The sequence below is a fragment of the Xanthomonas sp. NCPPB 3959 genome (assembly GCF_056675575.1).
The window spans coordinates 112,848-228,190 of the sequence record NZ_JBWWVR010000005.1 but is presented as its reverse complement, the minus strand read 5'-3'; the positions used below and the strand labels follow the sequence as shown (position 1 = coordinate 228,190).

The 115,343-nt window shown below is 64.2% G+C and carries 85 protein-coding genes, 1 tRNA gene, 2 other RNA genes and 2 pseudogenes (2 of these 90 cut by a window edge); 47 read left to right on the top strand and 43 right to left on the bottom strand.

Going from position 1 to position 115,343, the window contains the following annotated elements; genetic code table 11:
* From AC1KVG_RS08365 to bioB, 4 genes are all read right to left on the bottom strand, one after another.
* Positions 1–459: the 5' portion of an SDR family oxidoreductase gene (locus AC1KVG_RS08365; protein WP_481094086.1), read on the bottom strand. The gene continues 324 nt to the left of window position 1, outside the view; 459 of the gene's 783 nt are visible here — the first part of the coding sequence; the start codon lies at positions 457–459; its stop codon lies beyond the left edge, outside the window.
* A gap of 43 nt (positions 460–502) precedes the next feature.
* Positions 503–1,264, bottom strand: a complete 762-nt coding sequence (gene bioH / locus AC1KVG_RS08360; protein ID WP_481094085.1) for a pimeloyl-ACP methyl ester esterase BioH — start codon at positions 1,262–1,264, stop codon at positions 503–505.
* A gap of 285 nt (positions 1,265–1,549) precedes the next feature.
* Positions 1,550–2,755: an 8-amino-7-oxononanoate synthase gene (gene bioF, locus AC1KVG_RS08355; RefSeq protein WP_481094084.1), complete on the bottom strand. Its 1,206-nt coding sequence runs from the start codon at positions 2,753–2,755 to the stop codon at positions 1,550–1,552.
* A 98-nt stretch (positions 2,756–2,853) separates the two neighbouring features.
* Positions 2,854–3,888 carry a biotin synthase BioB gene (gene bioB / locus AC1KVG_RS08350; protein ID WP_104592564.1) on the bottom strand — a complete coding sequence of 345 codons (1,035 nt, stop codon included), beginning with the start codon at positions 3,886–3,888 and terminating at the stop codon, positions 2,854–2,856.
* A 49-nt stretch (positions 3,889–3,937) separates the two neighbouring features.
* On the opposite strand from bioB, the gene AC1KVG_RS08345 reads away from it, so the two are divergent.
* The gene (locus AC1KVG_RS08345) at positions 3,938–4,663 is read left to right on the top strand and encodes a ComF family protein (protein WP_317060954.1); all 726 of its coding nucleotides are present in this window, start codon (positions 3,938–3,940) and stop codon (positions 4,661–4,663) included.
* Between the two features lie 268 nt (positions 4,664–4,931).
* On the opposite strand, the gene ubiA is transcribed toward AC1KVG_RS08345, so the two are convergent.
* Positions 4,932–5,837, bottom strand: coding sequence for a 4-hydroxybenzoate octaprenyltransferase (gene ubiA, locus AC1KVG_RS08340; protein WP_481094083.1), 906 nt, complete (start codon positions 5,835–5,837; stop codon positions 4,932–4,934).
* Positions 5,838–6,066: 229 nt separating this feature from the next.
* Between ubiA and AC1KVG_RS08335 the strand changes: the two genes are divergently transcribed.
* The 3 genes and pseudogenes from AC1KVG_RS08335 to AC1KVG_RS08325 all read left to right on the top strand — a co-directional run bounded on the left by AC1KVG_RS08335 (position 6,067) and on the right by AC1KVG_RS08325 (position 9,952).
* Positions 6,067–6,143, top strand: a tRNA-Arg gene (locus AC1KVG_RS08335).
* 170 nt (positions 6,144–6,313) lie between these two features.
* Positions 6,314–7,272, top strand: a pseudogene (locus AC1KVG_RS08330) (tyrosine-type recombinase/integrase).
* Between the two features lie 577 nt (positions 7,273–7,849).
* A complete protein-coding gene (locus AC1KVG_RS08325) occupies positions 7,850–9,952 on the top strand; it encodes a M13 family metallopeptidase (RefSeq protein WP_481094082.1) in 2,103 nt (700 codons plus the stop codon).
* A 533-nt stretch (positions 9,953–10,485) separates the two neighbouring features.
* On the opposite strand, the gene AC1KVG_RS08320 is transcribed toward AC1KVG_RS08325, so the two are convergent.
* Positions 10,486–12,066 carry a thioredoxin family protein gene (locus tag AC1KVG_RS08320; protein ID WP_481094081.1) on the bottom strand — a complete coding sequence of 527 codons (1,581 nt, stop codon included), beginning with the start codon at positions 12,064–12,066 and terminating at the stop codon, positions 10,486–10,488.
* 505 nt (positions 12,067–12,571) lie between these two features.
* Here AC1KVG_RS08320 and AC1KVG_RS08315 point away from each other — a divergent pair.
* On the top strand, positions 12,572–13,255 hold the full coding sequence (locus AC1KVG_RS08315; RefSeq protein WP_481094117.1) for a thermonuclease family protein: 684 nt from the start codon (positions 12,572–12,574) through the stop codon (positions 13,253–13,255).
* A gap of 215 nt (positions 13,256–13,470) precedes the next feature.
* Here the strand turns inward: AC1KVG_RS08315 and AC1KVG_RS08310 are convergent, their stop codons facing one another.
* A complete protein-coding gene (locus tag AC1KVG_RS08310) occupies positions 13,471–13,812 on the bottom strand; it encodes an HPF/RaiA family ribosome-associated protein (RefSeq protein WP_006451224.1) in 342 nt (113 codons plus the stop codon).
* Between the two features lie 353 nt (positions 13,813–14,165).
* Here AC1KVG_RS08310 and AC1KVG_RS08305 point away from each other — a divergent pair, with 353 nt between their 5' ends.
* The gene (locus AC1KVG_RS08305; protein WP_481094116.1) at positions 14,166–16,589 is read left to right on the top strand and encodes a DUF3772 domain-containing protein; all 2,424 of its coding nucleotides are present in this window, start codon (positions 14,166–14,168) and stop codon (positions 16,587–16,589) included.
* Between the two features lie 636 nt (positions 16,590–17,225).
* Here AC1KVG_RS08305 and AC1KVG_RS08300 read toward each other — a convergent pair.
* From AC1KVG_RS08300 to AC1KVG_RS08285, 4 genes and pseudogenes are all read right to left on the bottom strand, one after another.
* Positions 17,226–17,302: non-coding RNA, sX9 sRNA (locus AC1KVG_RS08300), on the bottom strand.
* A 47-nt stretch (positions 17,303–17,349) separates the two neighbouring features.
* Positions 17,350–17,619, bottom strand: a pseudogene (locus AC1KVG_RS08295) (hypothetical protein); the annotation flags it as partial.
* 42 nt (positions 17,620–17,661) lie between these two features.
* Positions 17,662–19,770, bottom strand: coding sequence for a phosphoglycerol transferase I (locus AC1KVG_RS08290; protein WP_180315394.1), 2,109 nt, complete (start codon positions 19,768–19,770; stop codon positions 17,662–17,664).
* 360 nt (positions 19,771–20,130) lie between these two features.
* The gene (locus AC1KVG_RS08285; RefSeq protein ID WP_481094080.1) at positions 20,131–21,855 is read right to left on the bottom strand and encodes an ABC1 kinase family protein; all 1,725 of its coding nucleotides are present in this window, start codon (positions 21,853–21,855) and stop codon (positions 20,131–20,133) included.
* 129 nt (positions 21,856–21,984) lie between these two features.
* Between AC1KVG_RS08285 and AC1KVG_RS08280 the strand changes: the two genes are divergently transcribed.
* Both AC1KVG_RS08280 and AC1KVG_RS08275 read left to right on the top strand, forming a co-directional pair.
* Entirely contained in the window at positions 21,985–22,926 is a 942-nt protein-coding gene (locus AC1KVG_RS08280) for a DUF808 domain-containing protein (protein WP_481094079.1), read from the top strand.
* A gap of 427 nt (positions 22,927–23,353) precedes the next feature.
* Positions 23,354–24,658: a glycoside hydrolase family 10-like protein gene (locus AC1KVG_RS08275; protein WP_481094115.1), complete on the top strand. Its 1,305-nt coding sequence runs from the start codon at positions 23,354–23,356 to the stop codon at positions 24,656–24,658.
* Positions 24,659–24,769: 111 nt separating this feature from the next.
* Here AC1KVG_RS08275 and AC1KVG_RS08270 read toward each other — a convergent pair whose 3' ends face one another.
* A complete protein-coding gene (locus tag AC1KVG_RS08270; protein ID WP_481094078.1) occupies positions 24,770–26,398 on the bottom strand; it encodes a GGDEF domain-containing protein in 1,629 nt (542 codons plus the stop codon).
* Positions 26,399–26,884: 486 nt separating this feature from the next.
* On the opposite strand from AC1KVG_RS08270, the gene glgA reads away from it, so the two are divergent.
* The 8 genes from glgA to AC1KVG_RS08230 all read left to right on the top strand — a co-directional run bounded on the left by glgA (position 26,885) and on the right by AC1KVG_RS08230 (position 40,122).
* Entirely contained in the window at positions 26,885–28,468 is a 1,584-nt protein-coding gene (gene glgA, locus AC1KVG_RS08265; RefSeq protein ID WP_006449759.1) for a glycogen synthase GlgA, read from the top strand.
* Positions 28,465–30,696: a 1,4-alpha-glucan branching enzyme gene (locus AC1KVG_RS08260; RefSeq protein WP_481094077.1), complete on the top strand. Its 2,232-nt coding sequence runs from the start codon at positions 28,465–28,467 to the stop codon at positions 30,694–30,696. Before glgA ends, AC1KVG_RS08260 begins: the two co-directional genes overlap by 4 nt.
* A 2-nt stretch (positions 30,697–30,698) precedes the next feature.
* The gene (treZ, locus tag AC1KVG_RS08255; RefSeq protein ID WP_481094076.1) at positions 30,699–32,456 is read left to right on the top strand and encodes a malto-oligosyltrehalose trehalohydrolase; all 1,758 of its coding nucleotides are present in this window, start codon (positions 30,699–30,701) and stop codon (positions 32,454–32,456) included.
* On the top strand, positions 32,453–34,402 hold the full coding sequence (locus AC1KVG_RS08250; RefSeq protein WP_481094075.1) for a 4-alpha-glucanotransferase: 1,950 nt from the start codon (positions 32,453–32,455) through the stop codon (positions 34,400–34,402). Before treZ ends, AC1KVG_RS08250 begins: the two co-directional genes overlap by 4 nt.
* Positions 34,399–37,002: a malto-oligosyltrehalose synthase gene (treY, locus tag AC1KVG_RS08245; RefSeq protein WP_481094074.1), complete on the top strand. Its 2,604-nt coding sequence runs from the start codon at positions 34,399–34,401 to the stop codon at positions 37,000–37,002. Before AC1KVG_RS08250 ends, treY begins: the two co-directional genes overlap by 4 nt.
* Positions 37,003–37,015: 13 nt before the next feature.
* Positions 37,016–37,189, top strand: a complete 174-nt coding sequence (locus tag AC1KVG_RS08240) for a DUF2934 domain-containing protein (protein ID WP_115037360.1) — start codon at positions 37,016–37,018, stop codon at positions 37,187–37,189.
* A 121-nt stretch (positions 37,190–37,310) separates the two neighbouring features.
* On the top strand, positions 37,311–39,473 hold the full coding sequence (gene glgX, locus AC1KVG_RS08235; protein ID WP_023902330.1) for a glycogen debranching protein GlgX: 2,163 nt from the start codon (positions 37,311–37,313) through the stop codon (positions 39,471–39,473).
* A gap of 16 nt (positions 39,474–39,489) precedes the next feature.
* Positions 39,490–40,122: an NAD(P)H-binding protein gene (locus AC1KVG_RS08230; protein WP_481094073.1), complete on the top strand. Its 633-nt coding sequence runs from the start codon at positions 39,490–39,492 to the stop codon at positions 40,120–40,122.
* Between the two features lie 381 nt (positions 40,123–40,503).
* On the opposite strand, the gene AC1KVG_RS08225 is transcribed toward AC1KVG_RS08230, so the two are convergent.
* Positions 40,504–41,280 (bottom strand): SDR family NAD(P)-dependent oxidoreductase, encoded by a 777-nt coding sequence (locus AC1KVG_RS08225; protein ID WP_481094072.1) that lies wholly within the window; start codon positions 41,278–41,280, stop codon positions 40,504–40,506.
* A 170-nt stretch (positions 41,281–41,450) separates the two neighbouring features.
* On the opposite strand from AC1KVG_RS08225, the gene AC1KVG_RS08220 reads away from it, so the two are divergent.
* From AC1KVG_RS08220 to AC1KVG_RS08205, 4 genes are all read left to right on the top strand, one after another.
* Positions 41,451–41,527, top strand: a non-coding RNA gene (locus tag AC1KVG_RS08220) — sX9 sRNA.
* 243 nt (positions 41,528–41,770) lie between these two features.
* Positions 41,771–43,180 (top strand): FAD/NAD(P)-binding protein, encoded by a 1,410-nt coding sequence (locus tag AC1KVG_RS08215; RefSeq protein WP_481094071.1) that lies wholly within the window; start codon positions 41,771–41,773, stop codon positions 43,178–43,180.
* Between the two features lie 249 nt (positions 43,181–43,429).
* Positions 43,430–43,861: a VirK family protein gene (locus AC1KVG_RS08210; protein WP_481094070.1), complete on the top strand. Its 432-nt coding sequence runs from the start codon at positions 43,430–43,432 to the stop codon at positions 43,859–43,861.
* Positions 43,862–43,893: 32 nt separating this feature from the next.
* Positions 43,894–44,331 carry a VirK family protein gene (locus tag AC1KVG_RS08205; protein WP_481094069.1) on the top strand — a complete coding sequence of 146 codons (438 nt, stop codon included), beginning with the start codon at positions 43,894–43,896 and terminating at the stop codon, positions 44,329–44,331.
* Positions 44,332–44,416: 85 nt separating this feature from the next.
* Here AC1KVG_RS08205 and AC1KVG_RS08200 read toward each other — a convergent pair whose 3' ends face one another.
* Entirely contained in the window at positions 44,417–45,877 is a 1,461-nt protein-coding gene (locus AC1KVG_RS08200; protein ID WP_481094068.1) for an efflux transporter outer membrane subunit, read from the bottom strand.
* 90 nt (positions 45,878–45,967) lie between these two features.
* Between AC1KVG_RS08200 and AC1KVG_RS08195 the strand changes: the two genes are divergently transcribed.
* The 4 genes from AC1KVG_RS08195 to AC1KVG_RS08180 all read left to right on the top strand — a co-directional run bounded on the left by AC1KVG_RS08195 (position 45,968) and on the right by AC1KVG_RS08180 (position 51,504).
* Positions 45,968–46,585 carry a TetR/AcrR family transcriptional regulator gene (locus AC1KVG_RS08195; protein WP_481094067.1) on the top strand — a complete coding sequence of 206 codons (618 nt, stop codon included), beginning with the start codon at positions 45,968–45,970 and terminating at the stop codon, positions 46,583–46,585.
* A gap of 77 nt (positions 46,586–46,662) precedes the next feature.
* Positions 46,663–47,811, top strand: a complete 1,149-nt coding sequence (locus AC1KVG_RS08190) for an efflux RND transporter periplasmic adaptor subunit (protein WP_481094066.1) — start codon at positions 46,663–46,665, stop codon at positions 47,809–47,811.
* On the top strand, positions 47,808–50,897 hold the full coding sequence (locus AC1KVG_RS08185; protein ID WP_481094065.1) for an efflux RND transporter permease subunit: 3,090 nt from the start codon (positions 47,808–47,810) through the stop codon (positions 50,895–50,897). Before AC1KVG_RS08190 ends, AC1KVG_RS08185 begins: the two co-directional genes overlap by 4 nt.
* Positions 50,898–51,171: 274 nt before the next feature.
* Entirely contained in the window at positions 51,172–51,504 is a 333-nt protein-coding gene (locus tag AC1KVG_RS08180; RefSeq protein ID WP_006448752.1) for a DUF6172 family protein, read from the top strand.
* A gap of 319 nt (positions 51,505–51,823) precedes the next feature.
* Here the strand turns inward: AC1KVG_RS08180 and AC1KVG_RS08175 are convergent, their stop codons facing one another.
* The 6 genes from AC1KVG_RS08175 to AC1KVG_RS08150 form a co-directional block, all read right to left on the bottom strand.
* Positions 51,824–53,113, bottom strand: coding sequence for a DEAD/DEAH box helicase (locus tag AC1KVG_RS08175; protein WP_481094064.1), 1,290 nt, complete (start codon positions 53,111–53,113; stop codon positions 51,824–51,826).
* 659 nt (positions 53,114–53,772) lie between these two features.
* Positions 53,773–55,227, bottom strand: coding sequence for a dihydrolipoamide acetyltransferase family protein (locus tag AC1KVG_RS08170; protein WP_481094063.1), 1,455 nt, complete (start codon positions 55,225–55,227; stop codon positions 53,773–53,775).
* The gene (locus AC1KVG_RS08165) at positions 55,224–55,607 is read right to left on the bottom strand and encodes an SH3 domain-containing protein (RefSeq protein ID WP_006448748.1); all 384 of its coding nucleotides are present in this window, start codon (positions 55,605–55,607) and stop codon (positions 55,224–55,226) included. Before AC1KVG_RS08165 ends, AC1KVG_RS08170 begins: the two co-directional genes overlap by 4 nt.
* A gap of 1 nt (position 55,608) precedes the next feature.
* The gene (locus tag AC1KVG_RS08160) at positions 55,609–56,679 is read right to left on the bottom strand and encodes an alpha-ketoacid dehydrogenase subunit beta (RefSeq protein ID WP_055828255.1); all 1,071 of its coding nucleotides are present in this window, start codon (positions 56,677–56,679) and stop codon (positions 55,609–55,611) included.
* Positions 56,672–57,760 carry a pyruvate dehydrogenase (acetyl-transferring) E1 component subunit alpha gene (gene pdhA / locus AC1KVG_RS08155; protein WP_023902343.1) on the bottom strand — a complete coding sequence of 363 codons (1,089 nt, stop codon included), beginning with the start codon at positions 57,758–57,760 and terminating at the stop codon, positions 56,672–56,674. The genes AC1KVG_RS08160 and pdhA overlap by 8 nt, the downstream gene beginning before the upstream one ends.
* A gap of 176 nt (positions 57,761–57,936) precedes the next feature.
* Positions 57,937–61,518: a lamin tail domain-containing protein gene (locus tag AC1KVG_RS08150; protein WP_481094062.1), complete on the bottom strand. Its 3,582-nt coding sequence runs from the start codon at positions 61,516–61,518 to the stop codon at positions 57,937–57,939.
* A gap of 259 nt (positions 61,519–61,777) precedes the next feature.
* Here AC1KVG_RS08150 and AC1KVG_RS08145 point away from each other — a divergent pair, with 259 nt between their 5' ends.
* The 3 genes from AC1KVG_RS08145 to AC1KVG_RS08135 all read left to right on the top strand — a co-directional run bounded on the left by AC1KVG_RS08145 (position 61,778) and on the right by AC1KVG_RS08135 (position 65,068).
* Positions 61,778–62,671 carry a tryptophan 2,3-dioxygenase gene (locus AC1KVG_RS08145; RefSeq protein ID WP_104592210.1) on the top strand — a complete coding sequence of 298 codons (894 nt, stop codon included), beginning with the start codon at positions 61,778–61,780 and terminating at the stop codon, positions 62,669–62,671.
* 259 nt (positions 62,672–62,930) lie between these two features.
* Positions 62,931–64,451: a peptide MFS transporter gene (locus tag AC1KVG_RS08140; RefSeq protein WP_168959082.1), complete on the top strand. Its 1,521-nt coding sequence runs from the start codon at positions 62,931–62,933 to the stop codon at positions 64,449–64,451.
* 11 nt (positions 64,452–64,462) lie between these two features.
* The gene (locus tag AC1KVG_RS08135; RefSeq protein WP_481094061.1) at positions 64,463–65,068 is read left to right on the top strand and encodes a thioredoxin family protein; all 606 of its coding nucleotides are present in this window, start codon (positions 64,463–64,465) and stop codon (positions 65,066–65,068) included.
* Between the two features lie 232 nt (positions 65,069–65,300).
* Here AC1KVG_RS08135 and AC1KVG_RS08130 read toward each other — a convergent pair whose 3' ends face one another.
* Positions 65,301–65,789 carry a MarR family winged helix-turn-helix transcriptional regulator gene (locus tag AC1KVG_RS08130; RefSeq protein ID WP_006448740.1) on the bottom strand — a complete coding sequence of 163 codons (489 nt, stop codon included), beginning with the start codon at positions 65,787–65,789 and terminating at the stop codon, positions 65,301–65,303.
* 122 nt (positions 65,790–65,911) lie between these two features.
* Here AC1KVG_RS08130 and hppD point away from each other — a divergent pair, with 122 nt between their 5' ends.
* The 3 genes from hppD (at position 65,912) to hmgA (ending at position 69,043) form a co-directional block, all read left to right on the top strand.
* Positions 65,912–67,027, top strand: coding sequence for a 4-hydroxyphenylpyruvate dioxygenase (gene hppD / locus AC1KVG_RS08125; protein ID WP_481094060.1), 1,116 nt, complete (start codon positions 65,912–65,914; stop codon positions 67,025–67,027).
* 283 nt (positions 67,028–67,310) lie between these two features.
* Positions 67,311–67,703 carry an endonuclease domain-containing protein gene (locus tag AC1KVG_RS08120; protein WP_183086625.1) on the top strand — a complete coding sequence of 131 codons (393 nt, stop codon included), beginning with the start codon at positions 67,311–67,313 and terminating at the stop codon, positions 67,701–67,703.
* Between the two features lie 35 nt (positions 67,704–67,738).
* Positions 67,739–69,043, top strand: a complete 1,305-nt coding sequence (hmgA, locus tag AC1KVG_RS08115) for a homogentisate 1,2-dioxygenase (RefSeq protein ID WP_481094059.1) — start codon at positions 67,739–67,741, stop codon at positions 69,041–69,043.
* Between the two features lie 318 nt (positions 69,044–69,361).
* Here the strand turns inward: hmgA and AC1KVG_RS08110 are convergent, their stop codons facing one another.
* A complete protein-coding gene (locus tag AC1KVG_RS08110) occupies positions 69,362–69,907 on the bottom strand; it encodes a hypothetical protein (protein ID WP_481094058.1) in 546 nt (181 codons plus the stop codon).
* A 181-nt stretch (positions 69,908–70,088) separates the two neighbouring features.
* Here AC1KVG_RS08110 and AC1KVG_RS08105 point away from each other — a divergent pair, with 181 nt between their 5' ends.
* Positions 70,089–70,715, top strand: a complete 627-nt coding sequence (locus tag AC1KVG_RS08105; RefSeq protein WP_481094114.1) for a lectin — start codon at positions 70,089–70,091, stop codon at positions 70,713–70,715.
* A 76-nt stretch (positions 70,716–70,791) separates the two neighbouring features.
* Here AC1KVG_RS08105 and AC1KVG_RS08100 read toward each other — a convergent pair whose 3' ends face one another.
* From AC1KVG_RS08100 to AC1KVG_RS08075, 6 genes are read right to left on the bottom strand one after another with little or no spacing between them, the layout of a single operon-like run.
* A complete protein-coding gene (locus AC1KVG_RS08100) occupies positions 70,792–71,211 on the bottom strand; it encodes a Na+/H+ antiporter subunit G (RefSeq protein WP_481094057.1) in 420 nt (139 codons plus the stop codon).
* Entirely contained in the window at positions 71,208–71,492 is a 285-nt protein-coding gene (locus AC1KVG_RS08095) for a K+/H+ antiporter subunit F (RefSeq protein ID WP_023902357.1), read from the bottom strand. Before AC1KVG_RS08095 ends, AC1KVG_RS08100 begins: the two co-directional genes overlap by 4 nt.
* A complete protein-coding gene (locus tag AC1KVG_RS08090; RefSeq protein WP_023902358.1) occupies positions 71,489–71,995 on the bottom strand; it encodes a Na+/H+ antiporter subunit E in 507 nt (168 codons plus the stop codon). Before AC1KVG_RS08090 ends, AC1KVG_RS08095 begins: the two co-directional genes overlap by 4 nt.
* Complete coding sequence (locus AC1KVG_RS08085; protein WP_481094056.1) at positions 71,992–73,536, bottom strand: monovalent cation/H+ antiporter subunit D; 1,545 nt, start codon at positions 73,534–73,536, stop codon at positions 71,992–71,994. Before AC1KVG_RS08085 ends, AC1KVG_RS08090 begins: the two co-directional genes overlap by 4 nt.
* Positions 73,533–73,907 carry a Na+/H+ antiporter subunit C gene (locus AC1KVG_RS08080; RefSeq protein ID WP_006451720.1) on the bottom strand — a complete coding sequence of 125 codons (375 nt, stop codon included), beginning with the start codon at positions 73,905–73,907 and terminating at the stop codon, positions 73,533–73,535. The genes AC1KVG_RS08085 and AC1KVG_RS08080 overlap by 4 nt, the downstream gene beginning before the upstream one ends.
* Complete coding sequence (locus AC1KVG_RS08075; RefSeq protein WP_481094055.1) at positions 73,907–76,735, bottom strand: monovalent cation/H+ antiporter subunit A; 2,829 nt, start codon at positions 76,733–76,735, stop codon at positions 73,907–73,909. The genes AC1KVG_RS08080 and AC1KVG_RS08075 overlap by 1 nt, the downstream gene beginning before the upstream one ends.
* 166 nt (positions 76,736–76,901) lie before the next feature.
* Here AC1KVG_RS08075 and AC1KVG_RS08070 point away from each other — a divergent pair, with 166 nt between their 5' ends.
* On the top strand, positions 76,902–77,804 hold the full coding sequence (locus tag AC1KVG_RS08070; RefSeq protein WP_481094054.1) for an NAD-dependent epimerase/dehydratase family protein: 903 nt from the start codon (positions 76,902–76,904) through the stop codon (positions 77,802–77,804).
* A 15-nt stretch (positions 77,805–77,819) separates the two neighbouring features.
* On the opposite strand, the gene AC1KVG_RS08065 is transcribed toward AC1KVG_RS08070, so the two are convergent.
* The 7 genes from AC1KVG_RS08065 to AC1KVG_RS08035 all read right to left on the bottom strand — a co-directional run bounded on the left by AC1KVG_RS08065 (position 77,820) and on the right by AC1KVG_RS08035 (position 85,542).
* Positions 77,820–78,305, bottom strand: a complete 486-nt coding sequence (locus AC1KVG_RS08065; RefSeq protein WP_481094053.1) for an Mpo1 family 2-hydroxy fatty acid dioxygenase — start codon at positions 78,303–78,305, stop codon at positions 77,820–77,822.
* 99 nt (positions 78,306–78,404) lie between these two features.
* Complete coding sequence (locus AC1KVG_RS08060) at positions 78,405–80,000, bottom strand: M4 family metallopeptidase (RefSeq protein WP_481094052.1); 1,596 nt, start codon at positions 79,998–80,000, stop codon at positions 78,405–78,407.
* Positions 80,001–80,433: 433 nt separating this feature from the next.
* Entirely contained in the window at positions 80,434–82,164 is a 1,731-nt protein-coding gene (locus tag AC1KVG_RS08055) for a peptidoglycan-binding protein (RefSeq protein WP_481094051.1), read from the bottom strand.
* Between the two features lie 112 nt (positions 82,165–82,276).
* Positions 82,277–82,840: a hypothetical protein gene (locus AC1KVG_RS08050; protein WP_481094050.1), complete on the bottom strand. Its 564-nt coding sequence runs from the start codon at positions 82,838–82,840 to the stop codon at positions 82,277–82,279.
* Between the two features lie 79 nt (positions 82,841–82,919).
* A complete protein-coding gene (locus AC1KVG_RS08045) occupies positions 82,920–83,417 on the bottom strand; it encodes a hypothetical protein (RefSeq protein ID WP_481094049.1) in 498 nt (165 codons plus the stop codon).
* Positions 83,418–83,721: 304 nt separating this feature from the next.
* Complete coding sequence (locus tag AC1KVG_RS08040) at positions 83,722–84,393, bottom strand: hypothetical protein (RefSeq protein ID WP_481094113.1); 672 nt, start codon at positions 84,391–84,393, stop codon at positions 83,722–83,724.
* Between the two features lie 222 nt (positions 84,394–84,615).
* The gene (locus AC1KVG_RS08035) at positions 84,616–85,542 is read right to left on the bottom strand and encodes a phosphoribosylaminoimidazolesuccinocarboxamide synthase (RefSeq protein ID WP_481094048.1); all 927 of its coding nucleotides are present in this window, start codon (positions 85,540–85,542) and stop codon (positions 84,616–84,618) included.
* Positions 85,543–85,748: 206 nt separating this feature from the next.
* Between AC1KVG_RS08035 and AC1KVG_RS08030 the strand changes: the two genes are divergently transcribed.
* Complete coding sequence (locus AC1KVG_RS08030) at positions 85,749–86,078, top strand: J domain-containing protein (RefSeq protein ID WP_006448472.1); 330 nt, start codon at positions 85,749–85,751, stop codon at positions 86,076–86,078.
* Positions 86,079–86,217: 139 nt separating this feature from the next.
* Here AC1KVG_RS08030 and AC1KVG_RS08025 read toward each other — a convergent pair whose 3' ends face one another.
* Complete coding sequence (locus AC1KVG_RS08025) at positions 86,218–87,057, bottom strand: outer membrane protein (protein ID WP_481094047.1); 840 nt, start codon at positions 87,055–87,057, stop codon at positions 86,218–86,220.
* Positions 87,058–87,201: 144 nt separating this feature from the next.
* Here AC1KVG_RS08025 and rpe point away from each other — a divergent pair, with 144 nt between their 5' ends.
* From rpe to AC1KVG_RS07995, 6 genes are all read left to right on the top strand, one after another.
* Entirely contained in the window at positions 87,202–87,873 is a 672-nt protein-coding gene (gene rpe / locus AC1KVG_RS08020; protein ID WP_006448474.1) for a ribulose-phosphate 3-epimerase, read from the top strand.
* Positions 87,870–88,361: an N-acetyltransferase family protein gene (locus tag AC1KVG_RS08015; RefSeq protein WP_481094046.1), complete on the top strand. Its 492-nt coding sequence runs from the start codon at positions 87,870–87,872 to the stop codon at positions 88,359–88,361. The genes rpe and AC1KVG_RS08015 overlap by 4 nt, the downstream gene beginning before the upstream one ends.
* Before the next feature lie 233 nt (positions 88,362–88,594).
* Positions 88,595–89,524 carry a lipid kinase YegS gene (yegS, locus tag AC1KVG_RS08010; protein WP_481094045.1) on the top strand — a complete coding sequence of 310 codons (930 nt, stop codon included), beginning with the start codon at positions 88,595–88,597 and terminating at the stop codon, positions 89,522–89,524.
* Positions 89,525–89,988: 464 nt separating this feature from the next.
* Complete coding sequence (gene trpE, locus AC1KVG_RS08005; RefSeq protein ID WP_006448477.1) at positions 89,989–91,464, top strand: anthranilate synthase component I; 1,476 nt, start codon at positions 89,989–89,991, stop codon at positions 91,462–91,464.
* Positions 91,464–92,531 (top strand): threonine aldolase family protein, encoded by a 1,068-nt coding sequence (locus AC1KVG_RS08000; protein WP_481094044.1) that lies wholly within the window; start codon positions 91,464–91,466, stop codon positions 92,529–92,531. The genes trpE and AC1KVG_RS08000 overlap by 1 nt, the downstream gene beginning before the upstream one ends.
* A 27-nt stretch (positions 92,532–92,558) precedes the next feature.
* The gene (locus AC1KVG_RS07995; RefSeq protein ID WP_481094043.1) at positions 92,559–93,335 is read left to right on the top strand and encodes an SIMPL domain-containing protein; all 777 of its coding nucleotides are present in this window, start codon (positions 92,559–92,561) and stop codon (positions 93,333–93,335) included.
* Between the two features lie 132 nt (positions 93,336–93,467).
* On the opposite strand, the gene AC1KVG_RS07990 is transcribed toward AC1KVG_RS07995, so the two are convergent.
* Positions 93,468–94,376 carry a LysR family transcriptional regulator gene (locus AC1KVG_RS07990; protein WP_481094042.1) on the bottom strand — a complete coding sequence of 303 codons (909 nt, stop codon included), beginning with the start codon at positions 94,374–94,376 and terminating at the stop codon, positions 93,468–93,470.
* Between the two features lie 191 nt (positions 94,377–94,567).
* On the bottom strand, positions 94,568–95,473 hold the full coding sequence (locus tag AC1KVG_RS07985) for a LysR family transcriptional regulator (protein WP_481094041.1): 906 nt from the start codon (positions 95,471–95,473) through the stop codon (positions 94,568–94,570).
* Between the two features lie 418 nt (positions 95,474–95,891).
* On the opposite strand from AC1KVG_RS07985, the gene AC1KVG_RS07980 reads away from it, so the two are divergent.
* Together AC1KVG_RS07980 and AC1KVG_RS07975 are read left to right on the top strand one after the other, a co-directional pair.
* Positions 95,892–96,461 carry a flavodoxin family protein gene (locus tag AC1KVG_RS07980; protein ID WP_481094040.1) on the top strand — a complete coding sequence of 190 codons (570 nt, stop codon included), beginning with the start codon at positions 95,892–95,894 and terminating at the stop codon, positions 96,459–96,461.
* 31 nt (positions 96,462–96,492) lie between these two features.
* Positions 96,493–96,792, top strand: coding sequence for a YciI family protein (locus AC1KVG_RS07975; RefSeq protein WP_481094039.1), 300 nt, complete (start codon positions 96,493–96,495; stop codon positions 96,790–96,792).
* A gap of 270 nt (positions 96,793–97,062) precedes the next feature.
* Here AC1KVG_RS07975 and AC1KVG_RS07970 read toward each other — a convergent pair whose 3' ends face one another.
* Positions 97,063–97,803, bottom strand: coding sequence for an SDR family oxidoreductase (locus AC1KVG_RS07970; protein WP_481094038.1), 741 nt, complete (start codon positions 97,801–97,803; stop codon positions 97,063–97,065).
* A 336-nt stretch (positions 97,804–98,139) separates the two neighbouring features.
* Positions 98,140–99,039, bottom strand: coding sequence for a LysR family transcriptional regulator (locus AC1KVG_RS07965; RefSeq protein WP_481094037.1), 900 nt, complete (start codon positions 99,037–99,039; stop codon positions 98,140–98,142).
* Between the two features lie 158 nt (positions 99,040–99,197).
* Between AC1KVG_RS07965 and AC1KVG_RS07960 the strand changes: the two genes are divergently transcribed.
* From AC1KVG_RS07960 to AC1KVG_RS07945, 4 genes are all read left to right on the top strand, one after another.
* Entirely contained in the window at positions 99,198–100,109 is a 912-nt protein-coding gene (locus AC1KVG_RS07960; protein ID WP_481094036.1) for an NADP-dependent oxidoreductase, read from the top strand.
* Positions 100,110–100,121: 12 nt separating this feature from the next.
* On the top strand, positions 100,122–100,811 hold the full coding sequence (locus AC1KVG_RS07955) for a glutathione S-transferase N-terminal domain-containing protein (RefSeq protein WP_481094035.1): 690 nt from the start codon (positions 100,122–100,124) through the stop codon (positions 100,809–100,811).
* A 283-nt stretch (positions 100,812–101,094) separates the two neighbouring features.
* Positions 101,095–103,308 (top strand): aldehyde oxidoreductase molybdenum-binding subunit PaoC, encoded by a 2,214-nt coding sequence (gene paoC, locus AC1KVG_RS07950; protein WP_481094034.1) that lies wholly within the window; start codon positions 101,095–101,097, stop codon positions 103,306–103,308.
* A gap of 320 nt (positions 103,309–103,628) precedes the next feature.
* Positions 103,629–106,532, top strand: a complete 2,904-nt coding sequence (locus tag AC1KVG_RS07945; RefSeq protein WP_481094033.1) for an HrpF/NolX family T3SS translocon protein — start codon at positions 103,629–103,631, stop codon at positions 106,530–106,532.
* A gap of 693 nt (positions 106,533–107,225) precedes the next feature.
* Here AC1KVG_RS07945 and AC1KVG_RS07940 read toward each other — a convergent pair.
* Positions 107,226–107,876 carry a hypothetical protein gene (locus AC1KVG_RS07940; protein WP_481094032.1) on the bottom strand — a complete coding sequence of 217 codons (651 nt, stop codon included), beginning with the start codon at positions 107,874–107,876 and terminating at the stop codon, positions 107,226–107,228.
* 395 nt (positions 107,877–108,271) lie between these two features.
* On the opposite strand from AC1KVG_RS07940, the gene hap3 reads away from it, so the two are divergent.
* Together hap3 and xopF1 are read left to right on the top strand one after the other, a co-directional pair.
* Entirely contained in the window at positions 108,272–108,715 is a 444-nt protein-coding gene (hap3, locus tag AC1KVG_RS07935) for an Hpa3 family type III secretion system protein (protein WP_481094031.1), read from the top strand.
* Positions 108,712–110,745: a type III secretion system effector XopF1 gene (gene xopF1, locus AC1KVG_RS07930; RefSeq protein WP_481094030.1), complete on the top strand. Its 2,034-nt coding sequence runs from the start codon at positions 108,712–108,714 to the stop codon at positions 110,743–110,745. Before hap3 ends, xopF1 begins: the two co-directional genes overlap by 4 nt.
* A 111-nt stretch (positions 110,746–110,856) precedes the next feature.
* Here the strand turns inward: xopF1 and xopZ are convergent, their stop codons facing one another.
* On the bottom strand, positions 110,857–114,819 hold the full coding sequence (xopZ, locus tag AC1KVG_RS07925) for a XopZ family type III secretion system effector (protein ID WP_481094029.1): 3,963 nt from the start codon (positions 114,817–114,819) through the stop codon (positions 110,857–110,859).
* Positions 114,820–115,075: 256 nt separating this feature from the next.
* Positions 115,076–115,343, bottom strand: the 3' portion of a protein-coding gene (locus tag AC1KVG_RS07920) for a pectate lyase (RefSeq protein ID WP_481094112.1). 758 nt of this gene lie beyond the right edge of the window; the window shows 268 of its 1,026 coding nt (coding positions 759–1,026); its start codon lies beyond the right edge, outside the window; its stop codon occupies positions 115,076–115,078.

The window sequence follows — 115,343 nt, the reverse complement described above, 5'->3', positions numbered from 1 at the left end:
CAGGCCCAGGATGTCGATCGGCGCCTTCACCGCGCTGGAGGTGATGTTGACGATGCGGCCGAAGCGCCGTGCGCGCATCGCATCGACGCTGGCGCGGATCAGTTCGATCGGCGCCAGCATGTTGGCATCCAGTGCGCGCAGCCAGTCTTCACGTTCCCACTGACGGAAATCACCTGGCGGCGGGCCACCGGCGTTGTTGATGAGAATATCCACCTGTGGGCAGGCGGCGAGCGCATCGGCGCGTCCTTGCGGGGTGGCGATATCGGCCACCACGCTGCGCACCTCGCCGGCGCCCGGAAGCGCACGCAACGTATCAGCGGCCTGCTCCAAGGCATCGCGCCCGCGCGCGACGATCACCACGTTCACCCCTTCACCGGCGAGTGCGCGTGCGCAGCCCAACCCCAAACCTTTGCTGGCGGCGCATACCAATGCCCAACGTCCGGCGATTCCCAAGTCCATGCGCTGCTCCTCGATCGATGAGTTGGCATGATCGGCGATCCGCTCATGGTACGGACGCAACGAAGCGTTGCAGTGCCTCGGCGACCTGATCGGCGTGGCCGAGAAATGGCGCGTGACCGCCGCTGGCGATGGTGAGTGCTTGCGCATGCGGGGCCAGCGCCGCGGCGGCGTGCATGCCGGCTGCCGGAACCAGGCGATCGCGTTGGCCGGCAATCCACAGGCTGGGGCGGGCCAAGTGCGGCAGCGCGCGGCGCAGGTCGGTGCGTTCCAGCAGGCTCAGGCCTTGTTGCAAGGCGTCGGCGGCCGGTTCGCCGCGCGCAACCAGCGTCTCGCGCAGGCTGCGCAGCTCGGCGCGGGCATGCGCCGAGCCCAGCGTATCCAGCGCCAGAAAGCGCTCCAGGGTGCCGCGATAATCGCGCGACAAGTCCTGGCCGAATTGCACGAAGACCTCGCGTTCGACCGCCTCCGGCCAATCGTTGCCACGCACGAACCGCGGCGTGGCCGCGATCATCGCCAGCCCGCGTACCTGCGGTTGGGTGGCCGCGGCATGCAGCGCGAACAAGCCGCCCAACGACCAGCCGATCCACACTGCCGGCGGTGTGGCCGCAGCGATTGCGGCGACCACGTACGGCAGCGCCAATGGCGTGCTGTCGTCGCGGCTGAAACCGTGCCCGGGCAGGTCCACCAGATGCAGTTGATAGTGCGGCGCCAGTCGCTCCACCAACGGTGCAAACACGCCGCCGTGCAGCGCCCAACCGTGCAGAAGAACCAGCGCAGGCCCGTGGCCGATAACATCGATATGCATGCGCGCATTGTCGCCGATCGGCACGGATCGGCGTGCACAGATCCGCGCGGAAGGGGCGGTGAGTCTTGAGTCAGTGCATGAAGCTTGCGCGTGGCGCATTGATCCTGGGTGCGAGCCAGTACGTGCGCGCATGTCCGCGCCAGCACCAGCGCTTGCGCCACTGATCCAGCAAGTGTCAGCTGGGCGTGGATTGCGCGTTCGGCACTGCAGTGGTCGGGTGGTCCATGCCACCCCGCGCACCGGCTGTGCTGCCCGGCGGCTGCGCAGTCGTTTCGATCGCCGCCCTCAGGCGGAGGCGCGCAGCGGTTGCCGGCTCACCACATCGCGGGCCTGCACCAGGGCTTCGATCAACGCTTGCACCTGTTGCGGCGTGTGCAACGCAGACAGGGTGATGCGCAGACGCGCCTTGCCTTCGGGCACGGTGGGCGGGCGGATCGCACCGATCAGAAAGCCGGCCTGTTCCAGCGCAGCGGACATCGCCATCACCGTGGATTCTTCGCCGCACAGCAAGGGCTGGATCGGTGTATCGGAGGCCATCAGTTCGAACCCATACCGGCGCGCGCCATCGCGAAAACTGCCGATCAATTCGGTCAGCCGCGCACGCCGCCAGTCGTCGCGCCGCGCCAGGCGCACGGCCGCCAGGGTCGCGGCGACCTGTGCCGGCGGCAGCGCGGTGGTGTAGATGTACGGGCGCGCGGTTTCGGCCAGATGGCGCACCAGCGCTTCGTCGCCAACGACGACCGCGCCGTAGCCACCGAGCGCCTTGCCCAGGGTCACCAATTGCAGCGGCACTTCGGCCACGCCGAGCCCCGCATCGGCAACGCAACCGCGCCCTTGCGGGCCGAGCACGCCCACGCCATGCGCATCGTCGACGTAGAACAGCGCTTCCTGCATGCGCGCGACCAGACTCAATGCACGCAGCGGCGCAACGTCACCATCCATGCTGAAGACGCCATCGCTGGCCAGCATCGCCGCGCCCTCGGGTGCGCCCTTGAGCTGACGCATCGCACCTTCCACATCCAGATGCGGATACCGCCGCAGCCGGCAGCCGGCCAGCCGTGTGGCATCGAGCAGGCTGGCGTGATTGAGCCGGTCCTGCACGCAGACATCGTCTTCTTCGCTGAGCAAGGCCTGCTGTACCGCCAGATTGGCGATGAAGCCGCTGCCGAACAACAGCGCCGAGGGATAGCCGAGCCAGTCGGCGATCTCGCGTTCGAGCGCTTCATGCGCGGTGTGGTGGCCGCAGATCAGATGCGAGGCGGTGGCGCCGGCACCGTCGCGCGCAGCGGCGTCCTGCAAGGCGGCGACCACTTCGAACTGTTGCGACAGGCCCAGATAATCGTTGGAGCAGAACCCGGTCAGCCAGCGGCCATCGATTTCCAGCCGCACGCCATCGCGGCGGCCCACCTGGCGGCGCACCCGTACCCGTTCCTGGGCCACACGCAACTTGCGCAGCGACGAAATCCGTTCGTGCAGATCGGGGCGAGCCATGGAGTCGTTCAACGGCGGGAAGGGCCGCTAGCGTAGCGTGCCCGGCTCAACGCGCCCAGCCGGTACCGACGATCGGTGCCGGCTGGGTGGAGCTGCGGTTACGCGGCGTGCTCGCAGGCCGCGTCGCGGGTGATGTCTGCATGCACGGTGCCGGGGTGGTCGTGGTCGGCGGCGTCCACGGTGATCTGCATCGGGCGCAGGCCCAGACGCTGGAACAGGGCCTGGTCGCGTTCGGTGTCGGGGTTGCCGGTGGTGAGCAGTTTTTCGCCATAGAAGATCGAATTGGCACCGGCCAGGAAACACAGCGCCTGCAGTTCGTCGCTCATCGCTTCGCGGCCTGCAGACAGGCGCACCATCGACTTGGGCATGGCGATGCGGGCGACCGCGATCATGCGCACGAACTCGAACGGGTCCAGTTGCTGGGTGCCATGCAACGGCGTGCCGGCGACCTGCACCAGCTGGTTGATCGGTACCGAATCCGGATGCGACGGCAGCGTGGCCAGCGCCAGCAACAGGCCGACGCGGTGCTCGCGGGTTTCGCCCATGCCGACGATGCCGCCGCAGCAGGTCTTCAAGCCCACATCGCGCACGTGCTCCAGCGTGTTGAGGCGGTCCTGGTACTGGCGGGTGTGGATGATCGAGTCGTAGTAATCCGGTGCGGTGTCCAGATTGTGGTTGTAGTAGTCCAGCCCGGCGTCCTTGAGCGCGCGCGCCTGGCCGGCGTCGAGCATGCCGAGCGTGGCGCAGGTCTCCAGGCCCATCGCCTTGACCTCGCGGATCATCGCCGCGACCTTGGGGATATCGCGCTCCTTGGGCGAGCGCCAGGCCGCGCCCATGCAGAAGCGCGAGGCGCCGGCGGCCTTGGCCTGGCGCGCCTTGGCGACGACCTCTTCGGTCTCCATCAGCTTCTGCGCGGTCACGCCGGTGTCGTAGCGCTGCGCCTGCGGGCAGTACGCGCAGTCTTCCGGGCAACCGCCGGTCTTGACCGACAACAGCGTGGAGACCTGCACTTCCGCCGGATCGAAGTGCTCGCGATGCACGCTCGCGGCGCGGTGCAGCAGCTCCGGAAACGGCAGATCGAACAGCGCCTGCAGCTCTTTGCGATCCCAGTCATGGCGTACGACAACAGACATTGGGGTTTCCTGACAGTCAGCGGCTTGGAAGGCAGGCAGTCTGGTGAGCATGCAAGAGGCTGTCAACTTCGATGGGGTGCGCTCGGTTTACAGGTGGCCGCAACGGGTGTTGCGGTTGCTGCTGCCGAGCGTGTGCCTGGTCTGTGCAGAGGCCGGAACTGCCGATTGCGATCTGTGCCCGGCATGCCGCGCCGCCCTGCCGGATCACGGCCACGCCTGCCTGTGTTGCGCGACGCAGTTATATGTTTCCGATGGAGCGCTGCGATGCGGACACTGCCTGCAGCACCCGCCGCCGCTGCAGCGCGTGCATGCGTGCTTCACCTATCGCTGGCCGGTGGATGGCTTGCTGCGACGTTTCAAGTTTCATCAGGATCTACCGGCCGGGCGCTTGCTCAGTGAGTTGATGGCCAAGCGCTGTGCAGACTTGCCGCGCCCACAGGCGCTGGTGCCGGTGAGCCTGCATCGGCAGCGCCTGCGCCAGCGCGGCTACGACCAGGCGTTGGAGCTGGCCAAACCGATTGGCCGCGCGCTGCGTTTGCCCTGCCTGCCGTTATTGCGCCGCGTGCGGGCGACCGCACCGCAATCGGAGCTGGATGCGGACGAACGCCAACGCAATATGCGGGATGCGTTCGTGGCGCGCGGCGTGTTGCCCGCGCATGTGGCGTTGGTGGACGACGTGATGACGACCGGTGCCACGCTGCATGCGGCCGCACAGGCCTTGCGGCGCGCGGGTGTGCAGCGGGTGGATGCGTGGGTATGCGCGCGGGTGCCGTGAGGCTTGGCTTACGCGTTGTAGCCTGCACCGTGAGGCTTCGCCCGTACTGTTTGAGGGCGACTGGTCATCAAGTTGCGGGCCCACCTAAGTCATGAAAATGACGTGCCGAAGCGACAGCGTGACCGGGGATTGGCAGAGAGCGGCACAGGGAAGTGCCGCGGCGGCGAGTCAGACAGGATGTCTGACCGAGCCGAGGAGCCAATTCCCGGTCGCGCTGTCGCATCCCACCGAAGCCGGCGCCTGACAAGTGGTGCCAAGCCGTTTCGCGTCAGCGCAACGCCAGCGCCGCGGCGATGCCGACGAAGATCGCCAGGCCTACCCAGTTGTTGTGCAGAAAGGCGCGGAAGCAGGGGCCGCGTTCGCGGTGGCGGGCGAGGCGGAATTCGTAGGCCACCAGCAGCGCGGCGATGCCCAGCCCGGCCCAGTAAGCGGTAGCGAGTCCGGCACGTAGGCCCACCAGCACCAGGGCTGCGAACATCAATGCATACAGCACGCCTTGTGCAACCAGATCGAACTTGCCGAACAGGATCGCGGTGGACTTGCTGCCCATGCGGATGTCGTCTTCGCGGTCGACCATGGCGTACCAGGTGTCGTATGCGGTGGCCCAGAGGATGTTGGCCGCGTAAAGCAGCCAGGCCAGCAGTGGCACGCTGCCTTGCACTGCCGCGAAGGCCATCGGGATGCCCCAGCCGAACGCCATGCCCAGATAGACCTGGGGCAGATGGGTGTGGCGCTTGAGATAGGGATAGCTGGCGGCCAGGAACACGCCCGGCACGCTCAGCGCCACGGTCAGCCAGTTGAGCGTGAGCACCAGCGCGAACGCCACCAGCATCAGCACCACGAACACCCACAGCGCCTCGCGCCCGGATACCGCACCGGTGGCCAGCGGACGCGACTTGGTGCGCTCCACATGCGGGTCCAGCCAGCGGTCGGCGTAGTCGTTGATCACGCAGCCGGCCGAGCGGGTCAGCCAGACCCCGGCGGTGAACACGCTCAGTGTCCATAACGGCGGCAGGCCATCGGCGGCCAGCCACAACGCCCACCAAGTGGGCCAGAGCAGCAACAGGCTGCCGATCGGGCGATCGCCGCGGATCAACTTCCAGTACTGGCCCAGTCTTTGCGGCCAGGTTAGCGCGGCCGCAACGGGCACGTGTTCGACAGCATGCTTGCTCATGCCGCAAAGGGTAGCAGTGCGGCTTGGATGCGGTCATGCGCTTGCTGGTGGTCGAGCCCTGCCGCCGATGCGCGCCGGGCGTGGCGCGGCCATGAGCCAATGGTCTGGGCGAAGATGGGCCGGCATGGCAGCTGGCCGGGCAAGCGCCGCGTGCTCCGGCCGTTTCCCACTGGCTGGACCCCACCAGGGCCGTCACCTGGGCGCCTGTTCTGGCATAATGCGCGGCCAGGCGCTCGTAGCTCAGCCGGATAGAGTAGTGGCTTCCGAAGCCATTGGTCGGGGGTTCGAATCCCTCCGGGCGCACCAGATGGTCCCTCCAGGGACATCCAAGAAAGTCCAAAACCCCCGAGAAATCGGGGGTTTTTTGTTGTCTGCAGGTCCTGCTACATCAACCCTGATCCATTGAAATCCAGGCTGATCAGGGACATAGGTGGGGGCACCAGCCCCCAGCACGTATACGGATGCCACATGCCCACATGCCCCTAAGTGACGCTGCAGTACGTAGTGCAAAGCCCGCTACCAAGCCGGTAAGGCTGTTCGATGGCGGCGGCCTGTACGTCGATCTTCCCGAAAGGCGCCAAGCTCTGGCGATGGAAGTATCGATTCGGCGGCAAGGAAAAGCGCTTGGCACTAGGGGTCTACCCAGGGGTCAGCCTGGCAGAAGCGCGAGCGCAGCATCTGGAAGCACGCAAAGTCCTTCGGTCAGGCATCGACCCATGGGAGAAGAGAAGGCTCGACAGGCTGGTTGGCGTTGACCGGTCCCAGCTCAGCTTTGCGGTTGTCGCTGCGGAGCTTCTGAAGCTACATGCCAAGAAGAATTCCGCCCTGACGATGAAGCGCAATGGCCGGATCGTTGAAAAGGACCTAAACCCCTATCTGGGCCGTAGGCCTATACGCTGAGAAATCTGAGCCGGAACTCCTGGCCGTCCTGCGCAAGATAGAAACGCGTGGTGCCATCGAGACAGCACATCGAGCGCGGGGTATCGCCAGTACGGTGTTTCGATACGCCATCACAGTGGGCAAGGCTGAGCGCGACCCGGCCTCCGATCTTTTGGGGCGCTAGAGACTCCAAAGGTGCAGAACTTCGCCAGCTTGACCGAGCCGACTGCCGTAGCGTCTTTGCTGCGGGCCCTGATTCGTATTTCCTAGCCTTCATGGAAAAGGTAGGCCGATGAGCGATAACACCATCAATGTTGCCTTGAGGCGGATGGGTTTTGATTCCAAGACGATGACCGGTCACGGGTTCCGTGCCATGGCTCGTGCGATTCTGGATGAGGTGCTTGGCTCCCGCCCCCACTACATCGAACACCAGCTAGCGCATGCGGTGCGTGATCCCAGTGGCAGGGCGTACAACCGCACTGCCCATCTCATTGAGCGCCGAAAGATGATGCAGGCGTGGGCAGACTATCTAGAAGGCTTACGGACACAAATGTAGGAAAAATCACTGCAACTGACACCAGGTATTCAGTCCTGCCAAATTTTTATGCCGACTCTCCAAAAACAGTGTTAGATAAGTCCAGAAGGGGTAGGCAAAATGTCAGGTGGTGGGGGCTTTGATGGGCGGAAGAAGAACGTCAGCCCGGTAGCAATGGGGTGGACATAGCTTGCCCCATTCATAGGTGCTAATAGAAACAGACGATACAGGCGGTCCCGGTGCTAACGCCTCGATGTTCACATGTAGTAAGTAACGGCTCTTTAAGCCTTTATTTTTTTGGTCGGAACAATTGCCACAACAAGCTTGGTTCTTTGCCTATCTCGTCGATCTCAAGCCTTCCGGGTGGTCGTCTATCCTTCCCGACTTTTCCTTCTCCAGTAGGCGCTCTGCCCGTTGATGCAGGGTGTCCAAGAGCGATGCTAAGCCAAGGAGAACGCTTCTGCGATTGCGTGTGGGCATTAGTTCCACGGTCTTGGCGCATGGAGATAACTTAACTAGATCCTCAACAAAGCTCAGCTTGAGGGCACGCCCTGCCGCGTCGGCCTAGAATATATTTTTATACAACTCGATGGACATAATGATGCTGGCCAAGACTTCAGTAGTCGCATTCGCTCTGCTTGCAGCCTTGCCAGGATGCAAACGGTCATCTGACGAAGGCATATCCAGCCAGACACCAGTCACAGGGACAGAATCCCAGAAGGTTCCGGCAGAATCAAAACCGACGTTTGACGTCAGCGAACTGGGTGCCCCGGCTGAAGCATGCAAGAATTTTTATGGGTTCGTTAATGGGCAATGGGAAAAGGCGAATCCAATTCCACCAGACCGAAGCAACTGGGGCACGGTTCCCGCGTTGATGGAGCAAAGCCTTACTACTCAGCGTGAAATCGTCGAACAGGCAGCGAAGCAGGCAAGTGATCGTGCGGACCCAGTCGCTCGGAAGCTCGGGCTGCTTTATGCCTCCGGGATGGACGAGGCGGCCATCGAGGCAGCTGGTACCCAACCGATTCATCCCCAGTTGGCAGCCATCGCGGCGCTCTCTTCTGCTGAGGATGTTGCCTCCTACATCATGCAGCGTCACGCCGAGGGGGACGCACAGGTATTCAAGTTCAGCGCGCAGTCCGACCTCCATGATGCAAGCATGCAAATTGCCTTCGCGGACGAGGGGGGCTTGGCGCTTCCAAGCAAGGACTACTACAGCGCTCCCGACTATGCTGCCGTGCGCACAGCCTATCTCGCCTACATTGCAAAATCTCTTGAGCTCGCGGGTAGCTCCGCAGATGAGGCCAAGACCCAGGCAAAGGACGTTCTGGCGCTTGAAACGCGCTTGGCATCAGCGTCGCTGGCTCCGGTTGATCAGCGCAATCCGAAAAACATGTATCACTTCGTCAGCGTTGCCGAGGCGGACAAGGCAACTCCCCACTTTTCCTGGACGAAGTTTTTGGCAACCCAAGACGTGGAGGTGGGGAAGGGCTTCTCATTGTCCCAGCCGCGGTTTTTCGCAGCATTTGACCGTGAACTGGCCACTGCACCTATAGCCCAGTGGCGGGCATATCTGAGCTTCCATGCCATTGATGCTGCATCCATGCAGCTCAGCAAGCCGTTTGTCGATAACAACTTCGCGTTCTATGGAAAAGCGCTGTCCGGGCAGCCGCAGCAGCAACCCCGCTGGAAAAGCGTCTTGAGCGTCGTCAACGACTCGATGGGGGAGGGGCTTGGTCAGCTCTACGTCGCGAAGGTGTTTACGCCGGAAGCGAAACAGCGCGCAGCTGACTTGGTCGACAACATCCGTGCCGCGCTCAAGATGCGTATCGAACATGTCGAATGGATGACTGGGCCGACCAAGGCGAAGGCCCTGGAGAAATGGGAGTCAATGCTGCCGCGCATCGGCTACCCGGACACGTGGCGTGACTGGTCGGGGCTTGAGATCACTCCGGGGGCTTACTACCAGAACGTGCAAGCAGCTGCCAAATTCAACTACCGCTACAACATCATGCAGATTGGCAAGCCCACCGATCGCACGCGCTGGGTCACCACGCCGCAAACAGTCAATGCCTTCTATTCGCCGGGTGACAACTCTATTAATTTTCCCGCGGCTGTCCTCCAGCCTCCGTTCTTCGACCCTAATGCCGATGATGCGCTGAATTATGGTTCAGTCGGCTCGCTCATGGGCCATGAAGCCACGCATGGCTTCGATGACCAGGGAAGTCAGTTCGATGCCGCGGGCAATGGTACCAATTGGTGGGCGCCAGCCGACCGTGCTGCGTTCGAGCAGCGTGCTGAAGGGTTGGTCAAGCAATTCGATGGGTATGTGCCCTTGTCAAATCATCCCAAGCTGCACGTCAATGGAAAGCTGACCTTGGGCGAGAACATCGCAGACCTTGGCGGACTTAACGTGGCCTACGATGCATTGCAGGCCAACTTGCGTAAGCATCCGGAGCGTGCGGTGAAGGTGGATGGCTACACCCAGGACCAGCGCTTCTTCCTTGCTTTCGCACGCAACTGGCGCTGGCTGACCCGTGAGGAAAGGCAGCTGGTTCAATTGGCTGCCGACCCACATGCCCCTGCCAAGGTGAGAGCGTTTGCAGCTCCCTCGAATATGCCTCAGTTCGCTGCCGCATTCTCGTGCAAGGCTGGCGATCCAATGGTGCGCGATGAAAAAGAACGCGTGGTGATCTGGTGAGTGGTCGCTGTCACTCCTAGCTGCCGGATCAGGCACGAATGACACAGGCCGTGTCTAGATAACAAAGGTTGTTGTGCGGTTGTCTCGTAATGCTCAGCAGCATAATGAATAGCAAGGGCCCGGATTTCCGGGCCTTTGACGCATTAGCTGGTCTACCGCGGTTGAGGCCTGGGAAGAGGATGTGAGCTCGCAGCGCACACAACTCCGGTGGGTAGATCGGACGCACCAGATGGACCCTCCAGGGACATCCAAGAGAATCCAAAACTCCCCGAGAAATGGGGTTTTGTTGCCTGTAGGTCCGTGCGCGATGACCGGCCTGCCCGCCTCACCAGCGGCTCAGCGGCGGATGGGCGGGACTGCTTTCGTTCGCAGGCGTAGGCGTAGGGCGCATCCACGGTCCGCCGGATGAGCTGTGGGCGATCACGTGTACGACGCGGTGATCGACGGGGCGACGTTGTCTGCGTTTCTGCTGGTGAAGCAGCTGTTATGCGGATCCACCTGCGTAGGTACACCGCGCATCTACGCCGCGCGCGTCACCCCAGCCAGCCGGCACAGGCGGCTGGCTTGTTCTTGTCCGCGCAACTTGTCTGGGCCTTCTGGCGCAGGCGCGTCAGGACTGCACCGCCAGCCGGGCTCTGCTTGCTCCACGTCTTCAACGATGCTCCGACTTCCTCAAAGTGCTCGTGGTTCTCTTGCAGATAGCCATCGGATTGCCGCGTCAGATCCCCGATCACTCGGGTTGCAAGCGTCTCGATACCGGTAACGTCATCGGGGCTGAGGCGGATCAGCGCGTCCAGATAGGTCATGCCCCGCTCCACGATGGTCCCCTGGCTACCGGTCGAATCGTAGGCCTTTTTGAACCATGACAGCGCAGTCTTTGAGTCACCGCGCTGCTCGGCCAGTATGCCCAGGTAGGGCATGTAGTAAGACGGTGTCTTGCTACGCGCCAACTCGGCCTGCATCAATTGAGCAGATCCTTTGTTATCGCCCACCAGAGCCAACAAGCCGGCAGCACTTGCAATCGTGGATTGACGCTCTTCATCAGTCTTCGCTTCCATCACCGCCCATTGAACGCGCTGGTGCACGGTCTTGACGACTGCTGCGGGCAGCGGAGGTGGCGGTGTATTTCTTTCAGGTTTGGCCGGCTGGCCTTGCGCCAGGCGTGCAAGGTCGATCTCGGCATACGCAGTCCGCAGACGGTCAACAATCGGTAGCGAGGGATCGGCATAGGCCTGCGCCAACGCCTGATTGAACTCCTTGGACAATTCTGCACGTTTGCCCACATCGTCGGTCGCCGCAGCAATCAGCGTGGCGGCACCACGAACCAGTACATTGAGATTGTTCCGGACTTCCGACGGGTCGGAAAGCATCGTTTGCAGCAACGTGTATGTTGCCTGGCTTGCGACGGGCTTCTGTTTTGTGACGACCACTGCCAGCAGCTCGAAGCGACGCTGCAAGGCCGGCTGCGGTGCCGCCTTTGCCAATGCAGCAAGCACGCCGGGTGCAGTCTTTGCATCTATCAGCTGGTCGTCCTGTAACCAGCTGTAGTTGCCGAGAAGGGTCCACTCCTCAGGCTTGAGTGTGTGTGGAGCTTTGAGCGCCCGTTCCAGGATCTGTTTTGTACTTGTGCTGGATTGCGCTGCCACACGCAGACTATCGACAAGCTCGGCAGTACTGCTGTCGCCAACCAGCCGCGTGATTTCGCTGCGATCCGGGCGTAGCAAGATAACAGTGGGATACCCCTTGACGCCGAAGCGTTCGCCCCAGGTTTGCGCTTCTTCCAGGTCTGCGTCCAGATGCACCGCAACGAATTGCTGCGTCTGCGCGATGAATCCCGGGTCCTTGAATGTGGTGGCTTTGAGCCGGTTGCACGGTGGGCACCAGATTGCGCCCCAATACAACATGATGGGTTTGCCTGCTTTCTTGGCCTGTTCCAGGGCTTCCTCAACATTCCCCTCATGCCAGCTTATGGCGGGCGCCGCTGCGGGCCGCGTTGCTGCTGCGGGCGGCGCGGAGACCGCCGACGGCGTCGATCTTTCACAGGCCGTGAGCGCTGCCAGCAAAGCGGAAAGTGCGATTAGCGTGGGGGACGGCGAACGAAACGACAGTGCCATGGGAAGCCTTTGCCTGACTGAGGTTGGCTGAACGCGTTTGTCTAAAAACACTTCCACGCCTGTAATTTTCTGAAGTTTTGCCTTTTTTGACCTTGCCCAGAGCGGAAGATGCGAACTGCCGTCACGCCGAACGCATCGTTGGTGGGAAGCGCATGCGCCAGAAGGGGATGACTCGGCCCACCCTTCGGTCAACCCGAAGCCGAGCGAAGCCCACGGCTAGTTCATCGAGCGTCTACAGCAATCACTGAGCCTGCTCGACATCCGGCCCTTGACTACGTAGTCATCGGCGGCCGCAAGAACGTCAGCCTGGCGGCAAGGAATGGGGATCGCGCTCCCTTTCGCAGCCGCTTCCCGCTACAGTGCGGGCCGTTTTGGCACGCATCCATTGCTTGCCCAGCGATCAGGCCGACGGAGCCGACCTGACACAGCCAACCGGCTGAAACGTTGCCAACAAGGCGAGCAGAAAGGACCGCGCGTGCCGATTTCTTGAAGGAAGTTGCTGTTGATGTTGTTCAGATGTTCGTTGTTTTTTTCGCTTGCGTTGATTGCTTCATCCGTTTTCGCACAAGAGCTCCGCGGCCGCGCGATGGTGACCGACGGAGACACCATCACCGTCGCTCAAAAGCGCATCCGTCTTTGGGGCATCGATGCTCCGGAAAGCGCACAGCAGTGCACAGCCAAGGACGGGCGCGCCTGGCCGTGTGGCCGACGCTCAGCCGCAGCGCTGGATAGCCATCTGCTGGACAAAACCGTGCGCTGTGAACCGCACGACATGGATCGCTATGGAAGGATCGTTGCGGAGTGCTTCGTCCAGGGACAGTCCCTCAACGGCTGGATGGTCCGCTCGGGTTGGGCAGTGGCGTATCGTCAATACGCGACCTCCTTCGTCGCAGACGAACGCATTGCCCAGCAACAGGAGCGCAACATCTGGAGCGGGTCCTTTCAGATGCCATCGGACTTCCGACGCGCCAAACGCGCGTCTTCGGTGAAGGCGTCATCCCACGCATCGACTGTTGTCATCGCGGGTTGCAAGATCAAAGGGAACATCTCTGGCAAGGGGAAAAAGATTTTCCACATGCCCGGTCAGCGCGACTACGAACGCACCTCCATTGCGACCGCCCGCGGCGAGCGGATGTTCTGCAGTTCCAGAGAAGCCTTGGAGGCCGGATGGCAGCCGGCAAAACGTTGATTCCACGTTGTTGCGCAAGCGCAGGTCATCACGCATGGTTGCAGCAAGTAGTGCCGCAAACGACGGCGTCCAAGCGCCAGCCCGCTGCAGCGGCTGGCGGCTCCACCTCGCTTAGCAAAGCGGCCCGCTGCAGTGTCACCGCAGCGGGCCGATGTTTTTTTTGGTTTGGCACGGCAGGGGCGCAATGCGGCCCTGCCGTAGCTCAGATGCTCTGATCAGAGCATGTCCGGCGGCGGCGCGGTCGCCTTGGCGTGCTGCTTGCCGCGCGCATGTTCGATGGCGGTACGCAGCTTGCGCGCGGCGCCGGTGACGGCGGAAGCGGTGGTTTCGGCGCTATTGGTGGCCGCGATCGGCGGCAGGCCGGCGACGTGTGCCTCGATGCTGCAGGTTCGATCCGCCGCGCCGCCGCGTTGACCGTTTTCATCGCGCAAATGCACTTCGACGCGGGTGATGTCGTTGGCGAAATGCGCCAGCTGGGCGGAGCAGGTCTTCTCGACATGCTGCACGACAGAGGGGTCATGCGGCACGTGCTTGTCGGTCTGGATCTGAATCTGCATAGAGTGTCTCCTTCGCGGTCATCCGCTGCGTCTGCCGTAGCGGTGACTCGATTCTGCGACAGCGCACCGTTGCCGCGAGGTGACAAGCTGCACCGCGTTCATGCGCAGGTCGGAATGGGTGGGGCGTCCATCCCCCTGCGGCTGCCAGCTGTGCCGCGGCTGTCGCGCACGAACCGCCAATCGCGGATTGCCAGTCCACACTGGCGAGCTCTGCCAGACTGAATCCTCACGGCAGCAGCGATCGGCTGTACCCGAAGCAGTGGATTAAGATGCCGTCACTGCGGTAGTCCGCGCTTGTCCAATGCCTGCCTGTGTCTCAATTCCGATTTGCTCTGGGTGCCCATCGCGGCGTGTTGCGGCGTGTGCTGTTGCTGGCTGCGTTATGGATGGTGTGCGTAGGCGCCGCAGTGGCGCAGGACGACGACACGCTGCTGGAGAACGCGCAGACCCAGCTGGACAGCATGCAGAAGGTGCTGAGCCAGGCCGACACTGGCATGGACAAGGCCGATAAGGACCAGCTCGGCAAGCTGACCGACGACGTCACCGGCGCGCAGCGGCAGGCGCAGGATCTGGTACGCACGCTGGAGCCGCCGCTGAAGGAACTCAACGTGCGGCTGGAGGGGCTGGGCGTCGCTCAAAAGAACGAACCGACCGACTTGCGCGAGCAGCGCCAGTCGCTGACCAAGCAGCGCGATCGGCTGGATGCCGAGTTCAAGCGCGCCACGCTGCTGGTCTCCAATGCCAAGGACCTGGCCGATCGGCTCGAACGCGAACGGGTGCAACGCTTCAGCGTGCAGCTCTCCACGCGTGTCGCCTCGCCGCTGTCGCCGACATTGTGGAACCAGATCGCACAGCAATGGCCCGACGATCGTGCCCGTCTGCAGGCGCTTTCCGCCAAGACGGTGCAGATGGTGCAGGCGGGAACTGCAGCCAATGGCGTGGGCGGGCTGATCACCGCCGCCGTGATCGCGTTGCTGCTGGCACTCCCGATGCGGATCTTCCTGCGCCACCTGGGGCGCCGTTACGCAGCCTCGCGTGCGCCCGGCGGACGCCTGCGACGCTCCGGGCTGGCACTGTGGTTCTTGCTGGTCGGTACGCTGAGCCTTGGGATTGCGGCGTTCGTGCTGGTTGAAGGCATCCGCGCGCTCGGCGAGCTGCCGGACGATCTGGATCAACTGCTGACCGGGTTTGTCGCCGTCAGTCTGGTGGCCGCCTTCGTCGGTTCGCTCAGTGCAAGCCTGTTGATGAAGCACCAACCCAGCTGGCGCTTGTTTCCGCTGGACGATGCCACCGTCGACCGCCTGCGCGTGCATTGCCTGGCTACCGCCGCGGTCATCTGGCTCAGCGGCATGGCCGCAAAGATCAGTGAAGCCGCAGGCAGCAGCCCTGCGCTGACCACCGCCACCGATGCGGTCGCCGCGTTGTTGTATGCGGGGTTGATCCTGTCGGCGCTGGCCGGCCTGAGCCTGTCGTTGCGGGCGCAGGCGGCGACTGCGGGCGCGGTCGATCCCGACAGCGATGCGCCAACGCCGGTGGTGTCGCGGGGCGGCGGCTTCATCGTGCTGATTCGGCTGCTGGGCCATCTGGCGGTGATCTTCGCCCTGATATCAGCCTTGTTCGGCTACCTCAATCTGGCCTTGTTCGTGGAGCGGCAGATCATCTGGATCACCCTGATCTGCAGCCTGCTCGGTTTGCTGGTGGTGTTTGCCGACGATCTGATGAGCTGGATGTTCAATCCGGACGGCCGTTTCAGCCGCGCGCTGTCGCATGCGCTGAGCATCGGTAGCGGACGCCTGGTCCAGCTGGGGCTGCTGATGTCCGCAGCGACGCGGGTGCTGCTGGTGCTGTTGGGCATCGCAGTGCTACTGACGCCTTATGGAGCCAATATCAATGTAGTGACTGGCTGGGCGGAGAACATTACCCACGGCATCCCCATTGGCAAGGAACTGGTGATCACCCCCAGCGATGTGTTCAGGGCGCTGTGCGTGTTCCTGCTCGGCATGGGGCTGGTGCACGTGGTGCAGCAGTGGCTGCTCAACACCTATCTGCCCAAGACCGAGCTCGATGACGGTGCGCGCAACTCCATCAGTACGGTGGCGCGCTATCTGGGCTGGTTGATCGTGGCGATCTGGGGCCTGACCGCACTGGGCCTGGATTTGAAGCGACTCGCGCTGGTGTTGAGCGCATTGTCGGTAGGCATCGGTTTCGGCTTGCAGGCGATCACGCAGAACTTTGTGTCTGGCTTGATTCTGCTGGCCGAGCGGCCGGTGAAGATCGGCGATTGGGTGCGCATTGGTGACCAGGAGGGCGATGTGCGCAAGATCAGCGTGCGCGCCACCGAAATTCAAGTAGGCGACCGCTCCACCTTGATCGTGCCCAATTCGGAATTGATCACCAAGAGCGTACGCAACATGACGCTGTCCAACCCGATGGGCCGGGTGCAGCTGCAGTTCTCGGTGCCGCTGGAAGCAGAGGTGGCCAAGGTGCGCGACATGTTGCTGGAACTGTTCGCCGGGCACACCAAGGTGTTGGCCGAGCCGGCGCCGGCGGTGTTCATCGATTCGCTGGCCGGCGGCCACGTCAACTTCAATTCGTTCGCCTATGTCCGCAGCCCGCGCGATGCATATGGCGTACGCAGCGAGTTGTTCTTTGCGCTGCTGCAGCGGATGGAAACCGTGGGCATTGCGCTGCAATCGCCGCAGGAGATTCGTTTCAGCCGTGCGGGCGCGGCGGTGGCGCGCGATGCAGGCGATGGCACGCCTGCATCGGAAGACTGAGCCTGCGAGTGCACGCAGTGTGCGGGGATGGGACCCGTAGCCGCGTCGTAGATCAGCTGCTGTACGACTGATCTATCCGCACTGTCCAACTGCTCCAAAATAACCGGGATGTCGAGGCTTCGCGTTGTTTGGGTACAGTCAAACGATCAGGTCAAGAGCTTGGTTAGTCGAGTCGAGTCGAGTGTGCGGTGCCCTCACCGCTCGCGGGACACGCCGTGAATCCATCCCTGGAGGCTCGGTGGCGGCATCCATGCCGCCACACGGTCCCGCAATCGGTGAGGGCACCGCACCAGGACGTTAGTCGGGTAGCCGGATAAAAAGCTGGCCGCCTCGCAAGTTGCGTAGGCTTGCTGGCATGGTTCGCAGAACACGATAGCTGGCGAATTAGAAGCACGTCATGCCCTGCTTGCAACCATGCGCACCGAGCATCTTGACTGGTCCTTGCCCGCCTACCGTCGCGGGACCTTACGCGGCATGGATGCCGCGTAAGAGCCTACACGGACGTACTTGCGGCGTGTCCCGCGATGGTGGGCGGGCAAGGGCCCTGCAGCGAAGTCACAGATCAACCGCTCTACAAGTGATCTATCCGCGCTGTCCATCCAATCCAGGACAACCTAAATCTCATGGTCTTCAGGTGGCTGACAAAAACGTCGCGAGCAATGGGCACATGGGTGTGGACGGCGCACTCAGACCGACATGTACGCGAGGTACATGCCGCATCGATCAACAGCAGCACACGTTTGCCGCACAGCGCCGCAACTCAGGAGCGGTCTGCGACAGGTGTTTCCTTGACCAGCGCCAGATCGTCCACGCTGACGTCTTCGGTGTAATCCAGCCATGCACGGATTTCCAGGTCCTCCACCGCATGTTCCAGGCCCACCGGCATGCGGATGCGTCCCGCCGCATCGGGCACCACCCATTGCTGGGCCAGCACCACCTTACGCTCGGACGACACTGCTTCCACCCAGAATGCACGCGTGGGCCGGCGTTTAGCGTACAGCTCCAGCATGTAGCGGCCGGCCTCGGTCTTGTCGATCAACAGCGGCACACGTTTGCCGCACAGCGCCGCAACTCAGGAGCGGTCTGCGACAGGTGTTTCCTTGACCAGTGCCAGATCGTCCACGCTGACGTCTTCGGTGTAATCCAGCCAGGCGCGGATTTCCAGGTCCTCCACCGCATGTTCCAGGCCTACCGGCATGCGGATGCGTCCCGCCGCATCGGGCACCACCCATTGCTGGGCCAGCACCACCTTGCGTTCGGACGACACCGCTTCCACCCAGAATGCACGCGTGGGCCGGCGTTTAGCGTACAGCTCGAGCATGTAGCGGCCGGCCTCGGTCTTGCGCGCGGTCTGGGTCAACATGATCGGCTGGCGCACGCGCGGGCGCGGGCCTTGCTGGCTGGCATCCAATGGCGCATCGACAGCAATGCCACGGGTTAGGTCCGGGTCCCGATACAGCTTCATGCTCTGCTGGCGGTCGACCACCAGCGCGCACCAATCGCCGTCGGCCGAGCCGTCTTCGAATGCCGTGCAGCGGTCCACATACGCCAGCGTGCCTTCGGTATGCGTGCGATCGAACTGGCGCGAAGTGTTTTCCAGATACACCGTTTTCAGATTGGTGTCCTCGTCGTATTCCAGCAGCACCGGCGGGCGTACCTGCTGCACGCCCACCACCACATCGCCATTGCCGTTGATGCGCAGCATGCGTGTGCTGCGCCCGGTCCATAGCGTGCGTGCGTAGGCGAGATAGCGCGGGTAGTCCTTGCCGCTGTCGCGACTGGCCGCGACGCTGGCGCTGGGTGGCGCATCGCTGGCCAGCAGCGAACGGCCGAAGCCCAGCGTGCGCATGCCCGGTTCCAGCAATTGCAGCAGCGTTGCACCCGAATCCAGTGTGCTGCCGGCGCGCGTGACCACTTGCTGCGGCGCGATGTCCTTGCCCAGGAACAGCAGCAGGTTTTCGCGCTTCTGCTTGGCGAGTACATCGCTGAGATCGTTGGGCATCGCCAGGTGATCGGAGGCGATCACGATGATGGTGTTCTTGCCGTAGCGGCTGTTGCGAATGCGCGCGACCAGCTCGCCGATCAACCGATCGCTGCACTTGATCGCATGCAACAAACCGATGTCGCCCAGCGCGCTGTCGTAGTGCTGGCCTTTGCACGCCAGTGGCAAGTGGCCGGCAGGATGGTGGGTGTCCATGGTCAGCGTGGTGAGCATGAACGGCTGGCCGGCGCGCGACAGCGTCTGGAAGCTGTCCCAGGCATCGTCCAGCAGCACATCGTCGTGCACGCCCCAGGCGGAAAAGTGTTTCGGCGCCACGCCCTTGTCGCGGAAGTAGCTGACGTCGTGCACCACATCGAAACCATGGCTGGACAGAAAACTGCCCTTGCCGGCAAAGCTGGCATCGGCACCACCGACGTAGTGATTGCGGTAGCCCTGATCCTTGAGATAGTCGCCCAGGCAGCGCGCCTCCGGCAGGAACAGGCCCATGCGGCCCATGCTGTTTTCATCGCCGGGCGCGGTGGTCAGCGGCACGCCGCACATCGAGGCGACCATGCCGGCAATGGTCCAGCCGCTGCCTTCGGTGGAGGTGAGGTTGCGTACGTCCACCGCTTCGGTCGCCAGCGCTCGCAGGTTCGGCATCAGGCCGGGAAACACGTCTTCGTCGAAGTAGGTGCGTTCCAGACTTTCGCCGTAGATCCACACGATGTTCTTGCGCTTCTGCAACGGCTGCTGCGGTACCAGATATTCCGGCACCACGGTGGCGTAATCCACCGGGCGCAACTGGTAGTACAGGCGCTTGCCATCGCGATACAGCGGGCTGACCGCGATGCTGACCAGCAACATCGTCACGAACGCAGCGAACACCGCGCCACCACCGCGCGGGCGACGGAAACGCCGCACCTTGAGCAATACCAGCGGGCTGAGCGACAGCAGCACCATGCCGATGAACACGGCGATGTAGCCGGAAAAATCGCTGACCCCGGCGCCGTCCATGTCGGCGCGCAAGTGGTACAGCGTTGCGGCATTGATGCCGTCGCCACTGAGCCGGTCGACCAGACCCCAGGCGCTAAGCAGCAGCAACAGCAACGACAGCAGGCCAGCCTTCAACCACGCCAGACGTGGGGAGGCGACCAACAACCAAAGCAACAGCAACAACGAGAACAACAACATCCAATGCATGCGGCAGCGTCCGTGGGGGAATGATGCGAGCGCGTACCGGACGCCTTGCTCGCCTGTCCTGTGCGCCACACCCAATGTGACACCCGGATGACGGACTATGCCGCGCTGAAGCTGACTGAAATGTTTGGTGGAGTCGAGCGCCTGCCGCAACGCGGCGCAGCGTGCGCGCTGACGATCACCTGATCGCGGTGGCGCTCGCTGGAGATTCGCGGTCTCTGCATTCCGCACCTGGCGTGCTTCTCGCACATGGGCGACGTCTCGATAGCGCCACATCGCCCGACCGCTGGACGCGGCGGTCTTGGCAAGCGACGCCGGGTGGAGCCATGTCGCGCCCGGGTGCGTTCCTACGCGGGGGGGGCGCTATCGGTGCCCGCGTTCCTCGCGTGCACGCACGCGGCGGTCGAAGAACAATGCACTGAGCACGATACCCAGACCCAGGAAGACCCCGAGCAGAAACAGCACCATCGCAATCGCCGGATAGCCCCACAGTTTCAGCCCGGTTTCGATGCGCATCATCTGTGCCGAGGCCATGATCAGCGCCGCCGTCACGATGCCGGCCGCCACCCGGTTGGCGATCTTCTGCAGGCTTTCCATCAGATGCGATTCTTCCAGCCCGGTGACGCGCATCTGCAGGCGGTTTTCTGCGGCCAGCGAGAGAATCTCGGACATGCGCCGCGGCCCTTCGCGCACCAGGTGCTGCAGCTCCATCGCCTCGCTGGCCAGGTTGGCGGCGGACAGGGATTTTTTCAGGCGCGCACGCATCACGTGCTGCAGATGGCGCTCGACGATGCGGCGCGTATCCAGGGTGGGCGACAACGCGCGGCACACGCCTTCCAGATTCAATAGCGTCTTGCCGAGCAGGCTCAACTCCGGCGGCGTACGCAGGCCGTTGGCGGTGGCGATGCGCACCAGATCCAGCACCACGCGGCCTTCGGAGGTGGTGTCGTGGGCGGCGTAGCGGGCGATCATTTGCCCGGTCTCGCGCTGGTAGCGGTCTTCGTCGTAATCCTCCAGCCGCGTGCTGAGCGCGATGGTCTCTTCGGCGACTTCTTCGCCGCGGCCATCGACGGCGGCGAACAGCAGCTTGAGCAAGCGCTCGCGCAGGCGCGGCGGCACGTGGGCGACCATGCCCAGGTCGAAGATCGCCAGGCGCCCGTCCTGCAGCACGCGCAGGTTGCCCGGATGCGGGTCGGCATGGATTTCGCCATGCACGAACATCTGGTCCAGATAGCCCTTGACCAGCTCTGCGGCCAGGTTGTCCATCGGCTGTTCGGTGCGCCGCAGGCCGGAGATCTTGTCCACGCGCACGCCTTCGGCCAGCTGCATGGTGAGCACCTTGCGGCTGCTCAGGTCCCAGATCGGTTGCGGGATCCACAGCATCGGAAACGGCTTGAGGTGCTTGCCGAAGCGCACCAGCGTTTCGGCTTCGTCCTCGTAATTGAGTTCGGCGCGCAGGGTCTTGCCGAATTCGCCCAGCCAGTCGGCAAAGCGCACGCGCCGGCCGATACCGGTCAGCCGGTCGGCGGCGGTGGCAAAGCTCTTGAGCACGTCCAGGTCCGAGCGCACCTGTGCGGCCACTTCGGGCTTTTGCACCTTGATCGCCACCGGGGTGCCGTCGCGCAAGGCGGCGCGGTGCACCTGCGCCAGCGAGGCGCAGCCCAGCGGCACCGGATCGAAAAACGAGAAGGCCTTGTTGACCGAGACGCCGAGTTCTTCTTCGATGATCTGGCGGATGCGCTCCACCGGCACCGAATTGGTGTTTTCCTGCATGCGCTCCAGCGCGGTGGCAAATTCCGGCGGCACGATGTCCGGGCGCGTCGACAGCATCTGGCCCAGTTTGACGAAGGTGGGGCCGAGTGCCTCCAGATCGGAGACGAATTGGTCCGGGGTGCCTTCGGCAGGCACTTCGTACTCGTTGATCGCCGCCGGATCCAGGTTCATGCCGGCAAACACGCCCGAGCCGCGATAGCGCAGCAACAGGCGCAGGATCTGGGTACGCCGGCTCATGCCGCCCACCACGGCGTTATCGGCCGGGATCGCGGCCTGGGCCGGCGTGCGGGAAGGATCGTTCGGACTCAAGGCCATCTCCGGCACTCGTGCAATCGCTGAGTGTGGCCAGCGCTGGGTGGTGACGTGGTGAATCCGACGCACGCAATCACCCCATGCGGGCGCTGGATCGGCGAGAATCCAGCGCCACCCACGAAGGACCCCCGCATGGCCGGTGCCAGCCTGTTCACCCTGCTCGACGACATCGCCACCCTGCTGGACGACGTTTCCATCCTGACCAAGGTCGCGGCCAAGAAGACCGCCGGCGTGCTCGGCGACGATCTGGCGCTCAACGCGCAGCAGGTGACCGGCGTGACCGCCGACCGCGAATTGCCGGTGGTGTGGGCGGTGGCCAAGGGCTCGCTGGTCAACAAGGTGATCCTGGTGCCGGCGGCGCTGGCGATCAGCGCGCTGGAAGCCTGGCTGCGCGGGCGCGGCTACAACGTGCCGCTGGTGATGCCGCTGATGATGATCGGCGGCGCCTACCTGTGCTTCGAGGGTGTGGAGAAGCTGGCGCACAAGTTCCTGCATAACGAGGAAGAAGAAGCGCAGCGGCATGCCGAACGCACCCGCGCGCTGGCCGACGAGAGCGTGGACGTGGTGGCGCTGGAGAAGGACAAGGTCAAGGGTGCGATCCGCACCGACTTCATCCTGTCGGCGGAGATCATCGTGCTGTCGCTGGGCGTGGTGGCCGGGGTGTCGTTCGGCCAGCAGGTCGCGGTGCTGGTGGCGATCGCGCTGGCGATGACGATCGGTGTGTACGGCCTGGTCGCGGCGATCGTGAAGCTGGACGACCTGGGGTTGTACCTGACCAACAAGGGCGCGGCGTTGGCGGCGTTGGGTCGCGGCATTCTGGTGGCCGCACCGTGGCTGATGAAGTTCCTGTCGGTGGCCGGCACGCTGGCGATGTTCCTGGTCGGCGGCGGCATCCTGGTGCACAACATCCCGGCGCTGCACCATTTCGTGCAGGACCTGACCAAGTCGGCTGGCGGCATGGGGTGGTTGGTCGATGCACTGGGCAACATGCTGGTTGGCGTGATCGCCGGTGCGATCGTGCTGGGCGCGGTAATGCTGTTCCAGAAGCTGCGCGGGAAAAAACCGGCGCATTGACGCCGCGTCACGGCCGCCGGGTTGGGAGGCAACTCGGCGCCGGTGTGGCATCGTTGGCTGGCGTTGGTCGAGCGCAATGGCAATGGCAATGGCTGCCAACGATCCGCCAGTGACTGTCGGCCGTTTGCGAGTGTCCATCTGCACGATGGCGCCGCCGTTTCGGGCATTGCGTCACGGCGGCTGCGTACCTGACGAAGCGAAGTTCGTGATTCCGATGTTGCGCGCGTCTTCCGGCGGTCGCCATTGCTAGGGTGTGCTTCGTGGGTGGTATCGGACTGTGCTGCATGACGGCAGCCTGACGTAGAGACCGGGCCACGACTGCAGCAGCGCGATGCAGGAGGGATGCGTGAAGAAAACGGCTGAAGAACAAGACAACACGCGTGCGGCGCGGCCTGCCGTGCAGCAGCCGGATCAAGCGCGCCAGGCAATGTCTGCAGCGGATCGGGATGCGGTACCGGTCGGCGGCTCCCCCGGCATTGGTCGGCGGCGCTTTCTCGGTTTGGGCTCGGCAGCAATGGCCGCGGCCATCGTGGGCGTTCCAGCCAGCGCAGCCACGCTATCGAACGCTCAGATGCGCGCAACCTGGATCACCAGCGTGTTCAATCTCGACTGGCCAAGTGCTGCGTCCGCACGGATCGTCGACCCTGCCGAACGCATCGCGGTACAGCAGCGGGAATTGCTGGCAATCGTCGATCAGGCCCAGGCGCTGCATCTGAATACCCTGGTCTTTCAGGTCAAGCCCTGTGCCGATGCGCTGTACCGCTCGCGTATCCTGCCATGGTCGCCGGTCATGACCGGCGTTCTAGGCAAGGACCCGGGTTTCGACCCGCTGGCATTCTTGCTGCGGCATGCGCATGCGCGGGGCATCCAGGTGCATGCCTGGCTCAATCCCTATCGTGTTTCGACCGGCCTGGACCAGGCCACGCTCGATGCGTTTGCCACTGCGTCGAACGATTCGCCGCAGAGCGTGTATCTGCGCCACCCCGACTGGGTGGGCGTGGCAGCCAATCGGCTGGTGCTCGATCCAGGCATGCCGGCCGTGCGTCGCTGGATCTGTGGCGTGGTCGCCGAACTGGTGGCGTTCTACCACGTGGATGGGGTGCAATTCGATGACTACTTCTACACCGAATCGGCGCAGTCTTCCCTCGACGATGCACAGACCTATGCCGCCCATGGGGCCGGATTTGCCGACAAAGGGGATTGGCGCCGCGACAACACCTATCGATTGATGCGAGAGGTGGCCAGGACCATTCGGGCGATCAGGCCAGGGGTGGCATTTGGGGTCAGCCCGGCCGGAGTGTGGCGCAATCGCCAGGATGATCCGCTGGGCTCGGACACACAGGCCGGTGCGCCCACATTCGATACCGCTTATGCCGATACCCGCCGTTGGGTTCGCGAAGAACTCGTGGACTACATCGTGCCGCAGATTTACTGGCCGCTGGCACGCCAGGCAGTGCGCTACGACACCATCGCACGCTGGTGGGCGGACACCGTGCGCGGTCGGCGCGTGCAACTCTATATCGGCATGGCGTTGTACAAGGTCGGCACTGCCAACGCGCTGGAGCCGGATTGGACACTGGACGGCGGTGTGCCCGAGATCGCCCGCCAGCTTGACGTGAATGCATCGCTGCCTGAGGTTGGCGGCTGCATGTTGTTTCGCCACGGATTTCTCGCTGCGGCCCAGACGCAACAGGTGGTGGACTATCTCAGGCTGCGTTGGCAGAGCCCTTGAAGCAACTGGCAAGACGCCTGCCCAGCCGATGAAGCTATGGAGGGCACTGACTCTGCTTGTCCCAGGCAGGCGTCGGGTCCAGTGCGGGGACGCACCTGTCGGCACGTGCCGCTAATCCGCACTGATCACCCGGTTCTTGCCGGCCGACTTGGCGTCGTACATGGCGCGGTCGGCGCGGCGGATCACATCGTCCTGGGATTCGTCGAGATGGCGCAGTGCCACGCCGCCGCTGAAGCTGATGAACACGCGCACGTCGTCGTGCAGCAACGAGCGTTGTGCCAGCGCGCGCTGCAGGCGGATCACCGCTGCGCTGGCTTCGAAGATGGTGGAGTCCGGCAACAGCAGCACGAATTCTTCGCCGCCGAAGCGGGCGATGGCGTCGGTGGTGCGCAGCACGGCCTTGGCCACGTCCACGGTGTGGCGCAGCGCGGCGTCGCCGCCGGCATGGCCGTGGGTCTCGTTGAGGCGGCGGAAGTCGTCCAGGTCCAGCATCGCTACGCATAGCGGCTGCCCGCTGCGCTGGGTGCGTGCGGCTTCGCGCTGGAACAGTTCTTCGAAACCGCGCCGGTTGAGCGCGCCGGTGAGCTGGTCTTCGCGCACCAGGCCGGCCACGTCCTTGAGTTCCTGTTCGAGCGAGGCGATGCGCTGCTCGGAATCTTCGACCTGGCGGCGGGCCGAGAGCAGTTCGTCGCGTGCGGCGAGTGCCTGCGCCTGCACCCCGGCGGTGTCCTGTAGCAGGTCCTGCAACAGGCGATTGAGGTCCGGAATGCCGCGTGCGTCGCCGATCGCCTGCGAATAACCGGCAACGCGATCATGGTATTCGCCGGTGCTGGTGGCCATGCCATCCAGCCGGTCGACGAAGGACACCATCATCTCGCGCATGGCGGTCTTGGAGTCGGCGATGCCTTGCTTGAGCAGGCCTTGCTTGTAGATGACCTCGCGCAGGGTGCCGCGCGCCTGTTCGATCGAGCCGACGTCCAGCGGGCCGGAAATCAGTTGCCGCACCACCGAGATCTGGCCCTGCAGCCAGCTGCGGTCGTCGAGCAGTTCGCCCACGTTCTCCAGCAACAGGTCGAACAGGCCAAGCAACAGGTTCTGTTGCTCGCTGGCATCTTCGGCGCGCAGGCCGATCTGGTGGCTCAGCTCGCGCAGCCGCTGTTCCAGCGTGATCAGTTCATGCCCCGGGCGCCAGTGGCGCAGCGCCGAGGCCAGCGTCTGCGCCTCTTCGGCCAGCTCCGGGCTGCGTTGCAGCAGCGTGGCCAGCGCGTTGCCCAATGCATGCCGCAACAGATCGCGCAACTGCTCGGCCTCGGTGCGGCCTTCGGCCAGCGAATCGCCGGTGTCGACGGTGCGGATGTACTTGTCGATCAACTGGCGCAGGCCGCGGCCGTAGCCAGGCCAGTCGCCGGCCGCGTAGGCCGCGCTCAGGCGCACGCCCATGTCGCCGAGTTCGCCGTGCAGGCTGGCGATGCCTTCGGCAAACGACAGCAGCAAGGCCTCCGGATGCGACGCATGCGAGAACAGGCGTATCAGCAAGGCAGTGGCGGCGGCAGGATCGTGCGCGCCGGATTTGGTCTTGGCCGGCACCAATTGATGCGCCGCCAGGCCTTGCCCACCGCGCTCGCTGTTCAGCACTGCCGGCAAGGCTGCCGCCGGGCGCGCGCTGTCCGCCCCGCCCCAGGGCAACAGGCGGCGCAGCCCGCCACGCGGGCGGCTTGGGAGTTCAGGCTGGTCTGCCATGCGCCAGGGTCTCAAAGTCGTAGTGCTATCGCTCGTTATCGGCGCGCAGGCGGGTGGCTTAAGCGGGCCAGACAAGAGGGCATATGACCAGCATGCGCGCATCGGCCAGGCAGGGGCGCGACCAGTGCCGCGCGCGTGCGCATGAACAAGTCATACAAGTGACGGCGGGCGCCGCCGAAAGATCCTGCCTGCGGTGCATTGCAATGCTGGTGCACCGACAGGGGCACGTCATCGCCCTGCAATGTGCGGCTTATGCCTGCCTGCATGCGCAACCATGCGCAACGGAATGTTGGTTGTCGCAGAAAAGTCAGCACGTATTCACGCATTTTTTATTTGGTCGGGGTGTAGATTCATCTCCAAGGACAACGTGGAGTACGCGCGTCATCCCCGCTCCTCATTCGCAGCAGGTCGCCTGGCCGTAGTGGCAGACGATGGTTTCCGCTTCGCTGTTTTTCCGTCTCCACCCACTTTACGACGGACGTTTAGATGGTTGCCATGATGCCGCTGCACGCTACTACCGCACGCTTAGAGCGAAGCACGATGATCCCTACTCTGAAGAAGAGCGGGCGACCGCGCGATGCACGCGGGCGTTTCATCCGGCACCACGAGCGCCTGCCGGTCTCGTTGGCCGACACGCGTGGTGCGCTGTTCGTGGTGTCGGAGATGGCGGACTTCATCAAGGCTGGCGGTCTGGGCGATGTGGCCGCGGCGCTGCCACGCGCGCTGCGCCATCGCTACGACGTGCGGGTGTTGATCCCCGGCTACCGTGCGGTGCTGGCGCGCGCCGGCAAGGTGGAGATCGTCGGCCGGGTGTTGGCGCATGCTGCGCTGCCTGCCTGCGACATCGGCCGCATCGTGCAGTCCGATGGCCTGCCGATCTACATCCTGTTGTCCAAGGAACTGTTCGAACGCGACGGCTCACCGTATGTGAGCACCAGTGGTTCGGAGTTCGAAGACAACGCGATCCGCTTCGCTACCTTGTCGCATGCTGCCGCGCAGATTGCCGCCGGCCATGCGGGACTGGGTTGGAAGCCGCGTCTGCTGCACTTGAACGACTGGCCGTGCGCGTTGGCGGCAGCCTATGTGCGTTGGTCCGGCGGCACCACGCCGTGCCTGCTGACCATCCATAACCTGGCCTATCAGGGTCTGGTGCCGTATTCGATGGCCGCCGCGCTGGGTATCCCCGCCGAGCGGGTGGCCGAGCTGGAGTTCTACGGGCAGATGTCGTTCCTGCGCGGCGGCATCGTGCATGCCGACCACGTCAACACGGTCAGCGTCAGCTATGCCCAGCAGATCACCGGCCCGGCACAGGGCTGCGGGCTGGATCGCCTGCTGGCCGGCCGCGCAGCCAAGGGCGCACTCACCGGTATCGTCAACGGCATCGACGCCAGCTGGGATCCGCGTACCGACGCACATCTGGACGCGCATTTCAGCGTGAATCATTGGCAGGGCCGTCAGGCCAACGCCGCGCAGGTGCGCAAGGCGTTCGGGCTGCGCGAAAGCACCGGCCCGTTGTTTGCGGTGGTCTCGCGGCTGGTGCATCAGAAAGGCCTGGACCTGATCTGCGAGGTCGCCCCGCAGATCGTGGCGGCCGGCGGCCAGATCGCAGTGATCGGCGGCGGCGAGCCGGAGATCGAACAACAGGTTGCCGAGCTGACCCGGCGTTATCCCGGCCAGGTCGGTGCCTTTATCGGTTTTGAAGAAGGCCTGGCGCGGCGCATGTTCGCCGGTGCCGACTTCCTGCTGATGCCCTCGCGCTTCGAGCCCTGCGGGCTGAGCCAGATGTACGCGCAGCGCTTCGGCTGCCTGCCGATCGCGCACGCCACCGGTGGCCTGATCGACACGGTGGATGACGGCGTCACCGGCTTCCTGTTCCAGCAGGCCAGTGTGGAGGCCTTGCGCCGCTGCCTGGAGCGCGCCTTCCGCACCTTCCGCCTGCCCAGCCTGCTGTCGGCGATGCGCCGTGCGGCGATGCTGCGCCCCAGCGGTTGGGATGTGGCCGGCAAGAAGTACCTCTCCCTCTACGAACGCACCGCCGCCACTGCGCCCGCGCTTGCGACGGTGTCATGAGCGAACGGTTGGGCGTGCAGGGGCAGGAGACGGAAGCAGCGGCGGTGAGCATGGAAGAGGCGTCCGAAGTCATGCGGTGCGTGCATGCGCTGGCCGATGGATTGCCCGCCGATGCCTTCGCGGTACTGGGCCCGCACACGCAGGCCGACGGCCGCCGCCTGGTGCGCGTGCTGGCGCCCGGCGCCGAGGCGATGGGGCTGATCGATCCGCGCGGCAAGTTGTTGGCACGCATGCAGCCCGGCGCGATCGAGGGTGTGTTCGAAGGCATGTTGGCGGTGGAGGGCCCTTACCGGCTGCGCATCGTTTGGCCGGATGTGGTGCAGGAGATCGAAGACCCGTACGCGTTTGCCGCCACGCTGGATGAGTCCGTGCTGCTGCAGATTGCCGCAGGCGATGGCCAGGCGCTACGCAGCGCCCTGGGCGCGCAGCATCTGCACTGCAACGATGTGCCGGGCGTGCGTTTTGCCGTGTGGGCGCCGCACGCGCAACGCGTGGCAGTGGTCGGCGACTTCAACGGCTGGGACCTGCGGCGGCATCCGATGCGCCAGCGCATCGGTGGCTTCTGGGAGCTGTTCCTGCCGCGCGTGGAAGCCGGTACCCGCTACAAGTACGCCATCACTGCCGCCGACGGCCGCGTGCTGCTTAAGGCCGACCCGGTGGCGCGTCAAAGCGAATTGCCGCCTGCCACGGCCTCGGTGGTACCGGGCGCCGCGGCGTTTGCGTGGACCGATGCTGCCTGGATCGCTTCGCGCGATGCGAGTGCGGCGCCGGCGCCACTATCGATCTACGAAGTGCACGCCGCCTCCTGGCGCCGCGATGGGCATGACCAGCCGCTGGATTGGCCGGCACTTGCCGCACAACTGATTCCGTATGTGCAGCAGCTCGGCTTCACCCATATCGAACTGCTGCCGATCACCGAGCATCCGTTCGGTGGCTCGTGGGGCTATCAACCGCTGGGCCTGTACGCGCCGACCGCGCGGCATGGCAGTCCGGACGGGTTTGCCCAATTCGTCGACGCCTGCCATCGCGCCGGCATTGGCGTGATCCTGGATTGGGTCAGCGCGCACTTCCCCGATGATGCGCACGGCCTGGCGCAGTTTGATGGCGCCGCCCTGTACGAACATGCCGACCCGCGCGAAGGCATGCATCGCGACTGGAATACGCTGATCTACAACTACGGCCGGCCGGAAGTGACCGCCTACCTGCTGGGCAGCGCGCTGGAGTGGATCGACCATTACCACCTCGACGGTCTACGCGTGGATGCGGTGGCCTCGATGCTGTACCGAGACTACGGCCGCGCCGAAGGCGAATGGGTGCCCAACGCGCATGGCGGCCGCGAGAATCTGGAAGCCGTCGCTTTCCTGCGCCAGCTCAACAGCGAGATCGCCACGCGCTTTCCCGGCGTGCTGACCATCGCCGAAGAATCCACCGCCTGGCCGGGCGTGACCGCGCCGATCAGCGAAGGCGGCCTGGGCTTTACGCACAAATGGAACATGGGCTGGATGCACGACACGCTGAGCTATATGCAGCGCGATCCGGCCGAGCGCGCGCAGCACCACAGCCAGCTGACCTTCGGACTGGTCTACGCGTTCTCCGAACGCTTCGTGCTGCCGCTCTCGCATGACGAAGTGGTGCATGGCACCGGTGGTCTGCTCGGTCAGATGCCGGGCGACGATTGGCGGCGCTTCGCCAATCTGCGCGCCTATCTGGCGCTGATGTGGGCGCATCCGGGCGACAAACTGCTGTTCATGGGCGCCGAATTCGGCCAATGGCGCGACTGGAATCACGACCAATCGCTGGACTGGCATCTGCTCGATGGCGCCCCGCATCGCGGCGTGCAGCAATTGGTGGGCGATCTCAACGCGGCCTTGCGCCGCGTGCCGGCCTTGTATCGCGGCACCCATCGCGCCGACGGCTTCGACTGGAGCGTGGCCGACGATGCGCGCAACAGCGTGCTGGCCTTCATCCGCCACGATCCCGAGGGTGGTGCACCGCTGCTGGCGGTGAGCAACCTCACCCCGCAACCGCTTCACGACTATCGCGTCGGCGTGCCGCGTGCCGGCAGCTGGCGCGAAATCCTCAACACCGACAGTGCCCATTACGGCGGCAGCAATCTCGGCAACAGCGGTCGTCTTGCGACCGAGCCGATGGGCATGCACGGGCACGCACAACGCCTGCGCCTGACCTTACCGCCGCTGGCCACGATCTATCTGCAAGCGGAGAAATAACAATGAACGAGCGCAACGACACCCTGCCGGCATGGGGCGCATGGCCAGCGGGTGAGGGACAGGTGCGCTTTGCGCTCTGGGCACCGGATGCCAAGGGCGTGGATGTGGTCTTCGACGACGGCACGCGGGCTGCGCTGCAAGCGGGGCAGGACGGGTTTTTCAACGCGTTGATCCGCTGCGCCGCGGATGCGCGCTATCGCTACAGCATCGATGGCGGCGAGCCGGTGCCGGACCCGGCCTCGCGCTGGCAGCCCGAGGGCGTACACGGTCCCAGCGCCGTGCAGCGCAGCGATGGCTACGCCTGGCAGAACACCCAGTGGCAGGGACGGCCGTGGGACGAGGCGGTGATCTACGAACTGCACGTCGGCACCTGTGGCGGCTATGCCGGTGTGCAGGCGCAATTGCCGCAGCTGGCGGCAATGGGCATCACCGCGATCGAGCTGATGCCGTTGAGCGCGTTTCCGGGTGCGCACAACTGGGGCTACGACGGCGTGCTGCCGTACGCACCGGTGGAAGCCTATGGCACGCCGGACGAACTGAAGGCATTGATCGATGCCGCGCACGGGCATGGCCTGATGGTGTTGCTGGATGTGGTCTACAACCACTTCGGCCCGGACGGCAATTATCTGCACAGCTACGCCGCCCCGTTCTTCAACGAAGACAAGCCCACCCCGTGGGGCGCAGCGATCGATTTTCGCAAGCCGCAGGTGCAGCGTTACTTTCTCGACAACGCGCTGATGTGGTTGCACGAGTACGGCTTCGACGGTCTGCGTCTGGATGCGGTGCACGCGATCACCCCGAACGCCTTTCTGGATACCTTGCGCGAGACCGTGCAGGCCAGTCTGCCTGCCGGTCGCCACGTGCATCTGGTGCTGGAGAACGAATTCAACCAGGCCTCGCAGCTGCAGCGCGGCTACACCGCGCAGTGGGACGACGATTTCCACAACGCGTTGCACGTGCTGCTGACTGGCGAGGAGGAAGGCTATTACGCCGCCTTTGCCGATCAACCGACCCAGCATCTGGCGCGCGTGCTGGGCGAAGGCTTCGCGTATCAAGGCCAGCCGGATCCGCGTGGACATGTGCGCGGCGAGCCCAGTGGTGATCTGCCGCCGCACAAGTTTGTGATTTTTGCGCAGAACCACGACCAGATCGGTAACCGTGCGCGTGGCGAGCGGCTGAGCGTGCTGGTGTCGCAACAACGCCTGCGCGCCGCACTGGCGTTGACCGCGCTGACGCCGATGATTCCGCTGTTTTTCATGGGCGAACCGTGGGGCGCCACGCAGCCGTTCCTGTTCTTCACCGATTTCGGCCCGCCGCTGGACGATGCGGTGCGCGAAGGCCGTCGCCGCGAGTTTGCCCACTTCGCCGCATTCGCCGACGAAGCGCAGCGCGCCACCATTCCCGACCCGAACAGCCACGCCACCTTCGCCGCTTCGCGGTCGCCGATCGAAGACGCTGCGCAAGGCGAGGGCGCGCAATGGACAGCTTGGTTCAGCGCCTTGCTGGGCGTGCGCCGCCAATGGTTGGTGCCAGGTCTTGCGCAAGCGCGCGCCGTGGGCGCCAGTGTGCTGGCCGAAGGCGCGGTGACTGCCAGCTGGGAATTGCCGGGTGGGGTGTGGCATATCGCCTTCAACGTCGGCAGCGCTGCAGTGCCGATGCCGCCACTGCACGGACGTGTGGCGCATGCTGAAAACGTCGCTGCCGATGGGCAGCAGTTGCCGGTCGATGGCTTCATCGCCTGGCATGAGGAGCGCGCATGAGTACGCGCGATCTGAGCAGAGCGGATCTGCACACGCTGGCCGCAGCGGCCGGGGTGATGGTGGATTGGGTGGATGCCAGCGACCAGCCGCGGCAGGTGTCCGAACAGTCGCTGCATGCGGTGCTCACTGCGCTGGAATTGCCTGCCGCCACCGCCACGCAACGCGAAGACAGCCTGCGTCGCTGCAAGGCGCAGGCAATCGAGCCGGCACCGCTGTTGACCGTACAGGTGGCCGCGCTATTGCCCGTGTCGGTTGCCCCCAATGCCAGCGGCCGTTGGGTGGACGACAGCGGCGCCAGCGAGCAAGCGCGTGCGGATGCGCAAGGGCAGGTGCGCGCACCGCAGCGTTTCGGTTACTGGACGCTGCAGATCGGCGAGCTGACCCAGCAGGTCGCAGTGGCGCCGCAACGCTGCTTCAGCGTGGCCGATGCGTGCGGATTGCCGGCACCGCGTGCCTGGGGCATGGCGCTGCAGGTGTATTCGGCGCGCAGCATCGACGACGGTGGTATTGGTGACGCGTCCGGCACGGTGGAGTGGGTGCGGCATGCCGCGCTGGCTGGTGCCGATGCATTGGCATTGAGCCCGGTACACGCCTCGCGCCCGGTCACCAGCGGCTACAGCCCGTATTCGCCCAGCGACCGTCGCTTTCTGGATCCGTTGCATGCCGCGCCGGTGCGCGTGCTGGGCGAACTGGCACTGGATGCAATCAACGAAGTGCCTGGGCTGCGCGAGCGTTTCGATACGCTGCATCGCAGTGCATTGATCGACTGGCCGGCGTCTGCGCAAGCCAAGTGGCAATTGCTGCGCCATCTGTACACACGCGTCGCAACCGACCATCCCGATCTGCTCGCCTTCCGCAACGAGGGCGGCGCTGCGCTGGAAGGCTTCGCAAGGTTTGCCGCGCAGGATTTCGGCGATGGCGATCCGCAGCTGCATGTATTCACGCAATGGCTGGCGGCGCGCAGTTGGTCGGATGCACAGCGCGAGGCGCACGAGCGTGGCATGAAGATCGGTCTGATCGCCGATCTGGCCGTGGGCTTCGACCCGAATGGCGCCGAAGCTGCGGCCGCCGCAGATACCGTGTTGCGTGGCCTGGTGTTGGGTGCACCGCCGGATGCCTTCAATGCCGATGGCCAGCATTGGGGCATCGGCGCGTATTCGCCCACTGCATTGCGACGCAGCGGCTACGCGCCGTATATCGCGCTGCTGCGCGCGGTATTACGCGACCGTGGCGGTATCCGTATCGACCATATTCTGGGGCTGTTGCGGCTGTGGGTGGTGCCCGAAGGCGCCAGCTCCAACGAAGGCGCGTATCTGGCCTATCCGCTGCACGATCTGCTCAATCTGCTCGCGCTGGAATCGTGGCGGCATCGCGCCATCGTGATCGGCGAAGACCTCGGTGTGGTGCCGCCCGGCATCCGCGAAGAACTGTCGCGGCGTGGCGTGATGGGCATCGATGTGTTGATGTTCACCCGCGACGACAAGGGTGCCTTTGTGTCGCCGGCGTTGTGGCGGCCGGATGCGGTGGCTACCACCACCACGCACGATCTGCCCACCTTGACCGGCTGGCGCGAAGGCCGCGATATCGATTGGCGACGCAAGCTGGAACTGATCAAGCCCGCGCAGGCGAGCGACGATGCCACCGCGCGCAGCAAGGATCTTGCACGTCTGGATGCGGCGGTCGAACACGCCGGCCTGAGCGCTGCGGACGACCCGCTGCTGGGCGCGCTGCGCTTCACCGCCACCAGCGTCTCGCCACTGGCCCTGTTGCCGGTGGAAGACGCGCTGGCGCTGGAAGAACAACCCAATCTGCCGGGCACCGTCGAGGTCCATCCCAATTGGCGCCGACGCCTGCCCGATCCCTTGCCGCATGCGCGCCTGAGTACGGCGCTGCAGGGCTTTGCCGAGGCGCGTCGCGTCGCGGCCGTTTCGGAATTGCATCCATGATCGATCTTCGCGCCACCGCCCGCCTGCAACTGCATGCCGGCTTCACCCTGCACGATGCACTTGCGCAGGTGCCGTATTACGCTGGGCTCGGCATCAGCCATCTGTACCTGTCGCCGATCGGCACTGCGGTACCCGGCTCCACGCACGGTTACGACAATATCGACCCGACCGAGGTCAATCCCGAACTCGGTGGCGAGGCCGCGTTGATCGCCTTGTCGCAGGCCGCGCGCGAACACGGCATGGGCTTGATTGCCGATATCGTGCCCAACCACATGGCCACGCACGCGCATAACGCATGGTGGTGGGATGTCTTGCGTAACGGCCGCAGCGCCAAACATGCCGACTGGTTTGACATCGATTGGCGCGCCCCGGGGCGCGACGGCAAGTTGTGGCTGGCGGTGCTGGATCGTCCGTATGCCACCGCACTGGCCGAAGGGCTGATCACGCTGGTGGTCGAGGACGACGGCAGTGCGGCGCTGGCGCATTACGATCAGCGTTACCCGATCCGTCCGCAGACGCTGGAGGTGCCGGAAAAGGCCGCACGTGCGCAATGGCTGCGCGACTACAACGACGGCGCCAAACGCGGCGATGGCCGCCTGCACAAGCTGATCGAACGCCAGCCGTATCGTTTGAACTGGTGGCGCGTGGGCAACGACATGCTCAACTACCGCCGCTTCTTCGATATCACCTCGTTGGTCGCATTGCGGGTGGAACTGCCGGCGGTGTTCGACGCGGTACATGCGCTGCCGCTGCGGCTGGTGGCCGAGGGCCATCTGGACGGCTTGCGCATCGATCACGTGGACGGGCTCACCGACCCCACCGGTTATGTGCGCAAGCTGCGCAGCCGGCTGGATGCGGCCGGTCGCCAGCGCGGGCTCAAGCCCGGCACGTTGGCGCTGTATCTGGAAAAGATCCTCGCCCCCGGCGAAGCCTTGCCGGCCGACTGGCCCTGCGATGGCACCACCGGTTACGACTTCATGGACCAGGTGGGCGGCGTGCTGCATGACGCGGCCGGCTTCAAGCCGCTGGCGCGTGCCTGGCAAAAGGTGAGCGGGCGCAGTGGCGATTTCGCCCAGGAAGAACGCGCCGCACGCGACGAGATCCTGCGTGGCCCGCTGCAGACCGAATTCAATCGCGCCGTCGGTGCGTTGTCGGCATTGGCACGGCTGGATCCGCCAACGCGCGAGTTCAGCCCGCAGATGCTGGCGCGCGGCCTGTGCGTGCTGCTGCGCTGGTTCCCGGTGTACCGCACCTACGCCGGTGCCAAGGGCGTGACCGGCAGCGAAGCCGAGCGCTTACGCGCCACCGCCGCGCGTGCGCGCGAGGGCATGCCGGAGTCGATCGTTGCGGCCGTCGATGCGATCGAGCGCTGGTTGCTCGACGATGCCGGCGCCGATCGCGCGCAGATCGCCTTGCGGCGCATCCTGCGTCGTCGCGTGGAGCAGTTGTCCGCACCGCTCAATGCCAAGTCGGTGGAAGACACCGCGTTCTATCGGCACGGCGTGCTGCTGTCGCGCAACGAGGTCGGCAGCCATCCGACCCACTTCGCCAACGAAGCGGTCGAGTTCCATGCGCAGAATCAAGAGCGCGCCAAACATTTCCCGCGTGCGCTGCTGGCCACCGCCACGCACGACCACAAGCGCGGCGAAGACCTGCGCATGCGGCTGGCGGTGCTCTCAGAGCAGCCGCGCTGGTGGATCGAACAGAGCACCCAGTTCGATGCCTTGACCGAGACACTGGAATCGCCTGCATTGGCCGGTGGCGACCAGCAGATGCTGTGGCAGACCCTGGTCGCCGCCTGGCCGATCGGCCTGGGCGCCGATCAGCCCGAACCGCTGGCCGCCTACGCCGAGCGCATCGCGCAATGGCTGCTCAAGGCAGTGCGCGAAGCCAAGCTGCACACCAGCTGGACCGACGGCTCGCCCGCTTACGAACAGGCTGTGCAAGCCACCGTGGAGCAGGTGCTGTGCAGCCGTGCCGGGCTGCCATTGCGGCGTGCGCTGTTGCGTGCCAGCAACCACATCGCTGCGGCCGGCGCGCGTAATTCTCTGGTGCAAACCGCGTTGCGTCTGACCGTGCCGGGCGTGCCCGACCTGTACCAGGGCACCGAAGGCTGGGATCTGTCGCTGGTGGATCCGGACAACCGCCGTCCGGTCGATTATGTGCAGCGCCAGCAATGGCTGGCGCAGGCGCGCGACTGGAACACGCTGCTGCGCAGCTGGCGCGATGGCGCGGTCAAGGCGCGTCTCACCGCGCTGCTGTTGCAGCTGCGTGCCGAACATCCGGCGTTGTTCGCGCAGGGCGACTATCAGCCGCTCAACGTGGCGGTCAGTGGCGATGCGCAGGTGCTGGCGTTCCGTCGTCAGTACCGCGGCCAGTCGCTGGTGGTGGCGGTCACGCGACTGGGTGCCGGTGACCAGACCGAGGGCGATCTGCCGTTGCTGGTGCCGCCGGCACGTTGGGGTCAGGCGGCGTTGGCATTGCCGCAAGGCACATACCGTAATGTGCTCGATGGCAGCACGTTGCAGCCGCAGCAAGGCCGCCTGGCGCTATCCACGCTGTTTGCACGCGCGCCGGTGGCAGTGTTGACGACCCCCTAAGAGAACGTACGCAATGAACGACACGCAACGGCAGGAGCGACTTCGCCAGTTGGCACAGGAGATCTGGGAGGCCGAAGGCCGCCCGGACGGGCATGCGGCCCGTCATTGGGCCATGGCCGAGCGCCTGGTGGACGCCGAAGAACGCGCCGCCGAACAGGCCAACCCGCCCGTCACTGCACGTCAGTAACGGTGCCTCTGTCATCTTGCATGGTGCACCCTGCTGGCCGCGCCATGCAGGGTTGAACGTGCACCTGCACGCACCCGTATTCGCTCACTGGTTTTGAGTTCACCGTTTTCAGGAGTTACCGATGGCCACTCGCAAGTTCACGCAACGCTCGCGCATCCGCGAAGGCCGTCCCAATCCGCTCGGCGCCACCTGGGACGGGTTGGGCGTCAACTTCGCGTTGTACTCGCGCAACGCCACCCGCGTGGAACTGTGTCTGTTCGACGAGCGTGGCCGCGAGCAGGAGCGCCTGGCGCTGCCCGAATACACCGATGAGGTCTGGCACGGCTATCTGCCCGACGCACGTCCCGGCCAGTTGTACGGCTACCGTGTGCACGGGCCTTACGCGCCCGATGCCGGTCACCGCTTCAACCACAACAAATTGCTGCTGGACCCGTATGCCAAGCAGATCGTCGGCGAGCTCAAATGGGCGCCGCATCTGTTCGGCTACACCATCGGCCATCGCGACAAGGATTTGAGTTTCGATCGTCGCGATAGCGCCGCGTTCATGCCCAAATCCGCCGTGATCGACCCGGCCTTCACCTGGGGCCAGGATCGCCCGCCGCAGACGCCGTGGAATCGCACGGTGATCTACGAAGCGCATGTGCGCGGGCTGAGCATGCTGCACCCGGCGGTGCCGCCGGAAGATCGCGGCACGTTCTCGGCCTTGAAGACCGACGAGTTGATCGACCACATCAGCTCACTCGGCGTCACCGCGGTGGAACTGCTCCCCGTGCATGCCTTCGTCGACGATCAGTACCTGCTGGAAAAAGGCCTGCGCAATTACTGGGGCTACAACACGCTGGGCTTTTTCGCGCCGCAGGCGCGTTACATGTCCACGCGGACCGTGGCCGAGTTCAAGCAGATGGTGGCGCGCCTGCATCACGCCGGGCTGGAAGTGCTGCTGGACGTGGTCTACAACCACACCGCCGAAGGCAACGAACTCGGGCCAACGCTGTCGTTCAAGGGCATCGACAACGCCAGCTACTACCGTCTGGCCGACGATCGCCGCTTCTACATCAACGACACCGGTACCGGGAATACGTTCGATCTGACCAACGTCGGCGCATTGCGCATGGTGATGGACTCGCTGCGGTACTGGGTGCAGGAAATGCACGTCGACGGCTTCCGCTTCGACCTGGCCAGCATCCTCGGCCGCGAGCGTTATGGCTTCGACCCCTCGGGCAGCTTTCTCGATGCGGTGCGCCAGGATCCGGTGCTGAGCCAGACCAAGTTGATCGCCGAGCCGTGGGATATCGGCCCGGGTGGTTACCAGGTCGGCAATTTCCCGCCGGGCTGGGTGGAATGGAACGACAAGTTCCGCGACAACGTGCGCGCGTTCTGGCGCGGCGACGGTGGGCAACTGGCCGAGTTGGCCACACGCCTCACCGGCTCGGCCGATCTGTTCAACCACAGCGGTCGCCGCCCTACCGCCTCGGTCAATTTCGTCACCGCGCACGATGGCTTCACCCTGCGCGATCTGGTCAGCTACGAGGGCAAGCACAACTTTGCCAACGGCGAAGAGGGCAGGGACGGGAGCGACCACAATATCTCGGCCAATTACGGCGTCGAAGGCGACACCAACGACCCGGCGATCAAGCAGCTGCGGCGTCAGCAGATGCGCAATCTGCTCGCCACCTTGCTGCTCTCGCAAGGCACGCCCATGCTGCTGGCCGGCGATGAATTCGGCCACAGCCAGAACGGCAACAACAACGCGTATTGCCAGGACAACGAACTGACCTGGATCGACTGGACTGCCGCCAGCAAGGCCGCCGCCGCCGATCAGGCCGCATTCGTGCGCCGGCTGATCCGCATCCGCCAGCGTTATCCGCTGCTGCATCGCGCACGCTTCTTCGATGGCAAGTTCGATGAAGCGCTGGGCCTGCGCGATCTCACCTGGCTGGCACCCAACGGCAACGAGATGGACGAAGCCGGTTGGCACGACCCTGAAGCGCGCGCGCTGATGCTGCGCCTGGATGGCCGTTCGCCGACCACCGGCCTGCGCGAGATCGCCGCCAACGTGAGCTTGCTGATGTTGATCAATGCCGCTTCCACCAGCGTGACGTTCACGCTGCCGGCGATGCACGACGAACATTGGCGCGTGCTGGTCGACACTGCACGCCACGGCGGCCGCGTGGTGGCCGGTGGCAGCGAATGGAAGGCGCCAGCGCACTCGTTGACCTTGTTGGCGGTGGAACGCGATCGCATCGCCAGCAGTGCGCGCATCGTCTCCGAGGGCGCACGCTGATGGCAGGAGCGCACTGATGGACGTGTTGTTGGCAGGGGCGACCGGCTTGGTCGGCAAACACGTCTTGCAGCAGTTACTCACTGACACGCGCTGCACCGGCGTGGTTGCGATCACGCGCCGGCCGTTGACGCAGATCCATCCCAAACTGCGCAACCAGGTGATCGACTTCGATCGCCTGGACAGCTGGACCGCTCCGCGCATGGAAGCGGCCATCTGCGCCTTGGGCAGCACCATGAAACAGGCCGGCTCGCGCGAAGCGTTCTATCGCATCGATCACGGTTACCCGATGGCACTGGCACGTGCCGCCTGCGCGCAGGGCACCTCGGTGTTCGTACTGAATTCGGCCGCCGGTGCCAATGCGCACTCGCGGATTTTCTACAACCGCGTCAAGGGTGAGCTGGAACGCGACCTGCGCGCGGTTGGCTTTCCTTCGCTGACCTTCGTACGCCCGGGGCTGATCGGCGGCGAGCGCGAAGAGCGGCGTACCGGCGAACATCTCGGCAGTCTCGTGCTGGGCGCGCTCGGCCCGTTGCTGCCACGCCGCTTCCGCATCAACCCGGCCGAACGTATCGCTGCGGCAATGGTAAGCGCAGCGCTGGCACCTGCGCGTGGGGAGCACAGTGTTGAGGCGGCGGAGCTGGTTGGCTAACGCTATCTGGTCGCCTCGTCGAGAGGCCGTCGGATAGAGAGCTGATTTTCCGCTGTTTCGTAGGAGCGCGCTGGCGCGCGATGAGGCGTTAGCGATAAAGCTTCGTCGCGCGCCAGCGCGCTCCTACAGATACGCGTGTAGCGGATCGGCATCGTCGCAAGCACAAATACTCTGCTCACGTCCCCAACGACTGCCCACTATCTACCAGCACCCGCCCGCCCTCGCGAGGGTGCCGCAGATATAGGACTGGCTGTCAGCTGTTTCGTAGGAGCGCGCCTGAGCGCGATGAGGCGTTACCGACAAAGCTCCGTCGCGCGCAGGCACGCTCCTACAGATCCGCGTGCGGCTGAGAGACATGCTCCGCAGGCGCATGTAATGCGCTCAAACCCCCAACGACTGCCCGCCATCCACCGCCAGCACTTGCCCGGTGATCCAGCGCGCTTGCGGCGATGCGAGAAACAACGCCGCATCGGCGATGTGTTGCACCTGCCCGAACCCGCCGAATGGAATGCTGTCGCGGATGCGTGCATACAGTTCCGGTTCTTCATCGCGACGCCGTGCCCATAGTCCGTCCGGAAATTCGATCGAGCCTGGCGCAATCGCGTTGACGCGGATGCGCTCGCGCGCCAGTTCTGCGGCCAGCGTGGTGGTGTAGTAATTGAGCGCAGCCTTGGCGGTGGAGTAGGCGATCGCACGCGGCGTGGGGCGCTGCGCGTTGATCGAGCTGATATTGAGGATCACCGCCGCAGCGCTGTTGCGTAAGTGTGGCAGCGCGGCGCGATTGCAGCGCACTGCCGCCATCAGATCCACGTCCAGACCGGCCTGCCAGCTTGCATCGTCATTGCCGTGTCCATAGCCGGAGGCGTTGTTGATCACCACGTCCAGGCCATTCAATGCCTGCGCTGCAGCGTCCACATAGGCCTCGATTTGCACAGCATCCGACAGGTCGCAGGCGAAGGTATGCACCGGCGCGCCATGCGGCGCCAACGCATGTGCGGCGTATGCGAGGCCATCGGCATTGCGTGCGCACAGGGAGACGTGCGCGCCGTTGTGCACGAACGCGTCGGCAATGGCCAGGCCGATGCCACGGCTACCGCCGGCGATCAGGACACGTTGGTCGCGCGGCGCGAGTTGCGGGCGTGCTGCAGGAATGGACATGGCGGGCACTCGATCGGAAACCGGCATTATCGAGCAGCCTGGTCATGACGCAGTGTTCGGCGCCATTGCGGTGTTGGACGTACCATCGCAGGTGCACCCAAAATCCAAGAGCGGCTAACAAAATTACTGCGCTCACCGCCAGACGCGCGCGGCCGGTGCTCGGAATCGGCATGTGCCACCCGTACACTCCGGTTCTGAGCGCGCTGTCCGCATGCCCCCGGCAACTGCTCGCTACATTTTGTCAGCTACTTTCAATTGCGGTGCGCAGCACAGCGCTGCGAGCCACGTGGGGAGCCATGCACCAGCACCTACCTGCGGTCGCGTGCGCTGTCATCTACATGCAATGCGGCGCGCGCGTGGCCTGCGACGCAAGCCTCATCACCAACCATGATCAGCTCATGCGTTTTCGCTTGCTCGCCGCTAACCATTTGTTTACACGTTCGCGCCGCGCTGCGGGCACAACGTGCGGGTCATTCAGTGGGAGTTGCACATGGAAACCAATATCACCGTCATCGGTGCCGGCTTTTGCGGTACCGCGCTGGTCCGTGCGCTGGCGCAGACGGCCGATGCGCAGGTCCGCATCACCCTGGTCGGGGTGGCCGAGACCTTCGGCAGCGGCATTGCCTATGGTGCGGCGCGGCCGGAACATTTGCTCAACGTGCGTGCCAAAGACCTGGGGATCGATGCGCAAGCACCCGGTGCATTCGCAGATACCCTGCATCTTGGCGATAGCGGGCGATTGGAATTCCTGCCGCGCCTTGCCTATGGCGATTATCTGCGCAGCGAGCTGGATACCGCGGTCAGCGGCGCGCAGGCCTCGATCATGCGGCTATCGCAAGAGGCGGTGGCAGTGGAGCGCGTGCGCAAGGGGTTTCGCGTGTTTCTGGCCAATGGCGATGCCTTCCATAGCGACCGCGTGGTGTTGGCGGTCGGTGCGCTGCAGCCGCAGGCGCTTGCCGGCATCGGCCCGCGCTTGAGCGTGCATCCGCGCTACATCGGGTGGCCGTGGCAGGGCGATGCCCTGGCGCAGTTGTCGCCCGACGATGACGTGCTGATCGTCGGCACCGGGCTGACCATGGTAGATGTGGCATTGACCCTGCATGCGCGCGGCCATCGTGGCCGGCTGGTGGCGATCTCGCGGCGGGGGCTGGCACCACAGGCGCATCTGCGTCAGCCAGGCGCGGCGCTGGAATTGCCGCCGCATCTGCAGCGCGCGCTCAAGGACGCCGACCTGCGTGGCCTGCTACGCGGCGTGCGTCAGCTGAGCGCAGTGGTCGACGATTGGCGGCGCGTGGTGGATGCTCTGCGCCCGCATCTGCAGCCGTTGTGGCAGCGTCTTGAGCTACCTGAGCGTGCGCGCTTTCTGCGTCACTTGCGGCCGTATTGGGAAGTGGCGCGGCATCGGGTTGCGCCGGGCGCGGCGGAGCAATTGGCGCAGCTGCAGGAATCGGGGCAACTGCAGATCGTCGCAGCGCGTTTGCTGCGTGCGCGTTGGGTGCCCGATGGCGTGGAGGCGGTGATCCGCCCGCGTGGTGCTGCCGACGCGCAGACCGGTCACTACGACGCTGTGATCCGCGCCACCGGCTTGGATACCGACATCGACCGCACCAGCGACCCGCTGATCGCCGGCATGCGCGAAGCCGGCCTGTTACGTGCCGATCCGCTTGGGTTGGGTGTGGACACCGACGCGCAATTGCGGGTGCGCGATGGCGCCGGGCAAATCGTGCCGGGGCTGTATTGCATTGGTCCGCTGTTGCGTGGACGGTATTGGGAAATCACCGCCGTGCCGGAGTTGCGCGTCGCCACGCGTGCGTTGGCCGACCGTCTGTTGTTGGGCGCGATGCCGGCGTTACAGCCGGAGCCGGAACATGTGCCGCGCGAGGTCAATGCGCGTTTGTAGGTGGCCGTACCCTCACCCCAACCCCTCTCCCGATGGGAGGGGCTTATCGCTCCTTCCAGCGGGATCTTGATCTGCGCGCGCAGGTATAGCCCTCATCTCGCAATATCGCGCGGACTTCGCCAAACAGCGCAATCATGCAGCGTGATGCGTAGCGCACTGCACCGGTGCGTACAGGATTAGGTCATGTTGATCGGCCTGGGCTGATTACAGTCCAGGTCGCTTCATCCCCTCGTCCGCCTGGAGTCCGCCATGCCCCGTCTTGCTGCCACTGCCTTGCTCGCCACGCTGTGCGCTTGCGCGCTACCCGCCTGGGCCAGCGAATCGCTCAACACCCGCGCTGAAGTGCTCGCGGCCCTGGAGGCTGGCTATGACGTCAGCCTGACCACCGATCTCGCTCGCTGCACGCCCGAAGAAGGCACCCCGATCACCCAGACACGTGGCGGCCGCCATATCGATGCTTATCGCATCACCGAGGACGGCACCGCCGCATTCTCCGGCTCGCATTTCACCGTGGCCAACGACGGCAAGCCGATCCAGCAGTTCATGCGTTATCAGTTGCGCCCGGATGGCAGCGTGCGTTTCACCACCTACATGTACGACCTGCCGGGTCTGCAACAACGTGGCCCGGTGCTGGCCTATCAATGCACGATCAACCAGGGCATCCGCTTCCACGCCGATTGAGCGCGTTTGCCCCCTCATTACCGAGAAAGCACATGTCCTCACGTCTGTATTTTTCACTTGCTATTGCAGTGCTGTCAGCCAGTGCAATTCCCGCATTCGCCACGCAATCGTTGAACACGCAAGCGAGCCTGATCGATGCGTTGGAGACCGGCCGCAATGTGGCGGTGTCGGTCGATCTGTCGCGCTGCACGGCCGAAGCGGGCACTGCATCCAGTCGCAGCCGCGGTGGTGTGCGCATCGGCGCCTACCGTCTTACCGCCGACGGCACCTTGGCGTTTTCCGACACCCAGTTCATCGCTGCCAGCAGCGATGGCAGGCCGTTCCAGCAGTTTCAGCGCTACCAGGTGCTTGCCGACAACAGTGTGCGGCTGACCACTTACATGTACGACCTGCCGAGTCTGCAGCAACGCGGGGCACTGTTGGCGTATCAATGCACGATCGATCAGGGCATTCGCTTCCACGCGCACTGAACGCGCCGATGCGTTGCGCGATGCCACTTGAGCGAGTGGCATCGCGTCGATGGCGCTACAGCATCGACATACAACTCGGTGACGACTACTGCACCGCAACCGCATCGGTGGCGCCGGATTGCCAGCCGCCGCCCAACGCCTTGAAGGTGGCCACTGCACTGCGTGCCGCATCGGTGCGTGCCTGCACCTGTGCATCGGAGGCACGCAGCAAGCTGTCGTCGGCATTCAAGACTTCGATCAGGCTGACCACGCCTTTCTCATAGGCCAGCGCCGATGCACCACGCGCCTTGCCCAGTGCATCCACACCTTGCGATAGCACCGCTGCCTGCTGCTCGCGTTTGACCAGTGCGGTCAACGCATTCTCCACGTCTTCCGTGGCGCGTAACACGGCCAGGCGATACGCGGCCAGCTGCTCGGCTTCCTGTCCCTTGGCCTGTGCGATCTGCGCATTGATGCGACCGAAATCGAACAGCCGCCAGCGCAAACCCAGCACGGCGGCGGATTGGCTGGCATCGCTGGTGAACAGGTTGGCGCCGGAGATGGCGGTGGCGCTGCCGAGTAATCCGCTGAGCGAAAATTTCGGGTAGTACTCGGCCATCGCCACGCCGATGCGCGCGTTCGACGCTGCCAGCCGGCGCTCGGCGACGATCAGGTCCGGCCGGCGCCGCAGCAGGTCGCCGGGCGTGCCCGTGTCGGCAATGCGCGGTGCAAGTGGAATGGGTTTGCTTGTGGCCAGCTCTGCACGATGCGTCCCTGGCGCAGCACCCAACATCACGTCCAGTGCATTCATCGCCGCGACTAGGCCGCTTTCGATACCGGGCACCGATGCCTGCGCCTGTGCAAGCGCGCCTTGTGCCTGGTGCAGCTGCAGCTCGGGGGCGAGTCCTTTGCCATGCAGCAGCGTCACCATGGACAGCAGGCCTTGCTGGGTGGCGACCTGGCGCTGCGCCACCTCCAGCCGTGCCTGCAGGCCGCGGATGCTGATGTAGATGTCGGCGGTCTGCGCGGCCACCGCCAGACGGGTGGCGGCTGCACCGGCTTCGCTGGCCTGGTAGTCGGCGAGTGCGGCCTGGCGCCCGCGACGCAGGCCGCCGAACAGATCCAGCTCCCAGCTCGCGCCCAGGTTGGCTTCGTAGGTGCTGGCATAGCGGTCGAAGTTGGGCGTGCTGTTGAGCACCTGGCCGAGCGGAGTCTCCAGCGACTGATAGGCGCGGGTCGCGTTGCCGCTGATGTTGCCCGAAGGCAGCAGTGCGGCCGTGGCGGCGGTCAGCCCGGCGCGGGCCTGGGTGACACGTGCGCTGGCCTGGGCCAGGTCCAGGTTCTGCGCCAGCGCCTGGGTGACGTAGCGGCTCAGGTCCGGGTCGTCGAAACCGGTCCACCAGGTCGATAGATCGGCCTGTGTAGCGGCCTGGCGCTGCTCGGCCGCTGCCTGGCCGAGATAGCGATCCGGCAGGGGCGCCGAGGGGCGGGTGTACTCGGGGCCAACGGCGCAGCCTGCGGCAAGACTGGCGGCGATGAGCGCGGCAAGGGTGCGAAGTGACGACATGACGGTACCGACGAAGGCAATGGCGGGCTGTGACTATAATACGAAATGGTCACTTTTGTGCGGATTGTGTTTGAGCGCTAAGCTGTTCGCATGAGCAAAGCATCCAGTTATCCCGTTTCAGGCCGTGGTCCGGCCGATCACGATGTGCGCGACCAGATCGTGGCAGCGGCAACCGAGCACTTCAGCCGCTACGGCTACGAGAAGACGGCCGTGTCCGATCTGGCCAAGGCGATCGGGTTCTCCAAGGCCTACATCTACAAGTTCTTCGAATCCAAGCAGGCCATCGGCGAGATGATCTGCACCAACTGCCTGCGCGAGATCGAGACCGAGGTGTGCGCGGCGGTGGACGAGGCCGCGCAGCCGCCCGAGAAGCTGCGGCGGCTGTTCAAGGTGATCATCGAGGCCAGCCTTCGCTTGTTTTTTCAGGATCGCAAGCTGTATGAGATTGCGACCTCGGCGGCGACCGAGCGCTGGCAGTCGGTGATCGCTTACGAGGTGCGCATCCAGAAAGTGCTGCAGGACGTGCTGCAGCAAGGCCGGCAAAGTGGCGATTTCGAGCGCAAGACGCCACTGGACGAGGCCACCCAGGCGATCTACGTGGTGATGCGCCCTTACATGAATCCGCTGTTGCTGCAGCACAGCCTGGAGCATGCCGACGAGGTGCCGCTGCTGCTGTCGGGTCTGGTGTTGCGAAGCCTTTCGCCCTAAAAGTCGATAGTGACTATTGACTGATATAGTCACAAGTCTCAAGATGCGAGCCTTCAACAGCACGCACTGGGATTTCCATGCTTCGCCGCCGCCTCGTTACCTCCACTTTCCTGTGTGCGCTGCCGCTGGCATTGATCGCCTGCGGCGAGGCGCCGCCGCCCGACCCCCGCACTGCGACCCCGCTGGTGCGCGTGGCCACCGTCGAAGAGGCCGGTACGGCAGCGCGCAGCTTCTCCGGCACGGTCGCCGCGCGGGTGCAGAGCGATCTGGGCTTTCGGGTCTCCGGCAAGGTGTTGGAGCGGCTGGTCGATACCGGCCAGCGGGTCACGCGCGGGCAGCCGCTGCTGCGGATCGACCCGGTCGATCTCCAGCTCGCCGCACGCGCGCAGCAGGACGCGGTGGCAGCCGCGCAGGCACGCGCGCAGCAGACTGCCGACGATGAGGCGCGCTACCGCGATCTGCGTGGTACCGGCGCCATCTCCGCCTCCGCCTACGACCAGATCAAGGCCGCCGCCGATGCCGCCAAGGCGCAGCTGAGTGCAGCCCAGGCGCAGGCCGAGGTGGCCCGCAATTCCAACCGCTACAGCGATCTGTTGGCCGACGCCGATGGCGTGGTGATGGAAACACTGGTCGAACCAGGACAGGTCGTGGCCGCCGGGCAGCCGGTGGTGCGGCTGGCGCATGCCGGGCGCCGCGAGGCGATCGTGCAGCTGCCGGAAACATTGCGCCCGCCGGTTGGCTCGGTCGCGCAGGCCACGCTGTTCGGCAATGCAGGCGTCACGGTGCCGGCCACGCTGCGTCAGCTGTCCGACAGCGCAGACCGGCTGACCCGCACCTTCGAGGCGCGTTACGTGCTCGACGGCGCATTGGCTGACGCCCCGCTGGGCACTACCGTCAGCATCCGCATTGCCGACGGCACGGCCGCCAGCACGCAGGCCGGGCTGCAGGTGCCGCTGGCCGCGCTGTTCGATGCGGGCAAGGGGACGGGTGTGTGGGTGATTGCCGGCAATCCGGCCAAGGTGAGCTGGCGGCCGGTGACGGTGCTGGGCCTGGACGATGACCATGCCAACGTGGCCGGCAAACTGGCGCGTGGCGAGCGCATCGTGGCGCTGGGTGCGCACCTGTTGCGCGAAGGTGAGCAGGTGCGGGTAGCCAACACGATTGCGCCTGCCAGTGGCGCGACCAGTGCTACCAAGACCGCGAGCGCGGCAGGAGCGCAGCCGTGAGCGAGGGCCGCTTCAATCTCTCGGCGCTCGCGGTGCGCGAGCGCTCCATCACGCTGTTCCTGATCTTTCTGATTTCGCTGGCCGGCCTGGTCGCGTTCCTCAAGCTTGGCCGCGCGGAGGACCCGGCATTCACTGTCAAGGTCATGACCATCATCACCGCCTGGCCGGGCGCAACGCCGCAGGAAATGCAGGACCAGGTCGCCGAAAAACTCGAAAAGCGCCTGCAGGAACTGCGCTGGTACGACCGCAGCGAAACCTATACGCGCCCCGGTCTTGCGTTTACGACGTTGACGTTGCTGGACAGCACACCGCCCAGCCAGGTGCAGGAGCAGTTCTATCAGGCGCGCAAGAAGGTGGGCGATGAAGTCGGCAACCTGCCGGCCGGCGTGATCGGGCCGATGGTCAACGACGAATATGCCGACGTCACCTTCGCACTGTTCGCACTGAAGGCCAAGGGCGAGCCGCAACGCTTGCTCGCGCGCGATGCGGAAAGCCTGCGCCAGCGCATGTTGCACGTGCCGGGCGTCAAGAAGGTCAACATCATCGGCGAGCAGCCTGAGCGCATCTTTGTCGAGTTCTCGCACGAACGTCTGGCTACGCTGGGCGTCAGTCCGCAGGAGGTGTTTGCCGCGCTCAATGCGCAAAACGCCTTGAATGCGGCAGGGTCGGTGGAAACACGCGGGCCGCAGGTGTTCATTCGCCTGGACGGTGCGCTCGACAGTTTGCAGAAAATTCGCGACACCCCGCTGGTGGTGCAGGGCCGCACCTTGAAGCTGTCGGATATCGCCAGTGTCAAACGTGGTTATGAAGATCCGTCCACCTTCATGATCCGCAGTGGCGGCGAGCCGGCATTGCTGCTGGGCATCATCATGCGCGATGGCTGGAACGGCCTGGAGTTGGGCAAGTCGCTGGACAGCGAAGTGGGCGCGATCAATGCCGAACTGCCGCTGGGCATGCGCCTGAGCAAGGTCACCGACCAGGCGGTCAACATCGACGCGTCGGTGGGCGAGTTCATGACCAAGTTCTTCGTCGCGCTGCTGGTGGTGATGCTGGTGTGCTTCGTCAGCATGGGCTGGCGCGTGGGTATCGTGGTGGCGGCAGCGGTGCCGCTGACACTGGCGGCGGTGTTCGTGGTGATGCTGGCCACCGGCAAGAATTTCGACCGCATCACGCTGGGCTCGTTGATCCTGGCGCTGGGGCTGTTGGTCGACGACGCCATCATCGCGATCGAGATGATGGTGGTGAAAATGGAAGAGGGCTACAGCCGTGTCGCCGCATCGGCCTATGCGTGGAGCCACACCGCTGCGCCGATGTTGTCCGGTACGTTGGTGACGGCGGTCGGCTTCATGCCGAACGGGTTTGCCGCTTCCACCGCCGGCGAATACACCAGCAACATGTTCTGGATCGTGGGGATCGCGTTGATCGTGTCGTGGGTGGTGGCGGTGGTGTTCACGCCCTACCTGGGCGTCAAGATGCTGCCCGACCTGAAGAAGATCGAAGGCGGCCACGCCGCGATGTACGACACGCCGCGCTACAACCGCTTCCGCACTGCGCTGGAGCGTGTCATCGCACGCAAGTGGTTGGTCGCCGGCTCGGTAATCGGGTTGTTCGTGCTCGCGATTCTTGGCATGGGCATCGTCAAGAAGCAGTTCTTCCCGATCTCCGATCGTCCCGAAGTGCTGGTCGAAGTGCAACTGCCGTACGGCACCTCGATCACCCAGACCAGTGCCGCCACCGCCAAGCTGGAAGCCTGGCTTGCCAAGCAGGACGAAGCGAAGATTGTCACCGCGTATATCGGGCAGGGCGCGCCGCGCTTCTTCCTGGCAATGGGCCCGGAGTTGCCGGATCCCTCCTTTGCCAAAATCGTGGTGCGCACCGACAACCCGCACGAACGCGATGCATTGAAGCTGCGCATGCGCAAGGCCGTCTCCGAAGGCCTGGCACCGGAGGCGCGCGTGCGTGTGACCCAACTGACCTTCGGCCCGTACTCGCAGTTTCCGGTGGCGTACCGGGTCAGTGGTGCCGACCCGCAGGTGTTGCGCGGTATCGCCGCGCAGGTCAAGCAGGTCCTGCAGGACAGCCCGATGCTGCGCACCGTCAACACCGACTGGGGCACCCGCACACCAACGCTGCATTTCACCCTGGAGCAGGATCGTCTGCAGGCAGTGGGGCTGACCTCGAGCGCAGTCGCTCAGCAGCTGCAGTTCCTGCTCAGCGGTGTGCCGATCACGCTGGTGCGCGAAGATATTCGCAGCGTGCAGGTGGTGGCGCGTTCGGCCGGCGAGACGCGTTTTGATCCGGCACGCATCGCCGATTTCACCCTGGCCGGTGCCAATGGCCAACGCGTGCCGCTGTCGCAGGTAGGCAGCATGGATGTGCGGATGGAAGAGCCGATCCTGCGCCGCCGCGATCGTGTGCCGACGATCACGGTGGGCGGCGATGTCGACGACCAACTGCAGCCGCCGGATGTCTCGGCTGCGATCACCAAGCAGTTGCAGCCGATCATCGACAAACTGCCCAGCGGATATCAGATCAAGGAGGCCGGTTCCATTGAGGAGTCCGGCAAGGCGACTGCCGCGATGCTGCCGTTGTTCCCGATCATGCTGGCGGTCACCTTGATCATCATCATCCTGCAGGTGCGCTCGATGTCGGCGATGGTGATGGTGTTTCTGACCAGCCCGCTGGGCCTGATCGGCGTGGTGCCGACCTTGATCCTGTTCCAGCAACCCTTCGGCATCAATGCGCTGGTGGGCTTGATTGCGCTCTCGGGCATCTTGATGCGCAACACGCTGATCCTGATCGGTCAGATTCATCACAACGAGGCTGAGGGCCTGGACCCGTTCCACGCCCTGGTGGAAGCCACCGTGCAGCGTGCCAGGCCGGTGATCCTGACCGCGCTGGCCGCGATCCTGGCGTTCATCCCGCTCACGCACTCGGTGTTCTGGGGCACGCTGGCCTACACGCTGATCGGCGGCACGCTGGCCGGCACGATCCTGACCCTGGTGTTCCTGCCGGCGATGTATTCGATCTGGTTCAAGATCCGGCCGGAGAACAGCGGCGCACCGACGCCTGCCAAGCACGCATGAGCTGGGTCTGCGACGGTGGCGAGAGCCCCGTCGCAGAGATCGCGTGGCAGTGTCGTTCGCGCGATTCCCACTCCACTGCCATTGCAGCGTTGCAGCGGCGCGGTGTCTCAGCGGATTGACCGAGCTTTGGCCCGAAGGCCAGGACTGGCGCGCGTCGGGGAGGTTCCCGGCTTCGGTCGCAGTGCAGGCCCGAATCCCGCCCGGACAGCCGCCGATTCACCCAGAACGGCCGGGTGGCCTCACAATAGGCGGCCAGTTCCTAACCGATGTCGCCATGCGCAAGACCTACCAGCTCAACCTCGAAGGCAAGAACCGCGATCGTCTGCTGGAGTCCAGCAAGAACGATATCCGCAAGTACATCCGCCGCGAGCGCCGCAAGGACTTGCCGGAAGGCGCGGATTATTGGGACTTCGACATGCGCTTCGGGGTGGACGAGGCCAGCGCCGCGCCGCTGCCGCCGGCCGAGCTGATCCGCTCGATCAATGCGCTCACCAGCGAAGGTGGCGAGCAGTTCTTTGTGGAAATCCTGCGCAAGCCCGGCAAGCGCATCCCGCGCGTGGATGGCGATAGCGGCATGGGCGGCGAGCTGGATTTCGAGCAGGACTGAGTCTTTGCCGCACAGACGTGGCGGTGGATTGCCGCTGCGTGGGCAAGATTTTGCTTGGGCGTGATCAGTAATGCGGGTGGCCGTCACCGCGTGTTGCCTCAGCGGATCTAAAGACAGATCGCGTGGTCTACAAGAGGCACGTGTTTGGCAGCAACTGTCGGCTCAGTGCGAAGTCGTAATGCGCAACGCGCCAAAAGTGCGCAAGACGGGTATTGGCGCGTGCTTGACGCTGCCCGGCCTGCGCATGCGCTGCGTGTCTAAGCGCGGTTCCCGCGCCTTGTCCGCGTGACGACGGCGCGTTACACGTAACTCCCCGCTCTCAGTCCGGTTTGCCTGCCTGTGCTGCCGCTGCGCGCAGCTTGTCCTTTTTGCTTGGCCGTTTGCCCTTGATGCCGCCGTTGTCGTCTGGTGCGCGCGTGTCGGTGTTCGGCATTTCCGTCGCAGGCGCATCTGTCACCAGGGTCGGTTCAAAGCCGGTAACCACGCTGGTCGGCACGCGCAGCCCCTGACGTTTTTCGATCAGGCGCCATTGCGGCTGGCTCTCCGCAGAGACGAAGCTGATCGCCACCCCGCTGGCGCCGGCACGCGCGGTGCGGCCGATACGGTGGGTGTAGTCCACGGTCGAACGCGGCAGGTCGTAATTGACCACGGCCGGCAGCGCGTCGATATCGATGCCACGCCCGGCCAGATCGGTGGCCACCAGCACCTGCACCTCGCGCTGCTTGAAGGCGTACAAGGTGCGCTCGCGACGGCCCTGGCTCAACTCGCCATGCAGCGGCTGCGCAGTGATGCCGGTCTTGGTCAGTTTTTCGGCGACCTTGTCGGCGGTGTGCCGGCTGGCGACGAACACCAGCACATGCGACCAGCCATGCTCTTGCAGCAGATGGCGCAGCAGCTGCGTGCGTTGGCCGGCGTCGACGGCGATGGCGCGTTGCTCGATCGCAGGTGCAGCGTCTGGCGTGGCGACAATGGTGATGCGCAGCGGGTCGCGCAGGCGACGCTTGGCCAGCGAGGCGATGCCGGGCGGAAAGGTGGCCGAAAACAGCACGCTTTGGCGCTGCGCCGGCAATAGCGCCAGGATGCGATCGAGCTCGGTGCCGAAGCCCAGCTCCAGCAGGCGGTCGGCTTCGTCCAGCACCAGCGTGGCGACCTCGCTCAGGCGCAGCGCGTTGTGATCGACCAGATCCAGCAGCCGGCCGGGCGTGGCCACCACGATGTCGGCACCACCGCGCAGGGCAAGCAGCTGCGGATTGATCGAACTGCCCCCGGTCGCCGCAACGATCTTGAGCCGGCGCGGCAGATGCGCCGCCAGCTGATGCAGCGTGTCTTTGACCTGCGCGGCGAGTTCGCGCGTGGGCACCAGCACCAGCGCGCCGAGCACGCGCGGTGCAATGTCCGGGGCGAGACAGCGTTGCTGCAGCAGCGGCAGCGCATAGGCCAGCGTCTTGCCCGAGCCGGTCTGCGCCATCGCGATCAGATCGCGGCCCTGCAGCATCGGCGGAATGGCCTGCTGCTGGATCGGCGTGGGCGTGTGGTGACCGGCGCGGGTCAGCGCGGTGTCGAAGAACGGCTGCAGCTGCGGCGACAGCGAGAGATGGGCAAATGACATGCGCCGATTATCCAGGCATTCGCATTGCAATGGTCGGTAGCGCGTCATGCTAAACGCCGATCTCGTCGAGGCGCGGTGCCCTCACCGCTTGCGGGACACGCCGCAAGTACGTCCCTGTAGGCTCGGTGGCGGCATCCATGCCGCCACACGGTCCCGCAATCGGCGAGGACACCGCACCAGACAGTTTGCTGATTGCTTTGCTGAAAGCCATGCACACCGACCATCTCGACTGGTCCTTGCCCGCCCACCATCGCGGGACCTTACGCGGCATGGATGCCGCGTAAGAGCCTACATGGACGTATTTGCGGCGTGTCCCGCGATGGTGGGCGGGCAAGGACCCTGCAGCCAAGCCGCAGATCAGCCGCTCTGCAAGTGATCTATCCGCACTGTCCAACCACTCCAAGACAAGAGAAGACAATCGAAATGTCGAGTCGTAGCGCCATTTAGATGTCGTCAAAAAGCTTGGATAGTCGAGCGCGCGGTGCCTTTTGAGGACACTCCGTGAATCCGTCGGTGCAAGCTCGGTGGCGGCATCCATGCCGCACACGGTCCCAGAATCGGTGAGGACATCGCACCAGCCAACGTGGTCGTGTGCTGATGGGAATCACAAAGCCGGCTGCGCCCACCTGCCGATGAGTGAGTGGTTTTATGAGCTGCGCTCAGTTGGCCAACGCCAGATCGTCCAGCAGTGCACGCAGGAAACGTGCGGCTTCGCCGCCGGTAGCGGCGCGGTGGTCGAAGGTCAGCGACAGCGGCATCACCTTGTGGGTTTCCACACCGCCCATCACCGGGGTGAGCTGGTAGCGCGCGCGGCCGGCGGCGACGATGGCCACGCACGGCGGCACCACCACCGGGGTCGCGTAGCGGCCGGCGAACATGCCGAAGTTGGATAGCGAGATGGTGTAGCCGCTGAGCTCGGAGGCGGCAATGCTGCGATTTTCCACCTGCTGGCGCAGCCGGTTGACGCTCTCGCGAATGCCGTGCGCGTCCAGCATGTCGGCATTGCGCAGCGCCGGCACGAACAGGCCTTCTTCGGTGTCCACAGCAATGCCGATATCCACCTGCGTGTGCAGGGTGCGGCTGAGTGCCTCGCCGTCGAACCAGGCGTTGAGCGCGGGCACCGCCTGACAGGCGCGCACGATGCCACGCACCAGGCGCACGGTGACGTCGTTGCCGGGTTGCCATGCGTGGATGTCGGCATCGTCGTTGAGCGTGGTGGGCACCACCTTGCTGTGCGCATCGGCCATCACGCGCGCCATGTTGCGGCGCACGCCCTTGAGCTGCTCCGGCTGGCCTTTGGCGACCACGCTGGGTGATTGCGTGCGCATGGGTTTGCCGCTGGCAGACAGCGCTGAACGTTGTTGCGCATCGCTCGCTGCAGCGTTTGCTGCCTGCGTGTTTGCAGCGGCGTGTTGCGCGCCTGCATTCGCGTTATTGCCATTGATCGGCGTGACCGAGGCAGTCGCACGCGCCGCAGACATCGGCGCACTTCCGGCCGCAGCGGCCTGCTTTACATCGGCCATCGTGACCGTGCCATCCGGGCCGGTGGCGCGTACCTGCGCCAGATCGACGCGCAGCTTGCGGGCGAGTGCACGCACGGCCGGCATGGCACGCACGCCGCCGACTGCAATGGCCTGTTCGCTTTGCACGGCATTGGAACTTTGCATCGCGCCGACCACGGTGCCGGCGTCATCGCGGTCGCTCTCGCCGTTGCCATTGGAATCGGCATCGGCGATCTCGCCGCCGTTATCGGAAGCGACCACGCGCGCCGTGTTGCCGGCGGCGCTGTCGCCGGTGCTGGGCGTGTGCGTTGGCGCAGGGCCATGCGAGTGACCGGTGTCCTGACCATCGGCGCGCTGCGGCTGCGAGGCATCCAGCGCAAACTGCGCCAGCACCGCGCCGGTGACGATGATATCGCCGGCCGCACCGGCGAGTTTGGTCACGGTGCCGGAGAACGGCGAGGGCACCTCGACCACCGCCTTGGCGGTCTCCATCGAGACCAGCGGGTCGTCCAGGCGCACGCTGTCGCCTTCCTTGACGAACCATTCCACGATGGTGGCGTCGGGCAGGCCTTCGCCCAGATCGGGCAGGTGGAAATTCTTGGCTTGGCTCATGGCAGATTCTCTTGCGCCGCAGGCAGCGGCGGCGTGGTGTCGTCGAGGAGTTCGAGGTCGGCAGCCGGCAGCCAGCCCTGCGTGCCATCGGCACGCTCGGACCACCACCAACCGCCATGTTCGTGATGCAGCAACACGTCCTCGCCCTGCATGGCAACGAGTTCGCGTGCGTCGTAATCGCGCAGGGCTTCGGCCAGGCCGTCGCCCAAGGGGCGCAGCCACGCCACCGGCGCCCAGCCGGCATGACCTTGCCCGGTGTTGACCCAGGCAAAGGCCGGCCATTCTTCATCGCGCACGCCGATCGCCACTTGCTGGCCGGCGTGGAAGCGAATCGGGTTGGCGACTCTGGCGTGGTGGTCGCAGAGCAGGCGGGCGCGCATGTCAGCCGGCGGCCACCGCGCGACGGGCGGCGGTGACGATGCGCTCCACGCTCGGCAGGTACTTCATCTCCAGCCGGAACAGCGGGATATGCGTGTCGTAACCGGTAACGCGTTCGACCGGCGCGAGCAGGTCGTACATGGATTTTTCCGCCAGCTGCGCGGCGATCTCGGCACCGAAGCCGGCAGTGCGCGGGGCTTCCTGCACGATCACGCAGCGGCCGGTTTTTGCGACCGATTCGGCAATGGTGTCGAAGTCCAGCGGGCGCAACGTGGCCACGTCGATCACTTCGGCGCTGATGCCTTCGCCGGCGAGTTTGTCGGCCGCTTCCAGCGCTTCTTTCACCTGCGCGCCCCAGGTGACCAGGGTGACGTCGGTACCGTCGCGCAGCACGAAGCACACATCCAGCGGCAGCGCTTCGCCATCGTTGGCGACCACTTCCTTGTACTGGCGATAGATGCGCTTGGGCTCCATGTAGATCACCGGATCCGGGTCGCGGATCGCAGCCAGCAACAGGCCGTAGGCGCGCTGCGGCGAAGACGGCAACACCACGCGCAAACCGGGCACGTTGGTGAAGATGGCTTCGTTGGCTTCGCTGTGGTGTTCCGGCGCGCGGATGCCGCCGCCCCACGGCACGCGCAACACCATCGGGCAATGCAGGCGCCCGCGGGTGCGGTTGCGCAGGCGTGCGGCGTGGCAGATCAGGTGATCGACCATGGGATACACGAAGCCGTCGAACTGCGCTTCGGCCACCGGCTTCATGCCTTGCGCGGCCAGGCCAACGCTCAGCCCGGCGATGGTGGTTTCGTCCAATGGCGTGTCCAGCACGCGCGCACTGCCGAAGCGCTGCTGCAGGCCGGCGGTGGCGCGGAACACGCCGCCGTTGACGCCCACATCCTCGCCCAGCACCAGCACCGCAGGGTCGTGTTCCAGCTCCCAGGCCAGCGCCTGGGTGATGGCTTCGATCAGGGTGATGGGCGAACTCATGGCAGTCTCTCCGCGCGTGGCTGCGGCGTTGTAAGGCGCACTGGCCTGCTGGGTGGCGGCGATGTGCGAATGGGTGTGCTCATCCATGACGGGCCTCCAGCGCCATCACTTCGGCACGCTGGGCCAGCAACTCGGCCGGCGGGTCGCCGTAGAGATAATCGAACATCGCTTCGACCGGCTGCACCGGGGTGTTGAGATAGGCGTTGACCTCTTCGTCCACGCGCGCGCCGCACTCGGTTTTCCAGGCGGCTTCCTGTGCGTCGTCCCACAGGCCTTGCGCGGTGAGATAGCGGCGCAGGCGCAGCAGCGGTTCGCGCGCCCAGCCCTGCTTGACCTCTTCTTCGCCGCGGTAGCGCCGCGCATCGTCGGCGGTGGTGTGGTCGGACAGGCGATAGGTCAGGAATTCGATCACCGTGCCGCCGTCGCCGGCCAGTGCACGCACGCGTGCCTGCCGCATCGCTTCGAGCACGGCAACCAGATCGTTGCCATCCACCTGCAGGCAATGCAGGCCGCCGGCCAGGCCTTTCTGCGCCAGCGTCTGCGCACCGGTCTGCGCCGAGCGCGGTACCGAGATCGCCCAGCCGTTGTTGATCACGCACAGGATCAGCGGCAGCTTGTAGGCGCCGGCCGAATTGAGCGCTGCGTAGAAGTCGGTTTTGGAACTGCCGCCATCGCCGCAGCAGGCCACCGCGACCTGCGGCTTGCCCTGCAGCTTGAACGACAACGCGGAGCCGGCCGCATGCAGGCACTGGGTGGAAATCGGCACGCAGATCGGGAAGTCGATCGCCGCATCGGCATCGCGCGGATAGTCGCTGCCGCGCTCGTCGCCGCCCCAGTACAGCAATACATCGCGCGGGCGAACGCCGCGTTCGAACATGGTGCCGTACTCGCGGTAGCTGGGCGCGAACACATCGCCGCGGCGCATCGACGCACCGATGCCCACATGCGTGGCTTCGTGGCCTAGCGAGGCGGCGTAGGTGCCCAGCTTGCCGGTGCGCTGCAAGGCGACCGATTTGCTGTCGAAGGTGCGCACGAACAGCATGCGCTTGAACAGGGCGAGCAACTGTTGCGGATTGGCGGCATCGGCCGGCAGGTCGTCGCGGACCCATTGGCCGTCCGCGTCCATGTATTGCAGATATTCGATCTCGAACTGCGCGGCTACGCTCATTGCGGCGACACCTTCACCAAGAAGTTTCAAATGATATGAGTTGCGATGTTAAGGACCACGCAGCAAAAGGCTGTCCTGCACCGCAGCACACAATGATGCTGGGTTGCACAAAAAAAAGGGCGCGGACTAGGCCGCGCCCTTTGTTGCAGTTCAAACTGCGACGTGTTGCACTGCGATCAGCGGCGGCCAGCGCCTCCACCGATCGGAGTGACGATCAGCGCAGCATTGTCGGCCGGGTTGGCATCGGGCGAGATCGAACTGGCACTTGCCTGCACCCGCACCGCGCCTTCAACCGGGATCGGCTTGGCCGCCACGGTCAGCTGGAACGCGGCCTGCGCGCCCGGCTGCAGTGCCGCGGCGGTGCTGCAGACGAAGATCGCGCTGCGCAACGACTGCAATTGCTTGGCACACCGCCAGCCGCTGGGCGGCACCAGCAGCGACAACGCCGACACCGTATTGCCCTCGATGCGCACATTGACGCCGGTGGCCGGTGCGTTGCCGCGGTTGTCCAGCAATACCCGGTAAGTGGCGTTGAAGGCGGTGGTCGGCAGCGTGGCGGGGCCTTCCAGACGCACTGCCAGATCGCTGCGCAGGCGTGGCTGCACTGCCACTGCGGCGGTGTCGGTGTTGTTGTCCGGCTGCGGGTCGGGCGTTTGCGAGGCAACCGAAGCGGCCAGGGTGAGGGTGCGTCCGGCCAGTTCCGCGCCAGCTTCAACCTCCACTGCGAAGCGCTGTGCATTGCCGGATGCCAGCGAGGCGATGGTGCAGGTGACCACCGTCTGGGTGCCGGTTTCCGGCGGTTGGCAGCTCCAGCCCGGTGCGGCGGTGACGCGTGGGCTCACCGCGGCATCGAAGGCCAGTGCTACCGCTGCAAACGCTGCGTTGTCGGGTCCACGGTTCTCCACATCCACACTGAAGTCGATACGCTCGCCTTCGGTGACTTGCGCGCGTGCGGCGTTCACCACCACGCCCAGGTCGGCGCGCAACGCTGGCGTCATGCGCAACAGCACGATGGTGGGATCGTGATCTGAAAGACGCGTAGGCGTGTTGGCATCGTTGCGCGCGGTGCCGGGGAAATCGGCATTGATGCGCGCGTGGCCCACCGACAACGCGGCGATGTTCGGTGCACGCATCAGCGCCTCGTTGGCGATGATGTGATCCAGCGATTGCACGTTGCCGTCGAAGGCGTACGAGTAACTCTGATCGGGCGTGTTGAACCAAGTCAGGTCGGTGTAGTCCGGGTTGACCAGATCCACGCCATCGCCGTTCACCACGGTCTGCGCATCCGGCGCCGGCCTGCCGGTGACGGTGCCCATCGCATCCACATAGCCGTCGTTGAACTCGAAGGCGTTGAAGTCACCCATCACCAGCACCTGTTCGGCCGGGTCGAGCTGCTGACGCGTCTGCAGTAGACGCGCCAGATACTCGGCCTGGGCCTGGCGCTTGGCGCGGATGCGGGTGCCGCCGGCATCGTCGGTCTCGGCGCCGTTGAGCGAGCGTTGATGCACCACGATGGCGGTCAGCGGCAGCACGCGGCCATCGGCCTGGTGCACCTTGGCGGTGAGCACCAGCGGCGGGCGATCGTTGAGCAGGCTCACGCCGCCACTCGGCTCGGTCCAGGTGGTGGTCTTGCCTTCCTGGGCGATGGACACCACTTCCACGCGCGGCACGCCGGCCGACACCGCGCCGGTCTTGACCAGGAAGCCGACATCGATACCGCCGACGTCATTGCCTTCCTGCAGATAGGCCACGTATTGCGGATCCGGCTGGCCGGCTGCCACCGCATCGGTGTTGATGCGGGCAGCCAGCGTCTGCAGCACGCTGATGTTTTCCACTTCCACCGTGCCCAGGATGTCGGGCGTGTGCAGGTAGTTGCGGATCGCCAGCGAGGCCTTGTTGAGGCGGGCCTGGAACGCGGCCGGGGTGAGCACCGGTTCGCCGATCGCCGGGTCGTTCTGGTCGTCGAAGAAACGCTCCATGTTGTAGGTGGCCACGGCCACATCGTCGGCCTGCGGCCTCGGCGCCGGGCGCGGTTGGTCGGCACCGTTGCAGTTCACCTGCGGGGTGCGTTCCGGATACAGCGTGTAGCGGCGGAAGCTGTAATCCAGCGGGCCGGTGACATCCAGCACGACGCAACCGGACGCCAGATCCAGCCGCTCGGCGCCCACGCCGGCACTGCCGACCGCGATCACTTCCGGGTTGGTGTTCCAGCGCGGCACCCCAGCGGGCGAGCCGGCCGGCAGCGGGTCGGGCAGTTGCACGCCCGGCTCGCGAAAGGCGCGCGGCACACCGGTGACCACGGCATGGAACACGCCATTGCTGGTGGCAGTGGCGCTGGTCTCGTTGACGCTGCCGCCGGTGGGCGCATTGACGGTGAGGCTGGCGGCGGTGACGCGCATGCCCTCCAGCGCTTCGAGCTGGTCGTAGGCGCCGTTCGGGTTGGGGAAGTTCGCGCTCAACGCCACCGGCATCGGCAACGGGTTGCCGGTGGAATCCAGCAACACGGTCAAGCTGCCGCCGATCTCGGTCAATGGCGGCTGGGTCGGGTCGGCGGTGGGCACGTATTCGATCACCGTGCCTTGTACGCGCACCCGGTTGCCGATGGCAGCGGCGTCCGGCGGGGCGCTGCCGGTGTAGACGTAGACGCCTTCGGACGTGGTCGGGTCGCCATCGGTTTCGGCATCCGCTGCCTGCAGGAAGAAGCCGGCGCTGCGGCGGGCAGTCACGATGCCCGAGGTGGCGACCACCTGGCCTTCCAGCGGCGAACGCGCACCCTTGCCCTGGATGGCGTGGATCGGCAGCAGGCTGAAGTCGTCGTTGAGGATGGTGCCGGTGGCGCTCAGCGTGGCCGGCAGCGCGCCGGTGAGGCCGCTGATCTGCAGCGCAAAGGTCTCATCGGGCTCGGGGGTGGTGTCGCCCAGCACGTCCACCGCGATAGTGGCGCTGCGTTCGCCGGCGGCAATCTGCACGCTGGTTGCAGGCAAGGCCACGTAGTCGCTACCAGCCACAGCGGTGCCATTGGCGGTGGCGGCGGTGAAGCGCACACCGCCCGCACCGGCTGGCTGGCTCAAGCTCAGCGTGAACACGAAGCTGCGGCTGCCGCTATTGCCTTCGGCCTGGCTGACATCAGCCAGCGTGGCGATCGGCTGGCCGCCGCCGCTGCACAGGCGTGCGCCGCTGGCGCTATTGCGCGGGGCCGGCGCGCCGGTGGCGAAATCGGCCGCGTTGTTGTCGGTATCGGTGCAGCCTTCGCCGCCGCGCAGCACCGCCAGCGTATTGCTGGGGGCCGGCGTGGGTGCATTGCCTTCGGCGCAGCTGGCATTGCTGCCGTAGCCGACCAGGTCGGCATTGCCGGTGGGGCAGGCGCCGCTCAACGCGGCAGCCGTGCTGCTCAGTGCCACCTTGCCGGCGGTACCGCTCATGGCGGTGGTGCCGGTGGCATCGGGCGTGGGCAGCGCAACGCTGCCGCCGCTGCCATCGGCCTGCTTGACCAGGTAATAGCCGCCGGCCGGCACGTTGCCCGCCAATGGCGTGACCTGCCAGCTGCTGCCGGCGGCCGAGGCGTATTGCACCGACCAGCCGTCCAGGCTGACCGTGGTGCTGCCGGTGTTGTGCAGCTCGATGAAATCGCTGCGGAAGGTGGCACCGCTGTTGCCGCCACCGCCGTAGACCTGGCTGATGACAACCTGGGCATTGGCGTGGCCGGCAACCGCCAGCGCACAGAAAAGTAAGGCTGCACGACGCTGCAACACATGCATGAGATGAGAGTCCCCTGGTCCTTGAGACGTGAAACGCTCCCCTGGTCCGGCCACGTCCCTGGCCGGCAGCGCCGTTTGATTCTGCATGAATTTGCAGGCTTAGGTTGACCATATGGTTACACCGGCGCAGTGGCTGCGACTGCGCGGCCGGCGGCCCCATCCAATCCCGACTCTCGATTCCCCAATCCCGATTCCCGATCCGGCTGCCAACCCGTCGCCAGCGCGCTACCCTGGCCGACCCCATCGTCAGCGCTACGCCATGCCCGTCGACAAGAACCTGCGTGACCTGGAACCCGGCATCCACACCGATCTGGAGGGGCGGCTGACCTACGGCGGTTATCTGCGGCTGGACCAGTTGCTCTCCGCGCAGCAGCCCTTGTCCGAGCCGGCGCATCACGACGAGATGCTCTTCATCATCCAGCACCAGACCTCCGAGCTGTGGCTGAAGCTGCTGGCGCATGAGCTGCGCGCGGCGATGGTGCATCTGCAAAACGATCAGGTCTGGCAGTGCCGCAAGGTGCTGGCGCGCAGCAAACAGGTGCTACGCCAGCTCACCGAACAGTGGTCGGTGCTGGAAACGCTCACCCCGAGCGAGTACATGGGGTTTCGCGATGTGCTGGGCCCTTCTTCCGGCTTCCAGTCGCTGCAGTACCGCTATATCGAGTTCCTGCTCGGCAACAAGAACCCGCAGATGCTGCAGGTGTTCGCGTACGACCCGCAGGGCCAGGCGCGGCTGCGCGAGGTGCTGGAAGCGCCCAGCCTCTACGAGGAATTCCTGCGCTATCTGGCGCGTTTCGGGCATGCGATTCCGCAGCAGTACCAGGCGCGCGACTGGACCGCCGCGCATGTGGCCGACGATGCATTGCGTCCAGTGTTTGAGCGCATCTACGAAAACACCGACCGCTACTGGCGCGAGTATTCGCTGTGCGAGGACCTGGTGGATGTGGAAACCCAGTTCCAGCTCTGGCGCTTCCGCCATATGCGCACGGTGATGCGGGTGATCGGCTTCAAGCGCGGCACCGGTGGGTCGAGCGGTGTGGGGTTTCTGCAGCAGGCGCTGGCGCTGACGTTTTTCCCGGAGCTGTTCGACGTGCGTACGTCGGTGGGCGTGGAAAACCGCGCTCCGAGTGGTGGTGAGGCTGCGAAGGGTTGAGGAAAGAAGCTGAAGCTGGCAGAGCTGACGTTGGTCCGCTGGAGCAGAGTCCGGTCGCACGCAAGGCGAGGGGTTGGGGTGAGGGTGCCAGCGTCATCCTGTGCCATCTCCACCAACAAGCTCCCCAATCCAACCCGCCGGCATCGCGCTCCCGAGTCCGGCGAATTTGACGTGAACATGACGTCTAAGTGATCCTCGCGCGTCGCCCAGGGCTCGCCCTGGTGCACCCAGCCATCACTGAATACGCAAGGGACACCTCATGAGCGTTGACGCTACTGCGCCGACTTCCGCTACCACTCCGCCGCAGCCGCCTGCGCCTCCCGAGTTCCCGACACTGCTCGGCCACCCCCGGCCGCTGTGGATGCTGTTCATGACCGAATTCTGGGAACGCTTTGCGTTCTACGGCATTCGTTGGGCGCTGGTGCTGTACATCGTGGCGCAGTTCTTCAACGGCGATGCCACCGGCCAGGCGCCGGCCGGACGCACCTACGGGGCCTATCTCGCGCTGGTATACGCGGCGGCGATCTTCGGCGGCTACGTGGCCGACCGCGTGCTCGGTTACCAACGCTCGATCCTGGTCGGTGCGGCGGTGATGGCCACCGGCCTGTTCCTGATCGCCATTCCCGACCACACCATGTTCGAGATCGGCCTGGCCACCGTGGTGGTGGGCAACGGGTTGTTCAAACCGAACATCTCCACCATGGTCGGCAAGCTGTATTCGGTGGCCGACCCGCGCCGCGACAGCGGTTTCACCATTTTCTATATGGGCATCAACCTCGGCGCGATGATATCGCCGGTGCTCACCCAGTTGCTGGCCGAAAAGGTGTTCGGCACCCAGGCCATGCCGTCTTACAAGATGGTGTTCATGGCCTCCGGTGTGGGCATGCTGATCAGCCTGGTGTGGTTCTGGATCGGCCGCGCGCAGCTCAAGGGCATCGGCGCACCGGCGCCGAACGCGCAGGGCATCGGCCGCGTGTTGATGGTGTTGGTCGGCTGCGTGCTTGCAGTTCCGGTGGTGTACTTCCTGCTCGCGGTCGGCGCGGACGTGTTGCAGATCGTGCTGACCGTGTTGTTCGTCGGTCTGTCGGTGATGCTGTTGGTGGAAGGCATTCGCGAGGGCAAGGTGCAGCGCGATAAGGTGATCGCGATGCTGATCATCTTCGCTTTCAACGTGCTGTTTTGGATGTTCTTCGAACAGGCCGGTAGCTCGTTCACCTTCCTGGCCGACAACATCGTCGACCGCGGCTTTGGTGACTGGACCTTCCCGACCGCCTGGTTCCAGTCGGTGAACTCGATTGCCATCATTACGCTGGCGCCGATCATTGCCTGGATCTGGGTCAAGTCCGGCCGCTTCAATCCCTCGATTCCGCGCAAGTTCGGCCTGGGCCTGTTGTTCAACGGCCTGGCGTTCTTGCTGCTGATGTTTGCGCTGTCGAGCCTGGTCAACGATGCTGGCAAGGTGCCGTTCTGGACCTTGTTCATGGTGTATGTGATCCAGTCGGTAGGCGAGTTGTGCCTGTCGCCGATCGGCCTGTCGATGGTGACCAAGCTGGCGCCGGTGCGCCTGGTCGGTTTCGGCATGGGTGGCTGGTTTTTGTCTACCGGCATCGGCAACAACCTGTCGGGCATTTTTGCCGGGCATGTCAGCGGAAGCGAAGGGATGAGCGTGTCCTCGGCCCTGAGCGGGTATACCTTCGGGTTTTGGGCGCTGCTGGGCGCCGGCGCGGTGCTGTTCCTGATCGCGCCGTTGATCAACAAACTGATGCATGGTGTGAAGTGAGGAGAACCGCAATGCCGATGAAATCCACTGTCTGTGGCCCGCTGCTGGCGGGCGTGCTTTTCACAAGCTTGTTGAGCGCCTGCGGGCAGCCCAGCGAGCAGCAGGAGGCGCCACGGCCGCTGGACACCTCGATGCAGAAGCCGCCCAGCGCCGATCCCAGCCAGCCGGTGTCGTCGGGCAATACGCCCACCGCTGCAGATATTGCCGCCGCCGCTGCGCTCAACGCGCAATACGACCCCTCGCGCGATCCGGCCGCAGATCTGGAGACCGCCAAGGTCGAGGCCAAGCGCGGTGGCAAGCGCATCGTGCTCAACGTCGGCAATGCGGCCTGCGAGCCGTGCAAGGCGCTGGACGAGCTGATGGGCGGCGATGCCGAGCTACGCAGCTTCCGCGATGCGCACTTTGTGGTGGTCAAGGTCAACCGCGATGCGGCCAACGAGAACGCCGCCTTCCTGTCGCAGTTCGCGCAACTCAACGACTACCCGTCGCTGCTGGTGCTGGATAACGACGGCAAGCCGCTGACCCTGCAGTCCGGCCCGGAGCTGCGCAAGGGCAAGGGCTACGATCGCAAGAAGCTGTTCGACTTCCTCAAGCAGTGGGCGCCGCCGCAGGCGTGATGCTCGCTGCAGCGTCATGCAAACCCCCGCGCTGTGGGTAGCGCTGTTCACTCAGGCCTCTGATCGAGTCTTGGCGACTCGGCGCAGTGCCCAAGCGCAATAAAAAACGGCGCTTCACCGCGAAGGGAAGCGCCGTTTTGTTGACCGAACCGCACGGCCGCGCTGCATGGATTGTGAGTGGTCTGCGCCAACACGCCGATCACTCGCACCGCCTCTCAATCGTGCGAGAGCCTCACTCCTTACCGGCCATGCGCGGCAGCCCATCCTTGGCCAGCCGGTCGATCAGCTTTTCCAGGATCTGCTGTTCCTCGGCGCTGAACACCGACATCAGCCGCTGCTCCATCTCGTTGACCAGCGGGGCGACGGTCTCGTACACCTGGCGTCCGGCCGGCGACAGCGCCAGCATCGAGCGGCGGCGGTCGTCGCCATGGGTTTCGCGGCGGATGAAGCCACGCTCCAGCAGGCGCGCCACGGCGCGGCTCACTGCAACTTTATCCATCGCCGTGCGGTCGGAGACTTCACTTGCCGAGGAACCCGGATACAGCGCCAGGATGGTGATCACCCGCCACTCGGGAATGGCCATCCCGTAACGATCACCGTAGACCTTGGCGATGTTGCTGCTGATGCGGTTGGACAGCACGCTGAGGCGATACGGCAGGAACTGCTCAAGGTTGAGCAGCACAGGATGTTGCGGCGGAATGGGGGCGTCGAGATCGCTCATGTTGCACTGTGTCTTGATTTTGGTTTCATTTGCAACTACAAACCGTGGGTGGCCTGCACATTCTCGCGGGTCTTCTGCCACCCCGCATAGCCCTGCGGATGGCCCAGCGTGGAGAAACGACGATGAATGCACAACCGAACACCCCCATCAGCCGCCCCGATCCCGGCATGCAGGTCACCACCTTCGACAATCCGATGGGGATCGACGGGTTCGAATTCGTCGAATTTGCCGCACCCGCCGGCCAGGTGGCGCAGCTGCACGACTACTTTCGCAAGATGGGCTTCAGCCCGGTGCTGCGTCACCGCAGCCGCGCCATTACCGTCTATCGCCAGGGCGGGGTCAACTTCCTGCTCAACGAAGATCCCGATTCGTTTGCCGCCGATTTCGCCGCTGCGCATGGCCCGAGCGCCTGCGGCTTTGCGATCCGCTTCCGCACCCCGGCCGAGACCGTGCTGCAGACCGTGCTCGGCAATGGCGGCGAAGCGGTGCAGGACAAGGCAGAAACGCGCGCAGTGCCGGCGCCGGTGGTCAAGGGCATCGGCGATTGCATGCTGTATCTGGTTGACCGCTATGGCGATGCGGGCAGCATCTACGACGCCGACTACGAGCCGATTCCGGGCGCCGACCAGCACCCAGCCGGCTTCGGGCTGACCTTCATCGACCACCTGACCCACAATCTGTACTTCGGCAACATGCAGCGCTGGTCGGACTATTACGAGCGCCTGTTCAACTTCCGCGAGATCCGCTATTTCGACATCAAGGGTGCCAAGACCGGGCTGGTGTCCAAGGCGATGACCGCGCCGGACGGCATCGTGCGCATTCCGCTCAACGAGTCCTCCGACCCCAAGAGCCAGATCAACGAGTATCTGGACGCCTATCAGGGCGAAGGCATCCAGCACATCGCCTGCTTCACCGACGACATCTACACCAGCGTGGAAAAGATGCGCGAGGCGGGCGTGAGCTTTCTCGACACGCCGGACACCTATTTCGACGTGGTGGACCTGCGCATTCCCGACCACGGCGAGGACGTCGCACGCCTGCGTCGCAACAAGATCCTGATCGATGCCGATGTGGACACCAAGCAGCGCAAGTTGCTGCAGATCTTCACCACCAACTGCATCGGCCCGATCTTCTTCGAGATCATCCAGCGCAAGGGCAATGAGGGCTTTGGCGAAGGCAATTTCCAGGCGCTGTTCGAGAGCATCGAGCGCGATCAGATGAAGCGTGGGGTGCTGTAAGTCTGGGATTGGTGATTCGCTATTCGGGATTTGTGGTTGGTGCCATTAATTGCGTCGGTGCGGGTTTGAGTGGCACTCGTTGTGATGCCGAACGCCGCAGCTTGTTAAGTCAGGCGCAGCTTTGGTATGGATCAGGCGAATTACGCAGACAAGTCGCATGTAGCAGCCAATTGCGCGCGCGCCAAGCAACGCATGTGTCTGACAACACAGAGTGATGAAAACGTACGTTGCTGAAGCCCCTCTCCCCACGGGAGAGGGGTTGGGGTGAGGGTACGGTGGAACGATGAAAATCAAACCACCATTACCCACCGTCGCACTCACCAACGCGCGTGCGTTACGCACGGAGATGACAGACGCAGAGCGCGCACTTTGGCGCTGTCTACGCAGCAATCAGCTACAAGGTTTCAAGTTCAGACGTCAGCATCCGATTCCGCCGTACATCGCAGATTTTTGTTGTATCGATGCGGCGTTGGTTGTTGAACTGGATGGATCGCAGCACCAAGCATCCAGCGATCAGGCAAGGACGCGGTGGCTGCAATCGAAGGGATGGACAGTGCTGCGCTTCTGGAACAACGATGTGTTGTTTTCGCTGGATGCGGTGGTTGAGACGATCTGCAAGATGGTCGCTACGCCGTACCCTCACCCCAACCCCTCTCCCGGTGGGAGAGGGGCTTAATTCCAGCCCCTGTGGGGGCCAGTCCGGACGCACCCATGCACAACGACCAGCGTTACATGACCGGCTTCGGCAATGAATTCGCCAGCGAGGCAGTAGCCGACACCTTGCCGGTCGGCCAGAACTCGCCGCAGCGGGTGGCGCACGGGTTGTACGCCGAACAGTTGTCCGGCACGGCGTTTACTGCGCCGCGCGGCGAAAACCGGCGTAGCTGGCTGTATCGCATCCGCCCGGCGGCGGTGCATGGCGCGTTCTCGTTGATCGAGCAATCCGCCTTCCACAACGACTTCGGCAGCGGCCCGGTGCCACCGGACCAGCTGCGTTGGAGCCCATTGCCCTTGCCGTCCACGCCGACCGATTTCATCGATGGCCTGTACACGATGGCCGGCAATGGCGGGCCGGAGGCGATGTCCGGTGTTGCCGTGCATCTGTATGCGGCCAATGCCTCCATGCGCGATCGCTTCTTCTACGATGCCGATGGCGAGCTGTTGCTGGTGCCGCAACTCGGCCGCCTGCGTATCCACACCGAGCTGGGCGTGCTGGAGCTGGAGCCGCAGCAGATCGGGGTGATACCGCGCGGTGTGCGGTTTCGTGTCGAGCTGCCCGATGGCAGTGCACGCGGCTATGTCTGCGAGAACTTCGGCGGCCTGCTGCGCTTGCCGGACCTTGGGCCGATCGGCTCGAACGGGCTGGCCAACGCGCGTGATTTCGAAACACCGCATGCCGCCTACGAACAGCGCGAAGGTGCGTTCGAACTGGTGGCCAAATTCCAGGGCCATCTGTGGCGCGCAGACATCGATCACTCGCCGCTGGACGTGGTGGCCTGGCATGGCAACTACGCGCCGTATCGCTATGATCTGCGCCGCTTCAACGCCATCGGCTCGATCAGCTTCGATCATCCGGACCCCAGCATCTTCACCGTGCTGACCTCGCCCAGCGACACGCATGGCACCGCGAACATGGATTTTGCGATCTTCCCGCCGCGCTGGCTGGTGGCGCAGCACACCTTTCGCCCACCGTGGTTCCATCGCAATGTGGCCAGCGAGTTCATGGGCTTGGTGCACGGCGTCTACGACGCCAAGGCCGATGGCTTTGCGCCGGGTGGCGCGTCGCTACACAACTGCATGAGCGGTCACGGCCCGGACGCGCCAACCTTCGACAAGGCCTCGCATGCCGATCTCGCACGCCCTGATGTGATCACCGAAACCATGGCCTTCATGTTCGAGACGCGTGCGGTATTGCGTCCTACCGGGCAAGCGTTGCAGGCGGCGCATCGACAGGGCGATTATCAGCAGTGCTGGTCGGGCTTGCGTGCGGCCTTTCAGCCACCGTCCTCGGAATGATGCGGTGTCAGAGCGGCTGATAAGACGCCGCGAGCGCTCGGCAGGCGGGTGCGGGTAGCGCGCGAGACTCTCGCCCTCCCGGTCGCGCCGTTGTAGCGTGCGCTGGACGGCGTTTCGGTACGGCCAGTGGCGTGGAATCGCTCGCCTTGCTGGACAAAACGGTGCGCACGAAGGGAAGACGCCGCATTGAGCAATGACCGTGCCGGCTGGCGGTGAGCAGCAGTGGTGATGTCGATCGCTTCAGGCCCTTAGCTAGCCCAGGGTGATATCAGGGCGCACCGCTCGCGCTACGCGTCGCTGCTGGATACCGCTGGTGGATCATGCCGCCTGCAACGTATCCGGCAGCAACTCGCCGATGCGTGCACGCACGCGTTCGGCATAGGTTGCCGAGGTGATCTGCGGCAGTTCGCGTAGCGCCTCGGCAATGGCGGCACCGATGGCGTCTTCCGCGCGCGCGGCCTGCAGCTGACGGTGCAATGCGGCAGCGGCGGGATTGCGTTGCAGTTGCAGGATGTCGAGCAGATACAGCCGTGCATTGGTGGCCGCACGCCGCCGCTGACGCTGCAAGTCTTCTTCGGTCTGCTGCGCATCCGCCAGTTGCACGGGCACAGCGGGCGTCGGCTCAGTCGCAGCGGACGTGCCGGGCGCGCTATCCGCGCCTGCACCCGCTTCACCCAGCTGCAGATATCCCATCGCACACAAGGTCTGCACCAGCGTGGCATCATCGCCGCCCAGCAACTGCGCCAGCGTCGCCAGGTCGCGCTGCCCATCGGCCAGGATCAGGGTGCGCCGCTGCAGCAACGTGAGGGGGCTGCGGTGCGACTGCAGCGCGGTGACAGCGAGTTCGGTCTTGCGTGGGGTCATGGCGGCAGTCCTGCGAAGCCGTCAGCGTGACCGCAGCCAATGAAGCGCCGATGACACCGGCAAGACGCAATGGTCACACCGGCAATGGTCACAGCGTTCTGCACATCACCGCGCTGCGCGCTGTGTAGGCTGTCGCGGAGCCATAAGGAACGCACGCATGACATCCAGACTGCTTGGTTTGATGGGCGCACTGCTGTTACTGGCCGGCTGCAACCGCGCCGACGATTCCAAAATCACTGTTGAGGCAGCTAGCGCGGAGCAAGTGCCTGTCACCGCAGCCCCCAACGACCAGCCGCCTGGCGAGGTGCCACCGGCCACCGCGCCCGCCGGCACGTTTCCGCCGCAACTGCGTCAGGACCCGGCCGCACTCGCGCGTCTGGACGGCTACGGCGATCTGCGTCTGGGCATGGAGGCGGCGCAGGTGCGTGCTGCCTGGGGCGGCGACTTGCGCGGCGAAGCGGCAAGCGATGGCGGCTGTTATCTGTTGCGGCCGCAATGGGCCGACGATGCACGCCGTTTCGGTTTCATGTTCGAGGGCGACCACTTCGTGCGCTATCAGACCAGCGAGCCCAAGGAACTCGCACCCGGTGGCGGCAAGGTCGGTATGACAGTGGCGCAGCTGCGCGCGCTGTATCCCGATGGCCTGATCGAGCAGCCGCACAAATACATCCCCGGCGCGCTCAGCTTGCGCTTTGCCGATGCGGCGGCACAGTCGGCGCTGGTGTTCGAAACCGATGCCCAGGGCAGGGTGACCAACTGGCGGGTAGGGCAGCTGCCGCAGGTGGATTATGTCGAAGGCTCTGGCTGAAGCGCTTGCCGGATCGCGTTCGAACGCCTGGTGCCGCTCAGTCGATCACCCGCCTTTCGAGGCCTAAGTTCAACGCCTAGTGCTGCTCCGACTCTGGCCCCAGATGCTGTTTCTCGGTTTGTTCGTTCTCGCCGACATCGCCCTGCACCTGCGGTAATCCTTCCTCGCGCATCTCGCTCTTGTTCGGCACTTCCGGGCGGTTTTCCATCATCAGCGACAGCGCCGCCTTGGCCATCATGTGCGCGCTGATCGGTGCGGTGATGAACAAAAAGACGGTGATCAGCAACTCGCGCGGTTGCGGGTCCACGCCTAAGAACAGGTGATAGCCCACCGATGCCAGCAGCACGCAACCCACCCCCAGGGTGCTGGCCTTGGTCGGCGCATGCAGGCGCTTGAAAAAGTCCGACAGCTTCACCAACCCGAACGCGCCGATCAGGATGAAGAACGTGCCGACCAGCAACAACGCGCTGAGCAGGTATTCGGTCAGGGCGATCATTCGACGATGTCCCGGCGCAAGACGTATTTACTCAGCACCACCGTGCTGCCGAAGCCCAGCATCGCGATCACCAACGCGGCCTCGAAGTAGATCGGCGAATCCAGATACATGCCCAGCAGCATCAGTTCGGCGATGGCGGTGATGGAGAGCGTATCCAACGCAAGAATGCGATCGGGCACGCTCGGCCCGCGCAGCAATCGCCACAGCGCCATCAGCATGGCCAGGCCTACCGCGTGCATGCAGATGACGATGGTCGATTCGATGAACATGTGGCCGGTCATGGAAAGATCTCCATCAGGGGCTTCTCGTAGCGGGTCTTGATCTCGGCGATCAACGCGTCCGGATCGTCCAGATGCAGCACGTGCACCAGCAGATATTTGCGGTCGTCCGAGAGCGCCGCCGACACCGTGCCGGGGGTGAGCGTGATCATGCTGGTCAGCGCGGCGATGCCATGGATGTTGGCGATATCCAGCGGCACCCAGATGAAACCGGGATGGATGCGCGACTCCGGGCCGAGCACCTGGCCGGCCACCTTGATGTTGGAGCGCACGATATCGCCTGCGGCCACCAGCAGCATGCGCGGCACCGAACGTAGTGAACCGATCTGCGCAAACTCGCGGTCCAGTCGTGCCGCGAAGATCGGCACCACCCAGCCCAGCAACAAGCCGAGCACCCACTGCTGCGGCCCGAAGCTGTCGCTGAGCAGCAACCAGAACACGAACACCATCACGCTCAACGGTGCCGATGGGAACATCCGCCGCCGCAGCGGCACACGCGCGCTCATGGTTGCCTCCGTTGCGGTGTGGTGGCACGCACCTGCTCCACATACGCACCGGGGTCGCGCAGCTGCGCGCCGGCCGCATCGGTGTAACGCATCAACGGACCGGCGCCCACCGTCATCGCCACCAGGCCACTGAGCAGCAACACGGTGGCGGCGGTTTCCACCGGACGCATGCGGCCACGCCGTTGCGGTTGCAGCTCCGGCGCATCTTCCACGGCTTCGGGTACGCGCCAGAACAGGCGCACGCCGGCACGCGTCAGGCCGATCACCACCAACAGGCTGCTGCCGAGGATCGCGGCCCAGACCGGCGCGACCAGACCATCGGGCACATGCTGCAGTAACGCCGCCTTGGCCAGGAAGCCGGACAACGGCGGCAGACCGGCCACCGCCACTGCGGCGATCATGAACATCGTGCCGGGCATCCCACGCCGTGGCAGTGGCGCGACCACTTCCTTGCGATCGCTGGCACTACCGCGACGCCGGCGGATCAGATCCGACACCATGAACAAGGCGGCGGCCACGAAGCTGCTATGCGGCAGGTAATACAGCCCCGCACCCAAGGCGCCGGCATCGTCCAGCGAGAACGCGATGAACAAGGTCGCGGCCGAAAACACCACCAGATACGACACCATCACTCGCAGCCGCGATGCCGCCATCACCCCGATGGCGGCCATCACCAGCGTGGCGATACCCAGCCACAGCAGCGCGTGCCGACCGAAGCCCTGCAGTGCGCCGGCACCGGCGCCAAACCACAGCGACGACACCCGCAATGTCGCGTACAGCCCAACCTTGGTCATGATCGCGAACAACGCGGCCACCGCGGCCGGCGCACGCGAGTAGGTTTCCGGCAGCCATAGATACAGCGGCAGCAACGCGGCCTTGCTGCAGAACACCAGCAGCAACAATCCCAATGCAGCTTTGGCCAGCGGCACATCCTGCGCCGGCAACTCGGCGATGCGTTGCGACAGCTCGGCCATGTTGAGCGTGCCGAACACACCGAACAACAAGCCCAGCGCGACCAGGAACAAGGTCGACGCACACACGTTGAACACCACGTAATGCAGGCCCACGCGCATCTGCAAGCCGCGCCCGCCGCTGAGCAGCAGCCCGTAGGAGGCGATCAGCATCACTTCGAAGAACACGAACAGGTTGAAGATGTCGCCGGTCAGGAACGCACCGTTCAAGCCCATCAACTGGAACTGGAACAACGCATGGAAATGTGGCGCGCGGCGGTCCCAGCCGGCACATGCATGCAGCAGACAGGCCGAGCCCAGCATCAAGGTGGTCAACAGCATCCACGCCGACAAGCGGTCGCCCATCAGCACGATGCCGATGCGTGCCGGCCAGTCGCCCAGCAGATACACCAGCACCTCGCCTTCGGCGGCGCGCGCAAACAGTGCGATCACGGACGCAGCCAGCAACACCATGCTGACCCACGCCACCGTGCGCTGTACGCGCGGCCCATAACGACGATGCTCGACAAACAGCGACGCAGACGCACCCAGCATCGGAATCAGTATCGGCAGAATCAGTAGATGATTCATCGCCGCGCCTCGCGCGTGTCCACGCCGGTGGTGGCGTCTTCGTGCGCATCCACATGATCGCTGCCATTGTCGCTGCGGCTGCGGATCGCCAGCACCAGGCTCACCGCAGTCATCGCGAAGGCAATCACGATCGCAGTCAACACCAGCGCCTGCGGCAACGGATCGGTGTAGTGCATCAGATCGGCGGGCACGTCGTCGCGCAACACCGGTGCCTGACCGCTACGCACGCGCCCACCGGCGAAGATCAGCAGGTTGGTCGCATACGACAGGAAGGTCATCCCCAGGATCACATCGAAGCTGCGCGCGCGCAGCAACAGGTAGATCGCCAACGCAGTGAGGACGCCGATCGCGCTTGCCAGTGCCAGTTCCATCAATGCTGCTCCGCGGTGCGTGTCGAACGTTGGGTGGGGTCGATCTCGCCGCGCTGCGAACTGCGCGTGCGCGAAGGTTTGATCGTGCCCATCATCGACAGCATCAACATCGCCGCGCCGAATACCACCAGATACACGCCGATATCGAAACCCAGCGCGCTGGCCAGTTCCAGCTCACCCAATAGCGGCAACGGAATCTCCACATGCCCGCTGCTCAGGAACGGCATGCCGAACAGCAGCGACCCCGCACCGCTGACCAGTGCGAACAACAGCCCGATGCCGATCAGGCGGATGTAATCGAAACCGAAGCGCGATTCCACCGAGGCGGTGCCCTGAATCACGTACTGCATCAGCAGCGGCACCGCCAGCACCAGGCCGGCGATGAAGCCGCCACCGGGCGCGTTATGGCCGCGCAGGAACAGGAACAACGACACCGTCAGCGTGAGCGGGAACATGATCTGCGCCAGATCGGCCGGCACCGGCAACTTGATCGGCGGCCCCGGCATGCTGCGCTCCGGCGCCATGCGCGAGCGCCGCAGTAGTGCATGCACCACCAGCCCGGCAATGGCGAACACGGTGATCTCGCCGAAGGTATCGAACCCGCGGAAATCCACCAGGATCACGTTGACTACGTTGTGGCCGTACGCTTCCGGCAGCGCACGATGCAGCATTTCCCCTGCCACGGTGTGGCTGGGCTGTGTCATCAAGGTGTAGGCCAGGGCGGCCAGGCCGGCGCCACCGACGATGGCAATGGCGGCATCGCGGATCTTGCGCAAGCGCGCAGGCTCGGGCAGCGAGCGCTCGGGCAGGTAATTCATCGCCAGCAGCATCAGCACCAGCGTCACCATCTCCACCAGCAACTGCGTCAACGCAAGGTCCGGTGCCGACAGGAACACGAAGGTCAGGCTGACCGCCAGGCCGGTGCCGCCGAGCACCAGCACCGCCAGCAGGCGCTGCTTGTACAGGAACAGGCTACCCAGCGCGCAGGCAATCATCAGTAGCCACACCGTCCAGCCCAGCAGCGGCATCGGCGTGGGGGCAGGCCAGGCCGGCAGCGTGCCGCCTTGCAGGAACGGGACCAGCGCCACCACCACCGCACTCAACACCAGCAACATCAGCATGCGTTGCAGATTGCCGTTGGTGACCGCATCGGTCATGCGCGCGGTGGCGGCATACAGTGCGCGCAGATTCCAGTTGAACAGCGCCTTGCCTGGCGAGCGGTTCTGGATCGCATACAGGTCCAGCGTGCGGCGCAGCGCCATGTACAACAGCGTGCCACCCACCATGCCGGCGATGCTCATCGCCAATGGCCAGTTCCAGCCATGCCACAGGGCCAGGCTGTAGTCGGGCAACCTGTCGCCCAGGATCGCGCTTGCACCGGCGCGTAGCACCGGCGCGATGGTCCATGCCGGCACGATGCCCACTGCCACGCAGATCAGCACCAGTACCTCCACCGGAATCTTCATCCAGCGCGGCGGCTCGTGCGGGGTGGTGTCCAGATCGCGCGGACCGTCGCCGAAAAAAGTGTCGTGCACAAAGCGCAGGCTGTAAGCCACGCCAAGCAGACCGGCCAGCAGCGCAGCGATGCTGGCCAACACACGCATCGCCTGCGGCGCTTCGGTTTCCAGCGCGACGGCAAAGAACATTTCCTTCGACAAGAAGCCGTTGAGCAGCGGAACGCCGGCCATCGCCAACGAGGCGATGATCGCCAGCGCGCTGGTGAATGGCATCAGCCGGCGCAGATTGCCCAGCTTGCGCATGTCGCGCGTGCCGGTCTCGTGGTCGATGATGCCGGCGGCCATGAACAACGAGGCCTTGAACACCGCGTGGTTGAGGATGTGGAACACGCCGGCCACCACCGCCATCGGTGTCGACAGGCCGAACAGCATCGTGATCAAGCCCAGATGCGAGATGGTCGAATACGCCAGCACGCCTTTGAGATCGTGCTGAAAGATCGCATGCCACGCGCCGAGCAACAGCGTGATCGCGCCGATGCTGGTGACGGTGTAGAAAAACAGATCGGTGCCGGCCAGTGCCGGGTGCAGACGCGCCAGCAGGAACACGCCGGCCTTCACCATCGTGGCCGAATGCAGATACGCCGAGACCGGCGTGGGCGCGGCCATCGCATGCGGCAGCCAGAAGTGGAACGGAAACTGCGCGCTCTTGGTGAAAATGCCCAGCAGCACCAGCCCCAACGCATACGGATACAGCGGGCTGGCGCGAATGAGATCGCCGGCTGCCAGCACCGCATCCATCTGAAAACTGCCGACGATGCGGCCGATCATCAAGATGCCGCCCAGCAGTGCCAGGCCGCCGCCGGCGGTCAACACGAAGGCCATGCGCGCACCCTCGCGCGCGTCCTTGCGGTGCGACCAGAAGCCGATCAACAGGAACGAGCTGATGCTGGTGAGTTCCCAGAACACCATCAGCAACAGCAGGTTGCCCGACAACACCATGCCGAGCATCGCGCCCATGAACAGCATGAGATAGGCGAAAAAGCGCGAGGCGCTGTCGCGTGCGCTCAGGTAGTAATGCGCATACATCACCACCAGCGCGCCGATGCCCAGCACCAGTAATGCGAACATCCATGCCAGGCCATCGAGCCGCAGCGAGAACAGCAAACCGATTTGCGGCAACCACGCATGTTCGCTGCGGATCACTTCACCGCGCAGTACCGCCGGTGTCAGCATCGCCAGGATCAGCAGCCCGCCCAACGGCGCGGCCGCAGCCAACCACGCAGTGATCGAACGGGAGGTGCGCCAGAACAGCGCGGTGGCGGCCGCCATCACGAAGGGCAGCGCGAGCAGGATTTCCAACGAAAAAGGCATGCAGGGAACACAAGATTCGCGAGCAGGCCAGAGAGCTTAACAAAACGTTGACTAACGGCCGCGTCAACGTCATCGCTGGGCGCATGCGGAAATCGCCGCTGGATCGGCGTCGCACCGCCGCGTTGCACTCGCTATGCTGGTCTCACCAAGACTGCATCCGAGCCCTGTGACCGCTGCCAATCCCGCCCCGTCCACCGCTGTCTCTGCGCCACGCGCCCTGGTGTTCGGCGGCAGTGGGCAGATCGGCGAACGCCTGCTGACGCGGCTATTGAGCCGTGGCTGGCAGGTCACCGCGTGGTCGCGGCAGCCGCGTGCGGCGCGTACCGGGTTGATCTGGCGGCAAGGCGATCTGGCTGTGCCGGCAGCGGCAGGCGAAGCGTTCGAGGTGATCTTCAGCTGTGGCCCGCTGGATCATTTCGCACGTTGGTACGCTGAAAATCCGGTGATCGCCCCGCGCATTGTGGCGTTCGGTTCGACCAGCCTGGAGGTCAAGGAGCACTCGATCGATGCGGCCGAGCGCGATGTCGCCCAGCGCCTGGCAAACGCCGAACAGGCGCTGTTTTCTGCAGCGCAGGCACGCGGCGCAACCGCAACGGTGCTGCGCCCGACGCTGGTTTACGGCGCCGGACGCGACCGCACGCTCACCCAGATCGCCAGCCTGGCGCAGCGCACCGGCGCCTTCGTGTTGCCGGCCAACGCCACCGGTTTACGTCAGCCGGTGCATGTGGACGATCTGGCCAGCGCCGCGCTTGCGGTGGTTACCCAGCCGGCCACGCAGCAGCGCAGTTATGCGGTGGGCGGTGGCGAAGTGTTGGCCTACATGCAGATGGTGGAGCGCGTGCTGGCTGCGTTGCCACGCCCGGCGCGGTTGTATCAGGTGTCGCCGACGCTGTTCGGGTTGGCGCTGAGCGCTGCACAACGCCTGGGCCGCCTGCGTGGCATGAATGCGGCGGCGTTGCAGCGCATGCGCGATGACCTGGTGTTCGATCTGGAACCGGCGCGCCGCGATTTCGGTTATGCGCCGCGTGCGTTTCGTCCGTTGCCGGAAGAACTCGGCGTTCGCGAGTGAGGTTGGTGCGTCGAGCTAGTAGCGCCAACCCAGCTGGCGATACAACTTGGCCAACACCCAGATCGGCCCGATCAGCAGATAGGTCAGATCGGTCAGAAAGCTCGGCTTGCGGCCTTCGATCTTGTGGCCCACGAACTGCGCGATCCAGGCCAGCACGAATACCGCCACGCCTAACGTGAACACGCTGCCCAGGCCAAGCTTGCTCTCGATCAAGCGACACAGACAGCCGAAGAAGAAGAAGATGCCCAGCATGCCCAACCCCAGCGGGCGCGACAGCCGGTTGTAGTACGACCACACCGCAAACATCGACAGCGCCGCCCACACGCCGCTACTGAACCAGGTGCCGCCCACCGGGATGCACCACAGCAAGGCCACCACCGACCACAGGATCGCCGGCACTGCCAGCACATGGATCTGCTGGTTGGTGGCGTTTTGATGATCGTCGGAATAGCTGGCGAAATAGCGGTCGATCGGTCGCGCGGTCGTGGTGCGTTCGGTCATGTTCCCTCCCAGGAATGACCCAAGCATACGCGCGCGGATGGCGCTGTGGCAGCCGGGCACCTTGCCCCGCGCCGGTCGCGTGGCAAGGGCCGGCATACATCAGTTGACCGACACCGCGCTCCACGCTGCGGCAACCGCGCGGTATTGCGTGGAGGTGCTGCCATACAGATCGGTGGCCGCGCTCAACGTGGCCCTGCGTGCGGCCGCGTAGTTGGTCGAAGAGGTCATGTAGACCGTCAACGCGCGGTACCAGATGCGGCTGGCTGCGGCACGGCCGATCGACGTCAACGCGGTATTGCCGTTGCACACCAGCCCGGCCGGCGTCACGTTCCAGCTGGTGCCCGCACCAAAGCCGCTCGGCACCACCGCGCCCTCGGCCAGCAGATAGTAGAAATGGTTGGCCACCCCCGAGCTGTAGTGCACGTTGAGCGAGCCCAGGCTGCTGCTGTAGCAATCCGGCGAATCGCCATCCAGGCTCGGCTTGAACATGTAGCGCAACGCCAGCGTACCGCTGCTGTTGCCGGGCACGATCTTTTCGCCGATCAGATAATTGCCCGGCTGCGCGCTGTTGTTGGCGGAGTACTCCACCATCGCGCCCATGATGTCGGAAGTGGCTTCGTTCAAACCGCCGGACTCGCCCGAGTACACCAACCGTGCGGTGCGACTGGTCACGCCGTGGGTCATCTCGTGGCCCGCCACATCCACCGAGACCAGCGGCGTGAATGTGCTGCCGTCGCCATCGCCGAAGGTCATGCAGAAGCAGCTGTCCTGCCAGAACGCGTTGTTGTAACGGCTACCGTAATGCACACGGCTGCGCGCACCGGCGCCATCGTTGGCGATGCCGCTACGCGCATGCGTGGTGCGGTAGTAGTCCCAGGTCAACGCAACGCCATAATGCGCATCCACCGCTGCCGTCACCGTATCGCTGTTGGCACCGCTGCCCCAGGCGTTGTCGGCATCGGTGACCAGCGTGCCGTTGCCGGAGGTGCTGTTGCGCATGTTGTAAGTGGCGCCGCTACCGCGGCTCAGATCGGTCAGCTCGTAACCGCTGCTGCAACGCGTTGTCGATAATCCAACGTTGCCTGCATACAGCGAACGCCCGGTGCCGGTCGCGCTGGTGCCGCCACTGCACACGGTGTGCACCGTATCCCAGGATTCGAGAATGCGTTGATTGACCGCGTCGACAATGTAATGCATCTCGGTGGGCGTCTGGTCGGGCTTGATGCCGCTGTAGATCACTTCGTAGACCAGCCGCGGTGCGCCTTGGCGCGCATACAGCGCCAGACTTGCGCGTGGCGCGGCGTCGGGTGACACATCGAACTGCGCACCGGCCGCACGCACCGCAGTGTCGGCATCAATGCCCGGCACGATGGCCGGCCGCACGTTGGTGTCCATGGTCTGGCTCAACTGACGCATTACCCCGCGCCGCGAATGCACCACCACATCGCCGCCGATGACCGGCAAGCCCTGATAGGTGCGATCGAAGCGCACATGCTCGGTGCCATCGGCATCGACAATGCTGTCGCGCGCGACAAACGTATCGGCGGTTGCACGATTGGCCAACGCCGCAGCGTTGTTGCCCAACAACGATTGCGCGCGCACTACCGCGGCATCGGCGGAAAGATCCGCAGCACTGGCGACAGCAGGCAACGATAGCGCGCAGCAGATCGCTGCGCCCAACACATGGAATTGCATGACGACTCTCTCCCAGGAAACGTGCAATGCAAAGATCGGCGGCGACGAGCATCAGCCGATCGCGAATGGCAGCAGGGTGCCGGCAGCCAACCTTGCACAGTCTGTGAGAGCGCAGTAGTAAAAATTACAGTTGTGTTGCGTTCTGTGCGCCGCGCCACTTTGCGTTGTGGAGCGCATCGCAGACAGATGCAAGATGCGCTGCACGATTGGCGCTCATCGCGCTGCGGACGCGTATCGCAGCGCTGTTCTACAAGGCCGCTGTTTCTACAAGAATGTGTCGGCGCCCAGTGACACGCGGTGCGCCAGGGAGCATGCAGTGGTGTTCGATTGCGGCATCGCTTTCAATCGTGAGCGACGATGGCGATGTCAGAGCGCGCGCACAAAAAAAGCCGGCCAGAAAACTGGCCGGCTTTGTTGATGCATTACTGCACCCTTAGCGGCCGCCGATGGCGACCTTGTGCTGCTCGTCCTGCGTCTGTTGCTGCTGCGTCTGGCCAGCCAGCAACTGCGCACTGGTCTGCTCCAGCGTGGGAGCGGGCTGATTCAGATCCACTGCCGCACGGAAGCCTGGCGTCGTTCCCATGACGAACGCCTTACCGTTCTGCACCGTCACGTCCTGCAGCTTGTCGGCAGAATCGATGCCGTTCTGCTTGGCCTGCAAGGTGACGTGGGCCGCCGTCTCGTTGGAGATCATGCTTGGCAGCCTGCTGCGGATCGCGGTGTGCAGCGCATGGTCCGGATGCGAGGCATCGTTCAACGATGGGCCCTTCGGCGCGGCATGCTGCGTCTGGCCTGCCTGCGTCTGGGCCTGCGCCGGCAACGCGGACAAGGCGGCCTGTGTATTGCGGCCCACCACGCCATCGGGCTGCAGCCCATGCTGCTTCTGGAATGCGATCACCGCCTCACGCGTGTTGTCGCCGAAGCGACCATCCTCGGCAAGCCGGTTCCCCTGGGCATCGCGCACGCCAAGCCGGTTGAGGTCCTGCTGCATCTTGCCGACATCGGGATTGTGGTCGCCCTGACGCAGCGTGCCGTTGCCAGCGTGTGTCGATGCTTGAGCCTGACGAGCGCCTGATTCCTGATGATGGCCTTGATTCCAGAACGTCTCCGGACTGGTCAGCTTGCCGTTGGCATCGCGCAGTTGGTAATGCACATGCTGTGCGTACTGGTTGACACCGTTCGGGCCGCGTCCCCCCATCGTACCGATGGCATCGCCGGCAGACAGCGCCTGGCCTTCTTTGACCTTCAGCCCTTCCAGATGCAGGATCTCGTGCGAGTTGCCCTGCGCATCGCGAATCTTGACGGTGCCGTAGTTGCCACCGGCGAACGTGACGGTTCCCGTGACCGGCGAATGCACGGTCGGATGCTGCAGATTGCGACCTGCCTGGCCGCCCTCGTAATTAAAGTCCGTACCGCCGTGCGGACCACGGCTGCCGCGGTGTTCGCCGTAATGACCAGTGATATGCGGATCGGTAGTGCCCTGGCCTGGCAGCATGCGCTCCATCGTCTGCTGGAAGTTACTGCGAGTGGCATGGCTGGGTTCGGCTGGGTGCGCCGCTGGCGCCGAGCGATCCACTGCGTTTCCCTGCGTCTGGGCAAGGCGCTGCTCTACGAACTGGGTGTAATTGTCCAGGTGAGGGGCGATTTCGCGCCGGGATAGAGCAAGGCCACCATAATCTTTGCTGGGACCATCGTGGTGATACTTGTAAATATAATCCTCGTCCTGGCCGCGGCTACGCGCGAGATCGCGGTTGTCGATGAAATGTTGCACCAATGCCTGCGACTGCGTCTGCACATCGAAGCGGTTGGCCGTGGTGACGCCATAATGTGCACCGGTGCGATCAATAAATTGACCCAGGCCCGAAGCAGACGTGGTCCCCGCAGCTGCGTCAGGATTGAAGCCCGATTCGACCCGGGCGATGGCTAGAACATAAGCGGTCTCACGCGATGAAAGCCCGGCATCCTGCGAGGCATCGATGAGGCTATCGATCACCCGCGATTGGGTCTGTGGACTGGCATCGCCCCAGCGACGCGATTCGCCGTGCAGTCGGCCATCTGCGCTGTCGATGGGCTCGCGATAATGGCTCCACGGTTTGATCCGGTCGCTGCTGTACGCAGCGCCGCGTGGCTGAAGCATCTCGGTATAGATCGTGTTGTCGGTCATATCGTGCGTTCCTTTCTATGAGACAGATTCTTCCTTGTAACGGGTGCTGCTCCATGTACTGCGTACTGCGTTCGCCATGCACGGCCATTAGCAGTGCATGAGCATCCTTTGCTCAGGGCTGGAAAGGCACCAGTTCCGGGTGCTTTAGTCCCAACGCTTCGAGCTTGTGTTCGTATTCGTCGTTATTCGGGCTCTGCTGGCCGTCCTGCTCGCGAAGCGGTGGTGCCGCGTGATTCAGCAACTGACCCTTTGCGTCATAGAGGAAGAACCACTCGCAGAACTCGCAACCATAGGGAAGCTCGCCATACTGGATGACGAAGTAATTGGTTCCCTTTCCGTCTTCGGCGCAGCCCAGCCCGACCGCCGTGTAGTCCACCATCTCTGCGGGCGGTGCCAATTCCTGGCGCTCGCCATCGCGCTCTATTTCCACGCGCGTTTTGGGAGAATCACCGCTTTTGGACGGTAGCGCGGTCAGGTGCAGACGCGCGCCAGAGCATTCCTTGATCATGTCATTCTGTCCCTGTTTAGCCGCTTCCATCGAAGCGGGGGAATGGGCGTTGGAGGTTGGTGCGACCGGTGCGCTGGCCGTGTTATCTGCGACGCCCTGCTTATCACCGCATGCGGCAAGCAAGACTGTCAAACCGAGGGCGGGCAGGGTGGAGATAAAGCGTCGCATCAGTTCGCTTCCTTGGAGATAAAAGTGACAGGGCCAGTTATCTATGCCTGCAGGAAAACGCTTCCGGTGGCCCATCGCTTCATAACGACTGGTCGTCCACCTTCACTAGCGTCCAGCAGGGCTGCTGGGCGAAGTGGTAGACCTGCTGGTCGCCGGTGTCCGCTGTGCGGACCAGCACCTGTCGGCCTTCAGCCTCCTCGGAGATCGTGACCTCGCGGCCGCCGTTGCGGGCCGCCTCCAGGTTGGGGATCACCGGCCACTCGACCTTGGCCAGCGGAACCGTGCGCGTCACCGGCGCAGGCTCGGGCTGCGCGTCCGGATCGAGCTGGATCATCGTCAGCGGATCGGCCGTAGCCTTTTCCTGCACTGCAATGTCTGCACTGAAGCGTTTCAGAAAGGCGGGGAAGTCGGCATCGGGACAGCTTGTCGCCGGGGCGGGCGTCGTCGGCGCGGCGGCGGGCGTTGAGGCTGCAGGTGCGGCAGGCGTCGCAACGGTAGCTGGACCCGCTTGTTGAGTGCAGGCAGCAAGCGCCAGGCTCAGTGCCAGGGCATGCAGGGAAATTCGGGAAAGGGCCAACGGATCCTCCTGATCGTATCGGGGGCAGCTAGAGCGCGGGCGCGATTTTATCCGTGTGCTGCTTGCAGATATGTGAAGGCTTGCGGCTTCACCGTTTGCACGAGCTGGCGCGCACCAGGCAGATCAATCGGCTTGGCTACCTGTTCGCCTGACCGTCGTCCCGAAGCCCTTGAAGAAGTGCGCTTGGTCAATTTCGCTGTTCGCCGTGTTGCCCTCGGACGCAAGCGTGTTTCAAAACGGCCGTCGATAATGACTAAGCGGCAGTAATTAAAGTCGTGAGTTTGCCGAGTTTGATTGCCAGCAACTAGATTCCGTTTGAAAACACATCGAGTGCATTTGCACTCACCCACCCCTGCACGCAATCGCCGACATACTGGCCTGGTGCGGCTGCATGGCAGGCATCACCGGCGGTAGGCGTCAAGCGTTTGATCGGCCTGTCGCCATACTGCTCGCACAACGCATTGTCCTTGCATTTTGCGACACTGCTTGCGGGGATTGCGACGACATAATAGTAAAGAGGATGCTGCCCTGCGCGGCCGATGCCTTGTACACAGACGAGTTGGCCCTGCGCCAGATTGGCGTTGGCGGACACATTGCTGCCGGTAGTCGGCACGGCACTGAGTGCGTCCACACCCTGTGCCTGCGCTACGCCAGCAAAAAATCCGTCGTCGCCACAGGTAGGCGAAAGCTCCACGTCGTAAAAGTCGCCTGTCTCCACATTGCCAGCCGTGCAGCCTTTTGCAGTCGCTGCGTCGGTGCACTTCACGCCACTTGCCTGTATCAATGCTGCGAGTTGGTCACCGACAGGACTCTGTGCAGGAGCTGGCGGTGCCGTCGGTGCTGTCGATGTGGTCATCGTCGCGGCTGGGGGCACGGACTCGCCCGCAGTACATGCGCTTAATGCAAGCAGCAGCCCCGGCAGCAACGCGCTGCGGAGCATGGGAAAACTGCACAGAGAGAAACGTGACGGAGCCATCGCGACCTCGTTGAACAATAAAGTGCGCCATTGCAGCGTGCCTGTTGGGAAGAGGCTATCTGCTTCTGCATCGCTGACCATTACACACGCTGGCGCGTGATGGCCGAATTGCCAGCTGTCGCTTTCAGAATTCCAAACGCGTGCGCCAAGTAAGTCGCTTGGCGCTCAGGTCATCGCTGCAATGGTGCAACTTCAAAGCCCCGCAACCGGGGGCTTCAAACATCAATCAACCGAAATACCCGCCAACCGCTGCAGTGCTTCGGCATATTTCGCACGCGTACGCTCGATCACCTCTGCCGGCAGGCTGGGGCCGGGCGCGGTCTTGCCCCAGTCCAGGGTTTCCAGATAATCGCGCACGAACTGCTTGTCGTAGCTGGGCGGGCTGGTGCCGAGTTCGTATTGGTCGGCCGGCCAGTAGCGTGACGAATCTGGAGTCAGCATCTCGTCCATGATGTACAGGCGGCCATCGGCGTCGGTGCCGAATTCGAACTTGGTGTCGGCCAGCAGAATGCCGCGTTCGGCGGCAAAATCGGCGGCGAAGCGGTAAATGCGCAGCGTGGCATCGCGCACGCGCTCGGCAAGCTCTGCACCCACCGTCTTGACCATCGCATCGAAGTCGATGTTTTCGTCATGGTCGCCCACGGCGGCCTTGGTGGATGGGGTAAAGATCGGTTCGGGCAGTTTCTCGGCCTGGCGCAGGCCGTCGGGCAGTTCGATGCCGCTGATCTTGCCGGTGCGCTGGTAATCCTTCCAGCCGCTGCCGATCAGATAGCCGCGTGCGATCGCTTCCACCGGCACCGGCTTGAGCTTGCGCGTGACCACGGCGCGCTTGGCATACAGCGCCGGGTCCACACCCTCGGGCAGCACCTGCTCCACGCGGATATCGACCAGATGGTTGGGCATCAGATGGTCGGTCTTGTGGAACCAGAAGTTGGAGACCTGGCACAGCATCTCGCCCTTGCCGGAGATCGGGTCGGGCAGCACCACGTCGAACGCGGACAGGCGGTCGGTGGCCACCATCAGCAGATAGTCGCCCGGCGGCGCATCGGCGGGCAGGCGCTCGCGGGGAATGTCGAAGACATCGCGGACCTTGCCACGGTGACGCAACGGCAGGCCGGGCAGATCGGATTGCAACAGCGTGGTCGACACAGGCACTCCTAAGGACGTCGCAATGACGCTGTCCCCGGGACCCGGCGGGCCCGCGGGTAGGCAGCGGGCCGCGTAGTGTACGGCGCTTCGGCACGCGCCGCTGGATTTATTGGAAGCCGCAGCGCGGCCGCGTGCAGACCGTGTCAGCCAGGCCGGTCGGGCGTTCGGGTACTATCGCCAACCCGCCTCCCCGCCCCCAATCGCCCATGTCCTGGTACGGAAAACTGCTCGGTGCACTGGCCGGCGCCTTGCTGTTTCGCGGGGCACCGGTGGTGGGACTGATGATCGGCCTGGCGATCGGCCACGCAGTGGACGCCGGTTGGTTCAAGCGTCGTGCGGAAAATCCGTATGAAGCGCTCGGGCTGGAGCCGGACGCCACCACTGCCGAGATCGACCTGGCCTATCGCCGGCTGATGTCGCGCTACCACCCCGACAAGGTGGCCAATGCCGGCCCGGAGGCCCGCAGTCAGGCCGAAAAGAAGGCCAGCCAGATCAACGCCGCCTACGATCGCATCCAGCGGCTGCGCAAACGCTGATCGAAGGCCTGGCGCCTGGTCCCTGGTTGCAGTGCCTGACCGTGCAGCTAACCGCTCCGGGATCGAAGCCGAAAACCACGCAATAAAAAACGCCTGACCGGTTAAAGGCCAGGCGTCATTGTCACTCAAACATCAAGACTCAGAAACGATACGTCGCCGTCAACCGCACCGCATTGGCCGAGAAATCGGTGTCGGTGCGGCGCAGATCGGTACCGGCCGGATTGACGCGCAGGAACGGGTTGGTCGCCGGTGCGGTGCCCGGCCCGACGCGCACGCGGGTGTCTTCGTCCTCCAGGCGGGTGAACAGGTATTCCACGCCCACCGAGACGTTGTCGCTCAACCGGCGCTGCAGGCCCACACCGGCCTGATAGCCGTCGGCGCTGTCGCCACCGCTGCTGGTGAAGCTGTTGGCGGTGTTGCTGCTGGAGAAGCTGTGGTCGAACTCGCCGCGTGCCACGCCGGCGGTGAAGTAGGCCAGAAAGTCGCCCTGTTCGCCGAAGGCATACCCGATACGGCCACGCAGCGCGGCGGTGCGGTTGAGCTGGCGGGTGAAGGTGTAGAACGCCGGGGTGGTGCTGAAGGCGCTGACGCTGTCGCGCAGATCGTTGCGGGTGTACTCGGCGACCACGCCGTAGACCCAGTTGCCGGCCTGCCAGTCGTAACCGAGACGCGCGCCATATTCGGCACCGCCCTTGTCTTTGCTGCAGCCACTGGCCGGTGTGCGGCCGGCTGCGGCGCCACCGCAGAAGCCGGGCGAGAACGCATCGGCACCGGTGGCGGTGCTGACCTGGTCGCCATCGCGGCCGTCCAGATTGGTGTCGAAGCCGAAGCGGCCGCCAGAGACGCCACTGACGTCGGCGCCGCCGACATTGGCGCCAATGGAGAAGCCGGACCAGTCGGCCGGGCCGGTTTGTGCCCAGGCGGACGGGGCGAGGGCCAACAGAACGATGGCGGCAGAAGCGAGCAGGGTGGTTTTCATGCGTTCTCCTTAATCGGGCGCAGCGCGCCAGTTCTGTGTGTACGCACGATGGCGGCGCACGGATGCAGGACGCTTTCGTCCTGACGCTTTCATCCTGCGATCCCGGTTGCGAGAATGTGCGCTCCGTTACCTTCCGAGCTGCCCATGCAACCGACGGCGATCGCCCCGTCCATCCTGTCCGCCGATTTCGCCCGTCTTGGCGAAGAGGTGAACAACGTCCTGAAGGCCGGCGCCGACTGGGTGCACTTCGATGTGATGGACAACCACTATGTGCCCAACCTCACCATCGGCCCGATGGTGTGCCAGGCGCTGCGCAAGCACGGCATCACCGCGCCGATCGACGTGCATCTGATGGTCGAACCGGTGGACCGCATCGTGCCGGACTTCGCCGACGCCGGCGCCACCACCATCAGCTTTCATCCCGAGGCCAGCCGCCACGTGCACCGCACGATCCAGCTGATCAAGTCGCACGGCTGCCAGGCCGGGCTGGTGCTCAATCCGGCCACGCCGGTGGACATTCTGGACTGGGTGCTGCCGGAGCTGGATCTGGTGCTGGTGATGTCGGTCAACCCCGGCTTCGGCGGGCAGGCCTTCATTCCCTCGGCGTTGGACAAGCTGCGCGCGATCCGCACCAAGATCGATGCGCTCGGCAAGCCGATCCGGCTGGAGATCGATGGCGGGGTCAAGGCCGACAACATCGGCGCGATCGCCGCCGCCGGTGCCGATACCTTCGTGGCCGGCTCGGCGATCTTCAATGCCCCCGACTATGCGCAGGTAATTGCGCAGATGCGTGCGGCGGTGGATGCGGTGCGATGAGCCAGGCCCCGCTGCAGATCCGCAGCGCCACGCCCGATGACGCCGCGCTGCTGCACGAACTGGTCACCGCACTGGCGGTCTACGAACGCGAGCCCGACGCGGTCAAGGCCAGCCCGGACGCGTTGCGCGCCAGCCTGTTCGGCGACGGCGCCACCGCGCACGCGCTGATTTGCGAGCAGGACGGGCAGGCGCTGGGATTTGCGGTGTATTTCTTCAATTACTCGACCTGGCTCGGCCGCAACGGTCTGTATCTGGAAGACCTGTTTGTGCGTCCAGAAGCGCGCGGGCAGGGCGCTGGCCTGGCGCTGCTGCGGCATCTGGCCCGGTTGGCCGTGCAGCGTGGCTGCGGGCGGTTCGAGTGGTCGGTGCTGGACTGGAACGCGCCGGCCATCGCGTTCTACCAGGCCGTCGGTGCGCGCCCGATGGAGGGCTGGACGGTGTACAGGCTCGACGGCGAGCGCCTGGCCGCGTTTGCCGCTGGCGCTTGAGCCAAGCGCGGCGCGTAACAGCGGCACATAAAAAGAAGGCCGCTCCCATTGGAGCGGCCTTCAAGAAAATTGGAGGCTGATCCTGCCCCCGCCCGTCGTCCCTGCTATGGACTTCCATCCTCCGGGTCATCGATGACATGCCAATGACAGCCCGGTGGCAGTGCGTATTCACGATGCACGCAGCGGCCCGCTGCTAGCCTGCGCGCATCACTCCCACAGCATTGGCAGCGCGCATGGCCCCGTCCCACTGGCGTCTGATCCTCAACGGCAAGTCCACCGACAATCTGGACTTGCGTGAGGCGGTGGGAACGCTGCGCAAGCGCGGCATCCAGCTCGATGTACGGGTCACCTGGGAAGAGGGCGACGCCGAGCGTTATGTCGGCGAAGCCGTCGCCGATGGCGTACACACCGTGGTCGCCGCCGGAGGCGACGGCACCCTGAGCGAAGTGGCCGCCGCACTCGCCCATCACGACACCGATGCCGCCACGTTGCCTTCGCTGGGTCTGGTGCCGCTGGGCACCGCCAACGACTTCGCCACCGCCGCCAACATCCCGCTCGAGCCGCTCGACGCGCTGATGCTGATCGCCGAACGCGCCGCGCAGCCCATCGACCTGCTGCGCATCGACGCCGAGCACGGCCCGCATTGGTGCGCCAACGTCGCCAGTGGCGGCTTCGGTACCCAAGTCACCGTGGAAACCGACGAGGGTTTGAAGAAGATGCTCGGCGGCCTGGCCTATCTGATTACCGGCATGTCGCGGCTGGGCCGGATCGACCCGATCAGCGCCCGCTTCAGCGGCCCGGATTTCAGCTGGGAGGGCGAGTTCATCGCGCTCGGCCTGGGCAACGGGCGCCAGGCTGGCGGCGGCCAGGCGCTGTGCCCGGAAGCCTTGATCGACGACGGCCTGCTCGACGTCACCATCGTGCCCGCGCTCAACGGCGAAGTGGCCGCCACCCTCGGCACCCTGGTCACCGGCGGCAAACAGGCCGCGCTGGAACGCGTTGCCGTGCGCGCCCGGCTGCCCTGGCTGGAGATGGTCTCGCACCAACCACTGACCTTGAATCTGGACGGCGAACCGGAGACCTCGCAGCATTTCCGCATCGAATGCGTGCCGGCGCGCTTGCGCATGCATTTGCCGGTGGAGTGCCCGTTGCGCAGCGCTTGAAGCTGGGAATCGGGAATCGGGATTCAAGCGAAGCAACTGCGGCTCAAGCGAAGCAACCGCCATCGCACCGCTGTAAGCCCCTCTCCCTTTGGGAGAGGGGTTGGGGTGAGGGTCCCTGCGCCGACACACATGCCGCTACCAGGCATCTCGCCCTGACATTGACCAACAGCAAGTCGTCGCAGACAGCCCACAGCCCAATACACCCATCAACGACAAACATGCGCCATCCGGCCCGGATGTCACTCAGCTTGAAAAGCCACACCCAACACCACATCACCCAACCCACCTTCGCAATTCGCACATCTTCGGCACCGCACCTGCTGCCCTAAACCAGCAGTTGCGCTACAGTACCCACGTGTCCCGCCTGACGACTTCACGCTCCTTCTCTTCCGCTCGCCGCTGGTGGCGATGGTGGCCCGTTGCCGTCGTCCGCCCCGCCACAGAGTCCCGGAAGGAAAGTCGTCTTGATCACCGCAGAGCAGTTCCAGCGCCAGGCCGCTGAAGGTCACACCCGTATTCCCGTTGTCCGCGAAGTGCTGTCCGATCTGGACACGCCGCTGTCGGTCTATCTGAAGCTCGCCGACGGCGCCTATACCTATCTGTTCGAATCGGTCGAAGGCGGTGAACGCTTCGGGCGCTATTCCATCATCGGCCTGCCGGCGCGGCGCGTGTACAGCTTCCGCGGGCATACGCTGGAAATCAGCGAGCACGGCGAAGTGTTGGAAACCCGCGAGGTTGCCGACCCACTCGCCGAGGTCGATGCCTTGCGCGCCGAGCATTCGGTGCCGCAGCTCGACGGCCTGCCCGGCTTCACCGGTGGCCTGGTCGGCTGGTTCGGCTTCGAGTGCATCCAGTACATCGAGCCGCACCTGGGCGGCGGCGACAAACCTGACGAACTCGGTACGCCCGACATCCTGCTGATGCTCTCTGAAGAGCTGGCGGTGTTCGACAATCTCAAGGGCCGCCTGTACCTGATCGTGCATGCCGACCCGCGCCAGCCGCAGGCCTATGTGCGCGCCAATCGGCGCCTGGACGAGCTGGCGCATCGCCTGCGTCAGGGTGGTGCGGGGTATCCGCAGGCGCAGATTTCCGATGCGATCGACGAGTCGGATTTCCGTTCCTCGTTTACCCGCGAGGAATATCACGCGGTGGTGCGCAAGGCGCAGGAATACGTGCGCGCCGGCGATATTTTTCAGGTGGTGCCTTCGCAGCGTTTGCGCGTGCCGTTTCGCGCGCGCCCGGTGGATGTGTATCGCGCCTTGCGCGCGCTCAATCCATCGCCGTACATGTATTTTCTCGATGTCGGCGGCACGCAAGTCGTCGGTTCCTCGCCGGAAATCCTGGCGCGCCTGCGCGATGGCGTGGTCACCGTGCGGCCGATCGCCGGCACCCGCCCGCGTGGCGCCACGCCCGAGCTGGACAAGGCGCTGGAAGCCGAACTGCTGGCCGATCCGAAGGAGCGTGCCGAGCACGTGATGCTCATTGATCTGGGGCGTAACGATGTCGGCCGCGTGGCCGAACCTGGCTCGGTGAAAGTCGGCGAGCAGTTCGTGATCGAACGCTACAGCCATGTCATGCACATCGTCAGCGAAGTGACCGGTACGCTCAAAGCCGGCCTGAATTACAGCGATGTGCTGCGCGCCACGTTCCCGGCCGGCACCGTCAGCGGCGCACCGAAAATCCGCGCGCTGGAAATCATCCGCGAGCTGGAGCCGGTCAAACGCAACGTGTATTCCGGCGCAGTCGGCTATATCGGCTGGCACGGCGATGCCGACACCGCAATCGCGATCCGCACGGCGGTCATCCAGGACGGCTACCTGTACGTGCAGGCCGGCGGCGGCGTGGTCTACGACTCCGATCCCGACCTGGAATGGCAGGAGACGATGAACAAGGGCCGCGCGCTGTTTCGTGCGGTTGCGCAGGCGGCCAAGGGGTTGTGATGGACGGGCAGGGCAGCGCTGCGCGCATCAGTTTTCGCAACGACTACAGCGAGGGCGCGCACCCGCGTCTGCTGCAGGCACTGGTGCAGGCCAGTGCCGAGCAGAACGCCGGCTACGGCACCGATCGCCACAGCGAACGTGCGATTGCGTTGATTCGGCAGGCGGTCGCGCAACCGCAGGCCGACGTGCATCTATTGGTCGGTGGCACGCAGACCAATCTGACCGCGATCGCCGCGTTTCTGCGCCCGCATCAGGCCGTAATCGCAGTCGAAGCCGGCCATATCGCCACGCACGAAACCGGTGCGATCGAAGCGACCGGCCACAAGGTGCTCACCGTGCCCGCGCTGCACGACAAGCTCACCCCGGCGCTGATCCAGCCGGTGCTCGGCGTCCACGGCAACGAGCACATGGTGCAACCGCGCCTGGTCTACATCTCCAACAGCACCGAGAGCGGCACCATCTACACGCGTGCCGAACTCGACGCGTTGTCGCGTTTCTGCCGCGCGCACGACTTGCTGCTGTATCTGGATGGCGCGCGCCTGGGCGCAGCGCTGACAGCGGATGGCAACGATCTGGATCTACCGACGATCGCCACGCTGACCGATGCGTTCTACATCGGCGGCACCAAGAACGGTGCCTTGCTCGGCGAAGCCTTGGTCATCGTCAATCTCGCATTGCAGGCCGACTTCCGTTATCTGATCAAGCAGCGCGGCGCGCTGCTGGCCAAGGGCATGGTGCTGGGCACGCAGTTCGCCACCTTGTTCGAGGATGGATTGTTCTTCGAGCTGGCTGCGCATGCCAATGCGATGGCGCAGCGTTTGCGCTCAGGATTGCGGGCCGCTGGCGCGCAGTTCACCAGCGACTCGCCGACCAATCAGCAGTTCATCGCCGTCAGCGCGCAGCAGGACGCGCAACTGGCGCTGCGCTATGACTTCGAGCGCTGGGAAGTCCGCGCCGATGGCAGTCACGTGATCCGCTTCGTGACTTCGTGGGCGACCACGGCAGCGTCGGTCGATCGGCTCTGTGCGGACGTCGCTGCGCTCAGCCACTCCGCCATGCATCCCTAACCATTTATCTCATCAATGAAGAACCCGATGAAGCGAGTTGCCCTCTGGATTTTCGCAAGCCTGTTGATGCTGCCGCTCGCCGCGACAGCGCAGGTCAACAGCCTGCCGTCGCAGCCGCATTTGCTGGTGAAGGGCCAGGCTTCGCGGACGGTTGATCCGGACCGTTTCATCCTAGATCTCAAGGTCGTCAAGACCGATATCCAGCCGGATGTAGCGCGAAAGTTCGTCGAAGACCGCGCAAGGCAGGTCTTGCAGGGGCTGCAGCGCAATCGTGTCATGAAAGATTCGCTCTATGCATCGGCGCTGTCGATCTCGCCGCAATCACGCTACGAAAATGGAACAACCGTTTTCTCAGGCACTCAAATAGAGCGCAGGATTCGCGGGACCTTTACCTCGCTGGTGGATGTGCGCGCTTTCCTTGGTGGGCTCGATGCCAATGAGAACGTGCAAGTGCTTTCGCTGCAAAGCAGCTACGCCGACGTAGCGCGGCTGCGTGCCGACCTCAAAGGTGAGGCAGCCAAGCAGTCGCGTGAATCGGCGCAAGGTCTGGCCGCCGCTTACGGCGTGCGCTTGACCGGGATTTACAGCATTTCTGATGTTGCACCGAGCTTCTCGTACGGCATCCAGGCCGGTACTTGGTCGGCCCCAGCATCGCCGACGCCAGCGTCCATCGTGTCGCCTCCGTCACCTCCAGCACCGCAAGCGCCGTCCAGCGGAGGTGGCAGTGCGCAAGGCGAAAGCCTGCTAACCGGCACCATCACCTACACCGAAAACATCTATGCGGTCTTCCTGATCGCGCAATGAGTCCCTGCCGTCCGGATCGTCAGCAAGGAAGGTGTCTATGTCATTGCCGAGCGCCTGCCCACCAGGGCACGCGAACCGCATATCGCGCACCCCGCGCGAAGCAAAATTTGGGCTGGTGACAACGCAAGGTATTTAGGTGCCGAGCGGAGCCAGCTCGCGGACCAGATCGAGCAATAGGCGCAAGCCAGTAGGCAGTTGCCGTCGGCTCGAGTAGTAAAGATGAAAGCCGGGTCCAGGGCTGGCCCAGTCCTCCAGCACGAGCCGGGCAGTGCCTGCCGCAAGCAACGGAGCCAGCACTGGCTCGGGCGCATAGACCAATCCTGCCCCACCTGTGAGTAGGGCCAGGCCTAGCCTGGTGTCGTCAATCGTCATTGTCCCGGGCACGTCGATAGTCAGGAATTCGCTGTCTTTTTCGAGTTCCCAGCGATAGATGCGGTCATTGCCCAGCCGGATGCGCACGCACTGATGATGGTGAAGGTCGAGCGGATGCTGCGGTATGCCATGGCGTGCGAGGTATGTGGGCGCCCCGGCGACCACCCATCGGATGTCCGGCGATAGCCGTTGGGCAATCATGTCTTCCGGCACGGTTCCACCGTAGCGAATCCCCGCATCAAAGCCTCCCTCGACGATGTCGATCATCCGATTGGTCGAAACAATATCGACTTCCACCTTGGGATAGCGTTCCGCAAAGATCGGTAGCACCGGGCCGAGCAGGAGCGGCACTGCATCGTTGATGACATTGAGCCGGATACGGCCGGCGGGCGAATTCCTGTGCTGGTTCAGCAGCTCTATGGCCTCGCCAATGGCTCCAAACGGCCCAGATATCGCCTGCAGCAGCTGTTCGCCGGCAGCTGTCAGCGTGACGCTGCGGCTGGTGCGATGAAGAAGCCTGACTGCCAGGCGTGTTTCCAGTCCCTTGATGGCGTGGCTCAGCGCTGAAGAACTCACCCCAAGCTCTGTGGCAGCACGGCTAAAGCTCAGATGCCGCGCAATTGTCAGGAAATAGACAAAGTCGGCCAAGTCTGCGCGATTAAGATTCATCTGTTTTCATCGGCATTCTGATTTGTAGTGCTGGAGATGATTCGGGCGCCAGATTCATGGCTGATCGTGTGAGTGAGCTTCGTCAAACAAGACCCCGCCTCGCGGCTGTTCTTTGATCGCGACCGCGTACATGGGCCATACGCCAGGTTTGACTTTCATGGACTCGCGTATCTCTGCAGTCGCGCTACGGTTCATTCCTCCTTCCACTTCCCAAGTTCCACGGCGAGCAGGTCGATTGCCAGGCGTGATCGGAGCGGTAAGTAATGCATGGCTGGCCATACCGCGCTGCATTCCATGACCGTGCTTGGCCGATTTCCCCAGATTTCTACAAGCGCTCCACGCTGCATCCGTTCCCGAACCAGCCAGTAGGGTAGCCACGCCAGCCCCATCCCTTCTGTTGCTGCGTCTGCAATCACCTCAAGATCGTTGAGGCGCATGCGTGAGCTGACCGCAACGTCGACTAGCTCACCCTCGGCATTTGGAAGACGCCAGACAAGACCCTGTCCATTACGCAAGTATGGAAGCAATGCATGGTCTGCAAGATCCTCAAGTGTGCGCGGCTCACCATGTGTCGCCAGGTAGTTCTTAGAGACACACAGAACCTTGCGTTGACTTATCAGGCGGCGAGAACGCAATGACGATCCGCTGGCTACTCCTCCATTACGCACTGCCAGATCAAAGCCCTCTGCAATTAAATCCACACTGCGATCACTCAGGTGCAGCTCAAGTTCCAGCTTGGGATGCTGCCGTGCATACGCGCGCAATATAGGCGCCACGCAATGCCGGCCGAACAGGACGGGGAGGGTGACGCGAAGCTTGCCGGCCACTTCGCGTTGGCCGTTCTCCAACATGACCTCTCCGACCCGCAACTCTTCTATCGCGCGAAGGCAGCGCTCGTAGTACTGCTGACCATCTTCGGTCAGGCATTGTGATCTGGTAGTCCGCTGAAAAAGCTGGACGCCGAGCCGATCTTCCAAACGCGCTATGGCTTTGCCCACCGCTGAACGCGTGAGCGAGAGTCGCTGGCCTGCTTTTGCGAAGCCTCCGGCCTCAACAACCTCGACGAACAACTGCACACCATCAAATCTGTTTCGCACGTGATGGTCCTTGCGTTCTCGGATTGTGGAGAAAAGGGGCTGAAGTAGAAATGACGACCGTGGAAAATCCTGGCCGCTCCGCACTGGATACCGGAAAAAAACGTTGTCGTACTAAATCGTTCTTCATTGGATTGTCTGGTGGATTGTCTGGTGGCCTACTTCGTGAGTGTATTGCTCTCATCGCATCGCTGCTGCTTCGTAGAATCCTGGATAGATCTTACGCGAGCTCCTTGTCGCTGCCATTGTAGAAAATGCGGATGCATCCTCCGGAAAAATGGCCGCCAATGCTGGCTCGGCTTCTACTTTATAGTCCCGCAGGTGCGTATCGAATGCACCGGAGACAGATGAGTAATACGCGCCTGACTCGGTCGACTCCGCGCGAGGAGGCACCACAGCACCAAAATTGACAGGTAGGCAGATGCTGATTTCTATCGTATATGACAGCGGTTTTGGCCATACGGCCCGAGTCGCTGAGGCCGTGGCAAAGGGCGCCAGAGAGGTTGACGAGGTCGATGTCAGGCTGATTGCAGTGGCCGATGACAGGATCGACTGGATGGTGCTTGAAGCAAGTGATGCGATCGTTTTTGGATCGCCTACTTACAACGGAATGATCAGCGCGAGGTTGAAGAAGTTCTTTGAAGATTCGACCAAGGCGGCATGGACGCGCATGAAGTGGCGCGACAAGGTCGCGGCAGGCTTCACCAACTCTGGTGCGCAGCACGGAGACAAACTCAATTCCCTGATATCGATGGCGTTGTTTGCCGCGCAGCACGGGATGATCTGGGTGGGTCTGGATCTAATGCCCGGGAACAGTAGCAGCAGTGGAGGCGTCGACGATCTCAATCGCCTCGGGAGTTGGCTTGGCGTGATGACGCAGTCGAACAACGACCAAGCTCCAGAGCTTGCTCCTCCTGCCAGTGATCTCAGAACGGCAGAGTACCTAGGTCGCCGTGTTGCCGAGACGACCCGTCGCTTTTGCAGCACTTGAATCGTCTGACAACCAACCAAGGACATTGACCATGAGATTGCTTTGCCTCGACATCCCGCAACCGGGTGCAACCCTGGAAAAGTACAAGCCGTATATGCTGGAAGAAGTCCAGCACAGTTGGCAGCGCTACAAGGACGGCGTTATTCGTGACATCTACTTCCGACAGGATCGTCCCGGTGTCGTGATCATTGCAGAGGCGGATTCGGTAGCAGCTGCAAAGTCCGCACTCGCTGAGTTCCCTCTGGCCAAGGCCGGCCTGATCGATTGGGACGTGATCCCGTTCGGACCCTTCTTTAACTGGGAAGTTCTGTTTGCGGCGGGCGGTCACTGACTATTGCTGCTTTGTCATTGGCAAGACTTACTCAAGAATTGAGGAAATCGAAGGGGCGTCTCACGCGGTCAAGCCGATCCTCTGAGCGTCAAGTACACAGAGCGTGGCCTCGCATATGCAAGGCCACGCTCCTCACGCATTACAAGGTGATTCCTGCGTGCCATCAGGAAATAGCCGAGTTCTCTAATGATCAGCCCGGACGCGTCTCCACATCACCGCCACTCGCTCAGCGCGATCAAAGGCGATCACAGATTCAATTGCAAAGTTGAACTATGCGCGGTTGTTCATGCGATCGAACATTGCTTCTCCCAACTCGCGCGTTCTTGCGGAGATGCCGACAAGCACCTCGTCTTTACCCTGGTCAAGCTGCGCGAATGCCTCGTCGACGAAATCTTCTGCACTGACCATCATGTTGTTGGAGACACCTCCGCTGCGCGTGTTGCCACCCAAACCCGTATCAACGATAGGGGGAGCGATCTCGATCACACGGATATTGGTGTCCCTCAACTGATGCCGCAGACTGAGCGTAAACGAGTGGATTGCAGCCTTCGTGGCGCAGTAAACCGGGACATCGGCCATTGGCGAAAAGGCCAGGCCAGAGCTGACATTGACGATATAAGCGTTGGTCTGCCGTTGCAGTAAAGGCAATAGATGGCTTATCAAGTGAATGGGAGCAGTGAAATTGATAGCCACTTCTTGGTCGAGGGTGTCCATCGCGGGGTCGGCCATGAAGTCGCGATGCACCTGAATCCCCGCATTGTTGACGATGGCGTTGAGGGTGGGGTGCTCGTCCTGCAGCCACTGTGTCAATGCGTTGCGGCTATTTGGATCTGCCACATCGCAGATGCGCGTGATCAGGGCGGGGATTTCGGCCTTTGCTTGCGCAAGAGAGGAGGCATTGCGGCCGCAGATGATGACCTGGTTGCCGTCGGCGGAGAAGCGCCTTGCCAAGGCAAGACCAATCCCCGTTGCGCCACCGGTGATGAGGATGGTGTTATGTGTGAGTTTCATCGTCTTGGATCCTTCGCTAAAAAATGGAGAAGGTATGACGACGATGAACCAGGCATCAGCGGCCACACCTTCGCTACCGGCATGCCGGGGCGGGAGGTGTCGCGGATACCCTGAGGCGGGAGGAGTTGCCATTCACTTGAATAGCGACCGGGCTACCATCCGGTCAGCACTCTTTCGACAGCCGCTTTCTACCATGGCGTCTCTTTCGCTACAACTGCTCTCCTCTTGCGACATTCAACAAACTCAAGGCGAGTATCTGAAAAGGCGCTGATTGCCCACGGAAACGCAGAGCGGCTGTTCGCTCTTTGAGCGTAAATGCGTCGACACCAGAAGCCGCTAGGGCGTGTCTTTGGAAAAATGCTCGCATAGAAACTCGACGAATGCGGTCACCTTGGGGCTCACCAGGCGGCGTGACGCATGCAACACCCAGCCTTCGAGCGGCGGTGCCTGTACGACGCCCCATTCGGCAACCCTCCCGCTGGCGATGTCTTCCGCCACGGCGGACCGCGGCACGACTGCTGCGCCGGCACCAGCCAATACCGCGTTTCTGATCAGGAGCGGCGTCGAGTACCAGAGCACCGGCCTGGGGAGATAGGTGCACATGTGCCCATCTTTATCGACGACCTTCCACGGAGGAATGACCTTGCGGCCGATGCGTGTGATGACCTGGAGTTCTACACCGGAGGGAGCCGCTTCGCTGGCTTGAGGACGACTCAAGCCCGGTGGAGCAACCAGCACCAATTGGTCGTTGAGAAAGCGCCGGCCGACGAGCTTGTCGTCCGTTGGAGGGTTGAAGCGAATCACGATGTCGTATCCGTCTTCCACCAGGTCGACAAGGCGGTCTTCAGCAGTCACCTCCAGTTGCACCTCTGGATGCGTGCGCAGGAAGGCGGCGCCGATGCGCCCCATGGCAATGTGCGAGAACAGCAGCGGCGCACTGATGCGTAGCACGCCGCGTGGCCGACCGATGCCTGATTTCAACTCTTCAACCACCTGGGCGATTTCGCCGAAGGGGTCGGACGTTCTCGCGTGGAGAACTTCGCCCTCCGGTGTGAGCCGTAGCGTGTGGCCGCCCCGCTCGACAAGCCGTATGCCAAGGCTCTCTTCAAGCGAACGTACTCGACGAGACAAGGTGGCCTTTGGTTGCCCGCTGGCACGGCTTGCGCTTCCGAAGCCCCCGTGGATGACGACAAGGTTGAAGTCTGCGAGGGCTGCGATATCCAAGGGATGTTCCATTTGCAAGACATCATGTCCAGGTATTCGAGACTATGCGCTTGGTTTGTGCGGGCGAACAATGGCGGCGTCGACAGGATCCCGGAGTTCGTAGGTGCGCTCAGCTCATGGTGCCCTCCGGGTTGTCATTTCATTCACTCACGTCTTCAAGGAATGCTCGCATGAAAGCAGTACGTTTCCACGCCTATGGTGGCTCTGAGGTCCTCAAGATCGAACAGATCAATGAGCCAGTGCCGGGTCCGGGGCAAGTTCGCATCCGGGTCAAGGCGGCAGCAGTCAATCCGATCGACTGGAAACTGCGTGCCGGATACATGCATGCAATGATGCCGCTTGCGTTTCCCGCAGGAAGCGGGTGCGAGGCTTCAGGCGTTGTCGATGCCGTTGGTGAAGGCGTCCCGGCTGATCTGCTGGGCAGCAGCGTGTTTGGCAAGGGCAACGATACGATGGCCGAATACGCCATCCTGGATGAGTGGGTTGCCAAGCCTGAAGCACTGACATTCGAAGAAGCGGCTGGCCTTTCGGTCGCTGCCGAAACGGCTGCACGCATCATCGATCAGGTGGGAGTCAAGCCCGGGGAGACGCTATTGATTAGCGGTGCTGCTGGCGGCGTGGGTTCTGCCGCACTTCAACTCGCGCGTGTTGCTGGTATCCGCACAATCGGCACGGCAAGCGAGCCAAAGCATGACTATCTACGTTCGTTGGGAGCGATCCCGACCACCTACGGACCGGGTCTTTCCCACCGTGTTGCCGAACTCGCACCCGAAGGGGTACAGGCCGCGCTCGATGTGGTCGACTCTGGAATGATTCCGGAGTTGGTGGCAATCACCGGTAGCCCGTCGAAAGTGGTGTCGATCGCCGATCTCACTGCACCGCAGTACGGGGTGACGACCTCCTTTGAGCCGATGGATAAGCAAAGCGCGACGAAAGTGCTGGAGCAGGTTGCGGCACTCTGTGTCGCGGGATCCTTTACGTTGCCGGTAGCGCAGACATTCCAACTGCAGGACCTTGCAGCGGCGCATGACCTGAGTGCCCAGGGGCATGTCACCGGACGGCTCGTTGTGACTTTTGACTGAGCTTGAGTGACGATGATAGATCTCTACTATTGGCCCACCCCCAACGGCCACAAGGTCACCTTGTTTTTGGAAGAGGCTGGTCTGGACTACACGCTCAAGCCGGTCAACATCGGCAAGGGCGACCAGTTCGCACCTGAGTTCCTGCGGATTTCGCCCAACAACAAGATGCCGGTCATTGTCGATCATGCTCCCGCCGATGGCGGTGCACCGCTGAGCGTTTTCGAGTCCGGCGCGATCCTTCTGTATCTTGCCGAGAAGACCGGTCGGTTCCTGCCTGCTGACGCACGCGGCCGCCTTGTTGCTCTGGAGTGGTTGTTCTGGCAAGTGGGTGGCCTTGGTCCGATGAGCGGCCAGATGGCTCACTTCAGCGTCTATGCGCAGGAGAACATTCCCTATGCCATCGATCGCTACACTGCCGAGGTGCGTCGATTGCATCGCGTGCTCGACCAACGCCTGGCCGAGCACGCCTTCGTCGCTGGCGCCGAATACGGCATCGCCGACATGGCCAGCTATCCCTGGTTCGAGGTCTATGGCGAGCTGAAGCCCGATTACGACGCGTTCCCGCATCTGCAGCGCTGGCAGGGTGACATTGCCGCACGCCCGTCAGTGCAGCGTGCTTACGCGCTCAAAGACCAGGTCAACCCGAATGCCGGGCAGCCCCTCAGTGATGAGGAGCGCCAACACATGTTCGGCAGACGCTGAGGACTGCTCCGGCAGGCTCCGGGACAGGCGCCTTGCGATGGTTACCTCTGACCTGCGCCTGGTGCCCAAACGCGATGAAGTGATTGCTGAAAAATTCTCATGAGCGCATCCCGGCCCGACCAGCGTCGGCACTCCTGGGGTTTGGTACAACAGCTGGCCATGTGCTCGTGTGCGCATCCCCAGCCCTGTTGGCAACCGAGCCAACTGTTGCGCCGGGAAATTTCAGCACGCGATCGCACTGCCCGATACGCAGCTTTCGCATGCTGCGCTGGAGATACGTTCAATGAAGTTCGACACGCCGGCAGGCATCACTCCCATCGACCAGCTCAGGGTGGTCGGCAAGCCCGTGGACCGTATCGAAGGCCCGCTCAAGGTGACGGGCACCGCGCCCTACGCCTACGAGTGGCATGACAACGTGCAGGATCTGGCGTACGGCTACATCGTCGGTGCCGCGATCGCCAAGGGGCGTATTGCGCACATCGACACGACCGACGCTGCGAAAGCTGCCGGCGTGCTGCATGTGCTCACCTACAAGAACGCCCAGGCACTGGCAACCGGCGAGTTCTACGTGCAGCGCTTCCTGGCCGCGCCCGAGGTCGAGCATTATCACCAGCCCGTTGCGGTGGTGGTGGCCGACACCTTCGAGCAAGCGCGTGCGGCGGCTGCGCTGGTGCGCGTGGAGTATGTGCGTGAGGCCGGCCGCTATGACCTGGCGCAGCAGCTGGACAGTGCGCCGATCGCACAGCAGGCGCCATTTGGCGGTCCACCGCAAACCTCGGTGGGCGACTTCGCCGCGGCCTTCGCGGCCGCGCCGGTCAAGGTCGATGCCAGCTACACCACGCCGGACCAGGCGCACGCGATGATGGAGCCGCATGCCAGCATCGCCAGTTGGCAGGGCGATCAGCTCACCTGCCGCACCTCGATCCAGCAAATGAACTGGGGCCGGCGCGATCTGGGCAAGATCCTCGGCATTCCCAAGCAGCACATCCGCTTGCTCTCGCCGTATATCGGCGGCGGCTTCGGGGGCAAGGGCACGGTCCAGTCGGATCTGGTCATGGCCGCACTCGCCGCCAAAGCGGTCGGTAGACCCGTCAAGGTGACGCTGCAACGGCCGCTGATGTTCAACAGCACCATCCATCGGCCAGCGACGATCCAGCGCGTCAGGCTGGGCGCCACACGCGATGGGCGCCTCACCGCCATCGGCCACGAAAGCTGGTCCGGTAATCTGCCCGGCGGGCGTACCGAGCCCACCACGCTTTCGACCCGCGTGCTGTACGCAGGTGCGAACAGGATGACGCAGGTGCGCCTTGCCGTGCTCGACCTTGCCGAAGGCAACGCGATGCGCGCGCCCGGCGAGGCGCCCGGCATGATGGCGCTGGAAATCGCCATGGACGAGCTGGCCGAACAGCTCGCGCTGGATCCGGTTGCGCTGCGCATCCTCAACGACACCCAGGTGGATCCGGAGAACGCGGGCAAGCCGTTTTCCACGCGCGCGTTCGTCGAGTGCCTGCGGGTCGGTGCCGAGCGCTTCGGTTGGAGCCAACGGCTGGCGCGGCCGGCAAGCGTGCGCGATGGGCAGTGGCTGATCGGCATGGGCATGGCCGCCGCCGTGCGCGGTGCACCGATTTCCAAGGCAGGTGCGCGTGCGCGTCTGGATCGCACCGGCACGGTGACCATCGAAACCGACATGACCGACATCGGCACAGGCAGCTACACCATCGTGGCGCAGACCGCTGCCGAGATGCTGGGCGTGCCATTGCAGCAGGTCGTCGTCCGCCTGGGCGATTCCAGCTTTCCGGAGACGCCAGGGTCGGGCGGTCAGCAGGGCGCGGCCTCGGTTACCGCAGGCGTGTATGCAGCGTGCGTCGCCCTCCGTCACGCGATCGCCCAGCGGCTTGGCATGCAGGCGGACGCGGCGCAGTTTGCCGATGGCATGGTGACGGCCGGCACGCGCCGCGTGCCTTTGCGCCACGCGGCAGAGCAGCACGACATCGTGGTCGAGGATGCGATGGAATTCGCTGGCTTGAAGGAGCGCTATGCCCAGCAGACCTTCGGTGCGCATTTTGCGCAAGTGGCCGTCAACGGCTACACCGGCGAAATCCGCGTGCGACGCCTGCTGGCGGTCTGTGCGGCCGGACGCATTCTCAACCCGAAGACTGCCAGAAGCCAGATCATCGGCGGCATGGTGATGGGTGTCGGCGCCGCGCTGATGGAAGAGATGGCGGTCGATCGCCGCTTGGGCTTTTTCGTCAATCACGACCTGGCTGGTTATGAAGTGCCCGTGCATGCCGATATTCCGCATCTGGAGGCGCATTTCATCGACGAGGTCGATCCCACCATGTCGCCGCTCAAGGCGAAAGGCGTCGGCGAATTGGGGCTGACAGGTGTAGCGCCGGCCATCGCAAACGCCATCTACAACGCCACCGGCATTCGTGTCCGTGAGTATCCGATCACCTTGGACAAGTTGCTGGCGCAGCTTCCGCTTCCAGCGGAATGAGCGAGCTGCGGCCAGGCGATCCGCGGGCTTCATAGGCGTGTCTGCAGACTATTCACTGCGCAGCCAATGGTAACGATCCGGCCAATTGTCTCGTGCCCGCGTCCATGGATCAGCGTGTCTTACCTCTACCTCGGTTTGCAGGCTCGCCGCCCGCGCGCACTTTCTTGCGCTTTTTTCGCCAAAATAGTTCATCGGCGCATGCATCCCTTGGCGAGAATGGCAACATTCGTGTTCGCCGCATGAGACATGCCCGTGTGACCGTATGAGCATGTACTCATATGCAGCCGCTCTGTCACTGCTCTGCCATTGCGAGGCCGCACATGTCGCTCAACACGCTTTCGACCGGGAGTGCCGCCGGTCTGTTTCTACCTCTCACGGATGACGCGTCGTCGCCGGAGGCGCCCGGATCCGATTCGGCCATGAATGATTCCGATCTGTTGCTGGCGATGGACAACCTGTTCTTGCAGCAGATTTACAGCTTGATTGCCGCCACCTACGGCAACACGCCAATCAATGGGCCAGGCAACGACATTCCGGGGTTGCCCACGCCTTCAGCGGACGACATTCAAGCCAACCAGCCGATCGAGAAACGCACGTCCTGGCCGACGCTGCCGACCCCGTTCGACCCCAAGGACATCAAGGGGGCCACCGCGCCACCCGCCATGCCGGGGTCATCGGTGACCTGGGACGGCGGCACGCTCACGCAGTCGCAGCTTCAGATCGTCTCTACGCTCAATCAGCATCGCGACAAGATGCCGATCGAGTTCGCCAAGCTCGACGAAAAGATCAACGATCCATCCACTCCGCCGGACCTGAAAAAAGCGCTGCAAGGTCTGCAACAGGATCCTGGGCTGTTCTTCGCCATGGCATCGCAGGGCCACGGCAAGCACCACGGCGACGACCAGGGCAAGTGCAACGGCAAACTCATCGCAGACAACCTCTACGACTTTGCCGACCGCCATCCGCAGGTGAGTGAGCTGGGCGGGAAGAACGCGACCTACAACCCCGAAAAGTTGAAGGGATCGACTCCGCCGCCGGCGGCAGAAGGTTCATCGGTGACATGGGACGGTGGCACGCTCACGCAGTCCCAGCTTGAGATCGTCTCCACGCTCAATCAGCATCGCGACATGATGCCGATCGAGTTCGGCAAGCTCGACGAAAAGATCAACGATCCATCCACTCCGCCGGACCTGAAAAAAGCGCTGCAAGGCCTGCAACAGGACCCCGGGCTATTCTTCGCGATGGCATCTCAGGGCCACGGCAAGCACCACCACGACGACCAGGGTAAATGCAACGGCACGCTCATTGCCGCCAATCTCTATGACTTTGCCGACCGCCATCCGCAGGTGAGTGAGCTGGGCGGAAAGAACGCGACCTATAATCCCGAAAAAATGAAGGGGCGTGACCTGCCACCTGCGGTGGACGGCTCGTCGGTCACCTGGAAAGACGGGACGCTCACCCAGAACGAATTGGAAATCGTCACCACGCTCGATCGCCACAAGGACCAATTGCCGGTCGCGTGGGCCGATCTCGATGCGAAGATCAACGATCCTGCGACGCCGCCGGATCTGAAGAAGGCATTGACCGAACTGCAGAAGGATCCGCGGCTGTTCTTTGCCATCGGCTCGCAGGGCGATGGCAAGTGTGGCGGCAAGATCACCGCCGGCGATCTCAGCAAGTTCTCGGCCGGCCACGCGCAGGTCGCGGAATACGCCAACAAGCAAGCCAAGGGCTACACGCAAAACTATGTGGCGTCGGACAGCCCGGACAAAACCCAGCCAACGGTCATGACCGAAAGCGACGCGATGCGCGAACTCTATCGCTACTCGGACTATCTGCCGAAGGATCTGAACCAGGACGCCTTCAAGCACCTGGTCGAAGGCGACAGCAAGACCAAGAAGTGCCCGCCGCAGGTCATCGCCGCCGCGCAGTATTTTCGTGAGCACCCGGACCAGTGGAAGGCGCTGGCGGGAGACGCGGGTTCGATGAGTACGCCGGATTTTCTGCAGAAATCCGCATCGCAGATGCACCTGACCGCCCCCGAACTGAAAACGCTCGACACCATCAACAGCCACCAGGATGCCTTCTTCGGCGACGGCAAAGAGGTGACCCGCGACAAGCTCGACACGATCGTCAAGGACGATAAAGCCGACCCCGCCGTGCGCGACGCCGCCAAACAGTTGTTGGGCGACCCGCTGCTGTTCGGCTTGTTGAACAATTCGATCACTGGCTACAAGAAGCCCCACAGCTTCTTCGGCGGTGGCCATGTCGTCGACTCAGGCAAGATCAGCAACAAGGATTTTCGGCAGTTCTACGATCATATGACGGCCGCCAACAAGGCCGTGGAGAAATCGCCCACGCACGCGGCCACATCGCCCGACCAGAAGAAGGCGGTCGCGGACATGTTGATGGGCAAAGCCGATCAACCCGAGATCAAGCAGAAGAAAAAGGACATCGGCACCTTCGGCAAGGGACTGCATGAGTTCCTCAAGTGGGACAGCAAGATCTTGGACTGGGCCTCCGTGGGACTCAGTGCACTGAACGGCATCCCCATCATCGGCGAGATTGCGGATGTAGGAGCGGTGGCATTGGAGAGCGAAGCGCAGGCAGCACAAGTTCTCGACACTGCACTGCAAGGCGGCGACATGAAACTGGCGTGGGAACTCGCCGGCATCAACATGGCTGGGGCGCTGGTGGGTGCCGCCGGTGGACCCACGGCCAGACTCGCAGCCAAGGGGGTCGCCAAAGGGGTGGCCGAGGGCGCAGCCAAGGGGGTGACCAAGGGCGCAGGCGAGGGCGCGGCCAAGGGTGCAGGCGAAGGTGCGACCAAGGGTGCAGGCGAAGGTGCGACCAAGGGGGCAACCGAGGGCGCGACCAAGGGCGCAGGCGAGGGCGCGACCAAGGGCGCAGGCGAGGGCACAGTCAAAGGAGAAGGCAAGGGGGCAGCCAAGCGGCAAAAGCGCATTGATGGGGTTAAAGGATATTTAGTAGGCAACGACATTAATCGATCGACGGACATGCTCAAGGCGCCTGTGTTGGCGGGATTGCATTATGAAGAGGTGCGATTGGATAAAGAGAAGAAAAACGGCGAAATCCGCCAGAAGCTGGAGGACGCGGGCGGAGTGCCGTTGGGGAAGCAGATTATCCCGAAGGACGTTGCGGACAACTTCGAGGCGGACACGAAGGAAAACCTCCGGAATTTGCGGGGCGGGCGGCGCAGGTAATGATCGCCTTTGTTCGGCGTTCGCTGTGAGAGGAGCGCAGGCGATCGCCATGATCGCCTGATGCGATCCTGCTACTTTGAACGCCAATGTGCCTTGCCGGCTGCTGCTTGCGACCGGCAGGCATTACTGCAGCGGCCTCGGGCTGGGAGTGCTCGCGAGAGCTCTAGAGGTGGCGAGCGTGGTAATGGCGCTGCATCGAAACGTGAGAGGCTAGCTCGCTGGGTTAGCTCGCCGGGCGGCTCTCTCCGCTTGGGTTATCCGAAAAGCGGAAAGCGGAAAGCGGACTGCGGATCATCCCGCCTGATGGTCATGAGAGGACGAGTCGTCATGCCAGACCTCTTTGTCCAGCGCGATCTACGTGCTGTTGCGGGGTGATGTATGAGGAGCGGCCATGCCTATTGGTGGCATTCGGTACGCTGCATGATGCGAGCATCGGAGGCCAGGGGCGGCTCAGCGTGCGAAACCACTGTCTCCTGGTCAAGCATAAACTCTTGTATGCAAGCGCAGCGGCAATTTGATTATCTATCGATCATCGCCACTGGCATAGCCTGCCCGAAGGGCATTATCCTTGCCTACCTGATAAGGTGAACGGCCGGATCAATGCAGGGCTGAGCGCTTGGGCTGCAGCCCTGCAGCAGGGTGTGGCAGAGGATTTTTACCAGTTGCCTGCGAATAGCTACGGACTACTGGGGATCACTGACGGGACCACGTTTGAACACTTGACACATTATTGCTATTGAAATAATTCAATAACTCCTCTCTCGTTCGCACTTCTGTTACATGGCTGACCTGGCGATCCCAGATGACCAGCTTTTCACCTTGGCGCATCGCAGCAACCAGGTGTCCGATGCCTGAATGACGCTCCATGCCGATCGCAATCTTTTCGTAGTCTGGAAGCTGATGCAGTGCACTGGCAAGGTCTTCCGGCGATCCGCGCTGGTGTTTGACACTGCCATTTTCGAATCTGCTGATTGCCCAGGTAAATTGGTCGGGCGTCATGCCATGCTGGCTAATGTATTGAATATTTTCTTGTGTCAGACCCAGCCCGTTGACCACATGCGCCTCAGGAAGCCCGGTCAGTGCCGCAATCGTATGAAGACCGCAATCGTTGCAGGTGCCTGCGTGGAATGGCGGCATGCCAAGTGGCCGCATTTGCTGAGCCTGTGCGGACGATTGAGCAGGCTTAGGAGCGGTGCGATATCTCTTCGGAGCGGAACGTCCCTGGAGTTGTGCAAGCGGTCCATCGGTTTTTGTGGTTGGCCTGCTTTGCCTTTCGTCGCTCGGTGAATTCACTACATGGTTATTGTAGGAACGTGCTGTCTGGGGTGCGGAAGAAACCTTCATGAATACCACTCGCTTGTATTGATGAAATAGGGTGAAGCGCAACGCTCGATAGCGAATCCACGTCTGATGTTTCGGGTGGCCGCTATGGGCGGAAACAATGCAGCACGCTGACCCATTTTTGCGACCTGCATCGCGAAGTCGAGCATATCGATGCGAATGTCCGGGGTGTAAGCGACTTAATCCCGGACCCGTGGTGTGCAACGTGATCTCGCATTGCTTCGGAGTGCGGTGCACTTGATCCAGGTCTCGGTTGCACGTTTTTCGGCAGGACATCTTCGCGCACGGCAAGAGTCTTTCGCAGGGCTTTGCCCAGGTATGCGTCCCGTACCGGAGACTTTGTCCTACCGGAATGGTGTATCGGTACTCATCGCCTACTTTCTCGAGGATTTCGGAAAATGTCGGAATTGGGAAAACTCCACACAGCGAACGACGCATTTTTCACCAGCCTGGCGGTCCGTCTTGGGTTGCCCGACGAGCTTGCGCAGCGACTTGGTGAAGGAGAAACCATCCTTGGCCCTGCGGGCATGCTGTGCCGTGTCCACACGCAGGTGCAGCAGGGCGAAATGACGGCCTTCCCGGAAGTGATCCTGCCACTGGCCGCACGCGAGCTCGGCGGCGATGAGGTGGTGACGCTGCTGGCGCTGCAGGAACAATTACTGACGCACTATGGATGGCGGCTCACGCTCTCGGATCTTGGGCTGCTGTGTGTCTGCCCGCTGTTGCTCGAGCGCACGCCCGATGCCGTGGCCACCGCGCTGGAGCGCGGGCAAGTGGTCGCCCGTGTGGTGCTGGACGCGCTGGTGACGCAGGCCGGCAGCCCGGCGGAGGTGGCCTCATGAAGCTCACCAGCGACATTGGGGCCTCTTCCAGCAGCCGCGCAACCTCGCCTGCCCCCACACAGCCAACGCAGGCCGAGGAGGCCGCTGCATCACCGCAGACGCGGCCTCCAGCCGGGCCGCTTGCGGGCTTACGCTCTCCAGGCCCGATGTTGCGCGGTCGTCGCGCAGCGTTTCCACGTCGCGCGACGACCGACGCAAGTCATGCCGAGTCCTCGCATGGCGCATCCCATCGCTCGGAGTCCTCGCAGTCGTCGCATTCTTCGGAGCTGACGGATGCAGCGTTTTACACTCCGCCGCTAAGCCCCGGGTCCTCGGTCAGCGATGTATCGGACGCGCCTGCCGCGCCTGCCGTTGCAGCGACCTATGCGCAGCGCAGTGCGTCGACAGCCGCTGACTTGAAGGGGCAGATACGCGCACGCCTGGACAAACTGCCATTTGCAGCGCCGTCGGAGGAGCAGGAGGCGCTGCAGGCCGCGTATCTGGAATGGGCGGACGCGCGCGTGGATGAACGCATCACCGCGTTCGGACCGGATGCCGGATACCAGGTTGTCGGCGATATGAAGACGGCAGGCGCAAAGGCAGCGTGGCCGATCGCCTACGAGTGTCTCAGAGCCTTCGTCATCGGCTCGATGCGGACTCCGTTCGGTCTTGCCGCGGGCGCCGCCTACGACAACTCGCGCCCGCCCGGATCGGAGACGCTGAGTACGTCAACGCTGTCCGGTGCGGTGGCGGGCGTGGTGTCCTATGCCAGCGATACGTTGCTGATCCCGGCAATGGACCGGCGCGCGCGCGTTGCGAACTTGCCGCGTTTTCAGACCATCGACCCGAAAATCCTGGTGCCCGATCCGCCGCCGGCCGTGCTGGAAATCACCGACGGAACCAAGCGTTTCACGCGCCCGGGCGAGGGCAACGCACCCACGCTTGCCGAGCTCAAGGCGCAGACCTACGACCTCCGCCAGGGCATCACCCAGTGGCAATCGACGTTGGACGACAAGTCCCTGGACACCTTGTTGCTCAAGCCGACGATCAACGCAGGATTCAACGCGGCGCGGCGAACCTCCGACGACCCGGGCACGCGCACGCCGGCCGGCCAACTGGGGTTGAGCGCGCTCGCCATTGGCGGGGCAGGGGTGGTGCAGAAGGCGATGCTCGAAACCGGCAAGGCGGTGGCGCGCACCGGCCAGATGCGCGTGCCCGACCTGCTGGGCGGACAGCAGCGGCTGAATCTGTTTTCGCTGGCGTTGCCGGACAAGACGCGTCGGCCGGCGCAATGGTCCGATGCTGTGCGTTTTCCCCCCAACTATCTGCTGGAGACCGGGAAAGAAGGCCTGGCGTTGGCCAGGCAGGCCTTGAGCACCACCAACGCGATCACCACTGCGCTACGCGATGTGCTGGGCCGTCACATGCTCAGCAACGTGCTGGCCAATTTCGCCTCGCTCGGGGCCGGCCGCCTGATCGCTGCGCCGTTGCGCGGCGGCAACGAAAACGGCAGCGTTGCGGGCGAAGCCGCCAATTCCACCGCCACGGTCGTGCAGCAGGCGGTGCAGACCCTGTTCAACGATACGGTCTGGAATGCGCTGAAGGCCAAGAACGGCGCCAATACCACCCAGGCGACGCGACTGGATCAGGAACGTGCCGTTACCGCGGCCAATCATCAACGCACCATCGAACGCACGCTTCAGGCGCTGGCCGAGCCCATCGACGAGGCGATCGCGCTGTTTTCGGCGCCGACACCGGCGCAGATTGCGCGTGCCCTGGAAGAGGGAGAGCGGCTTGCGCCTGCACCGGGGCCGCAGGCGGGGAGGTTGCGCGAAGCCCTGGAGACATTGCGCGCGGAAATCGGCACGCAGTCCCCCTCGATTGCGACCATCGACACGGTGCGCGATGCGCTGCACGCCGGGCAGAAGGCGATGTTCAGCGGAGTGCCACGCAACGACCTCACCGCGACACTGGATACCGAGTTGACGACGCTCAGGGACGCGTTGCACGAGAGCGAGAAACTGCGCCAGTGGGAAAGCGGCCGGCCGTGAGCGATCGATCGCGCGGATGAGCCACTGGCGGATTGCACGCCGCTAAGACAGACGCAGCCGCCGCTGCGTCTGTCGCTCGCTGATGCTCCCGGTGCCGGCCTGGCGCGCGGCTTACCCGCGAGTAGTGGGAGTGGGAGTGGGCGCTGCGGCGCGCGGGACCGCTTCGTACGCCGGCCATTGACCGACCGTGCGCATGGCCTCGGCGATGCGGTTGCGCTGACGCTTGACGATGAAGTCCACGCCACGTTCTTCGGTCAGTTTCGCCTTCTCGCGGACCAGCAGCAAGGTCGGCTCCCACACGGCGGGCTGCTGCAGCAACGCATCGAAGGCCGTGCGCTCGGCGAGTGCACGCGCGTGGTCACCCGCGTCCTGCGCCACCAGTGCAAGTGCCCGGTGCACGTCCAGCAACGGCGCAGCGGCGCTGCGTAATGCCTCGTCCGCAAACAGTGCGGCCAGCGCGTTGCCATCGGCAAAACGCCTGGCCTGCTGCATGAACTGCTCCAGTTGCAGCTCTGCCAGCACCGGTTGCAAGGTCTGGTCGACATCGTTGCCCAGCTTGACCAGGCCGTAGTCGGCCCAGCGCTCCCACTGGGTGCGGACCAGGCGTTCGAACGCGGCGAATTGCGCGAAATCGGTTGCGCGGTCGCTGCGGGCCGCATCGATTTCGCCGCCGAACTGGAACAGCGTGCAGAACGCGGTGGCCACGTCCGCGCTCACTTCGGCGACATAGCCGGCTTCGATTGCCGAGACCGTGGTGCTGGCTGCAGGCGTCGCCGATGCACCTTCGCGGCGTTGCTGGGCAAGTGCCAGTTGTACGCCGGCCGTCAGGCGTGCGGCCGCTTCCACCCGGCGTGCGGCGGTGGCGTCGCAATACTGCGTAGTCATGTAGCCGGCCACGGTCGTCGACGTCCAGCCGAGGTCCTGGCGCGCTTTGATGCCGAGCCCGAGCGAGCCGCCCGCACGACGGCCGTGTGTATCGCCTGCGCGCAGGCCGGCGCTGACGCTGGCGCTGCATTCGGTTCCCTGGCTGACGCGTGCGGCCTGGTCGATCAGTCCGACGCTGGCCTCCGGATGCTCGGCCAGCAACGCATGCATCCAGTCCGCGCCGTGTGGCTGCTCTGGATGATCGGGTGCTGCGCGGCGCACCAGATGCTCCAGCATGCGCAAAAACGCCTGCAACAGCGCCGGTTCGCGGCCCTTGCCCAGCCGGGGGATACGGATCTGCAGGCCGTCTTCCACACCGACCTCGCGCCGATAGCGCCAGTCCACGGCGGCCGACACGCCGGCTGCTGCGTAGGCACTGTCCACAGCGATGCCATAGCCGGCAGTCAGGCCCGCACCGAGCTGGCGCTGCGTCGCGGATTGGCGACTGATCTGCAGGTACAGGCCGGTACGTCCCATGTAGAACTCCAGCGAGGCATCGCGATTGCACTGCATGCTGGCGATCAGTCGCGCGCCCAGGCCGAACGCAGATCCTGCAACGGCAGCTGCCGCCGAAAGCGGTGCGAGATTGGCGCCCCAGGTCCGTTGGCAGGTCATCCGCCAGCGGTCGCGCCATTCCAGGTGCGAGAGCATGTCGCGCAGCAGGTCCAGCAATGCCTCGGGGTGGGCCAGGGCGCCGGCACCGGTCTGCTTGGCCAACTGCAAGGTCTTGTCGATGGCGGTGTCGAAATGCGCCAGGCAGTCATCCGCATGTGCGAGCCACAAGGCGGCCTGTGGCGAGGCATCGCTTGCTTGCAGCTCGGCCGCTTGCTCTGCGTGCTCCGCCCGCACGGTAGACAGGCAGGTGCGCAATAGATCGAACGCGGCTGGCGCGGTGCAGCGGCCGCTTCGCACCTGCTCCCAGGCACGCTGCAATCCTTCCGGTGGCGCTGCCTGCACCGCTGCACCGCCCGGCATGCTGGATGCCTGTGCCTGATGGTGGTCGTGCAGCACCGCCGCACGTTCGGCGATGCGTGCCAGGGTGGCGGCATCGAAGACCATGCCGCTGCGGTCCACGTCCTCATCGACCCACTGCAGCAGCTCGGCAGCCGCCTGCCAGTGCAACTCGGCCTGCGATGGCACACAGCCCTGCGGCCGGGCGGCGTGCAATGCGCCCAGGTAGCCGATCAAGGCAGCGCAGGCGTGTTCCAGGGTCAGGTTGGTGCGTCGACGCGGTGTCGGCAGTGCGGTGGCCGATGCGACCTCCAGCCCCTCCGACAAGGCATGCAGTGGATTGGGAGCGCTCGCGTGTGCGCCTGCAGGATGGGGCGAGGTGGCCGTGCGCACCGCCTCGCCGAATGCCTGCAGGTGGGCGTTTGCGCGCGCATACGCCGAGTCGGGAGCACGCGACTCGTAGCCGTTGCGCAGCGCATGGTAGGCCGCGCGTTCGTCGCTGCTGCAGGTCTGCAGCGCCTGCGCCGGGTCGGCCGCGTGCAGGGCACTTCCGGCCGCGCGCCGTGCATCGCTCAGCCAGCACCGCGTGGCGGCATCGTCCACAGGCGTGGCGCGCAGCAGCGCATCGGCCCGTAATGCGATGCGCGCGATGTCCTGGCGGCCCGGGTCGGCGGCACGCTCGTGGCGTGCCTGGATCAACTGGCCGAGCACCTGGCGGCCGCGCGGCACGCGCGCCAGGGTCTCCAGCCAGCGCGTCGTCGCCGCCTCGATCGCTGCGCGAGGAATCCCGGCGTGCTCGCCCATCGTCGCGCCCTGTTGGGCATCGTGCTGTTGCGGATCGGCAGGGATCAGCGCGCTCCAGCTGCTGTTGTGGACATGGTCGAAGGTGGCAAGCAGCAGCGCCGCCGCGTCAGCGCGGTTGTCGCCGAGCACACCGGCCACTGCCGAGCGCAGCGCGCCAAGCGCGATGGCCACGATGCCCGCTGCAGGCACCGCCTGGTCTCCGAAACGCGTGGTGGAGAGCCCGCTCGCCCATGTCGACAAGCGCTTGCGCAATGCGGTGGCCGCGGCGGCCTCGGTTGCGCTGGATGCGGTCTGCGCGATCTGCGCGGTAATCAGTGCGTCCGATGCGGCCAGTAGCGCCTGGCTGGCGCGCAGATCGTCGGCCGCTGCGGTGTCGACCTCCTGCGCGAGCGAGTGCGTCAGACCCGCCAGCGCCGGCAACAATGCACGCAGCTCGTCGGCGTGCGCAGCGGTCTCGAACAGGTCGCCAGCTACGATGTGCGCAGACTGCAGCGCCTGCGCCAAGGTGGTGTCGAGGCTGGCGGCGCGCACTTGCAGGCGCTGCAGCGAGGCCTGCTGTTTCTCGCGCAGGGCGGACAGATGGCGCGCGTGCTCGTGCAGCTTGCGGATGCGATCCAGCGCGGCTTCGTGCTTGAGCATGTCGCGCAGGCGCGGTCGACGATCGCTTGCCGCAGGCGCGGGCATGGCCGTCAGTTGGTCCAGTTGCTGCTGCAGCTGTTGCTCGGTGTGCGCCAGGCGCTCGCTGCAATCGGCGATGTGTTTGCGTAGCAGCGCGTTCCAGGTGGCCAGCACCTGTTGGCGTTTGCGGGTCTCGTTGGCACGGTTGGCCAGGCGCGGTGCGCGTCTGGCATGCAAGCCGGTGTCCTGCTCCAGGCGATCGAGATGCAGCTGCACCAGGCGCTGCAGCGCTGCGGCCTTGCGCACGGCGATCCGTGCATCGCTCAGCCGTTGCGAGGCGGCGAATGTCGCTGTCTGCAAGGGAGCCAGTGCGTGCCAGTCGCCCGGTTCCGATCGAGCGGGTGGTGCAGGCTGCGCAGACGTGCCCTGGTAGCGCAGCAGGCGCGTGTGGTCGGGAGTGGCCTGCCGGGCGATGCCCACCGCCGTGCCGGCGAGCCGGGCGAGCCTCTGCAACGACTTGCGCACGCCGCGCAGCCTGCCTGTCTCGCGCGGCGCAGGCGTGCCCTGTCCGGTGTCGGAAGCAGCTACGGTGTAGCGATGTACCCGTGCGGCCACATTCATTTCTGCCGCACGTGCTTCGGACTCGGCCGCGGGCCCATCCAGTTGATGCAGTCGGTGATGGGCCTGCTTGTGTGGCGAGGGCGTACCTGCATGCGCGGTGCTGTGGCTGTTGCCAGGCAGCCCGACTGTCACGGTGGAGGGGCGAATGCGGGTCAAGGTCGATCTCTCGCGTGTGGCGGTTCGCGTCCGACTGTGCTCGCCGCTGCTGTAAAGCCGAACAGGGCGAGCGGCCCGTTTGCACATGGCAGCAGTGTCTGCTTACCGCGACGCAGTGCGTGCCGCGCAGGCGTCGCAACGATGGTGGTCGGTCTGCGGTCATCGCCTACGACGGCGGGCACTGACGCCCGGCAGATGCGGCAACCATGCATCTGCCGGGCGCGATCGACGCGCGGCGACGGTGCAGCGCGCGCGATCAGCCGCTGTAGGCCTTGTGGCCGATACGTGTCGCACCTATCGCCTGGGAAGCGTCCAGCACAATCGCCTCGTTGGGCGCATCGGTCTTCAGGTTTGCCAGCGTTACCGTCGCGCCGGGCGCGTCGGTCCGGAACACCGCTTCCTTGACCTGGTTGAACTCGCAATTCTCGACCTGAAGGTGCGAGTCGATATCGGCATGCCCACCGTTGGTGCGGAAGACCTTGCTGGCACCCTCGACGGTGTCGCCCGACATCACCACGTCGGCA

Bases quoted from the DNA above. Each gene is read 5' to 3' on its own strand.
- bioH (WP_481094085.1), bottom strand. From the start codon at position 1,264: ATGCATATCGATGTTATCGGCCACGGGCCTGCGCTGGTTCTTCTGCAC.
- bioF (WP_481094084.1), bottom strand. From the start codon at position 2,755: ATGGCTCGCCCCGATCTGCACGAACGGATTTCGTCGCTGCGCAAGTTG.
- bioB (WP_104592564.1), bottom strand. From the start codon at position 3,888: ATGTCTGTTGTCGTACGCCATGACTGGGATCGCAAAGAGCTGCAGGCG.
- AC1KVG_RS08345 (WP_317060954.1), top strand. From the start codon at position 3,938: ATGCAAGAGGCTGTCAACTTCGATGGGGTGCGCTCGGTTTACAGGTGG.
- ubiA (WP_481094083.1), bottom strand. From the start codon at position 5,837: ATGAGCAAGCATGCTGTCGAACACGTGCCCGTTGCGGCCGCGCTAACC.
- AC1KVG_RS08325 (WP_481094082.1), top strand. From the start codon at position 7,850: ATGATGCTGGCCAAGACTTCAGTAGTCGCATTCGCTCTGCTTGCAGCC.
- AC1KVG_RS08320 (WP_481094081.1), bottom strand. From the start codon at position 12,066: ATGGCACTGTCGTTTCGTTCGCCGTCCCCCACGCTAATCGCACTTTCC.
- AC1KVG_RS08315 (WP_481094117.1), top strand. From the start codon at position 12,572: ATGTTGTTCAGATGTTCGTTGTTTTTTTCGCTTGCGTTGATTGCTTCA.
- AC1KVG_RS08310 (WP_006451224.1), bottom strand. From the start codon at position 13,812: ATGCAGATTCAGATCCAGACCGACAAGCACGTGCCGCATGACCCCTCT.
- AC1KVG_RS08290 (WP_180315394.1), bottom strand. From the start codon at position 19,770: ATGCATTGGATGTTGTTGTTCTCGTTGTTGCTGTTGCTTTGGTTGTTG.
- AC1KVG_RS08285 (WP_481094080.1), bottom strand. From the start codon at position 21,855: ATGGCCTTGAGTCCGAACGATCCTTCCCGCACGCCGGCCCAGGCCGCG.
- AC1KVG_RS08280 (WP_481094079.1), top strand. From the start codon at position 21,985: ATGGCCGGTGCCAGCCTGTTCACCCTGCTCGACGACATCGCCACCCTG.
- AC1KVG_RS08275 (WP_481094115.1), top strand. From the start codon at position 23,354: ATGTCTGCAGCGGATCGGGATGCGGTACCGGTCGGCGGCTCCCCCGGC.
- AC1KVG_RS08270 (WP_481094078.1), bottom strand. From the start codon at position 26,398: ATGGCAGACCAGCCTGAACTCCCAAGCCGCCCGCGTGGCGGGCTGCGC.
- glgA (WP_006449759.1), top strand. From the start codon at position 26,885: ATGGTTGCCATGATGCCGCTGCACGCTACTACCGCACGCTTAGAGCGA.
- AC1KVG_RS08260 (WP_481094077.1), top strand. From the start codon at position 28,465: ATGAGCGAACGGTTGGGCGTGCAGGGGCAGGAGACGGAAGCAGCGGCG.
- treZ (WP_481094076.1), top strand. From the start codon at position 30,699: ATGAACGAGCGCAACGACACCCTGCCGGCATGGGGCGCATGGCCAGCG.
- AC1KVG_RS08250 (WP_481094075.1), top strand. From the start codon at position 32,453: ATGAGTACGCGCGATCTGAGCAGAGCGGATCTGCACACGCTGGCCGCA.
- treY (WP_481094074.1), top strand. From the start codon at position 34,399: ATGATCGATCTTCGCGCCACCGCCCGCCTGCAACTGCATGCCGGCTTC.
- AC1KVG_RS08240 (WP_115037360.1), top strand. From the start codon at position 37,016: ATGAACGACACGCAACGGCAGGAGCGACTTCGCCAGTTGGCACAGGAG.
- glgX (WP_023902330.1), top strand. From the start codon at position 37,311: ATGGCCACTCGCAAGTTCACGCAACGCTCGCGCATCCGCGAAGGCCGT.
- AC1KVG_RS08230 (WP_481094073.1), top strand. From the start codon at position 39,490: ATGGACGTGTTGTTGGCAGGGGCGACCGGCTTGGTCGGCAAACACGTC.
- AC1KVG_RS08225 (WP_481094072.1), bottom strand. From the start codon at position 41,280: ATGTCCATTCCTGCAGCACGCCCGCAACTCGCGCCGCGCGACCAACGT.
- AC1KVG_RS08215 (WP_481094071.1), top strand. From the start codon at position 41,771: ATGGAAACCAATATCACCGTCATCGGTGCCGGCTTTTGCGGTACCGCG.
- AC1KVG_RS08210 (WP_481094070.1), top strand. From the start codon at position 43,430: ATGCCCCGTCTTGCTGCCACTGCCTTGCTCGCCACGCTGTGCGCTTGC.
- AC1KVG_RS08205 (WP_481094069.1), top strand. From the start codon at position 43,894: ATGTCCTCACGTCTGTATTTTTCACTTGCTATTGCAGTGCTGTCAGCC.
- AC1KVG_RS08200 (WP_481094068.1), bottom strand. From the start codon at position 45,877: ATGTCGTCACTTCGCACCCTTGCCGCGCTCATCGCCGCCAGTCTTGCC.
- AC1KVG_RS08195 (WP_481094067.1), top strand. From the start codon at position 45,968: ATGAGCAAAGCATCCAGTTATCCCGTTTCAGGCCGTGGTCCGGCCGAT.
- AC1KVG_RS08190 (WP_481094066.1), top strand. From the start codon at position 46,663: ATGCTTCGCCGCCGCCTCGTTACCTCCACTTTCCTGTGTGCGCTGCCG.
- AC1KVG_RS08180 (WP_006448752.1), top strand. From the start codon at position 51,172: ATGCGCAAGACCTACCAGCTCAACCTCGAAGGCAAGAACCGCGATCGT.
- AC1KVG_RS08175 (WP_481094064.1), bottom strand. From the start codon at position 53,113: ATGTCATTTGCCCATCTCTCGCTGTCGCCGCAGCTGCAGCCGTTCTTC.
- AC1KVG_RS08170 (WP_481094063.1), bottom strand. From the start codon at position 55,227: ATGAGCCAAGCCAAGAATTTCCACCTGCCCGATCTGGGCGAAGGCCTG.
- AC1KVG_RS08165 (WP_006448748.1), bottom strand. From the start codon at position 55,607: ATGCGCGCCCGCCTGCTCTGCGACCACCACGCCAGAGTCGCCAACCCG.
- AC1KVG_RS08160 (WP_055828255.1), bottom strand. From the start codon at position 56,679: ATGGATGAGCACACCCATTCGCACATCGCCGCCACCCAGCAGGCCAGT.
- pdhA (WP_023902343.1), bottom strand. From the start codon at position 57,760: ATGAGCGTAGCCGCGCAGTTCGAGATCGAATATCTGCAATACATGGAC.
- AC1KVG_RS08150 (WP_481094062.1), bottom strand. From the start codon at position 61,518: ATGCATGTGTTGCAGCGTCGTGCAGCCTTACTTTTCTGTGCGCTGGCG.
- AC1KVG_RS08145 (WP_104592210.1), top strand. From the start codon at position 61,778: ATGCCCGTCGACAAGAACCTGCGTGACCTGGAACCCGGCATCCACACC.
- AC1KVG_RS08140 (WP_168959082.1), top strand. From the start codon at position 62,931: ATGAGCGTTGACGCTACTGCGCCGACTTCCGCTACCACTCCGCCGCAG.
- AC1KVG_RS08135 (WP_481094061.1), top strand. From the start codon at position 64,463: ATGCCGATGAAATCCACTGTCTGTGGCCCGCTGCTGGCGGGCGTGCTT.
- AC1KVG_RS08130 (WP_006448740.1), bottom strand. From the start codon at position 65,789: ATGAGCGATCTCGACGCCCCCATTCCGCCGCAACATCCTGTGCTGCTC.
- hppD (WP_481094060.1), top strand. From the start codon at position 65,912: ATGAATGCACAACCGAACACCCCCATCAGCCGCCCCGATCCCGGCATG.
- AC1KVG_RS08120 (WP_183086625.1), top strand. From the start codon at position 67,311: ATGAAAATCAAACCACCATTACCCACCGTCGCACTCACCAACGCGCGT.
- hmgA (WP_481094059.1), top strand. From the start codon at position 67,739: ATGCACAACGACCAGCGTTACATGACCGGCTTCGGCAATGAATTCGCC.
- AC1KVG_RS08110 (WP_481094058.1), bottom strand. From the start codon at position 69,907: ATGACCCCACGCAAGACCGAACTCGCTGTCACCGCGCTGCAGTCGCAC.
- AC1KVG_RS08105 (WP_481094114.1), top strand. From the start codon at position 70,089: ATGGGCGCACTGCTGTTACTGGCCGGCTGCAACCGCGCCGACGATTCC.
- AC1KVG_RS08100 (WP_481094057.1), bottom strand. From the start codon at position 71,211: ATGATCGCCCTGACCGAATACCTGCTCAGCGCGTTGTTGCTGGTCGGC.
- AC1KVG_RS08095 (WP_023902357.1), bottom strand. From the start codon at position 71,492: ATGACCGGCCACATGTTCATCGAATCGACCATCGTCATCTGCATGCAC.
- AC1KVG_RS08090 (WP_023902358.1), bottom strand. From the start codon at position 71,995: ATGAGCGCGCGTGTGCCGCTGCGGCGGCGGATGTTCCCATCGGCACCG.
- AC1KVG_RS08085 (WP_481094056.1), bottom strand. From the start codon at position 73,536: ATGAATCATCTACTGATTCTGCCGATACTGATTCCGATGCTGGGTGCG.
- AC1KVG_RS08080 (WP_006451720.1), bottom strand. From the start codon at position 73,907: ATGGAACTGGCACTGGCAAGCGCGATCGGCGTCCTCACTGCGTTGGCG.
- AC1KVG_RS08075 (WP_481094055.1), bottom strand. From the start codon at position 76,735: ATGCCTTTTTCGTTGGAAATCCTGCTCGCGCTGCCCTTCGTGATGGCG.
- AC1KVG_RS08065 (WP_481094053.1), bottom strand. From the start codon at position 78,305: ATGACCGAACGCACCACGACCGCGCGACCGATCGACCGCTATTTCGCC.
- AC1KVG_RS08060 (WP_481094052.1), bottom strand. From the start codon at position 80,000: ATGCAATTCCATGTGTTGGGCGCAGCGATCTGCTGCGCGCTATCGTTG.
- AC1KVG_RS08055 (WP_481094051.1), bottom strand. From the start codon at position 82,164: ATGACCGACAACACGATCTATACCGAGATGCTTCAGCCACGCGGCGCT.
- AC1KVG_RS08050 (WP_481094050.1), bottom strand. From the start codon at position 82,840: ATGCGACGCTTTATCTCCACCCTGCCCGCCCTCGGTTTGACAGTCTTG.
- AC1KVG_RS08040 (WP_481094113.1), bottom strand. From the start codon at position 84,393: ATGGCTCCGTCACGTTTCTCTCTGTGCAGTTTTCCCATGCTCCGCAGC.
- AC1KVG_RS08030 (WP_006448472.1), top strand. From the start codon at position 85,749: ATGTCCTGGTACGGAAAACTGCTCGGTGCACTGGCCGGCGCCTTGCTG.
- AC1KVG_RS08025 (WP_481094047.1), bottom strand. From the start codon at position 87,057: ATGAAAACCACCCTGCTCGCTTCTGCCGCCATCGTTCTGTTGGCCCTC.
- rpe (WP_006448474.1), top strand. From the start codon at position 87,202: ATGCAACCGACGGCGATCGCCCCGTCCATCCTGTCCGCCGATTTCGCC.
- AC1KVG_RS08015 (WP_481094046.1), top strand. From the start codon at position 87,870: ATGAGCCAGGCCCCGCTGCAGATCCGCAGCGCCACGCCCGATGACGCC.
- yegS (WP_481094045.1), top strand. From the start codon at position 88,595: ATGGCCCCGTCCCACTGGCGTCTGATCCTCAACGGCAAGTCCACCGAC.
- AC1KVG_RS08000 (WP_481094044.1), top strand. From the start codon at position 91,464: ATGGACGGGCAGGGCAGCGCTGCGCGCATCAGTTTTCGCAACGACTAC.
- AC1KVG_RS07995 (WP_481094043.1), top strand. From the start codon at position 92,559: ATGAAGCGAGTTGCCCTCTGGATTTTCGCAAGCCTGTTGATGCTGCCG.
- AC1KVG_RS07990 (WP_481094042.1), bottom strand. From the start codon at position 94,376: ATGAATCTTAATCGCGCAGACTTGGCCGACTTTGTCTATTTCCTGACA.
- AC1KVG_RS07980 (WP_481094040.1), top strand. From the start codon at position 95,892: ATGCTGATTTCTATCGTATATGACAGCGGTTTTGGCCATACGGCCCGA.
- AC1KVG_RS07975 (WP_481094039.1), top strand. From the start codon at position 96,493: ATGAGATTGCTTTGCCTCGACATCCCGCAACCGGGTGCAACCCTGGAA.
- AC1KVG_RS07970 (WP_481094038.1), bottom strand. From the start codon at position 97,803: ATGAAACTCACACATAACACCATCCTCATCACCGGTGGCGCAACGGGG.
- AC1KVG_RS07965 (WP_481094037.1), bottom strand. From the start codon at position 99,039: ATGGAACATCCCTTGGATATCGCAGCCCTCGCAGACTTCAACCTTGTC.
- AC1KVG_RS07960 (WP_481094036.1), top strand. From the start codon at position 99,198: ATGAAAGCAGTACGTTTCCACGCCTATGGTGGCTCTGAGGTCCTCAAG.
- AC1KVG_RS07955 (WP_481094035.1), top strand. From the start codon at position 100,122: ATGATAGATCTCTACTATTGGCCCACCCCCAACGGCCACAAGGTCACC.
- paoC (WP_481094034.1), top strand. From the start codon at position 101,095: ATGAAGTTCGACACGCCGGCAGGCATCACTCCCATCGACCAGCTCAGG.
- AC1KVG_RS07945 (WP_481094033.1), top strand. From the start codon at position 103,629: ATGTCGCTCAACACGCTTTCGACCGGGAGTGCCGCCGGTCTGTTTCTA.
- AC1KVG_RS07940 (WP_481094032.1), bottom strand. From the start codon at position 107,876: ATGAAGGTTTCTTCCGCACCCCAGACAGCACGTTCCTACAATAACCAT.
- hap3 (WP_481094031.1), top strand. From the start codon at position 108,272: ATGTCGGAATTGGGAAAACTCCACACAGCGAACGACGCATTTTTCACC.
- xopF1 (WP_481094030.1), top strand. From the start codon at position 108,712: ATGAAGCTCACCAGCGACATTGGGGCCTCTTCCAGCAGCCGCGCAACC.